Below are 115343 nucleotides of genomic sequence, written 5' to 3' on the forward strand. Positions count from 1 at the left end.
GGGCCTGGCCTCCGCGGTGGGCATGGCGATGGCGGCCCGACGCGAGCGCGGCCTGTTCGATCCGTCCGCCGCGCAGGGTGAGAGCGCGTTCGACCACTACATCTACGTGGTGGCCTCGGACGGCGACATGGAAGAGGGCGTCACCTCCGAGGCGTCCTCGCTCGCCGGCACCCAGCAGCTGGGCAACCTCGTCGTCTTCTACGACGACAACCGCATCTCCATCGAGGACGACACCCGGATCGCCTTCACCGAGGATGTCGCCGCGCGCTACCGCGCCTACGGCTGGGACGTGCAGGTGGTCGAGGGCGGCGAGGATGTGGTCGCCCTCGAGGCGGCGGTGGCGCACGCCCAGAGCGTGACCGACAAGCCGTCGATCATCCTGCTGCGCACCATCATCGGCTACCCGGCCCCCAACAAGATGAACACCGGCGCTTCGCACGGCGCGGCGCTGGGCGCGGACGAGGTCGCGGCCACCAAGAAGGTGCTCGGCTTCGATCCGGACAAGACCTTCGACGTCGACGCCGCCGTGATCGCGCACACCCGCGGCAATGCCGCCGACCGCGCCAAGAAGGCCAAGGCCGCCTGGCAGGAGCGGTTCGACGCCTGGGCCGCCGCCAACCCCGAGAACAAGGAGCTGTTCGACCGGCTCCAGGAGCGTCGCCTGCCCGCGGGCTGGACCGACGTGCTGCCGGTGCACGCGCCCGATCCGAGCGGTATGGCCACTCGCAAGGCGTCCGGCAAGGTCCTCGCGGCGCTCGCGCCGGTGCTGCCGGAGCTGTGGGGCGGTTCGGCCGACCTCGCCGAATCCAACAACACGACGATGCCGGATGTGCCGTCCTTCGGCCCGGAGTCCATCTCCACCGGGATGTGGAAGGCCGATCCGTACGGCCGCACCCTGCACTTCGGGGTGCGCGAGCACGCTATGGGCTCGATCCTGAACGGCATCGCGTTGCACGGACCGACCCGCCCGTACGGCGGCACCTTCCTGGTGTTCTCCGACTACATGCGGCCCGCCGTGCGCCTGGGCGCGCTCATGCGCACCCCGGTCACCTACGTGTGGACCCACGACTCCATCGGCCTCGGCGAGGACGGCCCCACCCACCAGCCGATCGAGCACCTGGCCGCGCTGCGCGCCATTCCGGGCCTGAACGTGGTGCGCCCGGGTGACGCCAACGAGACCACCTACGCCTGGCGCACCATCCTGGAACGCGACTCCGCCGAGCGGGATTCGCACTTCCTGGTGTCCGAGCCCGCGCACCAGGACGGCCCGTCCGCGCTGGCGCTCACCCGCCAGAACCTGCCGGTCCTGGAGGGCACCTCCTACGAGGGCGTCGCCAAGGGCGGTTACATCCTGGCCGAATCCTCCACCGGTACACCGCAGGTGATCCTCATCGCCACCGGTTCGGAGCTGCACCTCGCGGTCGAGGCGCGCACTACGCTGGAGGCGCAGGGCATCGGCACCCGCGTGGTGTCCATGCCGTGCGTGGAGTGGTTCGACGCGCAGGATCAGGCGTACCGGGACTCCGTGCTGCCGCCCTCGGTGCGCGCGCGGGTGGTCGTGGAGGCCGGGATCGCGATGCCGTGGTACCGCTTCGTCGGCGAGGCCGGGGAGATCGTCTCCATCGAGCACTTCGGCGCGTCGGCCGACTACAAGACACTGTTCCGCGAGTTCGGCATCACACCCGAGGCCGTAGTCGCGGCCGCAACCCGTTCCCTCGACACGGTGAAGGGATAGCCACCATGACTCAGAACCCGAACACCGCGGCGCTGTATGCCGCGGGTGTCTCGGTGTGGCTCGACGATCTGTCGCGCGACCGCATCCAGTCCGGCAATCTCGCCGAGCTGATCGCGACCCGCAGCGTCGTCGGCGTCACCACCAACCCGACCATCTTCCAGGGCGCGCTCAGCAAGGGCCACTCCTACGACGCCCAGGTGCGCGAGCTCGCCGCCCAGCGCGCGGACGCCGATCAGGCCGTGCGCGTCATCACCACCGACGACGTGCGCGCCGCCTGCGATGTGCTCGCCGATGTGTACGAGCAGACCGGCGGACTCGACGGCCGCGTCTCCATCGAGGTCGACCCGCGGCTGGCCTTCGACACCGACGGCACCGTGGCGCAGGCCGTGGAGCTGTGGAAGATCGTGGACCGGCCCAATCTGTTCATCAAGATTCCGGCCACCGAAGCGGGGCTGCCCGCCATCACCCGGGTGATCGGCGAGGGCATCAGCGTGAACGTCACCCTCATCTTCTCGGTGGCGCGCTACAAGTCCGTCATGGGCGCGTACCTCGACGGTCTGCGCAATGCCCAGGTGCAGGGCCGGGATCTGGCCAAGATCCAGTCGGTCGCGTCGTTCTTCGTCTCCCGCGTGGACACCGAGATCGACAAGCGGCTGGAGGCCATCGGCACCCCGGAGGCCCTCGCCCTGCGCGGCAAGGCGGGAATCGCCAACGCGCGCTTGGCCTATGCCGCCTACCAGGACGTGTTCGACGGCGGTAAGCACACCTCGACCTACAACCATCTGGCCTCGGCGGGCGCGAACAAGCAGCGCGCGCTGTGGGCGTCGACCGGGGTGAAGAACCCGGAATACTCCGACACCATGTACGTCACCGAACTGGTGGCCCCGAACACGGTGAACACGTTGCCGGAGAAGACCCTCGAGGCCGTGGCCGACCACGCGGAGATCCGGGGCGACACCGTCTCCGGCACCGCCGCCGACGCGGCGCAGGTCTTCGACGAGCTCGCGGCCGTGGGCATCGATCTCGACGACGTGTTCCGGGTGCTGGAGACCGAGGGCGTGGACAAATTCGTCACCTCCTGGAACGAATTGCTCACGGCCACCACGGAACAATTGACGGCGGCCGGGGGCAACTGACCGTGACCGGCGCGCCGACGACGGTCACGACGGGGAATCCGCTCCGCGACGAGCGGGACAGCCGGGTTCCCCGGATCGCTGGACCGTGCAGCATGGTGATCTTCGGGGTGACCGGTGACCTGTCGCGGCGCAAGTTGCTGCCGGCCATCTACGACCTGGCGAACCGGGGGCTGCTGCCGCCCGGTTTCGCCCTGGTCGGGTTCGCCCGACGGGATATGAGCGACGACGAGTTCGCCGATCTGGTCCACGAGTCGATCAAATCCTCCGCCCGCACCACCTTCCGGGAGGAAGTGTGGCAACAGCTGCGCGAGGGATTGCGTTTCGTCCAGGGCACTTTCGAGGACGACGGGGCCTTCCACCGGATGGCCACCACCCTCAAGGATCTCGACCGCGATCGCGGCACCGGCGGCAATCACGCCTTCTACCTCGCGATTCCGCCGACCGAGTTCCCCGTCGTGCTGGATCAGCTGTCGAAGAACGGGCTGGCCCAACCGGCCCCGGGTGCGGGCGATCCCGCGCCGTGGCGACGAGTGGTGATCGAGAAGCCGTTCGGACACGACCTGGACAGCGCACAGGATCTCAATGCCCTGGTGAATCGGGTGTTCCCGGAGCAGACGGTCTTCCGCATCGACCACTACCTCGGCAAGGAGACGGTGCAGAACATCCTGGCGCTGCGCTTCGCGAACCAGCTGTTCGATCCGATCTGGAACGCCAACTACGTCGACCATGTGCAGATCACCATGGCCGAGGACATCGGATTGGGCGGGCGCGCCGGGTATTACGACGGTATCGGGGCGGCACGCGACGTCATCCAGAACCATCTGTTGCAACTGCTGGCGCTCACCGCCATGGAGGAACCGGTGAGCTTCCAGCCCAAGCAGCTGCAGATCGAGAAGATCAAGGTGCTCTCGGCGACCAAACTCGTCGAACCCCTGGACGAGACGACCGCGCGCGGGCAGTACACGGCGGGCTGGCAGGGCAGTGAGCCCGTGGCCGGACTGCTGCAGGAGGAGGGCTTCGACCCCGACTCCACCACCGAGACCTACGCCGCCATCACCCTCGCCGTGGAGACGCGCCGCTGGGCCGGTGTGCCGTTCTATCTGCGCACCGGAAAACGCCTGGGCCGCAGGGTGACCGAGATCGCCGTGGTGTTCAAACGGGCTCCGCACCTGCCCTTCGACCAGACCATGACCGAGGAGCTCGGCCAGAACGCGCTGGTCATCCGGGTGCAGCCGGATGAGGGCATCACCATGCGGTTCGGGTCCAAGGTGCCCGGCTCCAGCATGGAGGTCCGGGACGTGAACATGGACTTCTCCTACGGCGAGGCGTTCACCGAGGACTCCCCCGAGGCGTACGAGCGGCTCATCCTCGACGTGCTGCTCGGGGTGCCGTCGCTGTTCCCGGTCAACGAGGAGGTCGAATTGTCCTGGCGCATCCTCGATCCCGTCCTCGAACGCTGGGCGGCCGACGGGCGACCCGAACCGTACGAGGCGGGCACCTGGGGTCCGGAATCAGCCGACGAGATGCTCGCGCGCAGCGGGCGGGAATGGCGGCGGCCGTGATCATCGACATGCCGGATACGGATACCCGCGAGGTATCCAAGCGCCTCATCTCGCTGCGCGAGGCCAATGGCGTGATCACCGTGGGCCGGGTGCTCACCCTGGTGGTGTGCACCCTGGACAGCTCCGAGGCCGAGGACGCCATCGAGGCCGCCAACGACGCCAGCCGCGAACATCCCTGCCGCGTCATCGTGCTGGCGCGCGGGGATCGCACCGCGGCGACCCGGCTGGACGCGCAGATCCGGGTCGGCGGTGACGCGGGCGCGGCCGAGGTGATAGTGCTGCGGTTGCAGGGCGATCTGGTCTCCCACGAGGCCAGCGTGGTCACCCCGTTCCTGCTGCCGGACACCCCGGTGGTGGCGTGGTGGCCGCGCGGCGCACCGGAGTTCCCGTCCAAGGACGCGGTGGGCCGCCTGGCGACCCGCCGCATCACCGACGCCACCTTCGCGCCGGATCCACAGGCCACGATCAAAAAGCGGCGCAACGCCTACGCGCCCGGCGATACCGATCTGGCGTGGAGCCGGGTCACCTACTGGCGGGCGCTGCTGGCCGCCGCGCTCGACGAGGCCCCATTCGAACCCGTGGAGTCCGTGACCGTGTCGGGTCTGCGTGACGAACCGGCCCTGGACATGCTGGCGGGCTGGTTGGCCGCGCGGCTGTCCTGCCCGGTGCTGCGCCGGTCCGGTGATCTGAAGGTCGAGATCCGCAGGCCCACGGTGTCGATCGCGATCTCGCGACCGCAGGAGGGTCGGACCGCGACCCTGGCCCGCACCGGGGAGCCGTCGCAGCGCTTCGCACTGGCGCGCCGGGAGACCCGGGACTGTCTGGCGGAGGAGCTGCGGCATCTGGAAGCCGACGACATCTACGCCGAAGCCCTCACCGGCATCGAAAGGGTGACCTATGAGTAAGCCCGCCGTCGAAACCTTCACCGGCACCGAGGATCTGGTCGAGGCCGCCGCCGCGCGGTTCGTCGCCCAGGTGGTCGAGGCCCAGCGGCTGCGCGGGTCGGCATCGGTGGTGCTGACCGGCGGCGGCACCGGCATCGGCCTGCTCGAGGTGGTGCGGCGGGCCCCCGGGGAGATCGACTGGTCGCGCATCGACATCTTCTGGGGTGATGAACGATTCCTGCCCGCCGACGATCCGGAACGCAATGATCTGCAAGCCCGGCGGGCGCTGCTGGACCATGTTCCGGTGGACCCCTCCCGCGTGTACCCGGTGGCCACATCCGACAGCGAGTACCCGGACCCGCTCGAGGCGGCGGCGGCGTACCTGCGCACCGTGCGCAGCCATCTCGGCGACAACGGCTTCTTCGACCTGCACCTGCTCGGCATGGGCGGCGAGGGCCATGTCAATTCCCTGTTCCCGCATACCGATGCGGTTCGCGAAGAACACGAACTCGTCGTGGCGGTGACGGATTCGCCGAAGCCGCCGCCGGTGCGGGTGACGCTGACGCTGCCCGCCGTGCGGCAGTCCCGCCACGTGGTGCTGGTGGTCTCCGGCGAGGCCAAGGCCGCCGCGGTGGCCGCCGCCCTCAATGGCGCGTCACCCCTGGACGTCCCGTCCGCCGGTGCGGTCGGAGCGGAGTCCACCACCTGGCTGCTCGACGAGTCGGCCGCCGCCGACCTGCCGCGCTGATCGCATCCGGCTGATCCAGGGCGGTGCGGGTTGCCGCCCACTCTTGCCCGGACCACTCTGCGGGCGTTGGCATTCCACTCGGCGGGCGATCGGCGGACGGCGATGCCGTTGGCGGTGTCGATCGGGGCCGTGAATGTCGCTAGGGGTCTCGCCACACATGCCCTACGTTCACGCCTGCCCTACCGTCGCGCCTGCCGTGCCGCTGCACCAGGTGGGTCGCCGCATCGGGCGAGGGCCGCTTACGCCCAACGCGTGACGCGGCGCTGACGAGAGATCAGCCGCGCGACAACCGAGCTGACGGCAGACGCTCGGCCCGCTGGTCGTCGCACCGGTGCTCGGGAGCGGGTACACCGCGGCCTTCGGTATCGCCACCGCCGTCCTGCTCGCCGCCGCGGTGGCGGCATTGGTTGTACACCGGTCATATGCTTCGATCGAGGCATGACGGACAGCATTGATGTCGCACGGGTCGTGAGCGCCAGCCGGGAAGTCGCCGCCAACGCGGAGCGGATCTTCGACCTCATCGCCGATCCGGCACAGCAGCCGCGCTGGGACGGCAACGAGAATCTCGATCGCGCACCGGACGGGCAGCGCGTGCGCGCGGCGGGTGCGGTGTTCACGATGACGCTCACCAACGGCCATGTCCGCGAGAACCACATCGTCGAGTTCGAGGAGGGCCGCCGCATCGCCTGGCTGCCCTCGGAACCCGGCAAAGACTCCCCCGGCCACCTGTGGCGCTGGGAACTGGAGCCCCTGGGCGACAACCGGACTCGGGTCACCCACACCTACGACTGGTCGAACCTGACCGACGAGAAGCGCCTCCCCCGAGCCCGTGCGACGACCCCGGACAAGCTACTGGCCTCCATCGACCGTCTGGCCGCCCTCGCCGAAAGCGAGTAGCTCCGCGCGGGTCAGCCTGCCGCCGGTTGGAAGAGTTCGACGACATTACCCGCCGGATCGAGCAGCAGGATCTGTTGTCCGCCGGGGCCTTTCACGATGTCGTTGCGGAACGGCACCCCGGCGGCACGCAGTCGCTCGACCTCGGCGGCGATATCGTCGACGATGAGCTGGACGCGGTTCCATCCACCCGGGTGCGGGACCTCGCCGTCGGGCATGGGGCGGCCGGCGGAACTCTTCGGCCCGGAGAGCAGCAGTCGCAGTGGGCCACGGCTGATTCCGGCGAAAACCGGGGCGGCGTCGAGATCGACGCTGAAGCCGAAGTTGTCGGTGTAGAAGGCGAGCGCGGCGGCGACATCGTCGACCATATAGCGGACGCTGATCTGGTCAGTTGCGGTGTTCGACATAATCGACACTCCTGGGAGTGAATGTGGGTCTGATAGCGGTCGACAGGAATCGGATACGGGTGTCGAGTTCAGCCGCGACACGGCAGAACTCGGCGTATTCGGCCTGCGGAGTGGACCCGGCGGCCGCCGGGTCCGGCATGCTCCAGTGCATGCTGACGGCCGACCCGTGGTCACGGGGTACCTCACGGACCTTGTCGCATAACGTGATCACGTAGTCGAAGTGGCGGTCGGCGACGGCCGACAGTCCCATGGTGCCGTGACCGCCGAGGTCGATGCCGTACCGCTCCCGCATGACGCGCACGGTGTTCGGATGCAGTGCGGGCTTGGGATGACTGCCCGCACTGGCCACCTCGAGGGCACCGCCACCCCGCCGGCGCAACAGCGCCTCCGCCATCGGCGAGCGGGCACTGTTTCCGGTGCACAGGAACAGCACCGCGCCGGACGGCTCCCCGGCGGCGTCGACGGTGGGAGCCAGGGCGGGATGCAGCGCCGCCGATGCCGCGGCGAAGGCCGTGCCGCAGCGGTCCAGGTCGAGGTGGTAGTAGCTGTCGCGGCCGTCGAAACTGCTGCGCCGCACCGTCACCAGACCGGCCGAGCGCAGCAGTCGCAAATGGTAGGAGACCAGATTCTGCGGCTCCCCGGTCGCGGTGACCAGTTCCCGCACGCGCCGGTCACTGCCCGCCAACTCGGTGAGCAGCGCCCAGCGCAACGGGTGCGAGGCCATCCGCATGAGGAGCGGGACCCGATCGACCACCATGCCTCGAAAATACATCAAACCAGTTTGATGCACTAGGGGTGAGCGGGTCCAATCCCCCTCAGATACGTACAGCGACAATCCGGAAAGGCGTCGTGGGCGTTCCCGGGGCCATCGGCCCGCCCTTGTCGAACTGGGAGGCCACGACCAGCGTTCGATCTCCCACACGCACCAGAGTCGTCGGGATGGCGAGGGATTCGTCGGTGAACCGCTCGGTGCGGGTGGCGGTGGTGTAGTCGTCGGACATGGTCCAGCGGCTCAGCGTGTTGGTGGTGTTGTGGGCGACCCGCAGCGTGTGATCCACCAGGTCCAGGCCGTCACCGTGCGCCACGTCGCCACCGTTCAGGACCACCTTGCGCACCGGCTCCGCCGCGTCGGGCGCGGTCGCGATGCGGTACAGATCCCCGCCGGTCATATCGACGATCAGCAGATACCGGCCCGTCGGATCGACCACGATGCCGTTGATGCCGAAGGCATCCTCCGGGAGTGGTTCGAGATGCGGCGCGAGATCGAATACCGGTGCGAGTTCGGCATTCCCGCCGGCGGCGACGTGCTCGGGGGTCACGCGGTAGACGACCGAGCGGATGCTGTCGGTCAGGTAGGCGGTGCCGTCGGGCGCGAAGTCGAGATCGTTGACGAAACGCGGCGCATCGCCCGGCACGTCGAAGCGCGCGACCAGTGCCCGGGTGGCGATGTCGTAGACGGCTACCCCGGCGGTGGAATCGGTGACCCACAGCCGACCGCGGTCGTCGACCTTCATGCCGTTGGCCGTGGCCCGGCCGTCGGTGCCGGCGGGCAGGAAGACCTCCGCCGCGGTCGCACCGGCGGCGGCCCGGTAGACCGCGCCATTGGCGTAGGAGCCGACGTAGGTGTCGCCGGTGCGGGCGTCGAGGGCGATGCCCTCGGGATAGGCGCGGTCATCCGGCAGCGTGTAGGCGGTGACGACCCGCGTCCCGGGATCGTTCGAGCTCGCGGCCGGTTCGTCGGACTGCCCGCAGGCGGTGAGGACGAGTGCCGCCGCCAGGGTCGCGATGGACGTCGGCATGCGACGAGGTGCGGTGAGCATGGGTTTCTCTTCTCGACAGCACGAATGAGTGACTACTCATCATTGAGCGGCTACGAATGTAGATTAGAGTTCTAATGATCGTCAAGACACTAATCATGGGACGACCGGATACCATGCGTGCATGACCGCCATGCCTGCCGCCGAGCGCATCGGCTCCTATGTCAAACGCGCCGAGCAGGCTCTCAACGCGGCCAAGAACGCCGCCCTCAAACCGGCCGGGGTGACGGTCGCGCAGTACGCCGCCCTGCTCTTCCTCACCGAGAATCCCGGCATCTCCGCCGCCGCCCTGGCCCGGCTGTGCGGCGTCACCCCGCCGACCATGAATACGATCCTCACCAACCTCCAGGACCGCGGGCTCATCGTGCGCACCCCGCACGCCTGGCATCGAAATGTCTTGGAAACCCGCCTGACCGAACAGGGCGAGCAGGTGATGCACGATGCCGACGCCCGCGCCGTCCGCGTCGAACGCGCCCTGGCCGAGGAGTTCAGCGCCGCCGAACGGCAAACCCTGCTGGACCTGCTCACCCGCTGCGCGGACCGCCTCGACACGATTCGTCCCGAACCCCAACCCGGGAAGCGCTGATCCATGGCGGGCGCACCCGTGCCCCCACCGTGTGATTGCCGTCGCGATGCATACGTGGTGACCGAGGAGCAGACCGTCACGGTGCCGACCACCCACGAGGAGGTCCGCATCGAACGTGAGCCGATCACCGATCCGCGCACCGCGGAACGCGTTGATATCGGCGAAGAGGAGCGCGAGGTCACCCTGCACGAGGACCGGCTGAGCGTCGACACCGAGGCCGTCCCGGTCGAGCGCGTCCGCTTGGCGGTCGACGAGGTCGAGGACAGCCAGACCGTCTCCGGGACCGTCCGCAAGGAGCGCTTCGACACCGAAGGCATCGAGGACGAATCGAACCGTGAACGATAGCGGCTCGGCCGCGCCCACCGGCCGCACGGCAGCCGCGGTGGCCGGTGGACTCGCGGGTTCGGCTATGTCGCTGCGGCTAGGTCACTTCGGCTAGGTCGTCGGTGTGGCGCGGACACCGCGCCAGACGAAGCCCACCGCCGCGACGATCAATGCCGCGGGCGCCATGAATGCCCACCACCCCGCCGCATTGCTCAGGGCCACAGCGCCACCCGCGCCGATCACCAGACCGGCGATGCGTGCCGACGACCACGGGTCCGCTTTCCCGGTCGTGGCGAGATCGCTACAGAAGCGAGTGAACGTGCTCGTCAGATAAGTGGTGGGCGAATTCGGATCGGCCGCCATCACCAGCGCGGACTGCATGCCCATGGCCAGCGCGGCCGGTACCAGCAGCGACGCCCGGCCGAGCCCGTCCCCGAAGGATGCGGCCAGTCCGGCGAGTACGCTCACCAGAACCGCTTCGGCGAGTAAACATTCGAGCACCCGGCGCGCACGGCGACCACGCTCGGCCCGACACCATCGGGCCGCCACCACGATGCCCGCCGCATAGCCGCCCAGCACGGTGAGTGGACCCGCGATATCCGTCCACGGGAGTGCCACGGCCACACCGAGCAGAACCAGGTTGCCGGTCAGCACGCTGGCGAATACCTTGCCCAGTTCGGTGAACACCAGCGCGTCCATGGCCCCGGCCCCGGCGCTGAGCAGCACCAGCGCGGTGACGCCGCCCGGAAAGCCGAGTCGGCTCCCCTGTTCGATTGCCATGCGGCCACCGTATCGGCGCATCGCCGACCTGCCCGGCAGGGACGAACGCGAGCCGCGTCACGCCTACCGGCAGGGCGTATCGAAGGGCGACGCCGTCGCCGAGTCACCGCGCCCCCGAGACGCGGAACGGCTCTTTCGGTCCAGCGGTACGCGAACGTCGCACACGGTCCAGCGGTACGCGAACGTCGCGCGGTCCAGCCGTACGCGAACGTCGCGCGGTCCAGCCGTACGCGAACGTCGCGCAGTCCAGCCGTACGCGAACGTCGCGCAGTCTAGCGGTACGCGGACGTCGTGGCCGGAGTCAGCCCGAGACCGCCGAGGCCGGTGAGCAGGAACTCGTTCACCGCGCCCGGATTCTCGAGCTGCACCAGATGTCCCGCACCGGGCACCTCCACCACCGCGCGCAGGTCCGGGACCGCGGCCCGCATGGTGGCCAGCGGATCGCGGCCACTGAAGCCCTCCATATCGGGATCGTGCTCGCCGTAGAGGAAATAGGCGGGCACGCTCACCGTCGCGTCGGCGAAGTCGGCGGTCAGTTCCCAGTTGCGGTCCAGATTGCGGTACCAGTTGAGGCCGCCGGTGAATCCGGTGCGCTCGAAATCGGCGGCGAGAGTGTCGAATTCCTCCTGGGTGAGCCAGGACCACGGCAGTGCGGGGGCATCCGGCAGTACGTCCAGGTAGCCGAGGCCGGGAGGATTCTTCCAGGTGTCGAGATAGTGGTAGGCGCCGCTGAGCGAGTAGTACACCCGGGCCAGGAATTCCCGTGGGCGGGCGGCGAGTTCGGCATCGGCCACACCCGGCTCCTGGAAGTACGACAGGTGCAGGAAGTGCCGCCGCGCGGCCTTGGTCCAGAACGCCGACGGCGGCTTGGGCGGGCGCGGGGCGAACGGATTGTTCAACACCATGACGCCGTCCACCCGCTCGGGGGCGCGCAACGCCAGCTCCCACACCAGCTGCGCCCCGAAATCCAGGCCGACGAAGACGGCCCGCTCGGCTCCGATGTCGTCGAGCAGCGCGAGCAGATCCCCGATGACGGCCGCGTTGGTGTACGCCTCGGGAGCGTCGGGAGCGTCGGTGCGACCATATCCGCGCAGGTCGGGGGCCAGTGCCCGGTAGCCCGCCGCGGCCAGCGCCTCGACCTGGTGGTGCCACACGAAACCGGTGTGCGGGAACCCGTGACAGAACACCACCGGGTGCCCCTGCCCCCGCTCGGTGACATGCATATCGATGCCGCTGGTCCGCACCGTGCGATGGCTGTTCTCCACTACCGCCTCCAACTTCTAGAACACGTTCTTATTTCAAGGTAGTGTCCAGCGGTTGTGAGCGAAATACCCAAGATTCTCGACGGCCGGGTCGCGGTGGTCACCGGCGCGAGTCGCGGTATCGGCAAGGGCATCGCCCTGGAGCTGGGCGCGGCGGGTGCGACCGTGTACGTCACCGGCCGCAGCACCACGGCCGGACAGCTGCCCGGAACCGTGCACGCCACCGCCGCCGAGATCACCGAGCTCGGCGGCGCGGGAGTGGCGGTGGTGTGCGATCACCACGACGACGCGGCGGTGGAACGGCTCTTCGCCCAGGTGCGCGCCGACCACGGGCGACTCGACGTGCTGGTGAACAATGTCTACAACTCGCCGTCGGCGGCGCGCTGGCTCGGACGCAAGTTCTGGGACGTGCCGCCGAAAGCCTGGGACGAGACCTTCGATATCGGGGTGCGATCCCATTACGTGGCAAGCGTTTTCGCCGCTCCCCTGCTCATCGAGGCGGGCGGACTGATCGTGAACGTGTCCTCGCCCGGCGCGCAGCGGCACATGCACAATGCCGTCTACGGCGTCGGCAAGAACGCCCTGGACCGGATGACCGCCGACTTCGCGCACGATCTCGCCGATACCGAGGTCACGGCGGTGTCCATCTGGCCCGGCATCGTGAATACCGAACTGCTGCAGATGGTTCCGGCCGACGAACACGGCCGTCGGGTGGTCACGCTGCCTGGTGAGGGCACCTTCGACCTCGACGCCGCCGAGTCGCCGCGCTTCCCGGGCCGTGCCGTGGTCGCACTGGCCGCCGATCCCGAACGCCGCAAGCGGACCGGAAAAGCCTGGCGGGTGGCCGATCTCGCGGACGAGTACGGATTCACCGATATCGACGGCCGTATTCCGCGCGCCGACTAGCGCACCGCACCAATTCGCAGCAGTTTTCCGACAGAAGGAGTGCCAAGTATGCGACGCGTATTCATCGTGGGTGTCGCCATGACGCCGTTCGTCAAGATCGGCTCCCGCGATTGGACCTATCCGGAGATGGTCGCGGAGGCGGTACGCGGGGCGCTCGGCGACGCGGGCATCGGCTACGACCGGATCCAGCGCGTCGCCGCCGGCTACGTCTTCCAGCCGTCCGCGGCCGGGCAGCGCGCCCTCTACGACATCGGACTCACCGGCATTCCGATGGTGAACGTCAACAACAACTGCGCCACCGGCTCCACCGCGCTCATGCTGGCCCGGGAATGGGTCGGCGCCGGCCTCGCCGACGTGGCGCTGGCAGTCGGGTTCGAGCAGATGACCAAGGAGGCCATGGCCGGGCCGGCCAGCAAGCCCAAGGCGACCACCGTGGACCACCACCTGGCCGTCATGCGCGGGCAGTTCGACTTCGGGAACGCACCCATCACCACGCAGTTCTTCGGCAATGCCGCCATCGAACACATGAAGCGGTACGGCACCACGCCCGAGCAGCTGGCGCGGGTGGCGGTGAAGAACCACGAACATTCGACCCGGAATCCGCTGGCGCAGTTCCAGAACGCGTACACCCTCGACGAGGTGCTGACCGACAAGCCGGTGCACGGACCGCTCACCCGCTCGCAGTGCTCCCCCATGTCCGACGGGGCGGCGGCCGCGGTGGTGGTGAGCGAGGAGTTCGTGCGGGAGCACGGACTCGAGGCGCAGGCCGTGGAGATCCTCGCCCAGGAACTGGCCACCGACGATTCCGCCGCTTTCGCCTCCGGATCGATGATCGATGTGGTGGGCTCGGGTATGACCCGTCGCGCCGCACAGCGGGTATTCGACAGCGCCGGAATCGACATCGGCGATGTCGACGTGATCGAACTGCACGACTGCTTCTCCATCAACGAACTCATCACCTATGAAGCCCTCGGACTCTGTGGCGAAGGCGAATCCGGTGCGCTGGCCGAATCCGGGGCCACCACCTACGGCGGCACCTGGGTGGTGAACCCCTCCGGCGGCCTCATCTCCAAGGGCCACCCGCTGGGGGCCACCGGACTCGCGCAGGCCACCGAATTGTCCTGGCAGCTGCGGGGTCTCGCCGGTGAGCGGCAGGTACCCGATGCTCGGATCGCCCTCGCCCACAACCTCGGACTCGGCGGTGCCACCGTCGTCACCCTCTACGCCGCGCCCAGCGCCTGACCGGAACGGGAGTTGAATTACCCATGACTGCCATCGATCCCGACACCCGCCTGCGGATGCCGGTGCACAACGGCCACAGCCTGCTCGCCGGACTGCGCCGCCACAAGCGCAATCCCGTTGTGACACTGGGCGATACCGTGCTCACCGGTGCGGACGTGCTGAACGCCATCAGCCGGTACGTGGCCGCGTTCGAAGCCAATGGCGTGAGCACCGGAACGCCGGTCGGCATTCTCGCGCTCAACCGTCCCGAGGTGCTGTTCACCATCGCGGCCGGGCAGGTCCGCGGGCAGCGGCGGACCGCGCTGCACCCCATCGGCGGACTCGACGATCACGCGTACGTCCTCGCCGACGCCGGCATCACCACCCTGATCCTGGATCCGGTACCCGCCTTCGTGCAGCGCGCCCGCGCACTGGTCGACCGGGTGCCGAACCTGACCAAGGTGCTCGTCCTCGGCCCCGTACCGGACGAGCTGGCCGATGTCGGCGTGGACTTCCTCGCCGAGGTGGAGAAGTTCGAACCCGAACCGATCGAGGCCACCGAACTGCGGCCCGACGATGTCATCTCGGTGAGCTACACCGGCGGCACCACCGGCAAACCCAAGGGCGTGGTCGGCACCGCGCTCACCATGGCCACCATGACGCAGATCCAGCTGTCGGAATGGGAGTGGCCGAAGCGTCCGAAATTCCTCATCTGCACGCCGCTCTCCCATGCGGGCGCGGCGTTCTTCGTGCCGGTGGTGCTGCTGGGCGGTGAATGCATCGTGCTGCCGCGCTTCGACGCCGGTGAGGTGCTGAAGGCCATCGAGGAGCACAAGATCAGCGCCACCATGCTGGTGCCGTCCATGATCTACGCGCTGCTCGACCACCCGGACTCGAAGACGCGGGATCTGTCGTCGCTGGAGACCGTCTACTACGGCGCGTCCGCCATCGATCCGAACCGGCTGACCCAGGCCATCGAGCGCTTCGGGCCGATCTTCGCGCAGTACTTCGGGCAGTCCGAGGCCCCCATGGCCATCAGCTACCTGGCCAAGGACGAGCACGACACGGCGCGGCTGAGCTCCTGCGGGCGGCCCTCGGTCGCGCTGCGCGTCGCTCTCATCGACGACAAGGGCGAGGTCGTGCCGCAGGGTGAGGTGGGCGAGATCTGCGTCTCCGGGCCGCTGCTGGCGGCCGGTTACCTGAACCTGCCCGAGGTGACGGCCGAGACGTTCAAGAACGGTTGGCTGCACACCGGCGACCTCGCCCGCGAGGACGAGGACGGCTTCCTGCACATCGTCGGACGCAGCAAGGATATGGTCGTGACCGGCGGGTTCAATGTGTTCCCGCGCGAGGTGGAGGACGTGGTGTCCGAGCATCCCGCCGTCCTCGATGTCGCGGTGGTGGGCGTGCCGGATCCGCAGTGGGGCGAGGCGGTGACCGCGGTCGTGGTGCTCGACGCGGCCACTGCCGCCGATGCCGCCGCGGTGGACACGGTGACCGCGCAGATCCAGGCCACGGTCAAGCAGCGCAAGGGTTCGGTGCAGGTGCCGAAGAATGTCGTGGTCATCGACAAGCTGCCGCTGACCGGGCTCGGCAAGCCTGACAAGAAGGCGGTACGGGTGATCGCCCAAGAGCGACTGGGCATTTCGTGATCGGCCCGGCCGCCTGACGTCCTAGGCGCGGCCGGTGGTCGGGCGCGCGGCCCCCAGTGTGCGCAGCGACAGCGCTCCCCTGCGCACACTGTCGGTCGCCGCCTCGACCACCGCACGAGTCACGAAGTGCCCCACCGCTGTTGCCACGAAGACGGCGGAAATGAGGAGCGGGGCCCATTCCCAGCCGAGCGCCAGCAGCATGCGTTCGAACGTGTCGCGCGGCTGCACCACCGGTTCCCACGAATTGAGCCGCACCCAGCGCCCCAGAAAGACGCCGACCGCGCACAGCAGATGCGTCAGCAGCGTCACCGGGGTCCGCCAGGCCCCGAGGCCGGACCGGTCCAGGAAGCGGTTCATCTCACCGAGCACCAGGTAGTAGGCCACGAACCCGGAGGCGATGAAGGCCGCGTACACCGGCAGCACGGTGGTCACGACCGGCCCGTCCCCCGCCCACCGGATGTCATCGCGCAAATGCACCAGATCGGTCACCACGTACGGCGCGTTCGGCAGGAACAGCAGCAACAGCAGCGCTCCCGCCCACCACACCGGCGACACCGGCAGCCGCCGCTCCCGCGGTTTCGCCATCCGGAACACCAGCAGCGCCAAACCCACCGGGATCCAAGCCAATACCGTATTCCACCCCATCCAGAGCAGGTTCCGGTGCAGCACCCCTGTCAGGCTGGGCCCGACCGCATCGACGACATCCATGCGCTCATCTTGCCCCCGGATCGGCCCGATAGGCCGCCGCTCTCAGAGACCCCACAGCATCTACACACAACCACCACGAACGGGTCCGCCCAGCACGAATCACCCGGGTGCCGCCGCGGCGGCACCCGGGTGATTCGAAGCCCGTCAGGTCAGGAGAACTTGATCTCCAGGCCGATCCCGAGAATGGCGATCAACCAGACGATGCCCGTGAAGATGGTGATGCGATCCAGGTTCTTCTCGACCACTGTCGACCCGGAAAGGCTGGACTGCACGCCGCCACCGAACAGGCTGGACAGACCTCCACCCTTGGCCCGGTGCAGCAGCACCAGCAGCACCAGCAGCACGCTGGTGATGATCAGCAGGATGTCCAGGAACATGCGCATTTCACGGAGTATATGCGCATGTCACCGGTACGTTCCAACCGCCCCCGCTCCGCCGGGGCACGCATGCGTCCGGCTGGATGGAATCGAACCACCTGTGCCCGCGGGCGGGAGGGTTACAGCCTCCGTGCACACCATGTGCTCAACCGGTAGTGAGGTCGCGCCGTTTCGGGCGGCCCGTGCGGAAGACAGAGGACTCGAACCCCATACCCGACGGGCACGACCGCGCTAGCAACGCGGCTCGACCTCCATGGCCGATTTGTCTTCCCGCGCGGAAAGCCGAGGAGTCGAACCCCCGGGACACAATGCCCGCCTCCGGTTTTCAAGACCGGCTGGCCTCCACAGGCCGGAACTTTCCTTCCCCGATCACCCGATCGAGCGTGCGGTAAAACCAGATTCGCAGGAAAGACCGCGCGACCACAACCGATTTTCACCGCCCTGCGGCCAGCCGGGGCAGAACCCTCACACCCGCCGCCGCAGACCGTGGCACGACACCACGGGAGGATCACTACCGCGATCCCGACCGTGTCGCGACGGCCGGGATCGGCGGTGGGTTTGTCAGTCGTTTGCCGGGGTGGAGAAGCGGAAGTCGTCCAGGACGGCTGGGGGCTCGCCGCCGCCGGGGGCCTTGGAATCGTCCTGGCCGTGCACGCCGCCGTAGCGGTTGGTGTGCGGGACCTGCTCTTCGGTGAAGGTTCCGGACAGTACCGGGTGCGGGGAGTCGCCCAGGTATGCCGCGTAGGTGTCACCCTCGGCGCGGAGGCGGACCGTGGTCCCGTCGGGCCACTTGAACCACACCGGGATGTATTTGTCGGTGCCCGCGGCCGGGGTGAACGTCGTTCCATCCCAGCTCAGCAGTGAGAGGCCCATCGAGGTGGCGGTGAACCAGAAGTGCACGCCCGCGTGCTGGGTGGCGGGGTCCGCGCGCAAGGCGATCGACATCGCGGAATGCTCGGGGTTGCGGCCGTTCCAGCGAATGGTGGCCTGGACCTCTTGCGTATCGCCCGCGGCCGGCACCGCGTGGAACGCCATGGACACCGGTTCGCTGGGAGTCCCGTCGGCCGAGAGCCGCCCCTCGGCGATATGCAGGATGCCGCCGCCGGCGGTTATCCAATTCGCACCCAATTCGGCACGGTCGAACTCGTCGGTCGTGGCGTTCGCCCCTCCCGTCGATCCCACGTTGAACAGTAGAACAGCGGTCGCGGCGATTGCCGTACCCACGGTTCGTTTCACTACATGCCCCCTTCTGCACGTTCTTATCGTGTAGATCAAGTTGTTGAGAATAGCCGTTATTCCCAACCGACCGGTCGCGTGGTCCGACGGATGGGGTACCCCCGACCGACCGGTCGAACCGGATCGCACGGCCGGTGCCGACCGTTGCTTACCTGCGTAAAGGGCAAGCAGACGGCGAGTGAACCGCGGCTGTGCGACATGCGACCGGCAGTCGGTGCTGTGGACGGCGAATTGTGAACAGCCGCTGCGAGATCGGTCGGAGATCACATATTCGGCGGTGGTGTGCCGCGCCGAGAATCGCGCGACATTCCGACTCTGTTCGTCGGTCACTCGCTGTGGACGGGTCCGAGTTCCGCCGGGCGGTCACCACTCGGCACACGAGATCGGCGGCCGACGACGGCGGCGAAGGTGCCACCCGCCGAGCCTGGTCCGACCATCGCGAAGCCCCGACGCACAGGGGGTCACGTCGGGGCTTCTCGCATCAGTATGCGCCTGTCCGCCCACGCGCGTGCAGGATTCGCCGAAACCTCGGCCCTGGACATCGACCCCGGTGGGCAGATGCGAGGCCCCGGCGCGAAGGGAGTGACCGGGGCCTCGATAGGTTTGTCGGAAATGTCGGACCGCTGTTAGCAATCCGATCGGTTGTGTCGCACCGTGTCAGGACGGCGCGACCAGGTCGACCACCGGGGCCGCCGCCGCCGTGCTCTGCACCGACGCGATGCCCTTCTTCGCGGCGTCCTTGCTCGCGTACGCCTGACTCTGGGCGACGATCTCGCCGTTGCCCGCCTCGAGCCGCCACCGGAACTTGCCGGAGGCGTCGCAGAAGATCTCGAACTTCCCTGACATGACTGCCTCGATTCTCGGTTGCCGGTTGATAGCCGTAATGGTGGAGGTATGCCCACTCACCGGTGGGTAAACCCGCAGCGACACGACCGAGTCGCTGTCGTGATCGACGGCGGCGATTCCTCATGCCCGTGGCGGGATCGGCGGCGGCACCGCGACCAGGTGCAGGGTATGACTCTCGCCGATGGTGAACTGGGCGACGCGGGCCTCGGCGGCTTGGTCCTGGGCGGTGAGACGGAGTTGGTGCTGGAGCATGTGCTCCGCCCAGGAGCGGACCACGAACGCCTCGATATAGCGATCGGTCGAGCCCACATCGCGGAAAAGCCGCCATTCCATCGCGCCGGTGCGCTGCCGGGAGCGTCCCACCCGCGACATGGCCCGGACGAAGTCGGCGGCGAGTTCCTCGGGGACCTTGTACGTTTCCAGGACCAGCACGGGGCCGTCGGTGGGTGCGGGCTCGAAGACCAATGTCGGTTCGGGCCAATGGGCGGACGGCGTGGTGTCCACCGAGGCCACCTTGACCGGCAGCCAGCGGGTACTCACGGCGCACAGTGCCAGCAGCGCGGCGGCCGCGAGCAGGGCGGACTCCATCCCGAACCAGCCCGCGACCAGGCCCCACAGCAGCGAGCCGAGAGCCTGGCCGCCCATGAACACCAACAGATAAACCGAGAGGCCACGCGCCCGCACCCACCCCGGCAGCAGCAACTGCATGGTGGCGTTCAGGGTGGACATGGCGGTGATCCAGCCGAACCCGCCGAGCACCAGCAGCACGAGGACGACGACCTCGTTGCGCAACTGGGCGGCGGCGAGGGTGGCGAGGCCGAAGGCGATCGCGCCCACGGCCAGCAATCCGGTGGGCCGCATGGACTTTCGCAGCCGCGCGAGCTGGGTGGCACCGATGATCGCACCCAGGCCGAGCGCGCCGAGCAGCAGTCCGTAACCGGAGGACGACAGCCCCAGCCGGTCGTGCGCGACCACCGGCAGCAGCGCCCACAGCGCGCTGCCGGGACCGACGAAGAGCAGGCAGCGCACCAGCACCCGGCGCACGGCTGGCGACGCCTGGATGTAACGCAGTCCGGCCTGTAGGGCGGCGATCGGCCGCTCGGTCGGCAGATCCCGGTCGGCCGTCGGTCGCCGCCAGCGCACCAGCACCACCAGAATCCCGGTGAACGACAGGGCGTTGAGGGCGAAGACCCAACTCGGCCCGGATATCGCCACCAGCGCTCCGGCCAGTGCCGGGCCGACCGCGCGACCGATATTCATGCCCATGCTGCCCAATGCCGCCGCGGCCGGAATCTGATCGCGCGGCACCAGATCCGGCTGGATGGCCTGCCAGGCCGGACCGGTGAGCGCCTGTCCGCAGCCGAGCACGAACAGCAGGAGCAGCAGCACCGCGGGAGTGGTGTGCCCGGTCGCGGTGAGCACGGCCAGCAGGGCCGCGAATCCGGCCATGGTCGACTGCGCGGCGATGAGCAGCCGCCGCCGGTCCACCAGATCGGCCAATACCCCCGAGGGGACGGCCAACAGCATGACCGGCAGCGTGGTGGCCGTCTGTACCAGCGATACCAGGGTGGCGGCATTCGGATTGTCGACCAGCACCCACTGCGCGCCGACGGTCTGCATCCAGGTGCCCAGATTGGAGACCAACTGGGCGATCCAGAGCGCCCGGAAGACCGTGGACGCCAGCGGCGCCCAGGCCGAATCACCGCGTTTCGCAACAACCTCGCTCACTGGCACGAGCGTATTTCCCACCTACCGGTCGGTGCGAACGCCACGCTGCCCGAGAATCAGGCCGGCGCCACCTCGGCGGGAACCGACTCGCGCCCCGACTACTCCCCCGGCGATACCGCCACGCGGGCGGCGTAGGCCGCCAGCATGTCCTCCACCAGAGCGAGGATGGCGGCGTCGAGATCGGGGCGCTGGTAGACGCCGCGCACCACCGCTTCGCCGGAGAACATGTGCAGCATCATGAAGAACAGCGGCTCGCGCACCTCGACGGGGAAGTCGTCGAGCAGCCGCGCCCCGTCCAGCGCCGCCACGATCTCGCGGTAGTAGTTCGCCGCGATGGGTGAGATACGTTCGCGCAGTTCGGCATCCGAGCGGGCTGCCAGGTAGATCTCGCGCAGCGCGTGGATGGGATTCGACTGCTGCGCCTGCCGCAGGAAGCGCAGCGCCACATCGAGCGCGTTCTCCTGCTCGCCGAGATGGTCCATGGCGGCCCGAAAGCCCGCCAGCTGCTGACCGAACGCCTCCTCCGCGGTGCGGACGACGAGATCGAGGCGGGTGTCGAACTGCCGGAACATGGCCCCGGCCGACAGTCCCGCGCGACCACAGATCTCCTGCACGGTGGCGCGCTGATAGCCCAATTCGCCGATGGCCGCGATGGTGGCCGCGACGAGTTTGGCCACCGTGGCGGCACGGCGCTGCTGCTGGGTTCGGCGCGGCCGGGGATCTTCGCTCACGAGTCGATCATCCCGCCTTCCACGCGCGTCGATCGGCCCGGGGCCCACGTGACCGTTGACACGCCGTTCGACTGTCCCATACAGTCTGCGTCACATAGATAACAATCGCTCTCTATCTTAGTAGGGTGCGCGTGCCCGCGGACGCGGGGTGTGGAGGCAGCAGCGATATGACAGCGCGGAGGCGTGCGGTGGCCCGGGCGTGCGTGGCGGTGGCGGCGGGACTGACCGTGGCGGTATGCCCGGTGACGACGGCGGGAGCCGACGAGGTACCGGTGAGTCCGGCCCTCCCCTTCCCCATCCCGCCCGCGCCCCCGTATCTGGATCCGGGCTTCTACGATCCGGATCCGGCCCGGGTCGCGGCGGCACAGCCCGGGGAGATCCTGTCGGCGCGGCAAGTGAACCTCGCGAACTTCTGGCTGATTCCGCTGAACGTCAAGGCGTGGCAGCTGTCGTACCGCAGCACGAACACCCGCGGCGAGCCGATCGCGGCGGTCGCCACGGTCATCGTGCCGCACCGGCCCGCGCCGACCGGCCGGCGTGCGCTGCTGTCGTTCCAGATGGCGGAGGATTCGCTCTCGATCAACTGCGCACCGTCCTACACCCTGCAGATGGGATCGCTGCCGAATCCGCTCAACCCGGTGATCGGGGCGGAATTCGTCGAGGTGCAGGCGATGCTGCAACGCGGGCACGCCGTGGTGGTGCCCGATCACCAGGGGCCGAACGCCGCCTACGCCGCCGGTCCGCTGGGCGGGCGCATCACCTTGGACGGCATTCGGGCCGCCGAGCGCTTCGAGCCCGCCGGACTGCCCGGTACCGAGACCCGGGTCGCCCTGTGGGGCTATTCCGGCGGTGCCATCCCCACCGCGCACGCCGCCGAACTACAGCCCGAGTACGCCCCCGAGATCGATCTGGTGGGTTCGTCGACGGGCGGGCTCATGGCCGATATCCGCGCGGCCATCGACTACAACAACGGCACCTCCACCTTCGGCGGCGCGGTGCTGGGCGGGTCGTTCGGCGTCGCCCGCGAGTATCCGGAATTGAACCGGTTCATCGAGCGATACATGAATCCGCTCGGCAAGGCGGTGCGAGTGGTCCACGAGGGCCAGTGCGTGGCGCTGCAGTTCGCCGGATTCCCCCTCGTGAACATCAAGGGACTGTTCGACTATCCGGGCGATCCCATGCTCGCCCCGGAAGTGCAGCCGGTACTGGACGAACTCGCCCTCGGGCGGCGCGGCACACCCACCGCGCCACTGCACATCTACCAGGCCCCGCTGGACGAGGTGATGCCGATCAATGCGGTGAACCGCCTCTACGACACCTACTGCGCCGATCCGGACGCCCGGGTGTTCTACACCCGCGACCTGCTCAGTGAGCACGGCATCGCCGCGGTGAGCGGGACCGCCAGCGCGGCGCTGTGGCTCGACGAGCGGCTCAACGGCGTACCGGCTCCGGCCGGATGCTCGAATCGCGACGTCGTCACCCAACTGCTCGACCCGGGGGCGCTCGCCGCTTTCGCCGACGCGATCGGGCAGACACTCGCATCGGCGCTGGGCATGCCCGTCTGATCTCCGTACGATCGGCCACATGCCAGCTACTCGACTATGGGGCGGGCTGTTCGTCGCGGCGCTCGCGATGGTTGTCGCCGGATGTTCGTCCTCCGGTGACGACGACACCTCCCCCACGGCGACTCCGATGGGCCGCGATTTCGTGTCCACCGAGGTGGAGGGCCTGCCGATTCCGGACGGCGGGCCCCTGACCCTCAGTTTCCGGGAAGGCCGGGTGACGGCCAACGCCGGATGCAATACCGCCACCGGCCCGGTGAACCTCGACGGCGGCGTGCTCACCGCCGATCAACTCGCCACCACGCTCATGGGCTGCCCGGACGACCGGGCGCAGGCCGACGCCTGGCAGGAGGGCCTGCTGAAGTCCAGGCCCACCTGGAAGCTGGACGGCGACACGCTGGTCGTCAGTGGCAACGGCAGTACCGTCACCCTGCTGGATCGCGAGGTCGCGCAACCGGACAAGCCGCTCACCGGCACCACCTGGGTGGTGACCGCCGTGCTGACACCCGAGGCGGAGATCCGTTCGCAGACCATCGACGAAGTGCGGCCGACACTGCTCATCGCCGCCGACGGCGCGGTCTCGGGCAGCGCCGGATGCAATGGGATGATCGGCACCGCCGAGATCTCCGGCACCGATGTCACCTTCCAGATCGGCACCACCAAGAAGCTGTGCGATCCGCAGGTCATGGAGTTGGAGCAGCAGGTGCTCAGCGCGCTGAACGGCACGGTGACCGCCACCGTCGAGGCCGACACGCTCACGCTGCGCAACCAGGCCGACGGCAGCGGATTGAAGCTGCGCGCCGAGTAGCACGCGGACGAAAATCGGTGTCGCCCATCGGGAACCGCCGGTAACGTCCGCCGCCATGAACGAACGATTCCTCAATGTGGTGGACGTCGAGGCCACCTGTTGGGAGGGGAACGCTCCGCCCGGCCAACCGAGCGAGATCATCGAGATCGGCCTGTGCGTCCTCGACACCGAGACCCGGGAGCGGGTGGCGAAGCACAGCATCCTGGTGCGGCCGGAGCGCTCCACGGTGAGCGAGTTCTGCACCCGGCTCACCACTCTCACACCGGAACAGGTGGCGACGGGCATTCCCTTCGCCGAGGCGTGCGCGCTGCTGCGGGAGCGGTTCCACACCGATGCGCGGCCGTGGGCCAGTTGGGGCGACTACGACCGCGTGCAGTTCCAGCGGCAGTGCGGGGCCACCGGGGTGCCGTACCCGTTCGGCGCTCGGCACACCAATGCCAAGCTCGCCTTCTCCGCGTCCCGGGACACCTCGCGGCGCTACGGAATGGCGGGTGCGCTGCGGCTGGCGGGGATCGCCCTGGAGGGCACCCATCATCGTGGTGGCGACGACGCCTGGAACATCGCCGCACTCGTGATCGACATGATGCGGCGCGATTCCTGGCCCGCGTGACTCGCGGGCGCGTACCGTATTTCTCCCCGGGGAACGCGGCACACCACTAATCTGAAACACCGCAGAACGGGACAAATACCGCAGGACCGAAGAGAGAGGCGGGCGGGTCATCGGCGAGCGGGAAGCGGAGTTGGACCAGTGGTTTCGCGCGGAGGTCACCGCGACGACGCCGGGGGCGACCCGAGCCCGCGACGAACCGCTGACGCCGACCGGAACCCTCAGCGGCGCACGGTGTCTGGAGCTGTTCGACGCCCAGGCGACCAGTCGCCACCTGGACCTGGCGGCGCGCCGACTCGGCCGGGACGGCAACGGGTACTACAGCATCGGGTCCGCCGGGCACGAGGGCAATGTGGTGCTGGCGGCGGCGACACGGGTCGACGATCCGGCGCTGCTGCACTACCGATCGGGGGCCTTCTTCGTGCACCGGGCCGGACAGGTGGCGGGGACCGATCCCGTCCGCGATGTGCTGCTCGGTGTCGTGGCCGCGGCGGCCGATCCGATTTCCGGTGGGCGGCACAAGGTTTTCGGCAGCAAGGCCGCCGCGGTGATCCCGCAGACCTCGACCATCGCCTCCCAGCTGCCGCGCGCAGTGGGGTTGGCCTTCGCCCTCGAACGGGCGGCCAAGCTGGGAGTGGCGTGCGAGTGGCCGGCGGACGCGGTGGTGCTGTGCAGCTTCGGCGACGCCTCGGCCAATCACTCCACGGCGACGGGTGCCGTCAATGCCGCCGTGCACACCGCCCAGCAGGGCATCCCCATGCCCATCCTGTTCCTGTGCGAGGACAACGGCATCGGCATCAGCGTCCCCACCCCCGACCGGTGGATCGAGCACGCCTACGGATCCCGGCCCGGGCTGCGGTATTTCGCCGCCGACGGCTCGGATCTGCCGCAGGCCCTGGACACCGCGACGGCGGCCGTGGACTGGGTGCGGGAGCGGCGGCGGCCCGCCTTCCTGCACCTGCGCACGGTGCGGCTGCTCGGGCACGCCGGATCAGACGTGGAGGCGGCCTATCGGCGGCCCGCCGAGCTGTCGGCCGAGCTGCGACGCGACCCCGTGACGGCGACCGGGCGACTGCTGGTGGCCGCGGGCGTGGCCACGGCGAACGAGGTGATGCGCCGCTACGACGAGATCGGCGCGCGGGTGGCCGAGACCGCCGACAAGGTCCGGCACGAACCGAAACTGCTGACCGCGGAGATGGTCATGGAGCCGCTGGCTCCCGCCCGCCCCACCGTGGTCCGCACCGACGCGCTGCGTACGGCCGCCCCGTCGCCCCCCGGAGCCCGCCCGCGCACCGGGGTCGCGCGCCCGGACACGCGGCCCGCGCCGTCGGCCGCGGCCGACGGCGGGCACCCGATGACCTTGGCGCAGGCGGTGAATCGTACGCTCGCCGATCTGCTGGCCCGCGATCCGGACATCCTGGTATTCGGCGAAGACGTGGGCCGCAAGGGCGGCGTGTACGGCGTGACCAAGGGTTTGCAGCAGACCTTCGGCGCGCGTCGGGTTTTCGACACGCTGCTCGACGAGCAGTCCGTACTCGGCACCGCACTCGGCGCGGGACTGGCCGGATTCGTGCCGATCCCGGAGATCCAGTACCTCGCCTACGTCCACAACGCCGCCGACCAGCTGCGTGGCGAGGCGGCGACGCTGTCGTTCTTCTCCGCGGGCCGCTACCGCAATCCGCTCGTGGTCCGCATTGCCGGATACGCCTATCAGAAGGGCTTCGGCGGACATTTCCACAATGACAATTCCATTGCGGCACTGCGCGATATCCCCGGCGTCGTCATCGCGTCGCCGGCGCGCGCCGACGATGCGGCCGCCATGCTGCGCACCTGCGTCTCGGCGGCGCGGGTGGACGGCCGCGTCTGCGTCTTCCTGGAACCCATCGCGCTCTACCACACCCGCGACCTCTACCGGGACGGCGACGGCGGCTGGGCGGCCCCGATCACGAATCCGCGGCACGCGGAGATCGGGCGGGCGCGGGCGCACGGCACCGGAACGCATCTCACCATCGTCAGTTTCGCCAATGGCGTGCCCATGAGCCTGCGCGTGGCGCGCCGCCTGTCCGAGCGCGGTATCCATGCCCGGGTCGTGGATCTGCGCTGGCTCGCACCGCTGCCCGTGGACGATCTGCTCGACCATGCCCGCGCCAGCGGGCGGGTGCTCATCGCCGACGAAACCCGGCGCAGCGGCGGCATTTCCGAGGCGGTGTGCGCGGCCCTGCTCGACGGCGGCTTCGACGGACCCATCGCCCGCGTCACCAGTGCGGACAGTTTCATACCGCTCGGCCCCGCCGCGAATCTCGTTCTGCTGGACGAGATTCGAATCGAGGAGGCGGCTACCGCACTGCTGGCCCGGCAGTAGCGGCCCCGGATCAGTCATCCCGAATCGGCGGGCGTGGGCCGATGAGGGGGTGGTCCACGCCCGCCGATCGTCGACGCCGCTTGCCGGACGGCGTCCCCTGTGCCGATGAGGGGGCGGCACAAGCTCGCGTACTGCGCAGTGCACTATCTACGTAGTACGTACGTAGATAGTAAACAGATCGCGGCGGAACGCGCAACCACGTACTCCGCGAGCGCACGTACACTCGAGACGGTGGATGGGAGGTGTGGGTGAGCGCCGCGGTCTGTTCGATCGTGTTCGGCTTCGTCATCGCAGTCCTGGCCCCGCCACTCCTGCTCCGGAACGCCCGCACGGCGGCGTCACCGCGCGTGGCCCTGATGGCGTGGCTCGTCGCCATCGGACTCACGGCGCTGTCCTGGGCCGCCGCCATGATCGCCCTGATCGTGGATTTCCTCCACCACCGCCTGTTCCCGCTGAACCAGCCGATGATGGACGCCTGCATCAGCCAACTGCACGATGCCGCCGTCGGCGGCTACGGCGATGCGGTGCGGGTCGGCGCGTTCACCCTCGCTGCGCTCACGGTGGCGGCGGGAACGGTCCTGACGGTCCGCCTGGGCCGGTCGCTGTGGGAGGCGCGGAGCACCACCTTCACCCACGCGCGCATGGCACGGATCGCGGGGCGGCACAGCCATGAACTCGACGCGGTGGTCCTGGATGTGGACGAGCCCGCGGCGTACTGCGTGGCGGGCAAGCCGCATACCGTGGTGGTGACCCGTGGCGCACTCAGCGCGCTGGACGATCGCCAGGTCGAGGCGGTGCTGGCGCACGAGCGGGCGCATCTGGACGGACACCACCACCTGCTGCTCGCGGTGACGCGCGGACTGGCGACGGCACTGCCCCGCATCGGCCTGTTCACGACGGGAGCGCGTGAGGTGGCTCGACTGCTCGAACTGATCGCCGACGACGCGGCGGTCCGCAGTCACGGGCGCGGCACCGTGCTGCGCGCACTGCTCGCCCTCGCCGAGACCGAGGACGGTCCGGAGGGTGCCGCGGGAGCCGCCGAGACCGGGCTCGACCGCCGGATTCGGCGACTGAGCGGAATAGGGTGACCGCACCCACCGTTGCATGATCCGGGACAGGTGGCGTACCCTGACCCATATCCGCTCCGGGTGGTTGTAGGAATTTCTCCCACCGGCGGTCGACATCCCTTCTCCGGAGACCTTCGGCGAAATCTCTGTCGTCGTGCCACATCGCACGCGCCGCCGACTCGTCTCCCGCACTCCCTGCGAGGAAAACCCATGAACAACAACACATCTCAGCAGCCGAGCGAGACCGGACGCACTGTATCCGGAATCCTCGACAGCACCGACCAGCACGCCGGACTGCGCGTCCGGGGGTATCTGCCCGACGCCGCCGATATCCACGTGCCGAACCGACTGATTCGCGAAACACAGCTTCGACGTGGTGATTTCGTCACCGGTATCGCCGCGCCGCCGAGCGGCAACGGCAAATACGACCGCCTCACCGCGGTGACAGCGGTGAACGGGCAGGACCCGCGCCAGGCCGCGCATCGCCCACGTTTCGCGGACCTGACCCCGATCCACCCCAATCAGCGCCTACGCCTGGAAACCGAACCGCACGAACTCACCACGCGCGTCACCGATCTGGTCATGCCCATCGGCAAGGGCCAGCGCGCACTGATCGTCGCACCGCCCAAGGCGGGCAAAACCTCTGTGCTGCAATCGATCGCGCACGGTATCGCCAAGAACCACCCGGAGTGCGAGCTCATGCTCGTCCTGGTCGGCGAACGCCCCGAGGAGGTCACCGACCTGGCCCGTTCGGTGCCCGCCGATATCGCCGCCGCCACCTTCGATCGCGCGCCGCGCGAGCATGTGGCACTGGCCGAACTCGCCATCGAGCATGCGAAGCGACTGGCCGAAACCGGTCGCGACGTGGTGGTCCTGCTCGACTCCCTGACCCGGCTGGCCCGCGCCTACAACCTGGCCGCGCCGTCCTCGGGCCGGGTGCTGTCCGGCGGTGTGGACGCCGCCGCCCTGGCGCCCCCCAAGCGCTTCCTGGGCGCGGCCCGCAACTTCGAGGAGGGCGGGTCGCTCACCATTGTCGCGACCGCCCTCGTCGAAACCGGTTCCACCGCCGATTCGGTGATCTTCGAGGAGTACAAGGGCACCGGCAACGCCGAACTCAAACTCGACCGCGCCACCGCCGACCGCCGCGTGTTCCCGGCCATCGACATCGCCCGATCCTCCACGCGCCGAGACGAACTCCTGCTCACCGCCGATGAGCTGACCGCCACCGATCTGCTGCGCCGCACCCTGGCCGCGGTCGATACGCAGCCCACGGAACTGCTGCTCGAGGGGCTGCGGCAGACGCAGACCAACGCCGAATTCCTGGCTCAGCTCACCGCGCCGCGTCGCGCTGCCTGAGCCGCCGGTGCCGCGCCGTCACGCGCCACCACCCGCACCGCGCCGCGGTCCAGTCGGTAGAGCGCCAGGGCCGACAGCGCGCCGATCACCATGAGTCCGGCCCAGACCGCCCAGTCCACGCCCGCCGCGCGGGCCGCGCCCACCACCGCGCCGGTGGCCAGATTGCCGACCAGAATGCCCACGCCGACCACCGTGTTGTAGAAGCCGTAGTGGGTGGCCACCAGGCGATCTCCCGACAGCGATACGACGGTATCCATTTCGAAGGGAAAGACCGCCGCGGTGCCGACGGCGAGCACCGCGGCCGCGACCAGCAGGGCCGCCACGGCGGCCACCGAGCCGAGCCGGCCGGGACCGGGCACCAGCGCCAACGGCAGAAAGGCCGCCGCCAGCAGACCCATACCCACCACCAGGCCGCGACCGGTGCCCCAGCGGGTCCGGAACCAGGCCGTGATACGCAGTTGGCCCGCCACCGCGACCACACCCGAGATCACGAAGATGGCCGAGGTGAGGGTCTGCGCCCGATCCCCCGCCACGAACTCCGCCTGCAGCGGAAGCGCCAGGTACACCTGGAACGACAGCACGTAGGAGCCGATCATGGCCAGCGCGAAGGCCAGGAACCGGCGGTTGCGCACCACCACCCGCCAGTCCTCGAGTACGGAGGAGCGCTCGGTGCGCACCACCGCGCGGGCGGGCAGCGCGAACAGCTGCGCCACCGTCAACACCGCGAACACCACCGCCGAAGCGCCCGCGACCAGGCGGAAGTCCAAGGCCAACAACGCGAGTCCGACCAGCGGCCCGGCCAGAATGCCCGCCTGATAGAAAATGTTGAACACCGCGAACGCCTCCACGCGCCGCTCACCGGCCTCCGCCGCGAGGTAGGCGCGCACCGCCGGATTGAACAACGCGCCCGCGAACCCCGTCGCCGCCGAGGCGATCAACAGGGCCGGCAGCGAGGTCGCGAAGACCAGCAGGGCGAATCCCACGGTGCGCAGCAGACATCCGGCCACGATGAGCGGTTTGTATCCGAGCCGGTCGGCGAGGGTGCCGCCGAGCAGGAACATGCCCTGCTGGGAGAAGTTGCGCACACCGAGCACCAGGCCCACCGCCCACGCCGCCAAACCCAGTGGGCCGGCCAGGTATCCGGCCAGATACGGCATGAGCATGTAGAAGCCCAGATTGATACCGAACTGGTTGACCATCAACAGTCGGGCCGCGGCGTCGAAGCCGCGGAAGGTCGCCACGGCGCTCACGACAGCGCCTCCCGCGGATCGACCACAGCGGTGCAGCGGGTCCACGACCGCACCACGCACCGGTGCGGATGATCGATGGTCCGCGGCTCGGTGGGTGGAGTGTCGAGCAAACCGTGCTCCTCGCAATAGCTGTCGTTGTAGACCGTGTCGAAGTAGCGGTGCGGACCGTCGGGGAAGACCGCCGCGATCCGGGTCCCCGCCGGTCGGGTGCGGGCCGCCCAGCCCGCCACCAGGGCCGCCGCGCCGACACTCCAGCCGCCGCTGGCGTGATAGGCGGCGGCCAGTGCGCGGCAGGCCCACACGGCCTCGGCCGGTGCCACCCAATGGATTTCGTCGAAGGCTGCGTAGTCCACATTGCGCGGGTGGATGCTGGAGCCGAGGCCGCGCATGAGTCGCGGTCCGGCGGGTTGGCCGAAGATGGTGGAGGACACCGTATCCACGCCGATGAGGGTCAGGTCCGGATTGAACCGCCGCAGCACCCGCGCCACCCCGGCCGAGTGCCCACCGGTGCCGACCGCGCACACCAGCACGTCGATCCGGCCCAGTTGATCGGCCAGTTCCATTGCCAGGGAACTGTATCCATCCACATTGTCGGGGTTGCCGTACTGGTCCAGGCTCCCGGCTCGCGGGCGAGCAGCTCCGCCACCCGATCGCGCCGCGCCTGCTGCCAACCGCCCACCGGGTGCGGGTCCGGGACGAGTTCCACCCGGGCTCCGTACGCGGCGAGCATATTCGCCACGATCGGCTCCAAACCCGGATCGGTGACCACCGTCACCGGGTGCCGATACACCATTCCCGCCAGCGCCAACCCCAAACCGAGAGTGCCGCTGGTGGATTCGATGATCCGCGCGCCCGGGGCGAGGTCACCACGCTCGCGCGCCCGGCGCACCATGTGCAGCGCCGGGCGGTCCTTCATCCCGCCCGGATTGCATCCCTCCAACTTCGCCCAGAATCCGCGCCCGGCGGGAGCCAGTGGCTCCCCCACCCAGAGCACGGGCGTATTGCCCACCAGGGCGCGCGGTTGGCGGGCGGCTCCGGGAGCCGCGGCCGACCGGTCGAGCACAACCTTGTCCATGACTGTCGCTTTCTGTATCCGCCCGGGGGCGGCGAGACTGATGCGGGCAGCGGACACCGGCCGATGCGGTGATCGGCCTGGCGCTGACCGATCAGCGTCGGGAGATACAGAAGCGGGTCAACAGCGAGCGACCGGCGAGGGCGGGTAGCGGAGGCGGGCCGCGCACACCCCCGCACAGCCGCCAGGCCAGGACGGCCGCGAGCGCGAGCGCCGTCCAGTGCGGGAGCGCCGGAAGCTGTGGCACACCCGCCGCCAGCACCGGGGGCAGCGCCTGCTCACAGTGCTCGACGTCGGGAAGACACTGCGCCACCGTGTGGTCCAGAGGTGCACGGGCATCGGCGGCGGCTCCGGTGGCCAGGACGACCGCGGTATCGGCGGGTGAATGGGCGTGTCCGGCGGTTTCGACGAGTGCGCAGTCGATCAGCGGCACAATCAGCAGCAGCACGGCGATCAGTGCGGACAGCTGCCCACGAGAGCGCTGCCGTCCGCTCGACCTCACCGGGAATCGATGCCTTTCCGTACCGGAACAAACAATCTACTGCCTACGTACGTAGATAGTAGACATGATCGATCTCCGATGCGTAGAACCGGCCCTCAGGCGCGCTTACCGCGCGTGAACTTGCGCAGGGCGACCCGCAGCCCCTCGGACTCCTCCGGGCTCATCTGCTCCACGAAATGCGCGAGCACCAGCTCCGACCGACCGCCCGCACCCAGCGCGTCGCGCATGAGCCGGGCGCTGTACTGCTCGCGGCTCAGCGTGGGCCAGTAGTGATAGGCCTTGCCCACCCGCTCGCGGTCCAGCCATCCCTTGCGATGCAGATTGTCCATCGTGGACATGACGGTGGTGTAGGCGATGTCACGCACGGCGGTCAGCTCGTCGTACACCTCGCGAACACTCGTCCGCTCGGTGCGCTCCCAGACACGGTCCATGACGACCGCTTCCAAATCCCCGAAGCCTCGCCCAGCCATGTTGCCGACATCTCCTCACGTCACGGCGTCCGCCGGAACCTCAACCTACTGCCCGGTTGCGTAGATCTCGATCGTAAAGGGCGACGGAAACCCCCTCAACCGGAACCGGCGAGGAGAAACCCGACGCCGGGCACCCACTCCCGAACCCCGTCGGCCGATCCGGCTCCAACGCGGTGCCGGCCGCGTCGACTGCACCGCGCCCGAACCGGGAACCACCAGGCTGACGGCGATCTTCCTGGGTGTCACGGATGCCCCCCGATGCCACGGTATGGGGAACGACGCCGTGGTGTGGCCCAAGCGCGATATCACCGTCTGCATCACCCCCGTCTAGTCACCGGGCCGCGCGTATCCCGGGGACCCCGCTACTCGGCAAGGCGGTGACCGGCGTCGCGCAGCGCCGCCGTGGCATCGGGCAGGCGGTGGGACGGGACCAGGACCAGGTCGGCGTGATAGGTGGAGGCCACGAAGACCGGGACGGCGGCGTCCGCGAGCGGGGTGACGAGGGCGGCGAGCATGCCGGGGGTGTCGAGGGTGTGGGAGCCGTCGCCGTAGATGCCCTTCCAGATCTCGCCCTCCGCCCAGGGCGGGGCCTCACGAATCACGGTGAGGCCCTCGGGCGCTCGGACCAACGCGATCCATTCGTCGTCCTCGGGGAAGGTGGAGTGCGGCAGGTGCTCGATGACGAACTGGGAGGGGACGACGCTCAGGCGCTGGCTGCCGGTCATGGCGACATCGTAGGCGGGACCGGCGATCCGGACACGCTCCGGATCTGCGCTACAGCCACCGGGTGATCTTCTCGCCGGATGTTCCCGTCGTCCGCGACGATCGCGGCGACCTGCTCGCCACCCCGTACCCGGGGTCGTTCCTGACCTCGCCCGCGCCGAACGCGGGTGAGCTGGCGCGGCGGGCCGGCGCGCCGGTTCCGGTCGGTGCGATCCTGATGGAGCGCGCGACACGTGTGCTCGCGGTCGCGGCTCGGCACGGGGTACGCGATCTGGTGCTCGGGGCGTGGGGATGCGGAGTGTTCCGCAATGATCCCGCCGAGGTCGCGGCGGCGTTCGAAGGCGCGCTGACGTGTCACGGGGCCGCCTTCGAGCGGGTGGTCTTCGCGGTGTGGGATCACACGCCGGACTCGGCCGATCGGGCGGCCTTCACCGCCCGGTTCGCGGCCGCCGACGCCGAACCGTCATCGAATGTTTCGCCAGGTCAGGGCGACCGTTAACGACGGACGCACCGGAAAGTGATTACCGTGTCTTATGAGCGTGTCTCGTCGGCGGTTGCTACGGATCGGGGCCGCGGGTTCGGCAGCCGTGCTGGTGGGAACCTCGGCGGTGAGCAGTGGGCGGCTGCGCGCGCCGCGCTGGATCGGTGGTGATCCGTTCGCGTTGGGGGTGGCCTCGGGTGATCCGACGCCGGACGGTGTGGTGCTGTGGACGCGGCTGGCACCCGACCCGCTGGCACCGGACGGTCACGGCGGGATGGCGTTCGATCCGGTGACCGTGGACTACGAGGTCGCGCACGACGAGGGTTTCCGACAGGTGGTGGCGCGCGGCAGTGCCGTCGCGACCCGCGAACTCGCGCACAGCGTGCACCCGGAGGTGCGGGGGCTGGAGCCGGATCGCTGGTACTACTACCGATTTCGCGCCGGGTCGGCCCTGTCACCGGTCGGCCGCACCCGTACCGCTCCCCCGTTCGGGCGGGCCACCGCGCGGCTGCGGTTCGCCTTCGCCTCATGCCAGTCGTGGAGTTCCGGCTACTTCACCGCCTACGACCACATGAGCCGGGAGGATCTGGACCTGGTCGTCCATCTCGGCGATTACATCTACGAGCGCAGTTGGGCCAACGGTCGCGACGGGGTGCCGGCCAGTGCGGTATTCCGGACCGAGGCCGTCGATCTGACCGACTACCGCTTGCGCTACGCTCAGGTCAAGGCCGAGGCGCCGCTGCGCGCCGCGCACGCCGCCTTCCCGTGGCTGACCACCATGGACGATCACGAGGTCGACAACAACTGGGCGGGCGACTCCCCCGGCCTCGGATTCGACATCTACCGGCTGCCGTTCCTGTTCCGCCGCCGCAAGGCCGCCGCGTTCCAGGCCATGTACGAACATCAGCCGCTGCGTATCGAACAGCTGCCGAGTGGTCCGAACATCCTGCTGCACAGGCGGTTCCACTATGGAGATCTGGCGGATATCACCATGCTGGATACCCGTTCGTATCGGACGCCGCTGGCGTGCGGCGACGGCGACGTGGTCGTGGGATGCGATGAACGCGCCGCCGCCGACCGCACCATACTCGGTGCGCGGCAACGTGACTGGCTGCTGGACGGCCTGTCCGGCTCCCGAGCCCGCTGGCAGGTGCTGGGCAATCAGGTGTCCATGAGTCGCACCGACACCGATCCGGGTCCGGCGGTCGCCATGGGCACCGATGCCTGGGACGGCTATCTCGCCGACCGCGCCGCGGTGCTGGGCGCGGCCGCCGCGCGCGGCGTCGGCAATCTGGTGGTCATCACCGGCGACCGCCACCAGCACTGCGCCTCCGATCTGCGCCGCGACCACGGCGATCCGGAATCACCGGTGGTGGCCTCGGAATTCATCGGCACCTCGATCACCAGCGGTGGTGACGGCAGCGATGCGAGCCCCGGTGTCCGCCGTCTGATGGCGGCCAACCCGGATCTGAAGTTCAGCAACGCCCAACGTGGCTATGTCCGCGTCGAACTCGACAATGACCTGTGGCGCAGCGACTTTCGCGTCCTGCCCTATGTCCGCCGTCCCGACGCCCCCATCCACACGCGAGCCACCTATGTGGTGCAGAACGGCCTTCCCGGAGTCGTGGAAGCGTGGCGGCCCGATGCTCCGGACCCGTCCGCACCCGACACCGACGCTGGGCCGGACACCGATGCGGCCGGGCCGCGCTGAAATGCCCCGGCGGGCCTGGATTTCGCTACCGGTTCGCGGTCTCGACGTACTGTTTGATCCGGGTCAGCGTCTCGAGCATGCCGTCGCGGTTGGTCTTGCCGCGGGCCCAGCCCGCCAGCAGCCAGTACAGCCGCAGCACCGGTGAGTCGTGCAGCTGGAAGGATTCCGTGACCGCGGTGCCGCCGTCGACGGGCTCCAGGTGATAGCGCCAGGTATTGATCGGCATACCGCCGGGACCGAGCACGGTGAAGGCGAATTCCCGCCCGGGTTCGCAGTCGATGATGCGGCAGACGGTGGAGTACTTCAGCCCCCAGCCGTTGCGATTGACGCGACCGCGGAATTTCGCACCCACCGCGGGGCCGGTCGCCCCGCCGAGCCATTCCGCGCCGTAGGTTTCGGGGCTGAACCGCCCGACATCGGTGACATCGCTGATCACCTCCCAGATTCGTTCGGGAGGAGCCGCCATCTGGACCGTGACCGAATCTCGCACAGCCCGAGCCTACGTGCCGACCAGTCCCAACGGAATGTGAGCATTCCGGCACCCGACACGCGGGACGCTCACCTGATAATCACCTGAAAGCACGGCAAATCCGGCACTCTGATCGCTATCCGCGCGTTGATCGAGTAGAACGGCCGAGTCGGCCGTCAGGAAGGGAGTTACGCCATGGGCGCCATCGGAACCCTGCTCGGCCTGGTCGTAGGGGTGTTCCTGCTGCTCCTACTGGCCCGCCTGGTGCTGGATTGGATTGTCACCCTCTCGCAGAGCCCGTCGCCGGGAATCTACAAGGCACGCGATGTCACCCACCGCTTCTCCGAACCGGTGCTGGCTCCGGTCCGCAAGGTGCTGCCGCCGATCCGGGCGGGCGGCCTGCAGATCGACCTGGCGTTCACGGTGGTGTTCATCGTCGCGCTGGTGCTGTACAACATCCTCATCTAGTCACCCGCGATCCAACGGCAAGGGCCGGACATCCATCGGATGTCCGGCCCTGCTCGTCTCGGCGGACGTGCCTTACGGCAGCGGGCCGCCCGCGGCGATGGCCGACAGGGTGGCGAATTCGTCACCCTTGAGCGAGGCACCGCCGACCAGCGCGCCGTCGATATCGGTCTGGGAGACCAGCTCGCCGACGTTCTTGGCGTTCACCGAACCGCCGTAGAGGACACGCACCGACGCCGCGACCTCCGGATTCGCCAGTTCGGCCAGTTCGGCGCGGATGGCCCCGCACACCTCCTGGGCGTCGGCGGGAGTGGCGACCTTACCCGTGCCGATGGCCCACACCGGCTCGTAGGCGATGACGACCTTGGCGATGTCCTCGGCCGACAGCCCCTTCAGCGAACCGCGCAACTGCTCGAGGTTGTACTCGACGTGCGTCTGCGCCTCCCGCACACCCAGGCCCTCACCGATGCAGACGATCGGAGTCAGGCCGTGCTCCAGGGCCTTCTTGGCCTTGGCGAGCACGGTGGCGTCGTCCTCCAGGTGGTACTGACGCCGCTCGGAGTGGCCGACCACCACATAGGTGCAGCCCAGCTTGGCCAGCATGGCCGCGCTGATCTCGCCGGTGTACGCGCCCGACTCGTGGGTGGAGACGTCCTGCGCGCCGTAGGTGACGAGCAGTTTGTCGCCCTCCACCAGCGTCTGCACGCTGCGGATGTCGGTGAACGGCGGGATCACCGTCACGTCGACCTTGGCGAAGTACTTCTCCGGCAGGGCGAACGCGATCTTCTGCACCAGGGCGATGGCCTCGAGGTGATTGAGGTTCATCTTCCAGTTGCCCGCGATGAGCGGTTTACGCGCCATGATTCAGCCCTCCGCCGCGTCGTCGAGCACGGCGATACCGGGAAGTTCCTTGCCCTCCAGGTATTCCAGCGACGCGCCGCCGCCGGTGGAGATATGCGAGAAACCGTCGTCCGGCAGCCCCAGGGTGCGCACGGCCGCGGCCGAATCGCCACCGCCGACCACGGTGAACGCGCCCTTGCCGGTCGCCGTGGCAATCGCCTCGGCAACTCCGCGCGTACCCGCGGCGAACTTCTCGAACTCGAAGACGCCCATGGGACCGTTCCAGAACACCGTCTTGGCCTCGGTGAGCAACGCCGCGAAGCGGTTCACCGACTCCGGACCGATGTCCAGGCCCATCCAGCCATCGGGAATCTCGTTGGCGGGCACCACCTTTGACTCGGCATCGGCCGCGAAGGAGTCCGCGACGACGATATCCATCGGCAGGTGGATGACGTCGGCGTAGGTCTCCAGCAGCTTCTTGCAGGTGTCGACCATCTCCTCCTGCAGCAGCGAGGAGCCCACCGGGAGGCCCTGGGCGGCAAGGAAGGTGAAGCACATGCCACCGCCGATCACCAGGGTGTCGACCTTGGGCGCGAGCGCCTCGATGACCGCCAGCTTGTCGGAGACCTTGGAGCCGCCCAGTACCACCGCGTACGGTCGCTCGGCGTTCTCCGTGAGCTTCTTCAGCACCTCGGTCTCGGCCGCGACCAGGCCACCGGCGTAGTGCGGCAGCAGCTTCGCCACGTCGTACACCGACGCCTGCTTGCGGTGCACCACGCCGAAACCGTCGGAGACGAAAGCACCGTCGTCGCCGACCAACTCGACCAGTGCCGCCGCCAGCTTGGCCCGCTGCGCGTCGTCCTTGCTGGTCTCGCGGGCGTCGAAGCGCACGTTCTCCAGCAGCAGCACATCGCCGTCGGTGAGGCCCTCGGAGCGCGCGAGGGCGTCCTGGCCCACCACGTCACCGGCGAGCTGCACATTGCGGCCCAGCTCCTGCGCCAGCCGCTCGGCGACCGGGGCGAGGGAGAACTTCGGGTCCGGCTCACCCTTCGGGCGGCCCAGATGCGCGGTGACGACCACCTTCGCCCCCGCCTCGGCGAGAGCCTTGATGGTCGGTGCCGACGCGATGATGCGGCCCGGATCGGTGATGACGCCGTTGTCGAGGGGAACGTTCAGGTCTGAGCGCACCAGCACGCCCCGACCCTCGACACCCTCGCTCAACAGATCCTGGAGTGTCTTGATCGCCATAGGTTTACAGCGACTTGCCGACGAGGCCGATCAGGTCGGCCAGACGGTTGGAGTAGCCCCACTCGTTGTCGTACCACGAGGCGACCTTGACCTGATTGTCGATGACCTGGGTCAGCGGCGCGTCGTAGATGGAGGAGTGCGGGTCGGTCACGATGTCGGAGGAGACGATCGGATCGGTGTTGTACTTCAGGATGCCCTTCATCGGGCCCTCGGCGGCCGCCTTCATGGCAGCGTTGACCTCGTCGATCGAGGCGGCCTTGGCCAGGTCCACGGTGAGGTCGGTGAGCGAGCCGGTCGGGACCGGCACCCGCAGCGCGTAGCCGTTCAGCTTGCCGAGCAGCTCGGGCAGCACCAGGCCGATGGCCTTGGCGGCACCGGTGCCGGTCGGAACGATGTTCAGCGCGGCGGCACGGGCGCGACGCAGGTCGCTGTGCGGGCCGTCCTGGAGGTTCTGGTCCTGGGTGTAGGCGTGCACGGTGGTCATCAGACCGCGCTCGATACCGAAGGAGTCGTGCAGCACCTTCGCGATCGGCCCGAGGCAGTTGGTGGTGCAGGACGCGTTGGAGATGATGTTCTGCGAACCGTCGTACTTGTCGTCGTTGACGCCCATGACGATGGTGATGTCCTCGCCCTTGGCCGGGGCGGAGATGATGACCTTCTTCGCGCCCGCGGCCAGGTGCCCCTTGGCCTTGGTGGCGTCGGTGAAGATGCCGGTGGACTCCACGACCACGTCGACGCCCAGGTCGCCCCACGGCAGCGCCGCCGGGCCCTCCTTGATGGCCAGCGCCTTGATGCGCTGGTCGCCCACCACGATGGTGTCGTCGCCGTCGAGCGAGACGTCCTGCGGCAGCCGACCGAGGATCGAGTCGTACTTCAGCAGGGTTGCCAGCGTCGCGTTGTCGGTGAGGTCGTTGACCGCGACGATTTCGATGTCGGTGGTGCCGAGCGCCTTCTGCGCTTCGACCGCCCTGAAGAAGTTACGTCCGATGCGGCCGAAGCCGTTGATGCCTACCCGGACAGTCACGTTATCGCTCCTCAGTTGTGTCGCGGAATTGCGTCGCGGAATCTTTTCCGTTGCCTACTAACCCTAAACCCGGCGGGGAACATCACAGAAACACCCCCGGGGATGTGAACTCCCATCCCGACCGGGGGTGTTCCCAGCTCACCGACTACCGAACGGTCCGTCTCACGCGTCCTCGAGCAGTTCGGCGGTGACGGCGGATTCGGTATCGGGCACGCCGAGCTCCTTGGCGCGGCGGTCCGCCATCGACAGCAGTCGCCGAATACGGCCCGCCACAGCGTCCTTCGTCATGGGCGGATCGGCGAGCTGGCCCAGCTCCTCCAGCGACGCCTGCCGGTGCAGCACGCGCAGCTTGCCCGCGGCGGCCAAGTGGTCCGGCACGTCGTCGCCGAGGATCTCCAGCGCGCGTTCCACCCGGGCCGCGGCGGCGACGGCGGCACGGGCCGAGCGGCGCAGATTGGCGTCGTCGAAATTCGCCAGGCGGTTGGCGGTGGCCCGGACCTCGCGGCGCATCCGCCGCTCCTCCCAGGTCAACCGGGTGTCCTGCGCGCCCATCCGGGTGAGCAGCGCGCCGATGGCCTCGCCGTCGCGCACCACCACGCGATCGGTGCCGCGCACCTCGCGCGCCTTGGCGGAGATGCCCATGCGGCGGGCCGCGCCCACCAGCGCGAGCGCCGCCTCCGGTCCCGGGCAGCTCACCTCGAGGGCCGAGGAGCGTCCCGGTTCGGTCAGCGACCCGTGCGCGAGAAACGCTCCGCGCCAGGCCGCTTCGGCATCGGAGATGCTGCCGCCGACCACCTGCGCGGGCAAACCCCGAACCGGCCGACCGCGCACATCCAGCAATCCGGTCTGCCGGGCGAGCGCCTCGCCCTCCTTGGAAACTCGTACTACATACCGGGAGGTTTTGCGCAGTCCGCCCGCGCCGAGCACGTGCACATCCGAGCCGTAGCCGTACAGCTCGAAGATCTCGCGGCGCAGCCGACGCGCGATGGAACCCATGTCCACCTCCGCTTCGACGATCACCCGACCGCCCACGATGTGCAGTCCACCAGCGAACCGGAGTAGTGCGGACAACTCGGCCTTGCGCGAACTCACCTGTGACACGGTGAGTCGGCTCAGCTCGTCCTTCACTTCCGCTGTCATCGCCACGAGACGCGCTCCTTTCCACCCAACCCGGACCGCACGTGCTGGCCCATACGCCGTCCTTCGCTTCGAAGCCCTGCCAGTTCCGGCCGAGGCTGCCGGATCACCTGATCCAATGCGGCGGCAAGCTTTCCGGGGTGGTGCCGGTCCGTCCCCGCCTCGGCGACATCAGCGAAGGTTACTCGTGCTCGCAGCTGTTCGGCAGCTCTTGCCACATGTTCGCGTTCCCTACCCTCCGGTACGGAGCCGGAATCGACCACAATATCGTCGACTGTGAAATCCGGTGCGTGCTGGGACAATACATGCAGGTGCCGCTCCGCGGAGAATCCGGCCGTTTCGCCCGGTTCGGCGGCGAGGTTGAGCACCAAGATCTTCCGACCTCGCGTGTGCACCAGCGCGTCGTGCAGTTCCGGCACCAGCACATGCGGAATCACGCTGGTGAACCAGCTGCCGGGGCCCAGAACGACGACATCCGCGTGCTCGATCGCGGAGGTCGCCTCCGGGCAGGCGGGCGGATCGGACGGGATCAATCGGACACGTCGCACCTTGCCCGGCGTGGTCGCCACCGCCACCTGACCGCGAATGCAGCGACTCACGCGCGGATCGGCCTCCAACCCCGCCACATCCGCCTCGATGGTGAGCGCGAGCGGCGACATCGGTAGCACTCTGCCTGTGATGCGCAGAATTCTTCCCGCCTCGTCGAGCGCCGCGACCGGATCACCGAGCTCCTCGGTGAGGCCCGCCAGGATCAGATTGCCCACCGAATGCCCGGCCAGCGCGCCCGTCCCGCCGAAGCGGTGTTGCACGGTGCGCGCCCAGACGCCGTCGGGCTCCTCGGCCAGTGCCGCGAGGGCCATGCGCAGATCTCCCGGGGGCAGCATGCTCAACTCGGCGCGCAGCCGACCCGAGGAGCCACCGTCATCGGAGACCGTCACCACCGCCGTGATCTTGCGGGTGAGCCGACGGACCGCCGTCAGGGTCGCGTACAGCCCGTGTCCACCACCCAGCGCGACGATCGCCGGGTTCGTCTCCCGCCCGCTCATTCTCGCCCCAGGTCCCGATGCACCACGCGGACCACGTCCACCGAACCGTTGTCGACGTCGTCACCGAGCAGTCCGCCCAGCGCCTCCGCTATCGCCACGCTGCGGTGCTTGCCACCGGTGCAGCCCACTGCCACGGTCATGTATCGCTTCCCCTCTTGACGGTAGCCGTCGGTGGTGAGGTCGATGAGGTGCCGGCAGGTGCTCAGGTAGTCCCGCGCGCCCCGCTGCGCCAACACATACTCGCTCACCTCGGCGTCCTGTCCGGTCTGTTCGCGGAGTTCCGGCACCCAATGCGGATTGGGCAGAAAACGCACATCCAACACCATGTCCGCGTCCAGGGGAACTCCGTACTTGAAACCGAACGATTGGACGGTCAGTTGCAGGGCGGTGGGCGTACCGCCGCCGTAGACCTCCTCGAGCCGCCGGTGCAACTGGTGCACCGACAGCGCGGTGGTGTCGATGACCACGTCGGCGGCGGTCTTGACCGAGGCCAGCCGACGCCGTTCCGCGGCGATGCCCTCGGACAGCGTGCCGTCAGCGCTCTCACTCTGTAGAGGATGCCGCCGGCGGGCGAAGCCGAAACGTCGAATCAGCACATCATCGGACGCTTCGAGGAACAGGATGCGGGTGCGCACGCCCGCGCCGCGCAACTGCTCGGTCACGGCCGAGAGGTCACCGGTGAAGAACCGGCTGCGCACATCCATGACCAGGGCCAGCTTGCGAATGGGGGGATCGGCCGAGGCGCCGAGTTCGACCAGCCGGGCGATCAGCTCGGGAGGCAGATTGTCGGCCACGTACCAGCCGAGGTCCTCGAGCACGCGGGCCGCGGTGCCGCGGCCCGCACCGGATAGTCCGGTGACGATGACGACCTCGACGGGCGCGGCGGGAACATCGTCGGGGGTTACTGTCGTCGGGGCACTGTCCGCTGTACTACTGGATTCGACGCGCGTCATGTCCTACCGGGGTTCGTGTCTGGGCGTTGCCTCGATCATGCTGCACCGATCACCGATCCGACATCGCGACACGCCGATGTGCGGCGACCGTCACGCCGGGCGTGTCCCTTTCGGGCGGGTTACTCCGCGTCGCCGACACGTATTTCCTGGTCACGCCTTTCCCGGCCCGACCGTTCCTGGTCGGACCCCTCCTGGTCGCCGGCCTCCTGGTCGCGGTCGCCGCGCAGGGCGGACAGCACCGCCGTAGCCGTCGCCACGCCGATGCCCGGGACCTCGATGATCTCCTCCACCGTAGCCTGCTTCAGTTTGGCGACCGATCCGAAGTGGGTCACCAGCGCCGTTTTGCGGGTCGAACCGAGACCCGGCACCGCGTCGAGGGCGGATTCGGTCATACGGCGGGAGCGCTTGCTGCGGTGAAACGTGATGGCGAAGCGGTGCGCCTCGTCGCGCACCCGCTGCAGCAGGTACAGCGATTCACTGGTGCGCGGCATGATCACCGGGTCGGGCTCGTTCGGCACCCACACCTCCTCGAGGCGCTTGGCCAGACCGATCACCGCGACGTCGGTGATGCCGAGTTCGTCGAGCACCTCGGCGGCGGCGTTGACCTGGGGGGCGCCGCCGTCGACCACGTACAGGTTGGGCGGATAGGCGAAGCGGCGCGGCCTACCGGTCTTCGGGTCGATGCCGGGCAGACTGGAATCGATTGTCTCGGTGTCGGATTCGAGTTCGGACGCGGCGGCGGCATCGAGGTCCCGGCGCAGTTTGGCGAAACGCCGCCGGGTCACCTCGGCGATGCTGGCCACATCGTCGGAGCGCCCCTCCCCGGCCGCCTCCTTGATGGCGTAGTGGCGGTACTCCGACTTACGAGGCAGCCCGTCCTCGAACACCACCAGCGAGGCCACCACATCGGTGCCCTGCACATGGGAGATGTCCACGCACTCGATGCGCAGCGGGGCGCTGTCCAGATCGAGGGCGTCCTGAATGCCCTGCAATGCCGCCGAGCGGGCGGTCAGGTCGCCGGCGCGCTTGAGCTTGTGCTGGGCCAGCGCTTCCATGGCATTGCGCTGCACGGTCTCCGCCAGGGCCTTCTTGTCGCCGCGCTGGGGCACCCGCAGCTGCACGGCCGAACCGCGCAGGCCCGACAGCCACTGCTGCACCTGCTCGGCGTCGCCGGGCAGGGCCGGAACCAGCACCTCGCGCGGGACCACGGCACCGGGATGCTCGTCACCGGACTGGGCGGCCACCGCCGACTGCTCACCGTAGAACTGGGTGAGGAACTGCTCGACCAGCGCCGGCAGCTCTCCCCCGGCCGCCGCACCGCCGTGTCCGCTACGACCCGAGTCGGAGCCCTCCGTGGTTGCGCGGCCTGCCGCCTCCGGGCCCGACCAGCTCAGGTCGAGGGCGTCACCCGATTTGTCCACCACCCAGCCGCGCTGCCCGCGTACCCGCCCGTCGCGCACGTGGAAGATCTGCACCGCGACCTCGAGTTCGTCGAGGGCGAAGTTGACGACGTCGGCGTCGGTGCCGGTGCCGAGCACCACGGCCTGCTTCTCCAGCGCCCGCCGCAGCGCCTGCACATCGTCGCGCAGCCGGGCGGCGGTCTCGAAGTCGAGTTCCTCGGCCGCGGCGTGCATGCGCTTCTCGAGGTCCTTGACGAGTTTGTCGGTCTTGCCGGAGAGGAAGTCGCAGAAGTCCTCCACGATCTGCCGGTGCTCGGCCGCATTCACCCGGCCGATGCACGGCGCGGAGCACTTGTCGATGTAGCCGAGCAGGCAGGGCCGCCCGATCTGGCTGTGCCGCTTGAAGACTCCATTCGAACACGTGCGCACCGGGAACACCCGCAGCAGCAGATCCAGCGTCTCGCGAATGGCCCAGGCGTGCGCGTACGGCCCGAAATAGCGCACCCCCTTCTTGCGCGCGCCCCGGTACACGAAGACCCGCGGGTACTCCTCGTCGAGGCTGACCGCCAGCACCGGATACGACTTGTCGTCCCGGTAGCGCACGTTGAAGCGCGGATCGAACTCCTTGATCCAGTTGTATTCCAGCTGAAGGGCTTCCACCTCCGTGGACACCACCGTCCACTCCACGCTGGCGGCGGTGGTGACCATCTGCCGGGTGCGCGGATGCAACGACGCCACATCGGCGAAATAGGAGTTGAGCCGACTGCGCAGGCTCTTGGCCTTGCCGACGTAGATGACCCGCTTGTGCGCGTCCCGGAACTTGTACACGCCGGGTTCGACAGGAATGGTGCCCGGGGCGGGCCGGTACGTCGCGGGATCTGCCACGGCACCAAGGTTACTGATCCGGTCCGACAGCACACGACGCCTCGGCCCGAACCGGGGCGGTCGCGACAGCGCCCGACCCCGCCACCGGCCGGGCCAGCGCCCAGACGAGCAGCGCGCCCAGCGCGTAGGCCGCACCGAGACCGCAGGAAGCGGACCAGCCCCAGGTGCCGTACGCCCAGGTGGTCGTTACCGCTCCCAGCGCGGAGCCCAGGGAATAGCAGGCCATGTAGCCGCCGATGACGACGCCGGTCCGATCCGGCCGCGCCGCGGTCAGCAGGTGCTGGTTGCCGACATGAACGACCTGCACGGCGAAGTCGAGCACGACCACACCGATGACGAGCGGCCACAGCGTCGCCTCGGTACGGGCGATGAGCAGCCAGGAGGCGGCCAGCAGCACCAGCGCCCCTCCGGTGATCGCCTGCGCGTGACCGGAATCGGCCCACCGGCCCGCGCGGGCGGCGCCGACCGCACCGGCCAGTCCGGCCAGCCCGAACAGACCGATCTGCGTGGTGCCGAGGTGCCAGGGCGCCGCGCCCAGCGGCAGCGCCAGCCCGCTCCACAGGGTGCCGAAGGAGGCGAAGAGGAACAGCGCGATGAGCCCCCGGCTCCGGAACAGCCGATCGGTGCGGGCGAGCCGTCCCATCGAGGCCAGCACCTGCCCGTAGCGCGCCGCGAGGGAGGGGCGATCGTCGTCGAGCGTGGCGCGGACGACGATCGCGAGCGTCGCGCACAGGACGGCGAGCACCGCGTAGACGGCCCGCCAGCCGACGGTGTCGCCCAGCGCGCCCGCGAGGACGCGAACGCCGAGGATGCCGATCACCACGCCCGAGGTGACCGCCCCGATGGTGCGGCCGCGCTCGCCCGGCGCGGAGACCGCCGCGGCGTACGCGACTGTCACCTGCACCACCACCGCGAACAGGCCCGCGAACGCCAGCCCCGCCAGTGCGACGACGCCGGTCGGGGCGACGGCCACGACGGCGGTCCCGACCGCGTTGAGCAGCAACTGACCGGCGATGAGCCGACGACGATTCATCATGTCGCCGAGCGGAACCAGCAGGACGAGGCCGGCGAAGTAGCCGATCTGCCCGGCCGCGACCAGCGCACCCACCGACTCGTGCGACATGCCGAGGTCGGCGCCCGCCGACTCCAGTACCGGCTGTATCGCGTAGACGGTGGATACGGCCACCGCGCACACCAGGGCCAGGACGAAACGTCGCTCCCTCGTCACTCCTCCTACGGCCACTACGCCTCCTTGATTAGTAGCAATGTGAAACCGTTTGAGCATAGGTAGTATCGGTTTCACATTGCAACCGCTTGGGAGGGTTCATGACCGCGACGCCGCGTTCCGACCACCGGTGGACCGATCCCACCTGCCCCGTCGCCCGGACCGTCGATCTGGTGGGTGATCGGTGGTGCCTGCTGATCGTGCGCGACGCCATGGACGGCGCCGCGACCTTCACCGAGTTCCAGCGACGCCTCGGCATCGCCCGCAACATCCTCACCGACCGCCTGCGCAGACTCGTCGACCACGGCGTTCTCACCACGAGCACCGCGCCCGGCGGCAAGCGGCACAGCTATGCGCTCACCTCCGCCGGACAGGATCTGTTCACCGTCGTGGTGGCGCTGCGGCAGTGGGGCGAGCGGCATGCCTTCGACAGCGGGGAGGCTCACTCGACACTGGTGGACCTCGACGGTGGAGCGGTCGCGCCGCTGCGGGCGGAGAACGCGGCGGGCGTCCCGGTGTCCGCGGCGACCACCCGGGTGCGCAAGGTGGGTGAGCGCGCCGAGTGAGCGCGGCACGCCGAGTGACGCATCCGCCGTGGCTCCCACTCCGAAGTACCGACCGACGTCAGTATGGGGTGGGAGTTCCAGAGCACCACCGGTCGATTCGAGGGAGTTTCACCATGATGAACCGTCTTCGCCCGCACCGCCGGACGCTGTCCATCGGCTCCGCGGTCCTGCTCACCGCCGCGGGACTGGCCGCCATGGCGGCACCCGCCTCGGCCGCGGGCGTGGGCTGCCGCATCGACCGGCCGAGTATCGACAGCGTCACCTTCACCTGCCCGGACGACGTCTGGTATGTGGGCATCGTGCGCTGCCTCGGTTCCCGCGCCGTCGGCCACGGACAGCAGGCACCCACCTTCATCGTCAGCGATTCCGCCCGCCCGTTCGCCCCCATGACCCTCACCTGCAACGGCGAATCCAAGCGCGGCATCGCCCTCGACGCCTGGACCGACGGCGTCTGACCGCCGCACGCCGCCCCGGCGACGGCCGCCCACACGTTCCCACCCGCCGCGACCACAGCGGATCAGCCGACGGGTGGGGCGAGTGAGCCGTACGGCCGGACCCCCGCCGCCCCGGCGTCGTCGCCCGAATCGTCGGACCCCAGCGTGGCGGCGCGGACGCCGCCACCACGGCGCGGGCTCGAGCAGCGTGACAGCGGACCCGACCAGCATGGCGTGGGTTCGACCAGCATGGCGATTGGCGAGGGCGAGCATGGCGATTGGCGCGGGTGAGCATGGCGATTGGCGCGGGCAGCATGGCGATTGGCGTGGGTGAGCATGGCGATTGGCGCGGGCAGCATGACGATTGGCGCGGGCGAGCATGGCGTTGGACAGGACCGGCATGACGGCGAATTCGGGCGTGGCGGCCGCTGCCGGTGGTGATGCTCCCGCGCACCGCGGCGGTCGACGGCCCGGAAGCGCGACGGCACAGGGTCGTGGCCGCCCGACGTCCGCGGCGACGACCTAGCGCACGGCCGCGGCCAGTGCGGGTGCGAGGTCGCCGCGCTCCCCCACCTCGATCGTGTCGAGTTCGAGCCAGTCGGCCATCTCGCGCAGTGATTTGGCGAGTTCGGCCGCGATGCGCGCGGTGTCGCGGCCCGGCTCGGTGAAGGCGCCGGGGGCCAGGAGGCGGCCGGTGGCGCGTTCGGCGCGCAGGTCGACGCGGCCGACGAGTTCGCCGTCCAGGAGGAAGGGGAAGACGTAGTAGCCGTGGACGCGTTTGTGGGCCGGGGTGTAGATCTCGATGCGGTAGTGGAAATCGAAGAGGCGTTCGGTGCGGGGGCGGAAGAAGATGAGCGGATCGAAGGGGCACAGCAGGGCCGCGCCGGTGACGCGGCGCGGGGTGCGGGCGGTGTGGTGCAGGTAGGCGGGTTTGTCCCACCCCGCGACCGCGACCTGTTCGAGTTCGCCCGCGTCGAGGAGATCGGCGATGGCGGGTTCGGTCTGGCGGCGGGTGAGGCGGTAGTAGTCGCGTAGGTCGGTTTCGGTGCCGATGCCGTGCGCGGCGGCGGCCCGGCGCACGAGTTCGCGCACCGCGTCGGCCTCATCGATCCGCCGCGCCAGCACATCGGCGGGGAGGACGCGTTCGGTGAGATCGTAGTAGCGCTGGAAGCCGACGCGCTTGTCCACCGACACCTCACCGGAGGCGAACAGCGCCTCGCAGACCACCTTGGTGTCGCTGTAGTTCCAGCCCCAATGATCCTTGGCCCGTGGGCGATCCAGCTCCAGATGCTTCTCCACCTCACCGGCCGTGCACGCCCCGAATTCGCGGAGGACCCCGAGCACGTCGTCGGCCAGTGTCGGATTGCGCGCGAACACCTGCTGCGCCCCGCCCCAGCGGCCGTTGCGGTACTGCTCCATCCGCCACCGCAGGAGCGGCCAGTCCTCGACCGGCAGCAGCGCGGCCTCGTGCGCCCAGTACTCGACCAGCCGCCGCGGCCTGCGGGCGGTGTGGCTCCAGGCCGTCGCGTCCAACAGTTCCCGGTCGTAGCCGCCGATCCGGCTGAACACCGGGGCGTAGTGGGCGCGCACGGTCGCCGACACCGAATCCAGTTGCAGCAGTCGCGTGTGCTCCAGGGCGCGCAGCACGGTACGGCGGGTGGGCGTGCCGGTGGGCCGGGCGGCGGCGAAACCCTGTGCGGCGAGGGCGATACGGCGGGCGGTGGCGACGGTCATGGGCACAGATCGCCACCTTGCCACGCCCCACCGACATCTTCGCTCCGGCAATCCCTTCCCGCGTCATTACCACCGGGGCTAACCTGGTCCGATACAGTCGTGTATCGAACTTCTACGACCGAGGACAGGGCATGATCGAGAATCCGGATGTGATCGTGGTCGGCGCCGGGCTGGCCGGCCTCGTGACCACCTACGAGCTGGTCCAGGCGGGCCGCCGGGTGCTGGTGCTGGACCAGGAGAACCGAGCCAATCTGGGCGGACAGGCGTTCTGGTCGCTGGGCGGACTGTTCCTGGTGGACACCCCCGAGCAGCGACGGCTCGGGGTCAAGGATTCACTCGAACTGGCCTGGCAGGACTGGCAGGGCGCGGCCGGATTCGACCGCGCGGACGAGGACCACTGGGCCCGGCAGTGGGCGCGCGCCTACGTCGAGTTCGCGGCCACCGAGAAGCGCCGGTACCTGCACGACCTCGGCCTGCGGGTGACCCCGCTGGTGGGTTGGGCCGAACGCGGCGGCGCGACCGCCGACGGCCACGGCAATTCGGTGCCGCGCTTCCATCTCACCTGGGGCACCGGCCCCGAAGTGGTGCGTGTCTTCGCCGAACCGGTGCTGGCGGCCGAGCGCCGCGGCCAGGTGGGATTCGCCTTCCGGCACCGGGTGGACGATCTCGTGGTGAGCGACGACGCCGTCACCGGCGTGCGCGGCAGCCTGCTCGCCCCGAGCGATGCCGAGCGCGGCGTGGCCTCGTCACGAGAGGTGGTGGGCGAGTTCGAGTTCCACGCCAAGGCGGTGGTCATCACCTCCGGCGGCATCGGTCACAATCACGAACTGATCCGCCGCAACTGGCCCACCGATCGGCTCGGGCCCTGCCCCGAGCACATGATCTCCGGCGTCCCAGCGCATGTGGACGGCCGCATGCTGGCCATCACCGAGGCCGCGGGCGGCCGCATCGTGAACCGGGATCGCATGTGGCACTACACCGAGGGCATCCACAACTGGGATCCGGTCTGGCCCGACCACGCCATCCGCATCATCCCCGGCCCCTCCTCGCTGTGGTTCGACGCCACCGGAAAGCGGCTGCCCGCACCGTGTTTCCCCGGTTTCGACACCAATGCCACCATGAAGGAGATCCTGTCCACCGGCTACGACTACTCCTGGTTCGTCCTCACCCAGTCGATCATCGAGAAGGAGTTCGCGCTCTCCGGTTCCGAGCAGAACCCCGACATCACCGGCAAGGATCTCAAACTCACCCTCAAGAGCCGGGTCGCCAAGGGCGCACCGGGGCCGGTGGAGGCGTTCAAACGACACGGCGCGGACTTCGTCGTCGCCGACACCCTGGCCGAACTCGTGCAGGGTATGAACAAGATCGCCCGGGGACCGCAGCTCGATCTCGCCGACCTGGAACGCCAGATCGTCGCCCGCGACCGGGATATCGAGCACAAGTTCAGCAAGGACGCCCAGTTGATGGCGATCGGCAATGCGCGGCGCTATCTCGGCGACAAACTGGGTCGAGTGGCGACCCCACACCGCATCCTCGATCCCGCGCACGGCCCGCTCATCGCGGTGCGGTTGAACATCCTCACCCGAAAGACGTTGGGCGGCTTGCAGACCGATCTCGACTCACAGGTCCTGCGCCCGGACGGCACCCCATTCCCCGGGCTGTACGCGGCCGGTGAGGTGGCGGGCTTCGGTGGCGGCGGCGTGCACGGGTACAACGCCCTGGAGGGCACCTTCCTCGGCGGCTGTATCTTCTCGGGCCGGGCCGCCGGGCGGGCGCTGGCCCGCACCCTGTCCTGATCGTCGCGGCCGATACCCGAACCGGCCGCCGCACAGCCGATCGAGCGACGGCGCGACCCGATCACGGTCGGGCGCGCCGTCCGGCGCACCGGGGTCGACTCAGGATGTGGCGGCGAACCAGGCGTAGACGTCGCGCCGCAGCAGCAGCGCGAGTACGACGCCCGAGGCCATGATGCCGGCGAGCACGATGAACGGCCCTACCCCCGTGGGCAATTCGGTCGAGAACAGCGTGAACACCCCCAGGAAGGTCTGCAGGCTCGATACCGCCAGCGCACCGATCCACACCCGGCGCGAGCGAATGCCGAAGAGCACCGCCATCGCCCCGGTCAGCCAGGCGGCGAAGAAGTGCCCGCCGCTGCCGAGTACCGAGAGCACGCCCTCGGGAATGGCGAGCAGGCAGTGCAGCACGGCGAAACCCGCCGTGGCCCAGGCCGCGTAGCGGGCCTCACGCACCTTCGCGGGCACCTCGGCGCGCAATGCGTCGCCGATCTCGGAACGATCACGGAGCGCGATCCCCAGTGCGCCGGAGACACGCTCGAAAAACGCTGCGGGAGTACCCTTGTCCGCATCGGTCGAATCGGCTTCCACCTCATCGACGACAGCCGAATGCGCAGTCACAGCTACTCCTCATCGAGCATCCATCCATTGCGCGCCCCCTGCGAACGCGCATTCCGACGCTAACCAACGGTTTCGATATCCGACAATCGCGGCGGCGAAGTTATGACCATGGCCACAGCCCGGCCTCACTGTGTTCCAGCACACAGGGCGGCCGCGCACGATTATCGTGCGCGGCCGCGAAAAGCACAGGTCCCGAGCTGTTTTCGCCCGGCCTGCCGGAAACCGGCGAGATTACTTGTCGTCCAGCGGAATCGGTGGCAGCACCGGATATTCACCGGTGTACCCGGCGCGCTCCGCGGCGATGGCCAACACCCGCCTGCGGGCGACGAGCCAGCCGACAGCGAGCGCCGGAACGATGATGGCCAGGCTGGCGACGGTCCAGGTGCCGACCGGGTAGTCGAAGGCCATGAGCACCAGCACACCGACCAGGAAGGCCAGGGTGGCGATGCCGGTCCAGGGCGCGCCGATCATCCGGAACGCCGGGCGCTCGGCGCGCCCCTCCTGCGACCAGCGGTACAACTTGAGCTGACACAGCACGATGGTGGCCCACGAGGCCAGAATTCCCAGCGACGCCACATTCAGCACGATTTCGAATGCCTGCGACGGCACGACGTAATTCAGCCAGATGCCGAACAGCGCGATACAACTGGTGAGCAGAATGCCGCCGTAGGGCACACCGCTGCGGGACATGCGCGCGGTGAAAGTCGGCGCACTGCCGTTCATGGCCATGGAACGCAGAATGCGCCCGGTCGAATAGAGTCCGGCATTGAGCGAGGACAGCGCGGCGGTGAGCACCACGAAGTTCATGATCGAACCCATGTGCGCCACACCGAGTTTGCCGAAGAACGTGACGAACGGGCTTTCGCCCGCCTGGTATGCGGTATACGGCAGCAGCAGGGCCAGCAGAATCACCGACCCGCAGTAGAACACCGCGATGCGCATGATGACCGAATTGATGGCGCGCGGCATGATCTTGGCCGGATTCTCGGTCTCACCGGCGGCGATACCCACCATTTCCACGGCGGCGTAGGCGAATACGACGCCGGAGGTGACCGTGATGAGCGGCAGCACGCCGGTCGGGAACCAGCCGCCCGCGGCTTCGACCATGCCGAACCCGGTGGGCTGGCCGTCGACCTCGAAGCGGCCCGCGAAGAAGATGGTGCCCACCACCAGGAAGCTGACCAGGGCGGCCACCTTGATCATGGCGGCCCAGAACTCCATCTCGCCGAACCACTTCACCGACACCAAATTGATGCCCAGCACGATGAGCAGCGCGCCGAGCGCCAGCACCCACTGCGCGACGGGCTGGAACGGCCCCCAATAGTGCAGATAGGTCGCGATGGCGGTGGTGTCGACAATGCCGGTCATGGACCAGTTCAGGAAATACATCCACCCGGCGACGAAAGCCGCCTTCTCCCCGAAGAATTCCCGCGCATAGGAGACGAAGGACCCCGACGACGGTCGGTGCAGCACCAACTCGCCGAGCGCCCGCAGAATGAAGAAGACGAAAATGCCGCAGACCAGGTAGACCAGGAACAGCGACGGTCCGGCGCTGTGCAGGCGACCGCCCGCACCGAGGAACAGGCCGGTGCCGATGGCGCCGCCGATGGCGATCATCTGCAACTGCCGCGGCTTGAGGCTCTTGTGATAGCCGGAGTCCTCCGCCGTGAGGTTGGTGGCCTGTGTCCGGATCTCGGTCATACGCCGGTTAACCCTCCGCAATCGTGTAGTGAGGCGTTGTGACGATACCTTGCCATTTACTGAGCACCACATCGCTGTCCCGACCGGGGCGGATGACGGTTCCAGCGGCATTTCGACGGTTCGCCACCTACCTGTCTTACAGGTTGCTTCGAGGACGCTCAACTTTGACCTCCCCCGACAGGGCACGCTTATTCGCCATCCGCCGCGAAAGCCCCGTCCACCGCGCCGCCCGGCGTTAGAGTCCGATCATGAGGCGTACGCGGAACTGGAGCGGCGCGGCCGCCGCCCTATTGCTCCTGCTCGGATTGGTCACGGCCTGTACGACCGGCCCGGAGAACGAGGCCGACGGCACCTGTGTGACGAGTGCCAACGGCACCCCGCTGACCGCCCGCGCCGCGCCCGGCGCGACCACCACGAATCTGAGCACCAATCCCGAGATCGCGTCCGGCTATCGCACCGGGATGACGCCGGTGCGCACGGCGACGTTCTCCGTCTCCACCGCCAATCCGCTCGCCACCGACGCGGCCTGCCGGGTGCTGCGTGACGGCGGCACCGCGGCCGATGCCCTGATCGCGGCGCAGACCGTGCTGGGGCTGGTGGAACCGCAGGCGTCGGGGATCGGCGGCGGGGCGTTCCTGCTCTACTACGACGCCGCCACCGGGGCCGTGGACGCCTACGACGGCCGTGAGACCGCGCCCGCGGCGGCCACCGAGAACTATCTGCGCTGGATCAGCGAGACCGATCGCACCGAACCGCAGCCGTCCACCCGCGCCAGCGGGCGTTCCATCGGCACCCCGGGCGTGCTGCGCATGCTGGAGCTGGCCCATCGCGAGCACGGCAAACAGTCGTGGCGGGAGCTGTTCGATCCCGCCATCGCCCTGGCCGATCAGGGCTTCGCCATCAGCCCCCGGTTGGCGGGCCAGATCGCGGAGTCGGCGGACGATCTGGCCCGCGACGAGAATGCCCGCGCGTACTTCCTGCAGCCCGACGGCAGCCCCAAACCCGCGGGCACCAACCTCACCAATCCCGCGATGGCCAAGACGCTCAACGCGATTGCCGCCGACGGCGCGGAAGCGTTCTACACCGGTGCCATCGCCGCCGATATCGTGGACGCGGTGGCCTCGACCGACGGCGGCCGCACCCCGGGTCTGATGTCGCTGGCGGATCTGGCCGGATATCAGCCGAAGAAGCGCACCGTCCTGTGCACGCCCTATCGCGAGCACATCGTGTGCGGTTTCCCCAACCCGTCCTCGGGCGGCATCACCGTGGCCGCCACCCTGGGCATCCTGTCGAATTTCGACCTGGCCGCCCTGGGGCCCGACCAGCTCGACGGCGGGGATGCCGCGCTCGACGGCGGCAAGCCGAAAGCCGAAGCGGTGCACCTGATCTCCGAGGCCGAACGGCTCGCCTACGCCGACCGGAACAAGTACATCGCGGATTCGGATTTCGTGCCGCTGCCCGGCAATACCCCGCAGACCCTGGTGAATCCGGACTATCTGCGGCAGCGGGCCGGTCTCATCGACCCGGGCCGCAGCATGGGCACCGCACAGCCCGGCGATTTCGGACCGGTCCCGCTCGGCACCGGCCCCCAGCCGCCCGAGCACGGCACCAGCCACATCTCCGTCATCGACAGCTACGGCAACGCCGCGTCCATGACCACCACGGTCGAATCCGCCTTCGGCTCTTTCCATCTCGTCGACGGCTTCATCCTCAACAACCAGCTCACCGACTTCGCCGCCGACCCGCTCGGCGAGGACGGACTCCCGGTGGCCAACAGCATCGACGCCGGGAAGCGCCCCCGCAGCTCCATGGCCCCCACCCTGGTCTTCGACCGCGCCGCCGACGGCGAGCGCGGACGGCTCACCCACGTCACCGGCTCCCCCGGCGGCTCCCTCATCATCCAGTTCGTGGTGAAAACCCTGGTGGCCATGCTGGATTGGGGACTGGATCCGCAGCAGGCCGTCTCGGCGGTCGATTTCGGCGCGGGCAACACCCCCACCACCAATGTCGGCGGCGAGCATCCGGCCGTCGACGCCGACGCCGACGGCGACAACGACCCGCTCGTCCAACGCCTGCGCGAACTCGGCCACACCGTGTCGGTGGCACAGCAGACCAGCGGCCTGTCCGCGCTGACCCGAGACGGCGACGGCTGGATCGGCGGCACCGATCCCCGCCGCGAGGGCGCGGTCATGGGCGACAACCGCTGACCGGGCGCGGCACACCGGTCACGCCGTCACCCGCGCTCGTGCGCAATCGATGGCGGCCGTGGTGGTATCGAAGATCCGTTCACCGGCGGGCAATGCCCCCACCGCCGCCAGCCGACGCCGGTGATCGGGGCGCAGCCCCGACAGCAGTACGGTGATGCCGCGGTGCTCGAGCTTCCCGACGGCATCGGCGAGCACCAGCGCGCCGGTGCTGTCCAGCGAGGTCAGATGCGCCATCCGGAGCACCACCACCTGGACGTCGGCGACCTCGGCCAGTTCCAGCAGGAAGCGGTGCGCGGTCGCGAAGAACAGCGGCCCCTCCAGGCGGTAGGCGACGATGTGGTCGTGCAGCAGTGCGTGCTCCTCCGCGAGGTGGTCGGAATCGTCCAGCGGCACCTGCGACAGCCGGGCCTCGCGGGCGATCGACCGCAGTGCCAGTATCGCGGCGATGCCGACGCCGACCGCCACGGCGGTGATCAGATCGAGTGCGACCGTCACCGCGAAGGTGGCCGCCATGATGACCGCGTCGCCGCGCGAGGCGCGGGCGATGGCGGCCAGCGAGGCGGTCTCCACCATGCGCACGGTGGTGGCCAGCAGCACTCCGGCCAAGGCCGCCACCGGAATTCGCTCCACCAGCGGCGCGGCGGCGTACACGATGCCCGCCAGGATGAGGGCGTGGGTGAGCGCGGCCAGCCGGGTCCGCGCCCCGGAGCGCACGTTCACCGCCGTCCGGGCGATGGCCCCGGTGGCCGGGACGCCGCCGAACAGCGGGGCCGCGATATTGGCGAGCCCCTGCCCGAGCAGTTCGCGATCCGGATCGTGCCGGGTGCCGACCGCCATGGCGTCGGCGGCCGTCGCCGACAGCAGCGATTCCAGCGCCGCGAGCGCGGCGACCGCCACGGCGGGTGCGAGCAGTGCGCCGAGCCGATCCGGATCGACGAATTCGAGTGTGGGAGCGGCCAATCCGGCGGGCAGCGCACCGATGCGGATGATGTCCAGGTGCGTCCACTCGGCCACCAGCGTCGCCCCGCCGACCGCGGCCAGCGCGAACGGCAGCTTGGGCAGATGCCGGCCGCCCAGCAGGATCACCGCCGCGACCACCACCGCCGTCACCGGCGCGGCCGCCACCGGATGCGCGGCGAACGCGCGCACCGCCGCGACGGCGACCTGCCACACCCGCTCACCGTCGAGTTCGCCGACGCCAAGCGCGGAGGGCACCTGCTGCAATGCGATCACCACCGCGATTCCGGCGGTGAAGCCCTCGATCACCGGTGCCGGGACGAAGCGCACCGCCCGCCCGACCCCGGCCGCGGCCATGGCGACCAACAGCAGGCCCGCCAGCAGGCCGACCATGAGGACGCCCGACGCGCCGTGCTGGTGCGCGATGGGCACCAGCACGACGGTCATGGCCCCGGTGGGACCCGATACCTGGAAGCGGGAGCCGCCGAACACCGCGGCGAGTGCGCCCGCGATGACCGCGGTGGCCAGCCCCGCCGCCGCGCCGAGTCCGGAGCTGATCCCGAAACCCAGCGCCAACGGCAATGCCACCAGCGCGACGATCAATCCCGCCAGCAGGTCCGCACCGGGAGCTTTCACGGCCGGAGCCCAATCCGATCGGACCGGGAGCAGCGACCGCACGGTCAGTTCACCGTGGCGTCGTCGCCGCGATAGTCGGCCAGGCGCAGCTTCAGCGCCGCGAGCTGTTCACGCAACGGCTCGGGCAGCCGGTTGCCGCCGATGGTGGCGTACCACTCGTCGATCAGCCGTAGCTCGGCCACCCACTCCCGCGTGTCGACGGCCAGCGCGGCGGACACCCGATCGCGGTGCACCGCGTCGAGTCCGTCCAGGTTCAGCGCGTCGGCGGTGGGCAGGTAGCCGATGGGCGTGGTCACCGCGTCGGCGGTGCCGTCGAGACGTTCCAGCGCCCACTGCAACACCCGCACGTTGTCGCCGAACCCCGGCCAGAGGAAAGCTCCTTCGTCGCTGCGCCGGAACCAGTTCACCTGGAAGATCTTCGGCAGCCGCGCCCCCTCCCGCTGTGCCAGCGACAGCCAGTGCGCGAAGTAGTCGCCCACGTGGTAGCCGAGGAAGGGCAGCATGGCCATGGGGTCGCGGCGCACCACGCCGACGGCGCCGGTGGCCGCCGCGGTGGTCTCCGACGAGAGCACCGAGGCGAGGAAGACCCCGTGCGTCCAGTCGAACGATTCGGTCACCAGCGGCACGGTGCTCGCGCGCCGCCCGCCGAAGAAGATGGCCGAGATGGGCACCCCCGCCGGATCGTCCCACTCGGGTGCCACCGAGGGGCACTGTTCGATCGGCGTGCAGTAGCGCGAATTGGGATGTGCCGCCGGGGTTTCGCTCTCCGGGGTCCAGTCCCGCCCGCGCCAGTCGACGAGGTGGGCGGGCGGCTCGTCGGTCATGCCCTCCCACCACACCTCCCCGTCGTCGGTGCGCGCCACATTGGTGAAGATGGAATTGCCGCGCGCGATGGTGGCCATGGCGTTGGGGTTGGTGCGCGCGCCGGTTCCCGGTGCGACACCGAAGAATCCGGACTCGGGGTTCACCGCGTACAACCGCCCGTCGGCCCCGAATCGCAGCCAGGCGATGTCGTCGCCGACGGTTTCCGCCCGCCAGCCCGGCAGCGCGGGCTCCAGCATAGCGAGGTTGGTCTTGCCGCAAGAGGATGGGAAGGCCGCGGCAACGTAGTGCGTCTTCCCTTGCGGCGACGTGAGTTTCAGGATGAGCATGTGCTCGGCCAGCCAGCCTTCGTCGCGTCCCAGCACCGAGGCGATGCGCAGCGCGAAGCACTTCTTGCCCAGCAGGGCGTTGCCGCCGTAGCCGGAGCCGTAGCTCCAGATGGTGCGCGTCTCCGGGAAGTGCGCGATGTATTTGGTCCGGTCGCACGGCCACGGCATATCCGGCTGTCCGGCGGCCAGCGGAGCGCCGACAGAGTGCAGACATTTCACGAAGTCCCGAGTGTCGGTGAGCCGTTCCCAGACCGGCGTGCCGGAGCGGGTCATGATCCGCATGGAGACCGCGACATAGGCCGAATCGGTGATCTGCACACCGTATTTCGGCTCGCCGGCGTCGAGCGGCCCCATGCAGAAGGCGATCACGTACAGGGTCCGTCCGGCCATCGCGCCCCGGTAGTGCTCGGTCATGACGGTGCGCATGTCCACCGGGTCCATCCAGTTGTTGGTGGGACCGGCATCGGATTCGCGCTCGGAGCAGATGAAGGTGCGATCCTCCACGCGGGCGACGTCCTCGGGGTCGGAGGCGCACCAGAAGGAGTTGGGGATGGCCGACAGCGGTACGAAGGTGCCGCGCCGCACCAGTTCGGCGGTGAGCCGATCCCATTCCGCCGCGGAGCCGTCACACCAGACCACGTGATCGGGCGCGGTGAGCGCGACGACCTCGCCCACCCAGTCGAGGATGCCGCGGTGCGTGGTCGGCGCGGCCGACACGAAGGCGGGGAGGACGGTCAACGGAATCTCCTTCGAATGTGACTAGGTAGGTAGTTGCGCAACTATGCAACCAGCGGATACGGCAGTGCGCGTCGGGACGACCGGGACAGTGACTAGGCCGGTGGCTCGAGCAGTTCGGCTTGGCCCGCCACCACACCGGTCAGGATGGCTCTGGCGGTGGCGAGGAGCTGGGCGACCTCGGGCGAGGTCAGGGAGTAGGTGACCGACAGGCCCTCGCGTCGGGCGGTAACCAGACCGGCCCGGCGCAGGATCGACAACTGCTGGGAGAGGTTGGCGGGTTCCACCCCGACCTCGGGCAGCATTTCGGAGACCGCGTGCTCACGCTCGCTGAGCAGTTCGAGCACACGGATGCGCACGGGGTGTCCGAGCGTTTTGAAGAAGTCCGCTTTCATCTGGTACAGCGGCCTTTTCAGTCCTGGCACTTCCGAACCAATCCTTCCGCTGGTGGCGGTATCGGCGCGGACGACCGACCTGCTGTTTGCAGAGTTTAGCAAACAGCCGAAACAGCGATCAGCCGGGCGGGGCCGCCGAGTACTTCGCCCCCAGCTCCCGGAAGCGGTCCATGGCGGCGACCGCGCGCTCACCGTCATTGGCGCGGATGGCGAGAATCGGCACGTAGTCGTCGTCGACCAGCTCCAGCCGCGGCCACGCCTTCTTGTCCGGAAACGACACCCCGCGAATGTCCTGCCACCGGAATTCGCTGTCGCCCACGATATTGCGCACCACCACACCGCGCGGGCCGACGCGCAGCCGGGGCCGGGTCAGCAACAGCACGCCGCCCCCGAGCAGCAGGCCGATGGCCACCACCGCCACCTGGTCCACCACCCGGAAGTTGACGCCGGTGGAGCCGTTGCGCAGGAAGACGCCCGCCACACCGAACACGACGACCAGGATGGCCGCCACGATCCGCGCATTGCGCGTCGACCGGCGGGGCCGCACCTCGAGATCCCACCCGGCGGCGGTGTGCGATGAGGTGGCTGTTTCGGATGTCGCGGGCACGGGTGCCGACTCCTCGGAGCTCGTCTCGGATCGCGGTGACGCGGAGCCGGATGCGGGTGGCGCGGAGCCTGGCTCCGCCGACGCCCCATCGGGTTCAAACGACGCCCCATCAGGTCCCAGCGGCGCGCCATCGGCTCCCAGCGACGTGCCATCGGGTTCAGGCGACGCGGTCCCAGGCCCTGTCGACTCCGCGCCGGCGGCGGAACCACCGGTCGCCGCCCCGCCCTCGCGTCGCGACCCGGCCGCCGATTCGCCTGTCGTGGAACGATCCTCGCGCTCGGGTCGGCGCGGCGGCTCCTCGCCGCCGCGCCGCCAGATCCGTACGACCGGCATGGACTAGACGGTCTGGCGCAGGGCGCGCAGGGTGAGCGCGGCGTCGAGGGCCGCGGCCGCGGCCTGTTCGCCCTTGTTCTCGCTCGCCCCGGGCAGCCCCGCCCGGTCGAGCGCCTGCTGCTCGGTGTTCACCGTGAGCACGCCATTGGTGACCGGGGTGCTCTCGTCCAGCGACACCCGGGTGAGCCCGGCGGTCACCGCATCGCACACGTACTCGAAATGCGGTGTCTCCCCACGGATCACGACCCCGAGCGCGACCACCGCGTCATGCGAGCGGGCCAGCGCCTGCGCCACCACCGGCAGTTCCATCGCGCCCGCGCAGCGCACCACGGTGATCTCGGCGGTCCCGGCCTCGCGCGCGGTCCGCTCCGCGTTGGCGACCAGGGCGTCGCAGATCTCGGTGTGCCAGCGCGACGCGACGATGGCCAGCTTCAGGTCCTTGGCGTCCGAGAGCTCGAACGTCGGAACCCCGCCTCCACTCAACGGTTCTCCACCTCTTCTCGTCGAAGCTTCTTGTCGAAGCCGCTGTATCGAAAGGTCGCGCCTACTGCGCGGTTTCGCCGAGATCCAGATCGTCCAGGCCGATCAGGTCGTGGCCCATGCGGTCGCGCTTGGTGCGCAGATACCGCAGATTGTGCTGATTCGCGCGCACCGGCATGGCCACCCGCTCGGTGATGGACAGACCGTACCCCTCCAACCCGGCGCGCTTGGTCGGATTGTTGGTCAGCAGTCGCATGGAGCTGATGCCGAGGTCGGCGAGGATCTGCGCGCCGGTGCCGTAGTCGCGGGCGTCGGCGGGTAGGCCCTGGTCCAGATTGGCGTCAACGGTGTCGAGCTGCTTCTCGTCCTGGATCTGATACGCCTGCAGCTTGTGCATGAGGCCGATGCCGCGGCCCTCGTGCCCGCGCATGTACAGCACCACGCCGCGGCCCTCCTCGGCCACGATCCCGAGGGCGGCGTGGAGCTGCGGACCGCAGTCACAGCGCAGCGAGCCGAACACGTCGCCGGTGAGGCATTCGGAGTGCACGCGCACCAGCACGTCCTCCCCCAGCCCGTTCGCACCCGGGATATCGCCCATGACCAGCGCGACGTGTTCGGTGTTGTCGTATTCGCTCTTGTACCCGATGGCGCGGAAATCACCGAACTCGGTGGGAATGCGGGCCTCGGCCACGCGCTCCACATGCTTCTCGTGGCGGCGCCGCCAGGCGATCATGTCGGCGATGGAGATGAGCGCGAGGTCGTGCTCGTCGGCGAAGATGCGCAGTTCCTCGGTGCGGGCCATATCGCCCTCATTCTTCTGCGAGACGATCTCGCAGATGACGCCGGCGGGGCTCAGCCCGGCCATGCGCGACAGATCCACGGCGGCCTCGGTGTGGCCGGGGCGGCGCAGTACGCCACCGTCCTTGGCGCGCAGGGGGACCACGTGTCCGGGGCGGGTGAGGTCCTCGGCCCTGGCCTGCGGATCGGCCAGCACCCGCATGGTGGTGGCGCGGTCGGCGGCCGAGATGCCGGTGCTGATGCCCTCGCGCGCGTCCACGGACACGGTGTAGGCGGTGCCGTGCTTGTCCTGGTTGACCGCGTACATGGGCGGCAGGCCCAGGCGGTCGCAGTCCTCGCCGGTGAGGGGGACGCAGATGTAACCGGAGGTGTAGCGGATCATGAAGGCCACGAGTTCGGGGGTGGCCTTCTCCGCGGCGAAAATGAGGTCGCCCTCGTTCTCCCGGCCCTCGTCGTCGACGACGACGACCGCCTTACCGGCGGCGATATCGGCGACTGCGCGCTCGATGGTGTCGAACCTGGTCACGTCTGCTGTGCTCCATCTCGAATTAGGTGCCTCATTACAGTAAGGCAGCGGCTGTGTCCGATTTGCGCCGCCTCTCGATCAGCGGCACGCCGCGCTCAGCCGCGCGCGATGAGACGTTCGACGTACTTGGCGATGATGTCGACCTCGAGGTTCACGGTGGTGCCGACGGGGGCGGTGCCGAGGGTGGTGAGTTCGCGGGTGGTCGGGATCAGCGAGACTTCGAACCAGTCGGTATTGCCATCGGCGGCGGGGGCGGCGGCGACACCGAGGGCCGACACCGTCAGCGAGATACCGTCCACGGTGATGGAACCCTTCTCCACCACGTAGCGAGCCAGGCTGTCGGGCAGCGAGATTCGCACCACCTCCCAGTTCTGCTGGGGATCGCGGGAGACGACGGTGCCGGTGCCGTCCACATGGCCCTGCACGATATGTCCACCCAGGCGGCTGTCGACCGCGGCGGCCCGCTCCAGGTTCACCCGCGAGCCCACGGTCAGACCGCCGATACTGGACCGGTTCAGCGTCTCCCCCATGACGTCCACGGTGAAGGTGTCACCCTCGACGACCTTGTCGACGACCGTGAGGCAGACACCGTTGACCGCGATCGAATCGCCGTGTCCGGCATCGGAGGTCACCACCGGACCGCGCACCGTGATGCGGGAGGCGTCGCCGCGCTCCTCGACGGCCACGATCTCGCCGAGTTCCTCGACGATGCCTGTGAACATGCCCTTCACTCTCCTCTTGGCCCGATGCCCGCGTGCCGGGTCATCCGCTTGCGCCAACAGCCCGGGCCACCGGGGGATTCCCGGCGGTGGGATGTACCCACTCAGGGTAACGACGCGGAGTCGTAGTCGACACGCGGCCTTGTTCACAGGAGCGTTCGATACCGAAGGTCAGCGACATGACGCGAAATCGGACTGGTCGAGATCGAATTGTCCGAATTACCCAGGCTTTTCCAATTGAAATGCCAGAATTTCCCGTCTTCTCGAATTATCCACCACAACGCAAACGGAAATTTCTACCCAGTTCGCAACTCGCTTACACCAAAATCTTGCGGAGAGAGGAAAATGGTCGCAAGATTGTTATGTAGCTGATCCCCATACTAGACCGAAGGAAGGTTGGACCCCGAGCGGGTCGGATCCAGGTGGACAACAACACATTTGGGAGTGCGGCGTGACCACGTTTCTCGATTCGACACTCGAAGCCCGCTGCGTTCGTTACCGCCGCGAGTTTCACCTGCCGTCATCGATCGATCCCACGTCACGACACATCCTGCTCGAGATAGGCAATCGGTACGGGGCCGTCACCATGCCCGCCGAACTCGGCGAGCGCGTCCAGCGGCGACTGGAGCAGGCGGAACTCGCCGGCCCCGTCGTACACCACCCCCGCGCCCGACGCTGGACCTTCATCACCGGTCCCGCCCGGCCGGAATCGATCACCCCCGCGGTATCGGCGACGCTGTTCCGCATGTACGCCACCGTCGCGTGCGCGGGCGCACAGGTCGTACTCCCGTCCGCCGACGACGAACGGACGGGATATCGCACCTGGGTGCGAGCGCCCGGGACCGCGCGCACGGTCCCGCCGCTGGAATCGGTGCTCGAGGCGCTGCTCGGGCGCTGACCCGGTATCGCTATTCGGCCGACGCCTCGACCGCGACGACTTTCTGCCGCAGTTTCTCGACGGTCTCGGCCGGATCGGCGGTGCCGTACACCGCCGACCCCGCGACGAAGCAATCCACACCCGCCTCGGCGGCCTGTTCGATGGTGTCCATATTGATGCCGCCGTCGATCTCCACCACCAGACGCAGTTCGCCCGCGTCCACCAGATCACGGACGACGCGCGCCTTGTCCAAGACGTGCGGAATGAACGACTGGCCGCCGAAACCAGGTTCGACACTCATGACGAGCAGCGTGTCGAATTCCTTCAGCACCTCGAGGTAGGGCTCGATCGGGGTGTTCGGCTTCACCGACAGTCCCGCCTTGGCCCCCGCCGCGCGGATATCGCGCGCCACCGCGACCGGATTGTCGGTGGTCTCGGCGTGGAAGGTGACGTTGTAGGCGCCGGCCTCCGCGTACCCCGGCGCCCACCGCTCCGGATTCTCGATCATGAGGTGGCAGTCCACGGGAATGTCGGTCACCTTCAGAATGCTCTGCACCACCGGCAGACCCAGGGTCAGATTGGGCACGAAGTGGTTGTCCATCACATCGACATGCACCCAGTCCGAGCCTTCGATGGCCTTCAGCTCGGCGGCGAGATTCGCGAAATCGGCGGACAGGATGGAGGGGGCGATCATCGGCGGGGGCCGATGGAAGGAAGTGGAGGAGGTGCACACAGGGCGCAGTCTATCGGCCCGGCCCCGACCGCCCCGGCACGCCCGAACAGGGCATTGCGCTGATTGCCGCGCGACGGAATGGGTAGCCTAGTGCAGGTGATCAATATTTCGGCGGAACAAGGGCTGCGCGCGACCCCGGTCGAGATCGGCGTCGCCGCATCGGTCTCCCAGTTGCCCATCGTGCGCGGACTCGCCGAAACACTGGTGCTGCTCAGTGATTTCACCCTGGATGAGGTCGCCGACATCCGGCTGGCCGTGGACGAGGCGGCCTCCACCCTCATCGCGCTCGCCAAACCCGACTCCACCCTGCGCTGCCGGTTCACCGTCGGCGACACCGATCTGGTGGTGGCGGTCGACGGCGTGGCGGAGAAGCAGGGTATGCCGGACGAGAGCGGCTTCGGCTGGCATGTGCTGCGCACCCTGTCGGATTCGGTGACCGCGACGCAGGGCGAGTTCGATCCGGCGCTCGCCGGATACCCGACCACCGTGGAGTTCCGGCGGGTCCGGGGGAAGGCGTAGTGGTCGGCGAGGACACCGTGTTCGAATCCCAGGAATCTCCGCAACCCGAGCCCACCGAGGAGCGGGTCGGCGACGGCAACGAGAACAGCGACAGCACCGAGAACGAGGAAACCGCCGAGGATCTCGATGCCGGCGAGGCGGAGGAGGTCGCGCGCAGCGTCTCCGGCTACGACGACGTCTCGGCGCTGTTCGAGGCGATGGCGGCGGCACCCGAGAAGTCCACGCGGCGCGCCGACCTGCGGGCCGAACTCATCAACCGCTGCATCCCGCTGGCCGACCACATCGCCCGCAAATTCAGCGGGCGCGGTGAGCCGTTCGACGATCTCACCCAGGTGGCGCGGGTCGGCCTGGTGCACGCGGTGGACCGATTCGACATCACCCGCGGCTCCAACTTCCTGTCCTTCGCGGTGCCGACCATCATGGGCGAGGTGCGTCGCTATTTCCGCGACAACACCTGGGCCATGCGGGTTCCGCGCCGGATCAAGGAAACCCATCTGCGTATCGGCTCCGCCATCGACGCCCTCTCCCAGCAGCTGGGCCGCTCCCCCACGGCCAAGGAGATCGCCGCCGAACTCGGGATCGACGCCGATGAGGTGACCCAGGCCGTGATCGCCGGAAACGCCTACCAGCCCAGCTCCATCGACGCGGTCTCGGTGGGCCGCGACACCGAGGCATCCCTGCTCGACACCCTGGGCGAGGAGGAGTCACAGTTCGACCGGGTCGAGGAGTACGTCGCCATCCGCCCCCTGCTCGCGGGCCTGCCCGAACGCGAACGCCGCATCCTCACCATGCGCTTCTTCGAATCCATGACCCAGACCCAGATCGCGCAGCAGATGGGCATCTCACAGATGCACGTCTCCCGCATCCTCGCCAAAACCCTGGCCCGCCTGCGGGAACAGTCGGCACGGGAGTGACGGTCCGGATCGGCGATCAACCGATGACAGCTCGGCCGTGACGAATCCCGGGCTGATGCTGGCGCATTCGGCGACGCGGGTGCCGTCCGGAGCCCAGATCGCGCTGCCGCCGCAGGCCTCGTAGGCACCGGCCGGGCCGAGGTGATTGGCCAGCACGACATGCAGGCCGTTCCGCTCGGCCAAGGCGGGCAGGATCGCGGCGCGCTCCCGCTCGCCCGGGCCGCGGCCGTACAGGGAGCTGGCGAGCAGAACCTGGCAGCCGTCGGCGGCGGCGCGCTCGGCCAGTTCCGGAATATGCGCGTCATAGCAGATCGCGATGCCGAAAGCGGTACCGCCCAGGCTGAATCGGCCGTCGACGGTGCCCGGGACGAATCCGGCGGCCCGCTCGGTCGCGGTGACATGGCGCTTGTCGTAGCGCGTCACCGTCTCCCCGTCGGGGCCGTAGACGAAGGCGCTGATCGTCACGCCGCGCGGCGCGCGGCCCGGGCAGCCGACGAGCGCCGCCGCCCGCACTGCCCGGCACGCCTCGCGAATCACGGTCAGCCGCTCGTCCTCCGGAGTGAGGGCGAACCGGCCCGGCTCGTCGGTGACGCCCAGTTCGTAACCGGTGAGCGCGAGTTCGGGAAAGACCACCAGCTCCGCACCGGCACCGCCCGCCGCGCGCACGAGTGCCGCCCCGGCCGCCGCGTTCGCGGCGATGTCGAACGGCCGGGAGGTGAACTGCGCTGCGGCGACGATCATTCCGACATGATGGCTCGAGGCGACCGACCCCGCACCGCTGAGCCGGACGGCCCCCGACGATCGACCACACATCCACTCGCCCCGCGACCCGGGACGAACGCACGCATCCACTCGCCGCGCCAGACCCGCGACAAGTGACCGCGCGCCCCTCGCCGGACGTCCCTCAGCACACGACCACGCATCCAGCCGAACGACCCACGTCGAACGACCACGCACCCCTTGCCGAGCGACCCGCCCCAGGTTGCCGGGGGCGAACCGCGCGACCGCTCACGGTTTGCGCAGGGCCGCGAGGAACATGGCGTCGGTGCCGTGGCGGTGCGGCCACAGTTGGGCGCCCGGTCCGTCGCCGGTGTCTGGGACGCCGGGGAGCAGGTCTCGGGTGTCGAGTTGGATCGCGCCGGTGCGGCGGGCGATATCGGCCACCACCGAGACGGTCTCCGGCAGGTGCGGGGAGCAGGTGGAGTAAACGACAACACCGCCCGGACGCAGCAGATCCCATGCGGCGGTGAGCAATTCGCGTTGCAGGGTGACCAGGTCGCGGACATCGGAGGGGCGGCGACGCCAGCGGGCCTCGGGACGTCTGCGCAGCGCGCCCAGGCCGGTGCAGGGGGCGTCCACCAGGATGCGGTCGTAGCCGGGAGTCAGGCCGGTGTCGCGGCCGTCGGCGACATGGACGGTGACCGGCATCGAGCGGGTGGCCTGGCGGACCAGGTCGGCACGGTGCTCGGCCGGTTCCACGGCGTCGACATGGAAGCCGTCGATATCGGCGATGGCGCCGAGCAGGGCGGTCTTGCCACCCGGACCGGCGCACAGGTCGAGCCAGCGGCCGCCGTCGGGACCGTCGAGCGGGGCCCGGGTCAGCGCGAGCGCCACCAGCTGGCTGCCCTCGTCCTGGACGGCCGCCATACCCTCGCGCACCGGTTCCAGCTTGGCCGGATCGCCGCCGTCGAGGTACACCGCGTACGGCGACCAGCGGCCTTCCTCGCCACCGGTCACCAGGGCCAGTTCCTCGGCGCTGATCTCCCCCGGCCGCGCCACCAGGTGGACCGCCGGGCGGGCGTCGTCGGCGGCGAGCACATCGCGCAGCTCCCCGGCCCGCGCGCCGAGCGCATCCGCGAACGCCTGCGCGATCCAGGTGGGATGGGCGTACTCGAAGGCCAGATGTCCCAGCGGATCCGCGGGAGCCAGCCGGTCCACCCACTCCTCCGGCGTCCGCTCGGCCGCCCGCCGCAGCACGGCATTGACGAATCCGGCCTTGCCGCCGCCGAATTCGGATCGCACCAGCGCCACCGAGGTGTCCACCGCCGCATGCGCCCCGATCCGGGTCCGCAACAGCTGATACACCCCCAACCGCAGCACATCCAGCAGCGCCCCGTCGATCTCGGTCACCGGCCGCCCGGCACAGTCCGCGATCACCGCGTCCAGCAGCCCCTGCGACCGGCACGCGCCATAGGTCAATTCGGTGGCCAGCGCCGCGTCCCGCCCGGACAGCTTCCGCTCCCGCAGCAGCCCCGGCAGCACGAGATTCGCGTACGCGTCCCGCTCCCGCACGGCCCGCAGCACATCCCGCGCCACCACCCGCACCGGATCGGCCTGCCCGTACTCACCGCCGCGCCCGGCCTGCCGCGCACCGCGACCACCGTCGCCCCGCGACCGGTCCCGGCCGCCGCCCGAACCGTCTTCGCGCCGACGGGCACCGCCGCCGCGCCCCGCACCGTCACTCCGCCCGCGCCGATCACGCCCGCCACCGGCGCCGGCGGAACCATCGTCCCGCGGATCGCCGCGCCGGACATCGGCGGAACCGTCCCGCGCGGCCGGAGCGCCCGAGCGGCCCTCCCGCTCATCAGCTCGCGAGACACCGGCTCCGGTAGCCGCGCCACGCCGGCGGCCGTTGCGATCATCACGCGATCGGTCACCACGCGGCCGGTCATCCTGCCGCCGACGGCGTGCGTCGTCGGCCGTCCGCTCGAGATCACCCCCGCCGGGCGCGCCCGCGCCTTGACCTCGACCGTGAACTTCACTGCGGGACAGGCTCTTTCGCCGACCTGGCGGGCGATCCTCCGCACCGCGCCGCCCCTCGGCGAAGCCGCTGTCCCGCGGGCCGCCGGTTCCGCCTCGTCGCCCTTGGCGGTCGTCGTGCGGCCGACCTCCGCCGCGACCGTATCCTTCGTTGCGGGACACGGCATTCCGCCGACCCGCGGGCCGGTCTTCCGCGCCGTTCCGATCGCCCGACATGCCACCGTCGCGCGAGCCGCGGGGGTCCGAGTCCCCCGTGTGCCGCCCTCCGGACCGGCGGTCGTCGTCGCGTCCGCGCTCGGGCCGGGTCACTCGACCACCGCGCCCGGTTGCAGGCGGGCGCCGCGGGCCCAGTCGAGGGCGGCCATCATCTTCTTGCCCTGAGGCTGCACCTGGTCGAGGCGGATCGCGGTGGTGGCGGTGCCGATGTAGACACCGGATTTGCGGACCTCGATGGCGCGCTCGGGCAGGGCCTCCTCCACCATGTCGACGGGGCCGAGTTTGAGGCGTTTGCCGTCGACCACGGTCCACGCGCCGGGGGCCGGGGTGACCGCGCGAATGCGGCGGGAGATGGCGAGAGCCGGTTGGTCCCAACGGATGTGCCCGGCCTCGGCTTCCACCTTGGGGGCGTAGGAGATGCCGTCGGTGGATTGCGGGACCGCGTGCACGGTGCCGTCCTCCACGCCGTCGAGGGTGGTTTCGAGCAAGTGCGCACCGCTGTCGGCGAGCCGCTCCAACAGCACGCCCGCGGTATCGGTGACCCGGATCTTCTCGGTCACCATGCCGAAGACGGGGCCGGTGTCCAGGCCCGCCTCGATCTGGAAGGTGGAGGCGCCGGTGATCTCGTCCCCGGCCAGAATGGCCGCCTGCACCGGAGCCGCGCCGCGCCAGGCGGGCAGCAGCGAGAAGTGCAGATTGATCCAGCCGTGGCGCGGAATGTCGAGCACCCGCTGCGGCAGCAGCGCCCCGTAGGCCACCACCGGACAGCAGTCGGGCGCCAATTCCCGCAATCGCTCGATGAATTCGGGTTCGGACGGCTTGCGCGGCGTGAGCACCGGAATGCCGTGCTCGTCGGCCAGCCGCCCGATGGGTGAGCGGGTGACCTTGCGCCCGCGCCCGGCAACGGCGTCGGGGCGGGTCACCACCGCGACCACCTCGTGACGCGACGATGCGATGAGCCGCCGCAGTGACGGCACCGCCGGTTCCGGCGTTCCCGCGAAGACCACGCGCATCAGCGACCCCGTCCCGACGCGTCGGCGCGCTTGCGGCCACCGATCTCGGCGGCGGGCACCACCGTGATGCCCGCTGTGAACCAGGAGGATTCGCGGATGGTCCGCATCGCCTCCTTGCGCGGGGCGGGTTCCAGGCGTTGCAGGAACAGCACGCCGTCCAGATGGTCGGTCTCGTGCTGGACGCAGCGGGCCAGCAGACCCTCGGCCCGGAATTCCACCGGCGCGCCGGTCATGTCGGCCCCGCGGGCGCGCACCGCCATCGCCCGGGTGACGTCCTCGCGCACCCCCGGAATGGACAGGCAGCCCTCCGGCCCGGTCTGGGTCTCGTCGCCGTCGACCTCGAACTCCGGATTGATCAGATGCCCGCGGGCGTCCCCGGTGTCGTAGACGAAGACGCGCAGCCCGACCCCGATCTGCGGGGCCGCCATGCCGACACCGCCACTTTCGTACATGGTGTCGGTGAGGTCGGTGACCAGCTGGCGCACCTGCTGGTCGAACGTCTCCACCTCCGCCGCGCGAGCGCGCAGAATCGGATCGCCGAACAGGCGGACGGGCTGGATGGTCACGGGCGGCTCCCGGTAGCGAATGAATACGGTCGTCTCATTTTACGGATACCGGGAGCCAGCCTGATCAGGAATGCGCCGCCAGGACTACTTCGGCGATTCCGGTGCCCATGGCGACCGGTTCGCAGACCGGTGTCCGCGCGGTGGCCGGATCGAGCGCGTTCAACAGCAGCCGATGCACGTACGGCTCGTACACCGTGTGGAAATGGCCGGTCAGATTGTCCGCGCAGAGGTCCTGGACGACCAGGTTCGTCGCTCCCGGACCGCGCAGCGCGATGTTCTCGAAGGGCTGGATCATCTCATCCACCCGGCTGCCGATGGTGGTGTAACGCACACCGGGCACGGTGTCCCCGCCCGCGTTGAGCGCCACGATGAACTCCGACCCGGCGGCCTGCTGCACGGCGGCCTTGGAGCTGGCCAGTTCGAAGACCGGGAACAGCACCGGCATGTACTTCGCCACCGGCACGATGCCGTACATGACACCGCCGTAGCTGGGTGAGGCCAGGCCGATCCAGTGCCCGACCTTCGGCGCTCCCCCGAGCTGATTGACCCAGTAGCGGGTCACGTTGGCGCCCTGGGAGAATCCCACCAGATCCACCTGTTGCGCACCGGTCGCGGCCAGCACCCGGTCGACGAAGACGCCGATCTGCGCGGAGCTCACCCAGATGTCCTCGGTGCCGTAGGTCTCCGCGTCGGGCGCGCCGCCGTAGTTCAGCGCGAACACGCAGTAGCCCGCCGCGGCCAGCAGCGGCGCGATGGCCGCCCAGTCGGAGTACGCCGACGAGTCGGTGCCGTGCGCGAGGATCACCGGGCGTGGGTGCGCGGCGCCGGGTTCACAGTCGAAATCGTTGGCGCCCTGCGGCGCGGCGTTCGGATGGTCCTTCAGATAGCGGGCCGCGCCGAGATGGTCGGTCTGCGGCGGTCCCGCCTGGACGGGGACCACGATGCCGTCCCCCACCGGTTGTGCGGTGGCGGTCGCCGCGCCGATCGGCGTCATGCCCGCGGCGACCGCCCACATCATTACCCCCGCCGCGGCGATCCAGCGCCAGCGGCTCCTCTTTTGTCCCATGTCCCAATGCAACACGGGGCCCATGTGTGCCATGCCATGATTTTCCCCGGCGGACGGCCGAAATGCGCATCGGGCAAGGGCGTTTCGCTGCCATTACTTTTCGGGTGTGTCGTCCTCGGCGAGGATGCGGTAGAGGGATTTGCGCGCCTCGGTGAGCACCTCGGCCGCCGTGGCTGCCTGCGCCGGGGTGCCGACGGCGGCCACCTGGGCGACCGCGCCCATGAGCTGGCCGACCAGCCCGCGCAGATCCAGGGTCTGATCGCCGACGCCGTCCTTGACCTCCTGCCAGGGGTCGCCGAGGTCGGAGCGGTGCTCCGCCACGTAGGCGGTACCGGCTTCGGTCAGTTTGGCGGTCTTGCGACCCGACACCTTCTCGATGATCACCAGACCCTCGTCCTCGAGCTGCGCGAGCGCGGGGTAGATGGATCCGGGGCTGGGCCGCCAGACGTCCTCGCTGCGTTCGCGAATCTGCTGGATCAGCTCGTAGCCGTGCATGGGCCGCTCCTGCAGCAGCAGGAGGATGGCCGCGCGCACATCACCGCGCCGACCGCGGCCACCGCGGCCGCGACCGCGACCGAAGTGCGGACCGGGCCCGAAACCGGGGCCGAAACCACCCGGGCCGAAGCCGGGACCGAAGTCGCCGAAGCCGCGGCCGTGACCGTGGCGGTGCGGACCGCCGGGGCCACCGTGCGGACCGCGCCCCATCCGGGGATGGTCGGGACCGCGCTGCTGGTCGCGTCGCATGCGACGCCAGGGCCCGCGGGCCCCGTGTGTGTTGTCCATGTGTTCCATGGCGCTGCCTCCTTCAAGGCTTGTCGTTACTCTTTCCGATATCGACGATATATCGGCAATCTATCCACGGCAAGAGTGAAAGACGACACAAACCGCCCGGTCGCGACCTAGTGCGCGAGGGAGTCGATCCACGCCGCCAGGCGACGCCCCTCGGTCACCATGAGCTCGGGATCACGAAACGTGTTGGTGAGCAACGAGATTCCCTGATAGGCGGCCAGCAGTGCCACGGCCAGTTCGCGCGCCTCGGCGCGCCCCATGGTGGCGAACTGCGTTTCGGCCCAGTCGATGAGCAGTCCCATGACGGCGGCCAGCTCGCGGTCGAGGCCGTCGGCGCGCTTGTCGAGTTCGGTGGCGAGCGTGCCGGTCGGGCAGCCGTACCGGGCGGCGGCATCGCGCTGTTCGACCCAGCCGTGCACCAGGGCTTTCAACCGCTCGGCCGGGGTGTCGAGGGCGTTCAGGTCGGCGATCAGGGCGTCGAGCACGCGCGCGTGCGAGCCGATCGCCGCCTGCACGAGTTGATCCTTGGTCTTGAAGTAGTAGTAGACATTGCCCACGGGAACGTCGGCCGCCTGCGCGATATGGGCGATGGTCGTCTTCTCCACGCCCTGCCGATAGAACACGTCGGCGGCGGCCGCGGCCAACCGCTCGCGTTTACCCTGCGCCATCCGCCGCCTCCCGACTGAGTTAGTCATGCAACTAACTATAGACACGACCGCCCCTCACCGGCTACGGTTCGTTCTTAGTCAGTCAACTTACTTAGGAGTTTCGATGATCGTGGTGACCGGTGCGACCGGAAATGTCGGACGCCCACTGGTCCGCATGCTCGCGGCGGCGGGAGCGGAGGTGACGGCGGTGTCCCGCACGGCGGCCGGGGAGCTGCCCGCGGGTGTGCGCCACGTGGCCGCGGACCTCACCGATACCGACAGCCTGGCCCCCGCCTTCGCGGGCGCCGACGCGCTCTACCTGCTCTTCGCACCGGGCTCGTTCCACGCGGATGTGCGGGGTCTGCTCGCGGCCGCCGCCGCGGCGGGCGTGCGGCGCGTGGTGCTCCAGTCCTCGCAAGGGGTGGCCACCCGGCCGGAGTCCCCCTCGCACGGACAGCTGGGCAAGGCGATCGAGGACGCGGTGCGGGCCTCGGGGCTGTCCTGGACCATCCTGCGTCCCGGCGGGTTCCAGTCCAACGCCCTGGCCTGGGCCGCGCGGGTGCGGGCCGAACGCGAGGTCAGCGCACCGTTCGGCGAGGTGGCCATCCCGTTCGTCGATCCGGAGGACATCGCCGCGGTCGCGGCGGCCGCCCTGCGCGAGGACGGGCACGACGGGCAGATCTACGTGCTCACCGGCCCGGTCGCGGAGTCACCGCGCGAACGGGTCCGAGCCTTGAGCGAGGCACTCGGGGAGCCGGTGCGCTTCCTGGACCAGTCCCCCGCGCAGGCGCGGACCGAGTTGCTCGCGATCATGCCGCCGGATGTGGCCGATACGACCCTCGCCATCCTGGGTGCGCCCACCGACGCGGAACAGCGCATCAGCCCCGATATCGAACGCGTGCTCGGGCGTGCGCCCCGGCGGTTCGCCGCCTGGGCTCAGCGCACGGTCGCGGCCTTCCGCTGAACGTCCGCGATGGCCGCGCGCAGCGCGTCGAGGAATTCCGCTGTGCCCGAAGTTGACTTGGCGTTGCTCGAAACCGATCTCACGGTGCCGGATGCCGGTTCCGCGGTGCCCGACGACGGCGTCTTCTCTGTGCCCAACGCCAACTCCACTGCGCCCGAGTGCGGTTCCGCTGCGCTCGAGGCCGACTCCGCGGCGCTCGAGGCCGCGGTGCCCGGAGGCGCCTGCGCTGTACCGGAAGCCAGCTCCGTCGTGCCCACAGTCGATTCCCGCCGGAGCACGGCCACCGTGGGCCGTACGGCCTCCTCGTGATCGATGCGCAGGGCCGTCACCGCCGCCGGGAGGGCGGTGACGGCCAGGCCGGGAACGACCGTGACACCGAGCCCGGCGGCGACCAGGCCCAGCTTGGCCGACCAGTCCTTGACCACGTACCGGTGCGCGGGCGCGGTCCCCTCCAGCCACGCGCCCAGCAGCGGAGTTCCGGGTTCGAGGCTGCCCACGATCCACCGCTCGTCGCGCAGCATCGCGGCCGATACCGTGGTGCGCCCCGCGAGCCGGTGCGCCGTGGGAACGGCGACGAACAGCGGGTCGTCCAGCAGCGGCACCATCCGCAGCTCCGCGGGAACGGTGGCCGGTGCGGCGACGACCGCCACATCCGTACGACGGCGCGCGACGGAGTTGAGCAGCGCGGGACTGGTCCCCTCGCGCGGCACCAGGGTGATGTGCGGATGCCGCCGGGCGAATTCGGCCATGGCCCGCGGCACCACCGCGGCCATGGCGCTGGCGAAGCCGCCGACGCGCAGCCGACCGCGCGGCCGGGCCTCGAGTTCGAGCAGTTCCTGCCGGGCGGTGTCCAGATCGCCGAGCACGATCTCGGCATGCCGGGCGACGAGGCGGCCCGCCTCGGTGGGACGCACCCCGCGCGCCCGCCGCTCGAACAGCGCCTGCCCCGCCGCGCGCTCCATCAGCTGGATCTGGCGCGACACCGCGGACTGGGTGTAGCCCAGGCGATCCGCCGCGGCCGAGAACGAACCGCCGCGCGCCACCTCCCGCAGCACGCGCAGACCGACGACGGTGAACTCACCCATGCGGAAAGGTGATACCAGATATGCGAAAGCCCCGCTGGTCGCATGGCCGGGTCCGACCTAGCGTGGCCGGTATGACAGCGCAGCAGCAGACCAACCGCGAACTCGTGCAACGCGTCTTCGCACGCATGGCGGCGGGCGACACCCGGGCGTTGACCGAGGCCATGGCCGAGGACGTCGCCTGGACCTTCCCGGGCGGCTGGTCGTGGTCGGGTACCTGGTCACCGAAGACCGTGGTGCTGCGAGAGCTGTTGCGGCCGTTGCTGGCTCAGTTCACCGACTATCGGATGACGGCCGATCTCGTACTCGCCGACGGCGATCGCGTGGTGGTGCAGGCGCGCGGGCACGGCACCACCGTGCGCGGCGACGCCTACGAGCAGACGTACTGCCTCATCCTGCGCCTGTCCGACGGGCTGATCACCGAGATCGTGGAGCACTGCGACACCGCGCTGGTGGAGCGGACCCTGGTGCGGCCCTGAGCCCGCTCACTCCTTGCGGACCGCGTACTCCTGCCCACCCGGCTTCCACACCACGATCTCCAGCTGTCCGTCGATCAGTTCGACCGCGGACGCGCCGGTGATCTCGGCTCCGAAGAACGGATCGAACTTCTCGCCGCGCAGATCCATACCGCTGTCCTGGAACAGGTGCTCGGCGAAGCGTGCGTGCAGGGCCTCGTCCCGGATGTTCTCCACCGTCCCCCAGAGCTTCGCGTCCCCGTCGCCGACCATGGTGTCGACCGTGGCGGTGTGCAGGCTGAAGCGCGGATCGCGTTGCAGGTCACGGAATTTGGTGGTGTTCGGCATGCCGATCAACCAGAGCCGGTCCTCGAAGAACAGTGGTTCCATCGGACTGATGCGGGGGAAGCCGTCCGAACGCAGGGTCGCGAGCATGCAGAGATTGCCGGTCGCGGAGTGACGCCGCCGGAAGATGGTCGCAATGCGGGGCGCGGCGGCGGCGAATTCGGTCCAGGGTGTCATGGATCAACCGTAAATCCGCAGCTACGGCCCACGCTTGACCGTTCTTGCCCGATGCGCGGGCGGCACGCTCGAGCGATGCTCAGCCGATGTCGACGGGGTCGATCTGCACACGCAGCGGTCCGTCCGAGCGGTGGCTGCTGCGCACCGCCTGGGCGGCGAGCAGCGCCCGCGACAGCGCCGCGCCCTGCGACCGGTCGACCCGCAGGATCATCCGCTCCACCTCGGCGGGAGTGTCCCCGCTGAACGGTTTGCGGGCACCGAAGGGCAGCGGCACCGGCCCCAGCACCTCCACCTCGGCGGGCAGCCGCGCATCGCCCAGCAGTTCGGCGATGGTGTCGGTGGTGCCGTCGACGGCGACGAAGCGCACCGCGGGCGGGAACCGCACCTCGGTGCGCCCGGAGAGCTCGACCTGCGCGTGCCCCACCGGGTCCCAGCGCACCAGCGCCTGCACGGTGGGAATGGACGGTTCGGCCATGACCAGCACCTGACCGTCCGGCCGCACCAGTGCGGCGGCGGACATCCAGCGGCGCAACGCGTCCTCGGCGGCCCGCAGATCCGCGCGGCCCAGCAGCGCCCAGCCGTCGAGCAGCAGCGCCACCCCGTAGCCGCCGGGCACGGTCGGCTCGGCCCCGATGGTCGAGACCACCACCTGCGGCCCCTCCGGCACGGTGGTCAGCACCGATGTCCCGCCCGATCCCCGGATCGACACGCCGGGAAAGGCACGGCCCAGTTCCTCGGCGGTGCGCATCGCCCCGATCACCACCGCGCGCAGTGCCCGGGAACCGCAGGAGCCGCACCGGAACGCCGCCTCGGTGATACCGCACCATCGGCAGCTCGGACTGTGCGCGGTCTCACCGGAGGCGGTGCGCACCGCCGCGACACCGAGTTCCCGCGAACCGGTGCGCGGTCCGCGACCACCGGATGCGCTGTCGGGCAGGGCGAGTGGGCCGTTGCAGTGCCGACAGCGCGCGGGCGTTCGGCATTTCGCACAGGCCAGCGCCGGAATGTAGCCCCGGCGCGGCACCTGGACCAGTACCGGATCGCCCGCGGCCAGCGCGCGCCGGGCGGCGGCGAAGGCGGTCGCGGGAATACGGACGGCGCGGGCGATGGGATCGCGTTCCATGGCCGCGTCGGTGTCGCCGGGCGCGCTGATGCGCGGCATGGCCTGGCGCACCGTCGACCGCTCCGCCAGCAGGTCGTGCGCCCACCCGGATTCGACCACGGCCTGGATCTCGGCGGTGCGGGCGAAGCCACCGGCCAGGAAGGCCGCGCCGGTCTCGTGCGCACGCAGCATGGCCACCTCGCGGGCATGTGGATACGGCGCGCGCGGTTCGGCGTAGGTGTCGTCGCCGTCGTCCCAGATGGCGATGAGCCCCAGCTCCCGGGCCGGGGCGAAAACGGTGCTGCGGGTGCCGACCACCACCCGCGCGCTGCCGCGCAGCGCGCCCAGCCAGCGCCGGTAGCGGGCGGTGGGGCCGAGACCGGCGGCCAGCCCGACCGCGGCATCGCCGACCAGCGCGGTGCATGCGGTGAGCACCCGGTCGAGATCGCGCTGGTCGGGGACGAGCAGGACGGCGCTGCGGCCCCCGGCCACCACCACGGCGGCGAGTTCGGCCAGCCGACGCGCCCAGTCCTCCCCCGGCAGCGCCTGCCAGGCGGCGCGCGGACCGCGCCCCGCACGCAGGGCGGCGAGGAAGCTGCCGGCGTGCGCGTAGCGCTCCCACTCCGGGAACGAATCCGGAATCTCCGGCAGCTCAACGGGTTTGGGTTCCTCGGCCTCCGTGCGCGCGTGCCGCGGCGGAATGGCCAGCCGCAGCACGTCGGCGCGGGTGCCCGCGTAGCGCGCGGCCACGGCCTCGACCAGGCGCAGGATCTCGGGTGTCAGCACCCGCTCCCCCGACACCACCCGGTCCAGGGTGACGATCTTGCCGGTGTGCTCACTGCGTGCCAGCCGTTCCAGCACGAACCCGTCGATCAGGCGGCCGGAGAAGCGCACCCGCACGCGCACGCCGGGCTGGGCGAGCGCATCCATCTCGGGCGGGACCCGGTAGTCGAAGTCCCGGTCGAGATGCACCGGTTCCAGCAGTGGAAGCACCCGCGCGATGGGGTGCTCCACCGAACCGGCGACGGCGGGAGCGGAGCCCTGCGAGGTGCGCGTCGCGTCCTCCGGGCCCGGCGCTCCCGCCGTCGCGTCGGTGTCGGCCAATTACAGTCCGGCGGCCGCGCGCAGTTTCTCCGCGCGATCGGTGCGCTCCCACGGCAGATCGACATCGGTACGGCCGAAGTGGCCGTAGGCGGCGGTCGGCGCGTAGATCGGGCGCAGCAGGTCCAGATCGCGGATGATCGCGCCGGGACGCAGGTCGAAGACCTCGGCGATGGCGGCGGAGATCTTGGCGGGGTCGATCTGCTCGGTGCCGAAGGTCTCCACGAACAGGCCCACCGGGGCGGCCTTGCCGATGGCGTAGGCGACCTGCACCTCGACGCGCTCGGACAGGCCGGCCGCGACGACGTTCTTGGCGACCCAGCGCATGGCGTAGGCGGCGGAGCGGTCGACCTTCGACGGGTCCTTGCCGGAGAAGGCGCCGCCGCCGTGGCGGGCCATACCGCCGTAGGTGTCGACGATGATCTTGCGACCGGTCAGGCCCGCGTCGCCCATGGGGCCGCCGAGGACGAACTTTCCGGTCGGGTTGACCAGCAGTCGCACGTCGGAGGTATCGAGGGGGTTCGGCAGTTCCAGGTCGCCCAGCACCGCGTCCACGACCTTCTCACGGATATCGGGAGCGAGCAGGTTGTCGAGGTCGATATCGGCGGCGTGCTGGGTGGAGATGACCACGGTGTCCAGCCGGACCGGGGTGTCGCCGTCGTACTCGATGGTGACCTGGGTCTTGCCGTCGGGACGCAGGTACGGCAGCACGCCGGACTTGCGCACCTCGGTGAGACGCCGGGACAGCTTGTGCGCCAAGGAGATCGGCAGCGGCATCAGCTCCGGGGTCTCCCGGGTGGCGTAGCCGAACATCAGGCCCTGGTCGCCCGCGCCCTGACGCGCGATGGCGTCGTCCTCGCCGCCGACGCGGGCCTCGTGCGAGGTGTCCACGCCCTGGGCGATATCCGGCGACTGCGCGCCGATGGCGACGTTCACGCCGCAGGACGCGCCGTCGAATCCCTTTGCCGAGGAGTCGTATCCGATCTCCAGGACCTTCTCGCGGACGATGGTCGGGATGTCGGCGTAGGCCGAGGTGGTGACCTCACCGGCCACGTGCACCTGACCGGTGGTCACCATGGTCTCCACCGCGACCCGGCTGCGCGGATCGGCCGCGAGCAACGCGTCGAGGATGGAATCGCTGATGGCGTCACAGATCTTGTCCGGATGACCCTCGGTCACGGACTCACTGGTGAATAGGCGGCTGCCAGACGTGCGCACAGTTCTTCCCTCTCCCTCAACGGGTTTCTCGTTCGGCTTGCGACAGTAGCGGGCTCCCCCGCCTGCACAACCCTGTGTCTGTAGGTTATTCCAAAGCTGCGGGCGCGTGGGCCACGACCGGGTGGCCGGGATGCCGCGCCCAGGTGACGAAACAATACCGACCCAGACAGTTTGCCGCCCGATTGGTACGTTGCGTCGGCGTGGCGATCGCGATCAGCGCAGCAGCGGGCCGAGCGCGTCCAACACGCGGCTGGCGAGCAGCGCCTTGGACCCGTGATCCAAAGCGATCTCGGTACCGTCGGCACCGAGCAGCCAGCCGTCGTTGTGGTCCACCTCGAACGCCTTGCCCTCGCCGACGGCGTTCACCACCAGCAGGTCGCAGCCCTTGCGGGCCAGTTTGGCGCGGGCATGGGTGAGCACATCGCCGTGCTCGTCCCCGGTCTCGGCGGCGAAACCGACGATCGCGGTACCCGGCAGCTGCCCGTCCCGACGGGCTTGCACCAGCCCCGCCAGGATATCGGGAGTCTTGGCGAGTTCGATCGAATTCGGTTCTCCCGCACCCTTTTTGATTTTCGCCGCGGCCACGTTCACCGGCCGGAAGTCGGCCACCGCGGCCGCCATGATCACCGCGTCCGCGCCGAGGGCGTGCTTGTCGACCGCGGTCTTCAGCTGTTCGGCGGTGGTGATGTCGACGACCTCGACCGCGGCCGGAGCCGCCATGCCGATGGTGTTACCCGCGATGAGCGTCACCTGCGCCCCGCGCTGCGCGGCCACCCGGGCCAGCGCGTAGCCCTGTTTGCCGGAGCTGCGGTTGCCCAGGAAGCGCACCGGATCCAGGGGTTCCCGGGTGCCACCGGCGGTCACCACGATCCGGCGGCCCTCGAGATCACGCGGAATCGCGTCGGCGCGCTCCCGCAGCAGCGAGGCGAGCGCGAAGATCTCCTCGGGTTCGGGCAGGCGGCCCGCACCCGTGTCGGCGCCGGTGAGGCGGCCGTGCGCGGGTTCCATCACGATGGCCCCGTGGCGGCGCAGCGTGGCGACGTTCTCCTGGGTGGCCGGATGCTCCCACATCTCGGTGTGCATGGCCGGGGCGAACAGCACGGGACATCGGGCGGTCAGCAGCGTGGCGGTGAGCAGGTCGTCGGCGCGCCCCTGCGCGGCCCGCGCCATGAGGTCGGCGGTGGCGGGCGCGATGACGACGAGGTCGGCCTCCTGGCCGAGCCGTACGTGCGGCACCTCGGGCACATCGGCGAACACACCGGTGTTGACCGGATTGCCGGACAGCGCCTCGAAGGTGGCCTTGCCGACGAACTCGAGCGCCGACCGCGTGGGAATGACGCGAACCTCGTGGCCGGTCTCGGTGAACCGGCGCACGAGGGCGCAACTCTTGTAGGCGGCGATGCCGCCGCCGACGCCGACGACGATCCGGGTCACCGCGCGCCCCGGACGGTTGGCACGCTCGCGGGCGTGATGGGAGTGGTCACCGTGTGCCTCCAGCGCCGTCGTTGGTTGTCACGCCGGGCGTTCCGCATGCTCGGCGTGTATCCGAATGGCTCGGCCTACTCGCCTTCGGAGTGCTCGAGCAGATCGGCGTGGATCTCACGCATGGCCACCGAGAGCGGCTTCTCCTGCAGACCCGGCTCGACCAGCGGGCCGACGTACTCGAGAATGCCGTCGCCGAGCTGGTTGTAGTAGTCGTTGATCTGCCGCGCCCGCTTGGCCGCGTAGATGACCAGCGCGTACTTGGACGAGGTGCGCTCCAGCAGCTCGTCGATCGGCGGGTTGGTCAGGCCGACCGGAGTGTCGTAGGCGGGGGCGGCCTTCATGTCCGTACTCACTGGGGAGGCTCCTGCGGGGTTGATGGTCAACGGGGTGGGCGTCCGGCCCGGTCGGCCGCGAGGTCCGCGGGCGGACTTCAGGGGGCCGACGAGCCGTGCTTCGAGGCAGACCTCGAATTTGTGCTAACGAACAACGATACCAACCGCTCACAGGCGGCGGTCACCTCGTCGTTCACTATGACGATGTCGAACTCGTCACAGGCCGCCAATTCGGTTTTCGCGGTCTGCAGGCGCCGCTCGATCACCTCGGGCGATTCGGTACCCCGGGAGGTGAGCCGGGATACCAGCTCGTCCCAGCTGGGCGGTGCCAGGAAGACCAGCAGGGCCTCCGGCATCGCCCGGCGGACCGAGCGCGCCCCTTCGAGATCGACTTCGAGCAGTACCGAGCGACCGGCCGCCAGGGCCTCCCGCACCGGCGCGGCCGGGGTGCCCGACCGCTGCAACCCGCCGTGGATATCGGCCCATTCCAGGAGTTCGTCCGCCGCGATCATGGCGTCGAACTGTTCCCTGGTGACGAAGCGATAGTCACGACCGTCGACCTCACCGGGCCGGGGAGCCCGGGTGGTGGCCGACACACTGAACACCAGTTCCGGCAACCGTTCGCGCACACAGCGCACGACGGTTGACTTTCCTACGGCCGAGGGGCCGACCAGGACTACCAGCCGACCCTTCCGAGTGTGTTCGACCACCCTCGGATTATTCGGCGCTGAAGTCGAACCGGGCCAGCAGCGCCTTGCGCTGCCGGTCGCCCAGACCACGCAGGCGGCGGGTCGGAGCGATCTCCAGTTCGCTCATGATCTCAGCAGCCTTGACCTTGCCCACCTTCGGCAGGGCTTCCAGCAGAGCCGAAACCTTCATCTTGCCGAGCACTTCGTCCTTCTCGGCGTCCTGAAGGACCGTCTTCAGGTCGGTGCCGCCACGCTTCAAGCGCTCCTTGAGCTCCGCCCGAGCGCGGCGAGCGGCAGCCGCCTTCTCCAAAGCAGCGGCGCGCTGCTCGTCAGTCAGCTGGGGAAGGGCCACGGTTCCTCCGTCTCATCGTTCATTGCATCTACTCCCGCCGGGGAGAACCCCGGCGGTCTCAGCGACCGTACCCACGTCGCCTGGCGATTGCGAACCCGCCCCCCAGGTCAGCGCGTGATTCCGGGCACGGCCGCGCCGAGCGGGCATCCGCGAGGGGTGACTCCGCCCGGCTGCGACGATACTAACCACAGAATCGCGAACCCCGTTGCAGCCAGGGCGTTTTCACGCTTTCACCAGGTGAGCCGGGGACAGACCCTACCGCCGGGTCACCTCGTAACCGAGCTGTGATCACGCGACCTGGAATTTTCTCGGATTTCTCGGCGTGTCGCGCAAAAACCGCACCGCGTGTCGCGCATCACACGCTACCACCGCGAGGCGTCCGCCGCCCGGTCCCGAGTCCGCTCGAACCCCGCTGAACACGGCCTGAAAGGGCCGCAGAGGGGCGAAAACACATCGGTGTAGTTCTCGGGTGCGACACGGGCGCGACCGTGCGCCAGAACGGCACTGAGGGCCACCTGGCCGGCTCCGTTTCGCTCACAGCGAAACCGGACATATCGGACCGATCTCGGCTGGTCACACACGTGCGCGCCACCGATCGGACGCGCGATACAGCGGTCAGCTGCTCTCGCGCCCCGATCGGACGCGCGGCGACAGCGGTCAGCTGCTCTGCACGGCGATCCGGAGGCCGAGCGCCACCATGAGCGTGCCCATGGCCGCATCGATGGCCCGCCGCACCCGCTGGCGGGTGAAGACGTGACGCAACGCGCCGATGGCCACGGCCAGGGTCACGAACCAGGTCAGGTTCACGACCGTGCAGACCAGGGCCAGCTCGAGGGTGCTCAGCGCCGACGGATCGGCGGGCAGGAACTGCGGCACCAGGGCGATGAAGAACACCGCGGCCTTGGGGTTGAGCAGATTGTTCAGCAGACCCTGCCGGAAGGCCATGCGCAGGCCGTGCCGCCGCGGTCCCGCCTCGGCGTCGAGTTCGTAGTCCCCGCGCCGCGCCGCCAGCAGGGCGCGCACCCCGAGGTAGGCGAGGTAGGCCGCGCCGACCAGCTTCACCGCGGTGTAGGCCACGGCCGAGGCGGCCAGCAGTCCGGCGATGCCGACGGCCGTGATCAGCGACCACGCGAAGACGCCCGCGGCGATACCCGCCGCGCTGGCGATTCCGGCGCGGCGACCCGAGACGGCGCTGTTGCGCACGACGATGACGAAATCGGGGCCGGGTGTCATGGATCCGAGCAGAATCACTCCGGCGAGTGCGAGAACCTGTGCCGTCGACATCACCGGCTCAGCGTACGCGGCGGGCGCGGTGTCGAACAGCGGTGTCGAACAGCACAGGTTCACCCGGTCGAATCAGTCTCGCAGGAACTCGAATTCGTCGGTGAGCCGATGCACGCGCACCTGCAGCGCGCCCACCGACGGACCGGCCTTCAGCACCTCACGCGAGACGTTCGGCACCACCGCACCGAGATCGCTGTCGCGCACCAGTTTCCGGATGGAGTCCGCTCCCCCGCCCTGCGCGCCCACACCCGGCATGAGAATCGGGCCGTTGAGCGCGCTCAGGTCGGGTGCCTCGGTGAGGGTCGCGCCGACCACCACACCCACGGAACCGAACTCGGCCCCGGCATTGTGGGCGGCGGCGTCGTCGACCATGCGCTGGGCGATGCTGCGGCCGTCCGGGCCGGTGATGCGTTGCAGCTCGGCCGCTTCCGGATTGGAGGTCGCCGCCAGCACGAACACACCCCGGTCGTTGGCGCGCGCCAACTCCAGTGCCGGTGCGAGCGAACCGAATCCGAGATACGGCGAGACGGTCACCGCGTCACTGCCGAGCGGACCGTCGCCCAGCCAGGCGTGGGCGTAGGCGTCCATGGTGGAACCGATATCGCCGCGCTTGGCGTCGGCGAGCACCAGCGTGCCCGCCTCCCGCAGCTCGCCGATGGCCTCCTCCAGCACCATGATGCCGCCGGAGCCGTACGCCTCGAAGAAGGCCACCTGGGGTTTGACCAGGGCGACGCGACCGGCGAAGGCTTCCACGCAGGCGTCGGTGAACGCCTTGAGCCCGGTCACGTCCTCACTCAGCCCCCAGGCCCGCAGCAGCGGTGGATGCGGGTCGATGCCCACGCACAGCGGACCGTGCGCACGCATCGCCTCCCGCAACCGCACCCCGAATGTGGTCATCGGGTCAGCCCCGCAGGGTGGTGTGGAGTTCCTGCAGGGACCGCACGCCGATACCGCCGTTGATGGTGGCCTCGATGCCCTGCACCGCGGCCGCCGCACCCTGCACCGTGGTGATGCACGGGATGTTCGCGCCCACCGCGGCGGTGCGGATCTCGTAGCCGTCCACGCGCGGACCGTTGTTGCCGTACGGGGTGTTGAAGACGATGTCGACGTCCCCGTCCTTGATCATGTCCACGATGCTGGGCGCGAGCGTCGCGTCCGCGCTGCCCGAACGCCCCTGAACGGGCTCCGGGTCCGAGTGCTTGCGCACCCGCTCGCACGGAATGCCGTTGCGGCGCAGCATCTCCGCGGTGCCGTCGGTGGCCAGGATGCGGAATCCCAAGTCGTGCAGGCGCTTCACCGGGAACACCATGGCCCGCTTGTCGCGGTTGGCGATGGAGACGAACGCGGTTCCCTCGGTCGGCAGCGAACCGTAGGCCGCCGCCTGCGATTTGGCGAAGGCGGTGCCGAAATCGGCGTCGATGCCCATCACCTCACCGGTGGACTTCATCTCCGGCGAGAGCAGCGAGTCGATACCGCTGCCGTCCGGGCGGCGGAAGCGGTGGAACGGCAGCACCGCCTCCTTGACCGCCACCGGGGCGTCGAAGGGCGCGTGCCCGCCGTCGCCCTCGGGCGGCAGGATGCCCTCCTTGCGCAGGTCGGCGATGCTGGCCCCGAGCGCGATCCGCGCCGCGGCCTTGGCCAGCGACACCGCAGTGGCCTTGGATACGAACGGCACGGTGCGGCTGGCGCGCGGATTGGCCTCGAGCACGTAGAGCACATCGTCCTTGAGCGCGTACTGCACGTTCAGCAGCCCCTTGACGCCGATACCCTTGGCCAGCGCGGCGGTGGAGCGGCGCACGGCCTCGATATCGCTGCGCCCCAGGGTGATCGGCGGCAGGGCGCACGCGGAGTCGCCGGAGTGGATACCGGCCTCCTCGATGTGCTCCATGACGCCGCCCAGGTACACCTCGTCGCCGTCGCACAGGGCGTCGACGTCGATCTCGATGGCGTCCTCCAGGAACCGGTCGATGAGCACCGGGCGATCCGGGCTGATATCGGTGGCGCGGGAGATGTAGCCCTCGAGCGTCTGCTCGTCGTAGACGATCTCCATACCGCGACCGCCCAGCACGTAGGACGGCCGCACCAGCACCGGGTAGCCGATCTCGGCGGCGATCTTCTTGGCCTGCTCGAAGGTGGTGGCGGTGCCGTACTTCGGGGCCGGGAGCCCGGCCGCGACCAGCACGTCACCGAATTCGGCGCGGTCCTCGGCCAGGTCGATGGCGGCGGCGGAGGTGCCGACCACCGGCACCCCGGCGTCGGTCAGCCGCTGCGCCAGGCCCAGCGGAGTCTGGCCGCCCAGCTGGCAGATGACGCCCGCGACCGTGCCCGACTCGGTTTCCGCGTGGTACACCTCGAGCACGTCCTCGAAGGTGAGCGGCTCGAAGTACAGCCGGTCGGCGGTGTCGTAGTCGGTGGACACGGTCTCCGGGTTGCAGTTGACCATGACGGTCTCGAACCCGGCCTCCGACAGCGTCTGCGCGGCATGCACGCAGCTGTAGTCGAATTCGATGCCCTGGCCGATGCGGTTGGGACCCGAACCCAGGATGATCACCTTGTCGCGTTCGCGCTGCGGCGCGACCTCCGACTCGGCGGCCGGATCGAGTTCGTAGGCCGAGTAGTGGTACGGCGTCCTGGCCTCGAACTCCGCCGCGCAGGTGTCGACGGTTTTGAACACCGGGCGGATGCCGAGCCGGTGCCGCAGCTCGCGCACCCCGTTCTCACCGGCGAGTTCCGGTCGCAGCGAAGCGATCTGGCGATCGGACAGACCGTAGTGCTTGGCGCGGCGCAGCAGCGGCTCGTCCAGCACGGGCGCGTCGATGATCTCCCGGCGCAGCTCCACCAGACCGGCGACCTCGGCCACGAACCACGGGTCGACACCCGAGGCGGCCGCCACGTCCTCGACGCTCGCGCCCAACCGCAGCGCCCGCTCCACCTGGTAGATGCGGCCCTCGGTGGGCACCTTCAGATCGTCGAGAACCGCCTGCACATCGGTCCACTCGCCGTCCGGCTGGGTCCAGAAGCCGGTGGCCTTGGTCTCCAGCGAACGCAGCACCTTGCCCAGCGCCTCGGAGAAGTTGCGGCCCAGCGACATCGCCTCGCCGACCGACTTCATGGTGGTGGTCAGCGTGGGGTCGGCGCCGGGGAACTTCTCGAAGGCGAAGCGCGGAGCCTTGACGACCACGTAGTCGAGCGTGGGCTCGAAGCAGGCCGGGGTCTCCTTGGTGATGTCGTTGACGATCTCGTCGAGGGTGTAGCCGATGGCCAGCTTGGCGGCGATCTTGGCGATGGGGAAACCCGTTGCCTTGGAAGCCAGTGCGGACGAGCGCGACACGCGTGGGTTCATCTCGATGACGATCAGGCGGCCGTCGACCGGGTTCACCGCGAACTGGATATTGCAGCCGCCGGTGTCCACGCCGACCTCGCGCAGGATGGCGATGCCGAGATCGCGCATCTTCTGGTATTCGCGGTCGGTCAGGGTCATGGCCGGGGCGACGGTCATCGAGTCACCGGTGTGCACGCCCATCGGATCCACGTTCTCGATGGAGCAGACGATGACGACATTGTCCTTGCCGTCGCGCATGAGCTCGAGCTCGAATTCCTTCCAGCCCAGGATGGATTCCTCGATGAGCACGTTCGCGGTCGGCGAGGCGGCCAGGCCGCCACCGGCGATGCGGTCGAGATCCTCATCGTTGTAGGCCATGCCCGAACCCAGCCCGCCCATGGTGAACGACGGCCGCACCACCACCGGGAAACCCAGTTCCGCAACGGTGTCGCGCACCTCGTCCATGGTGTAGCAGACCTTGGAGCGAGCCGACTCGCCGCCCACCTTGGCGACGATGTCCTTGAACTTCTGCCGGTCCTCACCGCGCTGGATGGCGTCGAAGTCCGCGCCGATGAGCTCGACGTTGTACTTCTCCAGCACGCCGTTCTCGTGCAGGGCGACCGCGGTGTTCAGCGCGGTCTGACCGCCCAGCGTCGCCAGGATCGCGTCGGGGCGTTCCTTGGCGATGACCTTCTCGACGAACTCCGGGGTGATCGGCTCCACGTAGGTGGAGTCGGCGAACTCCGGATCGGTCATGATGGTCGCCGGGTTGGAGTTCACCAGCGACACCCGCAGCCCCTCGGACCGCAGCACCCGGCACGCCTGGGTGCCGGAGTAGTCGAACTCGCAAGCCTGGCCGATGACGATCGGGCCCGAGCCGATCACCAGGATGTGGTTGAGATCGGTGCGGCGAGGCATCAGGCTCCTTCCATCAGCGTTGCGAAGCGGTCGAACAGGTAGGCGGCGTCATGGGGTCCGGCGGCCGCTTCCGGGTGGTACTGGACGGAGAACGCCTTGCCGTCCACGAGGCGCAGACCCTCGACGGTGCCGTCGTTGGCGCACACGTGGTCGATCTCGGCCTTGCCGAACGGGGTGTCGAAGACCTCGCCGCGCTCACCCTCCAGGGCGAAGCCGTGGTTCTGCGCGGTGATCGAGATCCGGCCCGAGTGGTGTTCGACGACCGGGATATTGATGCCGCGGTGGCCGAACTTCATCTTGTAGGTCGTGCGGCCCAGCGCCCGGCCCAGGATCTGGTTGCCGAAGCAGATGCCGAACAGCGGCAGGCCCTCGCCCAGCACCCCCTGGGTGAGCGCGACGGCGTCGTCCTGGGTGGCCGGATCGCCCGGACCGTTGGACAGGAACACCCCGTTCGGGTTCAGCTCCTTGATCTGGTCCAGGGTGACCTTCGACGGCACCACGTGCACCCGCATCCCGCGCTGGGCGAACATGCGCGGCGTGTTGGACTTGATGCCCAGATCCACCGCCACCACCGTGAAGCGGTGCTCGCCGACCGGCTCGATGGTGTACATCTCGTCGGTGGACACCTCGCCCGCCAGGTCCGCGCCCAGCATGGACGGCTGGCCGGTGACGCGATCCACCAGCTCCTCGTAATCGGCGAGGGAGTCGCCGGAGAAGATGCCCGCCTTCATGGAGCCGCGGGTGCGCAGGTGGCGCACCAGGGCGCGGGTGTCGATCCCCGCGATGCCGACGATGTTCTGGTTCTCCAGCTCGTCGGCCAGGGTGCGGTTGGCGCGCCAGTTGGAGGCGCGGCGCGCGGGGTCACGCACCGCGTAGCCCGCCACCCAGATCTTCGCGGACTCGTCGTCCTCGTCGTTCCAGCCGGTATTGCCGATCTGGGGCGCGGTGGCCACCACGATCTGGCGGTCGTAGCTGGGGTCGGTGAGCGTCTCCTGGTACCCCGTCATGGCGGTGCAGAACACCGCCTCACCCAACGTTTGTCCCACGGCACCGAAGGTCGAGCCCCGGAAAACCCGGCCGTCCTCCAGCACCATTACGGCAGTGTCTGCCCCGAACCCAACCCTTACGCCGCTCATGCCGTGTCCTTTCCGGCCTGCACGGGGGACCTCCGTGGTTACGCAGGCTGCCGCCTCCGGTCCCTGACCGTTCATGCCGTGTCTCCGTTCATCGCACCCGCCGTCGTCCACGCCGGGTACACCGTCTTGTCGTCACCCCGGAATCCGGTATCCACCTCGGTTCCGGTCGGCAGCGTCCAGCGAATGACCAGCACACCATCTTCGGTCATCACCTTGCCCGCATGGCCCCGTTCGGCGCGCACCGCGGTGATGGACTCCGCCGGAATCCAGATCGGCGCGTTGCCGTCGCGCTCCAGCAGGATGCCGCGCTCGAAGCGGGTCATCTCCGCGGTGGCGCGGAAACCCAGATCACCCACCGTGATCCGCTGAATCCAGCTGGGGGCCAGGGTGCTGCCCAGGTACAGGCCCGTGGTCGGCTCCAGCAGTTGCGCGCCGCAATCGGCGGGCACCGTCGGGAGGTCGCCGATCGCACCGGCCTGGCGTCGGGCCCGGCCCGTCCACGCCCGGTACATCAGCCACAGGCCGAGCAGGAACACCGCCAGGCATCCGACCACCCACAGCGTTCGCTCCATCACGGTCCTCCTCGGTTCCCCGCCCGCCGGGCTCCCCCGGCGATCCGTGCCGCATCGCGCGCGGTATTGCGGCCGCGCAGGAAGGTGGCGGTCACCGACCCGGGCAGCGTCATCGCCTCGAACGGCGTGTTGTCGGAGATGCTGGCGAGATCCTTCGCCCGCACCGTCCACGACGTCTCCGGATCGACCAGCACCAGATTGGCCGGTTCACCCACCTCGATCGGCCGACCCTGATCCGCCAGGCCCGCGATGCGGGCCGGGTTCTCGCTCATCACCGCGGCCACGCCGCGCCAGTCCAGCAGACCGGTGCGCACCATGGTCGCCACGATGATGGACAGTGCCGTCTCCAGGCCGAGCATGCCGGGGCGGGCGGCCGCGAACTCGCAGCACTTGTCCTGTTCGGCGTGCGGGGCGTGATCGGTGGCGACACAGTCGATGACGCCGTCGGCCAGTGCCCGGCGCAGCGCCTCCACATCGGAGACCTCGCGCAGCGGCGGGTTCACCCGGTTCACCGCGTCGTAGGTCTCCAGCCGCGAGTCGTCCAGCAGCAGGTGGTGCGGGGTGACCTCGGCGGTGATCGAGATCCCCTGCGCCTTGGCCCATTTCAGCAGTTCCACGGTTCCGGCGGTGGAGGCGTGGCAGATGTGCACGCGCGCACCGGCATCGCGAGCCAGCAGCGCGTCGCGGGCCACGATGGACTCCTCGGCGGCGCGCGGCCAGCCGGCCAGACCCAGCCGGGCCGCGTTCGGGCCCTCGTGCGCCACCGCGCCCTCGGTGAGCCGCGGCTCCTCCGCGTGCTGGGCAATGAGTACGCCCATGGAGTTCGCGTACTCCAGGGCGCGGCGCATGATCAGCGGGTCGTACACGCAGTGGCCGTCGTCGGAGAACATGCGCACCTTGGCCTCGCCGGCGGCCATGGTGCCCATCTCGGCGAGCTGCTCACCCTTCAGGCCGACCGTGACCGCACCCACCGGATGCACGTCCACCAGGCCGACCTCCTGACCGCGCCGCCACACGTGGTCGGTGATGACCTGGGTGTCGGCCACCGGGCTGGTGTTCGCCATGGCGAACACCGCGGTGTAGCCGCCCAGTGCCGCGGCGGCGGAACCGGTTTCGATGGTCTCGGTGTCCTCGCGGCCCGGCTCGCGCAGATGCGTGTGCAGGTCCACGAAGCCGGGCAGCAGGTACTGCCCGGTGCCGTCGACGATCTCGGCGTCGGTGATCCCCAGATCGGTGCCGATCTGCCGGATCTCACCGTCGGCGAGCAACACGTCCACCGGTTCGCCCTCGCCGTACAGCCGCACGCTCTTGATCAGCACGTTGCCGCCGTTCATGCCACCACCTCGTCCGTTCCGACCAGCAGGCGGAACAGCACCGCCATCCGCATATGCACTCCGTTGTTGACCTGTTGCAGCACAGCGGCTTTCGGGGAATCTGCGACCGACGCGGCGATCTCCATGCCGCGCAGCATCGGCCCGGGGTGCAGCACCACCGCGTGCTCGTCGAGCATGTCCAGCCGCCGCTGGTTGAGCCCGTAGTTGATCGAGTATTCGCGGGCCGACGGGAAGAAGCCGCCGTTCATCCGCTCGGCCTGCACCCGCAGCATCATGACCGCGTCCGCGCCCGGCAGTTCGGCGTCGAGCGAGTGCGAGATCCGCACCGGCCACGCCTCCACGCCCACCGGCAGCAGGGTGCGCGGCGCGACCAGCACCACCTCCGCGCCGAGCGTATCGAGCAGGAAGGCGTTCGAGCGCGCCACCCGGCTGTGCAGGATGTCGCCCACGATGACGACCCGCTTGCCCGCCAGGTCACCGAGCCGCTGCCGCAGTGTCAGCGCATCGAGCAGGGCCTGGGTGGGGTGCTCGTGCATGCCGTCACCGGCATTGATGATCGCCGGGCCGGGACCGCTGTAACCGCTCGCGGCGTCCTGCATCTCGGTGAACCAGCGGGCGATCTGATGCGCCGCGCCCGAGGCCGGATGCCGGACGATGAGCGCGTCCGCGCCCGCCGCGTGCAGGGTCAGCGCGGTATCGCGCAGCGACTCACCCTTGGAGACCGAGGAACTCGACGCGCTCACATTGATCACGTCGGCGCTCATCCACTTGCCCGCCACCTCGAAGGAGACGCGGGTGCGGGTGGAGTTCTCGAAGAACACCGTCATGACCGTGCGACCGCGCAGCGTGGGCAGCTTCTTGACCTCGCGGCCCAGCAGCGCCTGCTCGAACCGCTCGGCCTCGTCCAGCAAACCGGTGGCGGTCGCGCGGTCCAGGTCGGTGACCGACAGCAGATGCCTCACTTGTCACCCTCCTGGGCCAGGTACACACCGTCGCGGCCGTCGTGTTCGCGCAGCAGCACCGAGATGTCCTCGGTGCGCGCGGTGGGCACGTTCTTGCCGACGTAGTCGGCGCGAATGGGCAGTTCCCGATGGCCGCGATCGATGAGCACCGCGAGCTGCACGGCCCGCGGACGGCCCAGGTCGCGCAGCCCGTCCAGGGCCGAGCGCACGGTCCGGCCCGAGAACAACACATCGTCGACCAGCACGACCAGCGCGTCCTCGATACCACCCTCGGGCACCGAGGTGCGTTCCAGCGGACGGTGCGGGCGACTGCGCAGATCGTCGCGGTAGAGGGTGATGTCGAGCGAGCCGAGCGCGGGGCGCACCCCGGCGAACTCCTCGATCTTGAGTGCCAGTCGATTGGCGAGAGTCGTTCCGCGCGTGGGAATTCCGATCAACACGACGCGCGCGGCGGCGGGGTCGGCGGAATCGAGCGCGGTCTTCTCGATGATCTGATGCGCCATGCGCGCGATGGTGCGGCCGACATCCGAATCCGACAGCAGTTCACGCCCGGTCTGAATCCGCTCGGGATCGTGCCGCTGGGAATGCTCGGCAGCGCTCGACTTGGCGGCCCGGTCTTCGGGCACGGCCATGCCGACCTCCTTCCCCGCCTCACTGGACGGTCCGTTAAAGGATGTCTTTCGGGGCAAGAGCCTAACAGCGCCGCGCGCCGCCGAATCCGCCGCACCCCCTCGGCAACCCTGTGGCAGCCGGTGCGGCAATACGGCGACGACCAGCGGGGATCACAGAAGCGCCGGTCCGGACAGCAGGTGCCCGGTTACGGGCCGGTTGGCGACTGTGGCCAGGTTCACGTGCCGGTGCGGCACGAATGGTGCGACATACATATCTTGATGCGCATATTTCAATTCCAATATGCGCATCAAGTCCACCCCGCCAGAACTCCGACTCGGATACGGGTTCGCGGCGGCGGCATCGGACTATGATCAGACCGTTTGGTCTTTGCAGAGGTCCGCCGTCATCACCGGATGCTGGAAGGAATCTCAAATGAGCGAACCCGTGGCTTGGATCTTGGGTCTTGCCCTCATCATCGCCGGACCGCTGATCGGTATCGCACTGCGCCGCGTCGTCGATCGCATCGCCGCCAAGACCCTCGTCGCCTCCACCGCACCGGACAGCCAGACCGCACGCCGACTCGTGCTCGGGCTGGGACACGATCTGGCGGTGCCGGTGTGTGCGCTGGTGGCCCTCGCACTCGCACTCGACCTGCCGGGCATCCCCTTCCCGACCGAGATCATCCACCGGGTCCTCAAGGGCGCCCTGGTGGTCGCGGTCACCTTCGCGATCGCGCGGCTGGCCGCCGACGTCGTCACCTCCGTGATCCGCCGCATCAGCGGTATCGCCGGATCGGTGAGCCTGTTCGCCACCATCACGCGCGTCATGATCTATGTCGTCGGCGCACTGATCACCCTGGACAGCGTGGGCATCCGCGTGACACCGCTGCTGGGAGCGCTCGGCGTCGGCGCGTTGGCCATCGCCCTCGCCCTCGAGGGCACGCTCGCCAATCTGTTCGCCGGGGTGCACATACTCGCCTCGCGCACGGTCCAGCCGGGCGACTTCGTCCGACTCGACACCGGCGAGGTCGGCTGGATCACCGATGTCAACTGGCGCACCACCAGCATTCGCGAGATTCCGGGCAATGTCGTCATCGTGCCGAACCGCAAGTTCGCCGACGCCATCCTCACCAACTTCAACCATCCCGCCCAGGACATGTCGATCACCGTCGAGGTCAGCACCAGTTATGACAGCGACCTGGACCAGGTGGAGCGGGTAACCCTGGAGGTGGCGCGGAAGGTGATGTGCGAACTCGACGTGGGCGTGCCCGATGCCGAACCGCGGGTGCGATTCCACACCTTCGGCGATTCGGGGATCGGCTTCCGGGCGGTGCTGCGCACCCGGCAGTACGAGGATCAATACCTGCTCGTCAGTGAGTTCATCAAAGCGCTGCATCGACGCTTCCGGATGGAAGGCATCGTCATCCCCTACCCCATTCGCGTACTCCACACCGCCCCGATCACCGAGCCGCGCACGGTACCGCTCGTCGATCCGGCACCACTCGAGACCGCTCTTCGTACACCGTAAACCCCGGTGTGCGATGCTCGTGGGGTGAGCAACGAAGCTGACCACACCGAACCGACCCGCATGACCTTCCGCGGCTACGGCGGCATCGATATCGCCGGTGACAGCTGGGGCCCGGCCGACGCGCCCCTCGTCGTCTTCCTGCACGGCGGCGGCCAGACGCGGCATTCCTGGAAGGACTCCGGACTCGCGCTGGCCAAGGCCGGACTGCACGCGGTACTGCTCGACGCCCGCGGGCACGGCGACAGCGACTGGGCGGCCGACGGCGACTATCGACGCGACGCCATGGTCGGCGACCTGATGGCGGTGCTGGCGCAACTCGACAAGCCCGCGTTCGTGGTGGGCGCGAGCATGGGCGGGCTCACCGGCCTGCTCGCCACCGCGCACCCGGAACGGGAGCGCATCACCGGCCTGGTGCTCGTCGACGTGGTGCCGCGCCCCGAACGCGCGGGCGTGGAGCGCGTACTCGATTTCCTGGGCGGTCACCGCGAGGGTTTCGCGACCCTGGAGGAGGCCGCCGACGCGGTGGCCGAGTATCTCCCCCATCGCCGCCGACCGCGCAATCCCGAAGGGCTGCTGCGCAATCTGCGCCAGCGCGCGGACGGGCGCTGGTACTGGCACTGGGATCCGGCCATGATGTCCCGCCGCGGTGCGGGTGAGGACATCGAATTGCACAGCGAGATACTGGAATCCGCCGCCCGCGACCTGACGATCCCGGTGCTGCTGGTGCGCGGCGCGCTCTCCGACGTGGTGAGCGAGGAGGGGGTGGCCGCCTTCCGCGCATTGGTCCCGCACGCCGACTACACCGAGATCGGCACCGCCGCCCACACCGCGGCCTCCGACGCCAACGACGAATTCACCGACGCGGTAGTCGATTTCGTCCGCGCACACGTCGACGTCGACTGAGTCGCGAGCCCAGCGCATCGGCATCTCACGATTCGCCCGACACGGAACTCGTGACTGGGATAGCATTCTGGTCACGAGTTCGACCGATGCCCGGAGGTGATCGTGGCCCGAACGCAGCGAGTGGATCTCCACGAGCGTGCCGACGCGATTCTGGACGCCGCCACCGAACTGATGCTGACGACCGCTGCGCGTGACCTCCGCATCGAGGAGGTCGCGAGGCGGGCCGGAGTCGGCAAGGGGACGGTCTACCTGCATTGGGCCAGCCGCGAGGAGTTGATGCTCGCCGTCGGCGCCCGCGAAGCGGTCGCCATGCTCGCCACCGTCATCGCCGCGATGCGCGCGGATCCGATCGAGGTGGCCCTGCATCGCTATCTGCGTCGCCACTTTCTCGAGGCCATGCGGCGACCCATCCTGCACAGCCTGTTCGTCACCGACCACACCCGGCTCGGCGCACTCGCCGACCATCCGGCCCGCACCGGGCTGGCGGCGGCCAAACTCCGTGCCGCACACGACCATCTGGCCGTACTGCGTGAGCATCGGCTGCTGCGCCCCGGCCTGCATCCGGTCGACGTCGACTTCAGCGCGCAAGCCATCGCCTACGGATTCTTCGCCGCCACCCCACTGCTGTCCGGCGACACGCGCTTCACCCTCGACCATCGGGCGGATCAGCTCGCCGACGTCATCCGCCGATCCTTCGAACCGGCCCACCGGCCCGCCCCCGAACGCTACGCCGCCGCCGCACCGCGGGTCGTCGACGCCTTCGAACGCCTTCGGAACGAGTTCCGCCGCATCGCCTACGGCGCCGCCGCCGACTGAATCACCTGCCCGAGAGAGAGTTCCGCCCCATGCTCACCAGTGAGATCACCGGACTGCACCACGTCGGCCTCGTCGTGCACGATCTGAGCGACGCGATCGACACGTTCCGCCGCTTCGGCTTCCGGATCGCCGCACCGACCTATCCGGCATTGCCGCCGACCCCCGGCGCGGTGCCGGAGCCCGTCGGAGCGGGCAATACCCATGCCGACTTCGCCCGCGGCTTCCTCGAATTGCTCGCGGTCACGATCGCGGACGGGGCTCGCATTCCCGCCGACGCCACACTCGTACCCTTGCACATCCCGGCGGAGCGGCTGGACGCGACCAGAGCGGCGATCCGGCATACCGTCGCGGGCCTCACCGAACGGCTGGAGCGTTTCGAGGGAGCCCACATTCTGATCTTCGCCACCGCCGACGCCGAGCAGACCGCCGCCAGGATCGCGGCCGAAGGGGTGGCACACGGAGGTGTCGTCGTGGCGCAGCGGCCGATCACCACCGCCGAGGGCACCAGCCCCCAGCCGATCTCCTACCTCGAAATCCACGACCCCGCGACGAAGGCGGCCATCCTGCCCGAGGGCCGGGTAGGCGTCGCCGAGGACGTCCCGGCCACCGTCCTCGACGCCCAGACCGGGCTCGACCATCCCAATGGCGCGGTCGGCCTCGTCGAATGCGTCCTCTGCGTCGACGACGAAGAGCTCGACGCCACCGCCGCACGTTACGAACGCTATCTCGGTATCGCCGCGCACCACGAAAGCTCCTCCTACGGTTTCTCGCTCGGCACGCATCGACTCACCCTCACCACACCGCGCGCGGTCGCGGCGCGACTGCCGGGTGAACGGCCGAGGACCCCGGCGCTGTCCGCCTACACCATCGAGGTGACCGACCTCGCCGCCGCGGAACGGCTGCTGCGCGACCGGGACGTCCCGCTGCGCACCGCCGCCACCGGTGAGCTCTTCATCCCGGCCGCGGCCGCGTGCGGTGCGGCCGTGCTGATCCGCGCAGCCACCGCGACCGCCTGATCGACCGCGGCCGCGCGCAAGGGTCCGAGGTCTCCACATCGATGACCCACGCCGCTGTGGCGGCGACTTTCCGTGGCACACACTGGAACACGGCAATGGCGGTGCGAGGTCGTCGCGCACCGCGAACGGGTTCCAGTGGAATCGAGTGGAATCAATGCATCCTTCCGTGCAGGCGCGGCTCTCCGTCGGGCGGACGGTCCGGGCCATGGCCCGCTGTCTGATCCGGACTCTCGAACTGCTGGCACGCCGACGCATCCACCTTCCGGTGGTCAATCGCGGGGCGCGCATCGACTTCGCGGACGGGACCACGGCGCGCGTCTTCCGGGAGACGGTGATCGACCGCGCCGCCGCGCGGAATCCAGGTGTGCTGGCCGTCGAGTTCCAGCTGCGCGCGGTGCACGGTGCGGGCCATGCGCTGTTCCGCCGGGAGAGCCTGCTCAACACCCTGCTCTTCGCCGGATTCCCGGGGCTGATCACGAAGCTGTGGCTCGCGCACGACCAGCGGGGGCGGTATCGCGGACTGTACGAGTGGGACGATCCGGCGGCGGCCGAATCGTACGCCCGCACGCTGTGGGGTGTTCTCGCGCTCGTCTGCGTGCCGGGTTCGATCGCCTACCGGGTACTCCCCGGCCTGCGGCGCGCCGACCTGCTGGAACCTGCGGACTCGTGCGGGGCGGGCGACACCATCGAGGACGACCGCTGGTGGCTGCCGGTGCGGTCGAGCCGGCCGATCGTCGCCACGGCACCCGTCGGCATCGCGTCCTGACACGCCCGACGCACCCGCTTGAACATACGTTCGATCGAACGTAGATTCGATGACATGTCCACTCCATTGCAGGGCTCGCTGCTCGACGGCTTCGACGGCGAGCCGGCCCTGGGCTCGCTGTCCGGCCTGCGGCGCACCGTGCTGACCGAGGGGGCCTGGGTCGATGTGCTGCCCGGCTGGCTCACCGGTGCGGACGCGCTGTTCGAGCGGCTGGCCGCCGAGGTGCCGTGGCGCGCGGACCGGCGACCCATGTACGAGCGCGTGGTGGACGTGCCCCGGCTGCAATGCTTCTACGCGGAAGGCCGCGCCCTACCGGATCCGATACTGAACCGGGCCCGGGACGCCTTGACCGCGCACTACCGTCGGGAGCTCGGGGAGCCGTTCCGCACCGCGGGCCTGTGCTACTACCGGCACGGCAACGACAGCGTCGCCTGGCACGGCGACACCATCGGCCGCGGGGCCGCCCACAACACCATGGTCGCCATCGTGTCGGTCGGCGCGGCACGCCCCCTGCTGCTGCGCCCGCGCGGCGGTGGCGCGAGCCTGCGCTATTCGCTCGGGCACGGCGATCTGATCGTCATGGGCGGCTCCTGCCAGCGCACCTGGGAGCATGCCGTGCCGAAGACCCGCCGCCCGGTCGGCCCCCGCATCAGCATCCAGTTCCGTCCGCGCGGGGTGCGCTGAGCAGGCAATCTTGCGTTGGAGCGCACTCCAGCTCCTAGGTTCGTCGCATGAACAGCATCCCATCCACCCTTGCCGCCGCCGATCGCTTCGAGCGAGGTGCGGCGGTGCTGCGCGCCGTCTCCGGCACCGAGCATCCGGAGGCCCTCGACAGCCTCGCCGATATCGCACCCGACCTGGCCCGCCTCACCGTCGAGTTCGCCTACGGCGATATCAACGCCCGTCCCGGTCCGACGCTGCCGCAACGGCAGCTGGCGACCGTGGCGGCGCTGGCCGCGCTCGGAAACGCGATGCCGCAGTTGCGATTCCACATCGACGGCGCGCTGAACGTGGGATGCGCGCCCGGCGAGATCGTCGAGGTGCTCATCCACGTCTCGCTGTACGCGGGATTCCCGGCGACGCTCAACGCGCTCACGGTGGCGCGGGAAGCATTCCAGGCCCGGCCCGATCTCGGCTTCACGCCGACGACCGTGCCCGCCGCCGCCGATCGCTTCGACCGCGGGCGCACCACCCTGTCCGCCGTAGACGGTCATGCCGGCGAACAGGTCATCGCGGCACTGGCCGATATCGCACCGGACCTGGGTCGCTACATCATCGAATTCGGCTTCGGCGACATCTACTCCCGCCCCGGGCTGGATCTGCGGTCACGCGAACTGGCCACGGTGGCGATGTGCACCGCGCTGGGAACCGCCGCACCGCAGCTGAAGGTGCATCTGCACGGGCTGCTCAATGTCGGCGGCACCCGCGCCGAGGCCGTCGAAGTGATCATGCAGATGGCGGTGTACGCCGGATTCCCCGCGGCACTGAACGGAATCACCGCCGCGCGTGCGGTGTTCGCCGAACGCGATGAGAGGGGCGGGGCCGGGCGGGAATGAGCCGCCGCCGGGCAGGGTTCCACCCCGGCGTAACCGCTGGGGTATCCGGCCTATCTGCGCCAGCAGGCCGAATTGAGTTTGCGCCGTTTGGGACTCGACCGTATCGATCTGCTCCAGCTGCACCGCATCGACCCGAACGTCCCGCTCGCCGAGCAGATCGGCGCGCTGAAGCAACTGGTCGACGAGGGCAAAGTACGCCATATCGGTCTGTCGGAGGCGAGTGTGGCGCAGCTGCGGGAGGCGGCAACCATCACCCCGATCGCGAGTGTGCAGAATCTGTACAACCTCGGCGACCGGCACCATGAGGATGTGGTGGATTACACTGCCGCACCGGGGATCGCGTTCATTCCGTTCTTCCCGGTGGCCATGGGCGCGCATGCCGCACCGGATGGCCCGGTGGCGGCCGTGGCCGCGGCGGTCGGGGCGACTCCGGCGCAGACGGCGCTGGCCTGGCTGCTGCGCCGCTCCCCCACCGTCCTGCCGATTCCGGGCACCACCTCACTGGCGCATCTCGAGGAGAACTTCGCGGCGGCGCGGGTGACGCTCAACGACGAGCAGTTCGAGCGGCTCTCGGCGGTCGCGCCGCCCGTGGCCGCGGCGTAATCCGCTGGGCAAAGCGGACTTTCAGGGCCGTCTCGCGAATTCCGGGGCGTGTTCGGGTAATACACCCCGGCCCACCAGAAACGGCGGGATACTGCGGACGATCGGAATGCGGCGGAAGACGCGCAGGGCCAGCGGCGGTCGTTCGGCATTCGACAGGTTCACCCGGCCGCGTACCGCCGGTCCGATGACGTTGGCGTGGGCGAAGCGCTGCATGGCCTGGGTGACCGCGGTCGGCAGGATGCGTCTGCGCTGCACCCGGCGCAGGTCCGCGGTCGTCACGCCGCCCGCGCGCAATGACGGCGCGAGGATGCGCGCCGCCGCCACGGCATCCTGGACGGCGAGGTTGATCCCGACACCGCCGACCGGGGACATGGCGTGCGCGGCGTCGCCGATGCAGAGCAGGCCGTCGGTGTACCACCGGTCCAGGCGGTCGAGCTGCACGTCGAGCAGTTTCACCTCGTCCCAGCCGGTGAGGGCGTCACGGCGGTCGGCCAGCCAGGGCACCACCTCGACCATGCTGTCCATGATCTCGCCGACCGGTCCCGCGCGCAGGGCCGCATCGGCGCCCTTGCCGATCAATGTCGCCGCCTGCCAATAGTCGCCGCGATCGAGCAGGACGGCCACCCGGTCGGCGGCGAGCACCGGGACCGCACCCGCCGGATCGGTGTCGTTGCGCGGCAACCGGAACCACCACACATCGAACGGTGTGGCCCAGCGCCGTGACCCGAGACCGACGGCACGCCGCAGCGTCGAGTCACGGCCGTCGCAGGCGACCGTGAGATCGGCCCGAATCTCGCCTTCCGCACCGTCTTTCGTGCGGTAGCGAACACCCGCCACCCGGCCGTCCGCCCGCAGCAGATCCGTGGCCTCGGTGTTCATCCGCAGCCGGAAGGTGGGTTCGGCATCCCCGGCGCGTGCCAGCAGATCCAGCAGATCCCACTGCGGAACCATGGCGATGTACGTGTATCGCCCCGGAATGCGGTCGAACGTGGCGACGGTCCGCATCGTGCCGCCGATCGGCAGCTGCACCGAACGCAGCCGCCGCTGCGGCAGTTTCGCGAATTCGTCCATGAGCCCGAGTTCGTCGAGAAGTTCCAGGGTGGTGGGATGTACGGTGTCGCCGCGGAAGTCGCGCAGGAAGTCACCGTGCTTCTCCAGTACCGTGACCTCGACGCCGCCGCGAGCCAGCAACAGCCCCAACACCATTCCCGCCGGACCACCTCCGGCGACGAGACAGGTCGTGCGTTCCATCGCCGCACCTCCCGAGTCGGAATCGCACCGTCTCCGCCGATGGTAGTGGTGCTAGCGGTCGGCCGAGTCCCGGTAGAGCAGGAAGAAGTACGGCTGTTCCAGTCCGCGCATATCCATGACGCCGAGCAGCGTGCGGTCGTCGACGCGCCGGAAGATATCGATGATCGGCAGGTGATCGTAGATCATGGCGGCGCTGGACCTGCCACGGAATTCCAGGTCACGCAGTCGAGCGCGCGGCGTGCCGGCGCGCAGCAGCGGACGCAGCACACCGAGCGACCGGCGCACCGGCCGCAGCGTCGCGGCGGGCACCTTGCCCGCCAGAAACAGCGGGACCCGCCGCGGATCCACCGGGAACAACTGCCCGTCAGGGGTGCTGAACACCAGCGGCTGCACCGCGTCCGCGCTGTCGAAGCGCTTGCCGTACCAGCCGGATTCGACCAGGACGCCCCGCCACGGATGCCCGGTATCCAGCTCATCCCCGCGCCACAGCCCGTCGGTGATCTCCTCCACCCGCACGGTGGGCAAGGTGTCGAACAGTTGCCACGCCTGCTCCGGCGTACACCCGCCCCGCAGTTCCCGCAGCCGCTCCGCTCCGTCGATACCCAATCGCCCCGTCACCATCAGCCTCCACACCGAATGAATGAAAGAAATCGCCTCACAATATCTCGTTGTGATCATCGCCTCGGCGGGCGGGATTGACCTCGAGTGCGGTTGAGGACGTTGACTCGAGCCATGAGCGACACAACGAGTCAGGCGGCACCGGCCATAGCCGACACCAGCGTGGATCACACGGCGGATCGCGCGGCCATCACCGCGATCATCAAGCGGGTCGAGACCGCGTACAACACCAATGACGCCGAGTTGATGGTGGCCGATCTCGCACAGAATGCCGTGGTGGGCAATGCTGTCGGCATCCTGCAACACGGGCGGGACGCGGTACTGGAGGCGAGCCGGGCCGGACTGGCCGGATTCCTGCGGGACCAGTACGTGCGCTACGACGTGCTCGATATCGCCTTCCCCCGCCCGGATGTCGCGATCGCGCACAAGGGGGCGCGCGCGACGGATGCCTCCGGGACGCTGATCGATGCCGATCACGCCATGGTCGCCGTGTATGTGCTGGTCAAGGAGAGCGGCCGCTGGTGGACGGTGGTTCGGCAGAACACCCTGGTCCCCCGGGCCGAGTAGTTCGGCTCCGGTGAGCCCCCGGCCGGTCCTCGTACACCCCCGGCCGGGGGCTTAATTTTGTTGATCCGACAAAAACAGGGCGCAACCTCTGGTGCGCACCGTTTTAGTCATCTAGTCTAAAACATGTGCCTCACTCGAAAGGACAGTGATCACCATGGGTTACGGCCACTGGGACGACAGCGCGTACGCCGCCGCCCGTATCTTCCGCGCCGCGCGCGGACTCGACGATTTCGGCTACACCGCCGCCATGCGCGCCCAACCCTGGGACCGGTGGACCGCGCATCCGGATCTGGACCCCTTCGGCGTCACGGTGCGGGAGTCACGCGCGGTCACTGCCCATCGCGGTGCTGTTCGATGTCACCGGATCGATGCGGGTGGTGCCGCGCATCATGCAGGAGAAGCTCGGCAGGTTGCACGGCCTGTTGCGGCGCAAGGGGTACGCGGAGGATCCGCAGATCCTGTTCGGTGCCATCGGCGACGCCGATTGCGATCGGGTGCCGCTACAGGTCGGGCAGTTCGAATCCGACAATCGGATGGACGAGCAGTTGCGCCTCATCCTGCTGGAGGGCGGCGGTGGCGGGCAGAAGTCCGAAAGCTATGAATTGGCCGCGTATTTCATGGCCAAGCACACCGCGACCGACGCGTGGGACAAGCGCGGCGAGCAGGGGTATCTCTTCATCGTCGGCGACGAGCTGAACAAGCCCCGGCTGGCGGCCCGCCATATTCGCGGTGTCATCGGTGACGCCGTGCGCCAGGACATCTCGGTGCGATCGGTCTATCGGGAGCTGGCCGAGCGCTGGCACGTGCACTACATCCTGCCGAATCAGTCCAGCTACTACCGTGATCCGCAGATCGCCGAGCATTGGCGGGACCTGCTGGGCGAACGGTTCCTGCGCCTCGACGATCCGGCGGCCGTGTGCGAACTCATCGCCCTCACCATCGGCATCGGCGAGGACCGCGTGGATCTGGACGCGGGTCTGGCGGATCTGCGCGATATCGGCTCCGATACCGAGGCCGCCGCCGTCCACGCGGCGCTCGCGCCGACGGCCACCCTCCCGCGCGGCCGCGGCGCCGGGACCTCATCGAGCGACGAAACGTTCGGAAGCTGAAGGGAGACAGCGGTGTTCGGCGACAAGCACCTCATCGTGGTCGATCTCGGCTTCGGCGATGCCGGGAAGGGCGCCACCGTGGACTGGCTGTGCGCACCCGAGACGGGCTTGGACGTGGCGGCCGTGGTGCGTTTCAACGGTGGCGCGCAGGCCGCGCACACCGTGGTCGCGGGCGGACGGCGGCACACCTTCCGGCAGTTCGGGTCCGGGACCTTCTCCGGCGTCCCGACCCTGCTGTCGCGGCACATGCTGGTGGAGCCGATCGCCCTCGCCACCGAGGCCCGCGCACTCGCGGCACTCGGCGTCGCCGACCCGCTGTCGCTGCTGTCGGTGGACGGGCGGGCACTGCTGACCACGCCCGTACACGGGGCCGCCAACCGCTGCCGGGAGAATGCGAGGGGTGCCTCCCGGCACGGTTCCTGCGGTATCGGCATCGGGGAGACGGCACATTACGCGCTCACCCACGACGCGCCGCGTGTGGTCGACTGCCTGCGCCCGGATGTGCTGCGCCGCAAGCTCATCGCACTGGAGGAGCACTACCGGCCGCTGCTCGCGGGTGGGACGCACCACCACGAACCGGTGGACGCGCTGATGGAGGTCTACACCGAATTCGCCCGCACTGTCGCCATCGTGCCGGGTGATCGGCTCGCCGGATTCGCGGCCGCGGGCCGTCTGGTCTTCGAGGGCGCGCAGGGTGTGCTGCTCGACGAATGGCGCGGCCTGCACCCGTACACCACCTGGTCGACCGTGGAGCCGCGGAATGCCCACGCCATGCTCGCCCGGCTCGGCACGCCCGGCTATGTACTCGGCGTGACCCGCGCCTATCAGACGCGCCACGGCGCGGGACCGTTCCCCACCGAGGATCCGGTGCTGACATTTCCCGAACCGCACAACGGATTCGGGCGATATCAGGGCGCGTTCCGGCGCGGGCACCTCGATCCGATCCTGCTGCGCTATGCCGTGGACGCCTGCGGCGGGATCGACGGGCTCGCCGTGAACCATCTCGACGCCGTGGGCGATATTCGCACGGCCACTGGCTATCTCACCGTCGACGGCGTCGTCGACCGCATCGAGTGCGGCCCCTGGCGGGATCTCGGCTATCAGCGGCGGCTCACCGACACGCTCACCGCCGCCGTGCCGGTGCTGGCGGAGCCGCCCGGCTCGATCCCCGACTACCTCGAGCATCGACTCGGCGTACCCGTGGTGCTCGCCGCCGACGGGCCCGACCGCACCGCCCGTAGGATCCACACGCGAACTGCGGCATGATGGATCGCCGTGGAGCAGCAATCGGCCGTATCACTCGACGTCGTCGCGCTGCGCTACGGGCGTGACGACAGCACCGTCACGCTCGGCATCGCGGCCCGGCAATGGGATCCGTTCGCCGGCGCGCTCGCCCTGCCCGGGGTGCTGCTGCATCGCGGTGAACGGCTGGCCACCGCCGCCCGCCGGGCCGTCCACACCAAACTCGGTATCCCCGAGGACGCCATCGCCGCGGTCGGCCAACTCGTCACCTTCGACGAACCCAACCGCGACCCGCGCGGACCAACCCTGTCCATCGCCATGTGGGCGGTGGTCGCCGACCGGGGCGACCCGGATACCGAATGGGTGCCGTTCGACCGGGTACCGCCGCTGGCCTTCGACCACAACGGCATCGTCGACACCGCCCGCACCCTCCTCGCCGCCATGCTCTGGAAAGACCTCGTCTTCACCAGGGCACTGGTGGGCGAGGAATTCCCGGCCACCCGCGCCGTCGAACTCACCACCGCCCTCGACGGCACCCGCCCGGACCCCGGCAACCTGAACCGCACCCTGGCGGCACTACCCGGCCTGAACCGCACCGGGGAACGGGTGCGGGTCAAGACGACCGGCCGCCCGGCAGCCGTCTGGGCCTTCGACCGATCCGCCTGAGTCGGGACACCCGCACCGCGACCGCGCGACTACGGCTGCCGCGGCATCGATGCGACCAAGCCGCGGATGGCAGCGCGCAGGCGATCGGTCGCGCCGCCCCGCGCCATGGCGCGGCCACCTCACTGCCCACCGCGCTGAAGGCCAGGCGCGAACGGTAGCCAGCGCACACCGCATCCGTGCCACGCCGACGCTCGCCTACCCCGGCCATGCCTGCAGCAGCCATTCCGGGCGGGGTGGTGGGTTCTTCACAGCCGACAGTCTGCGGAGGATGTCTTCGAGCGGCAGATAGAGATCGGCGGCCAGCTCCCCCATGACACGTAACATGGTGCCGCTGTCCAGGTCGTGTGCGATGAGGATCTCGTCCAGCACCATAGCGCTGTAGACCTGCCTGCGGGTCAGCACGATCTCCGGCAGCCAGCTGATCAACCATCGCTCGCCGTCGATTCCCCGGGTGATGCAGGCGGCGAACGCGTCGGTATTGCGACTGGTGATTCTGAGCGGGGAGGCTTCGAGTACCGCAAGGTAGGACACGGCAGGTCCCCGGTGCCTCTCGATCCACGCATGGGTGTCGTCGGTGTGGGTCGGTCCACAGGCGGCGCACGGCTCGGGGCATGCGCCCTCCGCCCGCACCGGCGGCGCGGTTCGGCTGGCACGCATGGCCAGCGAGTGCTTCAGCTTCGCCAAACCCGCGTCGATGTCGTACCGGTAGTCGCTGATTCGTTCGGAGAGAAAACTGTCAAGATCCTGGAATGCCTGCTGGATGGTCTGCATGGTCACCGGCATCCGGTCGGGAGCAGCGAGCGTGGGGTCAGGAGCGCTCATGCCTGCAACTCACCTCCGTGTGGACTGGGAAACGCTATGTCCGGGAAGCCGATCCGACGAGAACCCCGGCTCAGCATCTTCTCGATCTTCTTGCGAGCTCTGCTCTTGTGGGAACGGACGGTGACCAGCTCGATGCCGAAGATCTCCGCGACCTCCGCATCGAGAAGCCCCAGCGACCAGATCATCAACGCGATCTGATACTCGGTTTCGCTCAGATTCATCATGAGGACCTGCAACAGATCCTCCAGCTCGCGGTCACGCAGAATGCGATCGAGGGGATCGTCGTTGTCGAGCGAGCTCCGGAACAGCGAGTCGCCGTCGACGCACTCACCCACCGGTATCACGCGATCCGCGCGGCGGTGCATATCGACCACCCGGCGAGTGGCGATCGTATAGATCAACCGTCGGGCTCCGTCTTCGTCCGCTCGCGCGAAATCTCGGTCGAACTGGTCCCATACGGCGCCGAAGACCTGCTGCACGATATCGCCGGCGCGGTCGGAATCCCCCCGGAGTGCCTTGTACGCGTAGTGATAAACCATGGGGCTGAACGTCTTGAACAGATTGTCGAACGCCACGCTCGATCCGCTGAAATCATTCTCCGGCCATCCGACGTCGGTCATTCGGCAACCATCTCCTCCAGGCCGACCAGAGCGCGGTGCAGGTAGATCGGTCGCGGACCCACCTCCACGACGAGAGCGGATAATCCTCCCCCTGGACACGTGCGGGCGGAGACCACCCGGCTCCCCCGGGGCGCGCATCGCAAGATAGTACGAATCACGCAGTGGCGCTGCCATTCTCGGGCGCAGACAAGCAATTGGTACCCGATCGCCATACCAGCCAGTCCAATCGTGGGCCATATCGCGACCTGCTGGACGAGCACCGGCCAGCCGGATGAGATTGTCATGCCGATTATTCGCCAAAGGGGTGCTCGAAATTGAGGAGTACCGGCGCGCCGCATATGACACGCCGCGCAAGTCCGAGAGCGATGAATTCAGCCAAGCGGTCGCTTTCGTCGCAAACGCGCTTTTCTGTACCCGATTTCGAAACGGGTAACCCGTCGATGCCCTGCCCGGGGCGGTGCGGCGCTCCGAACGAGCGACCTCAGCCCGTGATCTCCCACTCGTAGACGGTCAGTTCCGAGGACCCGGTGGTGTGGATGGGATCGGTGTGGACGAGTTCGCGTGCGGCGTCCAGGTTTTCGGCGGTGATCACGTAGGCGCCGCCGGAGCCGTCGGTGAACGCGCCGGTCTCCACAAGCTGCCCGCGCGAACGAACCGCATCGAGCCAGGCTCGATGCGGTTCGACGACGGACCGGTCGAAGCGCGGGGTGCGCATGGCCAGTACGAGATATTTGCGCACTTACGCCTCGTCGGACGGGTCGGCGGGGGCGCTGGCGCGGGTGGCCGCGGCGGCGGCGCGCACCTGCGGCGCCACCTCCACCACGCGGCCGAGCACGCCGTTGATGAAGGACGGGGAGTCGTCGGTGGACAGCTCCTTGGCCAGTTCCACCGCCTCGTCCACCGCCACCACCGGCGGAACGTCGTTGGCGTGGAACAGCTCCCACACCGCCACCCGCAGAATGGCGCGGTCCACGGCGGGCAGCCGCGACAGCGTCCAATCCTGCAGGTAGGACTCGATGGTGGCGTCCACCCGGTCCAGATCGTCGGCCACGCCTTCGACCAGGACCCGGGTGTAGGGGTTCACGGGCGCGACCGCGTCATCGCGCAGGGCCAGCGCCACCCGCTCGGCGGTGAGCTCCGCCGGGTCGATGTCGCGCGCCTCGGCCTCGAACAGCAGGTCCACCGCGCGGCGGCGCGCCTTGTGCCGCGCACCCAGCTTCTTGTAGTTCGACTTCTTGTCCACGGGCTGATCGGCCACGGTCACCATTATCCGCGCGTCAGGAGTTGACGCGGCTGATGTAGCTGCCGTCGCGGGTGTCGACCTTCAGCTTGTCGCCGACATTGATGAACAGCGGAACCTGCACCTCGGCCCCGGTCTCGATGGTGGCGGGCTTGGTGCCCGCGCTGGAGCGGTCGCCCTGCAGGCCCGGCTCGGTGTGGGTGACCTCGACCTCGATGGAGACGGGGAGCTCGATGAACAGCGCCTCACCCTCGTACATGGCGATCTGCACGCCCATGTTCTCCAGCAGGAAGCCGCCCGCCTTGCCGACGATGTTCTCGCCCAGGTGGATCTGGTCGAAGGTCTCGCCGTCCATGAAGATGTAGTCCGAGCCGTCGTGGTAGAGGTAGGTCATATCGCGACGGTCGACGGTCGCGGTCTCGACCTTCACACCGGCGTTGAAGGTCTTGTCGACAACCTTGCCGGAGACGACGTTCTTCAGCTTGGTGCGCACGAAGGCGGGACCCTTACCCGGCTTGACGTGCTGGAATTCGACGATCTGCTGGAGCTGATTGTCGATCTTCAGCACGAGGCCGTTCTTGAAGTCGCTGGTGTCCGCCACTGTCTTCGGATCTCCTCATAGTCGGGCAACCGCGTCAGTCGACGACGGTCAGGTCCTTGCTGGTGTGGGTGAGCAGTTCGGGGCCCCCCTTGCGAACCACGAGCGTATCCTCGATCCGGACGCCGCCGCGGCCGGGGAAATACACACCTGGCTCGACGGTCACCGCCACGCCATCCAGCAGTGTACCTGTGCCCGTTTTGGCGATTCCGGGTGCTTCGTGGATCCGCAGGCCGACGCCGTGTCCGAGGCCGTGCACGAACAGCTCGCCGTAGCCCGCGGCCTCGATGACCGCGCGGGACGCGGCATCCACCGCTTTCGTCGCCACTCCCGGCGCCAGCGCCTCGCGGCCCGCCCGCTGCGAGCGCAGCACCAGGTCGTAGATCTCGCGCTGCCAGTCCGAGGCGTGGCCGAGGACGAAGGTGCGGGTCATATCGGAGTGGTAGCCGCCCACCACGGCCCCGAAGTCGATCTTCACGAAGTCGCCGGTGGCCAGTTCCGCCCCGGTCGGGCGGTGATGCGGGACGGCCGAATTCACGCCGGTGGCCACGATGGTCTCGAAGGCCACGGCCTCCGCGCCGTGTTCGAACATGAGCCATTCCAGTTCGCGGGCCACCTGGCGTTCGGTGCGACCGGGACGCAGGCCGCCGCGTTCCAGCAGGGCGGCCAGCGCGGTGTCGGCGGCGGTGCAGGCGGCCGCGAGCTGGTGCACCTCGAAGGCGTCCTTGACCATCCGCAGCTGTTCGACCAGGCCCGAGACCGGAACCAGATCCAGGCCGGTGGCCTGGGCCAGGAAGGCGCGATGCTGCTCGACGGTGACGACATGGCTCTCGAAGCCGACTCGGCCGGTCTGCCACTCCCCCGCGATCTCGACCACGCGGCGCGCGCTGGCCCGGTTGATCTCCGCCCGCAGGTCCGGCGACTGCTCGGCCACCTGGGTGCGGTAGCGGCCGTCGGTGCAGATGACGGTCCGGTCCTCGGTGGTGTCCCAGGCATACACCAGCAGCGCGGCATTGGAGCCGGTGAATCCGGTCAGGTAGCGGATATTGATCAGGTCGGTCACCAGGAGCGCGTCGACCCGGTTCTCCACCAGCAGGTCCCGCAGCGCGGCCCGCCGCAGTGCGTAGTTGGGGCGCGGGCCGGGATCGTGATCAGCCATGCGTCCAAGCTACAGCCGACACGCCGCGACACCGACCCGCAACGCGGGGAACCGCCCGGTCACGACGAGGGTCGCCGACGGGAACAGACGTTGTCCACATCCGAGGTAGTTGTCCACAATTCGCGTTCGGGGCGCCCGCGTGGGAGTGCGGCGCGGCAGTCTCGTAGACATGGACCCGATCCCGCTGCTCGGACTTCTCACCTGGTGTGCGGCACTCGGCGCCGCGGATCTACGCCGCCGGCGGCTGCCGAACCTGCTGACGCTGCCGGGCGCCGCGGTGGTGCTCGGATACGCCTGGCTCGACGGCCGGTGGGCGGTCGCGCTGGTCGGCGCGCTGCTGCTGGCGGTCCCCTACCTATTGATTCATCTGACGATGCCGTCCGCACTCGGTGCCGGGGATGTGAAACTCGCCCTCGGATTGGGCGGCGCCTGCGCGCTCGCGGGCGCGCAGGCGTGGGTGTGGGCGGCCATCACAGCACCGCTGCTCACCGCCCTCGCGGGCGCGGGCACCCTGCTGGCTGCCCGGGCACGCCCCGGCGGCCGGTGCCCACTCGCGGGTGCAGCGGCGTGGGCGACGGCCGATCCCGTGGCGCATCCGAGCCGCACGGGCGGGCCTCCGGCCGGCGGTCCGCGCCGGGCAGCACCCGGGGACAGCCTCATCGGCTCGCGTGCGGAGCTAGCGGAGCGCGGCCTTCCGCGGCCGATGTCGCCCGTCGTCGCCGTGCCGCCCGCAACCCTCGCGCACGGTGCCGCCATGTGCGCGGCGAGTGTGGCGGCGATCATGCTGACACGCTGACGTCGCCGTATGCCGGACCGCGTGTCGGTGCGACGGTATTCCCATGGAAAGATGGTGCCCGTGTTGCGCTGGATAACTGCCGGAGAATCCCATGGCCCTGCTCTCGTCACGATCCTCGAGGGGATGGTGGCCGGTGTCGAGGTGACCTCCGCCGATGTGGCCGCGCAGCTGGCCCGACGCCGCCTCGGCTACGGCCGCGGCGCGCGCATGAAGTTCGAGGCCGATGTGGTCACGATGGTCGGCGGGGTGCGCCACGGCAAGACCATGGGCGGCCCGGTCGCCATCGAGGTGGCCAACTCCGAGTGGCCCAAGTGGACCCAGGTCATGTCCGCCGACCCGGTGGACGAGGCCGAACTGGCCGAGCTGGCGCGCAATGCCCCGCTCACCCGGCCGCGGCCCGGGCACGCCGACTACTCGGGCATGCTCAAGTACGGCTTCGACGACGCTCGCAATGTGCTCGAGCGCGCCAGCGCCCGCGAGACCGCCGCCCGCGTCGCCGCGGGCACCGTGGCCAAGAACTTCCTGCGCCAGGCCCTCGGGGTCGAGGTGATCTCGCATGTGGTGTCCATCGGCACCGCGGCCAACACCACCGGCGTGGTGCCCTCCGCCGCCGATCTCGACGCCATCGACGCCAGCCCGGTGCGCGCGTTCGACGCCGACGCCGAGGCCGCCATGATCGCCGAGATCGAGGCCGCCAAGAAGGACGGCGACACCCTCGGCGGTGTGGTGGAGGTCGTGATCGAGGGCCTGCCCATCGGTCTGGGATCGTTCATCAGCGGCCAGGACCGTCTCGACGCGCGACTCGCGGCCGCCCTGATGGGGATTCAGGCCATCAAGGGTGTCGAGGTGGGTGACGGTTTCGAGACCGCGCGCCGCCGCGGCAGCCAGGCGCACGACGAGATGCAGCCCGGCCCCGACGGCGTGCTGCGCTCGACCAACCGCGCGGGCGGACTCGAGGGCGGGATGACCAATGGCGAGGCGCTGCGGGTGCGGGCGGCCATGAAGCCCATCTCCACGGTGCCGCGGGCGCTGTCCACCGTCGACATGTCCACCGGCGGCGAGGCCGTGGCCATTCACCAGCGCTCCGATGTGTGCGCCGTGCCCGCCGCGGGTGTGGTGGCCGAGGCCATGGTCGCCCTGGTGGTCGCGCAGGCCGCGCTGGAGAAGTTCGGTGGCGACTCGCTGGCCGAGACCGTCGACAACCTGAACAGCTACCTGAAGCGCATCAACGCCCGGCCGCACATTCCGGGCAATACACCGCGGTGACCGATGCGACCGATCCGTCGGAGGCCGCCGCCGCGGCCCCGGCGGAGACGGAACCGACGACCGGCAACGCGGCGCCCGCGCTCTCGGTGGTGCTGGTGGGTCCACCCGGTGCGGGCAAATCGACCATCGGCCGCAAGCTGGCCCGCGAACTCGGGCTGGAACTCTACGACACCGACGCCGGCATCGAAGAGCGCACCGGACGCACCATCCCGGAGATCTTCGCCGCCGACGGTGAACCCGAGTTCCGCCGGATCGAGGAAGAGGTGGTCCGCGAGGCCGTCCTCGCCGGGCACGGTGTCATCTCCCTCGGCGGCGGGTCGGTGCTGTCCGCCGCTACCCGCGCGGTGCTGCGCGGCCGCACCGTCATCTACCTGGAAATCAGTGTGGGCGAAGGACTCCGGCGCACCGGTGCCAGCACCAACCGCCCCCTGCTCACCGGCGACGATCCGGCCAGGAAGTACCGCGAGCTGATGAAGATCCGCCGCCCGCTCTACCGCGAGGTGGCGACCATCCGCGTCCGCACCGACGGCCGCAGCCCCGGCCGCGTGGTCCGCATGATCCTGGCCAAACTCGGCATCGAACCCACCGAGAAGCCGGACCCCACCGAACCCACCGGCCCCACCCCCACCCCGAGCGGCCGCTCCCGCGCCCGCCGCCGACGCCGCCGCGGACGGGGCCGAAGCGAAGCACAGACCCCCGCCCCGGCCACCGAAGCCGCCTCGGCCCACATCACCGCGGATCCAGTCACCGCGGACCCGGGCAGTTCCGACCCAGCCACCTCGGGTGCGACCCACGCCACGCCTGCCCGCACAGACTCAGCCACCGCTGCTTCACCCGGCACGACTCCACCTGCCGCCGTAACGGATTCGGGTTCCTCCCCCGGGACCGCCCAGCACCGCGACCAACCGTCCGACCAGAGCACCGGCGCCGCCGCGCCGAAGCGCAAACGCCGCAACCGCCGCTCGCGCCGCCGCCGCACCCCCGAGGTGACCCCGGGAACCGGTGCCGCGACCACCAGCGAAGCGCCGACCGCAACCACGCCCACCTCCACAACCGGCACACCCGCTTCCTCGACCAACGCGCCCACTGTGGGCACGAGCAACACAGTGAACCAACCGGGCGACAGCACCGCGATGTCGTCGCGCCGCACCGGTCACCGCCGTCGATCGCGCCGGGCGACCCGCCCCACCGGCCCGGCCGCCACCACACCCGCCGAGAACCTCGCGGCGAAGACCGGAATATCCACCCCCACAACCACACCCGATCCAGCCCCGGGCGCCGAGGCCGCACATTCGACGCACCATCCCGCCACAGCGCAGGCACAGCCGACATCGCCGAAGCCACGGAACGCACAGCTGGAGAAGACCGATCCCAGCGATATCGAGTCCAGGGCCGATCGCCCGTTCGACAGATCGCGGGCACCGGCCGGGACAGCGGACGCCTCCGGTCGGGCAACCACCACGCCCGGCGGCGATGAACCCGCCCACGGCGGTGCACATCACCCTGGCGGCACGACGGGTCCCACGCAATCCGATCACGCCTCCGACAGCCCGAACGCACCCGCCCGCACAGCCGACCGTTCCACTGCAGACACGCCCGGTCGGGCCACGGTGAATGCGCCTGGTGGTGACCAGGATTCGACCCACAGTCGCCACCGACTCCGCAGCCCCGGGGGATCCTCCGGGACCGACTCCGTCGGCGGCGATCCCATCACTGCGCACGAGGGCTCGACGCCCGGTCCCGCTGTGGCGGAAACGCGTATCCGGCTACGGTCGGACAGTGCGGGCGGCGGACCGAGTTCTGGGCACACCGCGGCTGTCGGCGCGGAGGACGACGGCAGCGGCGGCACGCGCGGCGCAAACACCCCGGGCGACACGGGAACTCCAGGCGTCACCGCCGACGCCGGCGCGGTCGAATCCACTTCCCCGGGGCGGTCTCGGCGGGCGCGGGCGCGCAGGGCGCGGGCGCGGCGGGCCCGGGAGGCTCGGGGCGAGCAACGGGAAACGGGTGAGAGCCCAGCACAATTCGCACGAGAAGAATCGGAGCACTGATGAGCGAGCCGACCCGTATCGACGTCCGCACGGCCGACCCGTATCCGGTGATCATCGGGCGGGGGCTGCTGGGGGATCTGGTCGAGCAGGTGACCGGGAAGTCCGGGGTGCGGACGGTGGCCATCTTCTATCAGCCGCCGCTGGCCGAGACCGCCGAGGTGGTGCGACAGGCCCTCGCCGACAAGGGGATCGACGCGCACCGGGTGGAGATTCCGGATGCGGAGGCCGGTAAGGATCTGGCGGTGGCCGGATTCTGCTGGGAGGTGCTGGGCCGAATCGGCCTGACCCGCAAGGATGTCGTGATCAGCCTGGGCGGCGGCGCGGCCACCGATCTGGCCGGCTTCGTGGCGGCCACCTGGATGCGCGGCGTGAGCATCGTCCACGTGCCGACCACGCTGCTGGCCATGGTGGACGCGGCGGTCGGCGGCAAGACCGGCATCAATACCGAGGCGGGCAAGAATCTGGTCGGCTCCTTCCACGAGCCGTCCGCCGTCATGGTCGATCTGGCCACGCTGGAAACCGTGCCGCGCAATGAGATCGTCGCGGGCATGGCCGAGATCATCAAGGCCGGATTCATCGCCGATCCGGTCATTCTCGAGCTGGTGGAGCGTGATCCGCAGGCCGCGCTGGACCCGACCGGCGAGGTGCTGCCCGAACTGATCCGGCGCGCCATCCAGGTCAAGGCCGATGTGGTGGCCGCCGACCTGAAGGAATCCGACCTGCGCGAGATCCTCAACTACGGACATACGCTGGGCCACGCCATCGAACGCCGGGAGCGCTACCGGTGGCGGCACGGTGCGGCCGTCTCGGTCGGTCTGGTCTTCGCCGCCGAACTGGGCCGCCTGGCGGGCCGGCTCGACGACGCCACCGCCGACCGCCACGCGGCCATCCTGTCCAGCATCGGCCTGCCGATCAGCTACGACGCCGACGCGCTGCCCGAACTGCTGAAGTCCATGCAGACCGATAAGAAGACGCGCTCCGGCGTCATCCGCTTCGTGGTCCTGGACGGCCTCGCCAAGCCGGGCCGCCTGGAGGGTCCGGACCCCTCGCTCATGGCCGCCGCCTACTCCGCGGTCGCCCGCAACGAGAATTCGGGCGGCAGCGCGATTCTGCTCTGAGAGGGATGGGTTCCGCGGCCGGTTCCACGCCGCGGAACCCACCGGCAGCGGCACCGCCCGCCGGAAACGAATCGGCCGCCCGCACGCGAGTGTGGGGCGGCCGACGGGTGTTCCGCCACTCAGGCGTTGGCGGAGTCCTTGGTCAGCGCGACGGTGTCGGCATCGGAACCGGCGTCTACATCGGCACCGGTGTCGGCGACGGAACCGCCGGCGTTCTCCTTGCGCCGCACCAGGTAGCGGCCGAGCGCCACGCCGAGCACACCGGGGATGAAGATCAGCAGGACGATGAACGACGCCCCGAAGGTGAGCTCGAACAGCAGGCCCTGATCGCCGAGGTCGAATTCGGGCAGGAAGTCGAGCAGCCAGGCGACCGCCCCGCCGCCGATGCCGCCCGCCAGGCCCGCCTTCAGCCAGCGCATGGTGAGGTCGTCGCCGGTCCCGGAGGTGGCGTCGGCGCGGCCGTCGAGGTAGCCCCAGGCGATGACGGCGGCGATGAGGACGAGTAGCCCCAGCGGGCGCATCCAGGAGCCGTTGGTCGGCCAGTACACCATGGCGAAGCCGAGCACGGTACGCAGCACCACGGTCAGCGCTCCGAGACCCACGGCGCGCAACACCCACGCATTCATGTCGATCACCCTAGCCTGTCCGGCCCCGACACTGAACTGGAACCCGTTGCAGAATCTCGCTCATTCGCGCAGCGCCGCGGCCGTGACGGTGCCGCTCACGATTCCAGTACGGCCGCCATGGCCGCGCGCGGAGCCGGCTTCCCGGTGAACTGCTCCACCTGACCGTATGCCTGGTTCAGCAGCATCTGCAGCCCGCTCACCACGGTGTGGCCGGCGCGCGCCACGGCGGCGGCGAGCGGCGTCGGCCACGGATCGTAGATGGCGTCGAG

110 protein-coding genes, 1 tRNA gene and 4 pseudogenes (2 of these 115 cut by a window edge) are annotated in these 115343 nt (G+C 69.4%); 45 read left to right on the plus strand and 70 right to left on the minus strand.

Going from position 1 to position 115343, the window contains the following annotated elements:
• The 6 genes from tkt to QJS31_RS02985 all read left to right on the plus strand — a co-directional run.
• Window positions 1-1735, plus strand: partial view of a transketolase gene (tkt, locus tag QJS31_RS02960; RefSeq protein ID WP_282780255.1) — the 3' portion only. Its footprint begins 410 nt before the window's first position; only the last 1735 of its 2145 coding nucleotides appear in the window; the start codon falls outside the window, past its left edge; the stop codon is at window positions 1733-1735.
• Window positions 1736-1740: 5 nt separating this feature from the next.
• Window positions 1741-2871: a transaldolase gene (tal, locus tag QJS31_RS02965; protein ID WP_282780257.1), complete on the plus strand. Its 1131-nt coding sequence runs from the start codon at window positions 1741-1743 to the stop codon at window positions 2869-2871.
• A 2-nt stretch (window positions 2872-2873) separates the two neighbouring features.
• Complete coding sequence (zwf, locus tag QJS31_RS02970) at window positions 2874-4433, plus strand: glucose-6-phosphate dehydrogenase (RefSeq protein ID WP_282780259.1); 1560 nt, start codon at window positions 2874-2876, stop codon at window positions 4431-4433.
• Window positions 4430-5338: a glucose-6-phosphate dehydrogenase assembly protein OpcA gene (opcA, locus tag QJS31_RS02975; protein ID WP_282780261.1), complete on the plus strand. Its 909-nt coding sequence runs from the start codon at window positions 4430-4432 to the stop codon at window positions 5336-5338. The genes zwf and opcA overlap by 4 nt, the downstream gene beginning before the upstream one ends.
• Window positions 5331-6065, plus strand: a complete 735-nt coding sequence (gene pgl / locus QJS31_RS02980) for a 6-phosphogluconolactonase (RefSeq protein WP_282780263.1) — start codon at window positions 5331-5333, stop codon at window positions 6063-6065. Before opcA ends, pgl begins: the two co-directional genes overlap by 8 nt.
• A gap of 438 nt (window positions 6066-6503) precedes the next feature.
• A complete protein-coding gene (locus tag QJS31_RS02985) occupies window positions 6504-6962 on the plus strand; it encodes an SRPBCC family protein (RefSeq protein WP_282780265.1) in 459 nt (152 codons plus the stop codon).
• Between the two features lie 11 nt (window positions 6963-6973).
• Here QJS31_RS02985 and QJS31_RS02990 read toward each other — a convergent pair whose 3' ends face one another.
• Genes QJS31_RS02990 through QJS31_RS03000 form a run of 3 tightly spaced genes read right to left on the minus strand, consistent with a single transcriptional unit; the run spans window position 6974 to window position 9186 of the window.
• A complete protein-coding gene (locus tag QJS31_RS02990; protein WP_039814916.1) occupies window positions 6974-7366 on the minus strand; it encodes a VOC family protein in 393 nt (130 codons plus the stop codon).
• A complete protein-coding gene (locus QJS31_RS02995; RefSeq protein WP_282780268.1) occupies window positions 7347-8123 on the minus strand; it encodes an ArsR family transcriptional regulator in 777 nt (258 codons plus the stop codon). Before QJS31_RS02995 ends, QJS31_RS02990 begins: the two co-directional genes overlap by 20 nt.
• Before the next feature lie 58 nt (window positions 8124-8181).
• Entirely contained in the window at window positions 8182-9186 is a 1005-nt protein-coding gene (locus QJS31_RS03000) for an SMP-30/gluconolactonase/LRE family protein (protein ID WP_282780270.1), read from the minus strand.
• 121 nt (window positions 9187-9307) lie between these two features.
• On the opposite strand from QJS31_RS03000, the gene QJS31_RS03005 reads away from it, so the two are divergent.
• A complete protein-coding gene (locus QJS31_RS03005; protein WP_282780272.1) occupies window positions 9308-9769 on the plus strand; it encodes a MarR family winged helix-turn-helix transcriptional regulator in 462 nt (153 codons plus the stop codon).
• A 57-nt stretch (window positions 9770-9826) separates the two neighbouring features.
• Complete coding sequence (locus QJS31_RS03010) at window positions 9827-10114, plus strand: YsnF/AvaK domain-containing protein (protein WP_282780274.1); 288 nt, start codon at window positions 9827-9829, stop codon at window positions 10112-10114.
• 90 nt (window positions 10115-10204) lie between these two features.
• On the opposite strand, the gene QJS31_RS03015 is transcribed toward QJS31_RS03010, so the two are convergent.
• Both QJS31_RS03015 and QJS31_RS03020 read right to left on the minus strand, forming a co-directional pair.
• Entirely contained in the window at window positions 10205-10873 is a 669-nt protein-coding gene (locus QJS31_RS03015; protein ID WP_282780276.1) for a YoaK family protein, read from the minus strand.
• A 272-nt stretch (window positions 10874-11145) separates the two neighbouring features.
• Window positions 11146-12138, minus strand: coding sequence for an alpha/beta fold hydrolase (locus tag QJS31_RS03020; RefSeq protein WP_282780278.1), 993 nt, complete (start codon window positions 12136-12138; stop codon window positions 11146-11148).
• 54 nt (window positions 12139-12192) lie between these two features.
• Here QJS31_RS03020 and QJS31_RS03025 point away from each other — a divergent pair, with 54 nt between their 5' ends.
• From QJS31_RS03025 to fadD8, 3 genes are read left to right on the plus strand one after another with little or no spacing between them, the layout of a single operon-like run.
• Complete coding sequence (locus QJS31_RS03025; protein WP_282780280.1) at window positions 12193-13041, plus strand: SDR family NAD(P)-dependent oxidoreductase; 849 nt, start codon at window positions 12193-12195, stop codon at window positions 13039-13041.
• Window positions 13042-13089: 48 nt separating this feature from the next.
• On the plus strand, window positions 13090-14283 hold the full coding sequence (locus tag QJS31_RS03030) for a beta-ketoacyl synthase N-terminal-like domain-containing protein (RefSeq protein WP_282780282.1): 1194 nt from the start codon (window positions 13090-13092) through the stop codon (window positions 14281-14283).
• Between the two features lie 23 nt (window positions 14284-14306).
• Complete coding sequence (gene fadD8 / locus QJS31_RS03035; protein ID WP_282780284.1) at window positions 14307-15914, plus strand: fatty-acid--CoA ligase FadD8; 1608 nt, start codon at window positions 14307-14309, stop codon at window positions 15912-15914.
• Window positions 15915-15935: 21 nt separating this feature from the next.
• Here the strand turns inward: fadD8 and QJS31_RS03040 are convergent, their stop codons facing one another.
• The 7 genes from QJS31_RS03040 to QJS31_RS03070 all read right to left on the minus strand — a co-directional run bounded on the left by QJS31_RS03040 (window position 15936) and on the right by QJS31_RS03070 (window position 21540).
• The gene (locus QJS31_RS03040; protein ID WP_282780287.1) at window positions 15936-16622 is read right to left on the minus strand and encodes a DUF1361 domain-containing protein; all 687 of its coding nucleotides are present in this window, start codon (window positions 16620-16622) and stop codon (window positions 15936-15938) included.
• Window positions 16623-16771: 149 nt separating this feature from the next.
• Window positions 16772-17005, minus strand: coding sequence for a preprotein translocase subunit SecG (secG, locus tag QJS31_RS03045; RefSeq protein ID WP_029924535.1), 234 nt, complete (start codon window positions 17003-17005; stop codon window positions 16772-16774).
• A gap of 269 nt (window positions 17006-17274) precedes the next feature.
• Window positions 17275-17360: transfer RNA gene (locus QJS31_RS03050), tRNA-Ser, on the minus strand.
• A 200-nt stretch (window positions 17361-17560) separates the two neighbouring features.
• Entirely contained in the window at window positions 17561-18181 is a 621-nt protein-coding gene (locus QJS31_RS03055; RefSeq protein WP_282784649.1) for a hypothetical protein, read from the minus strand.
• A 711-nt stretch (window positions 18182-18892) separates the two neighbouring features.
• Window positions 18893-19081: a DUF1508 domain-containing protein gene (locus QJS31_RS03060; RefSeq protein ID WP_282784651.1), complete on the minus strand. Its 189-nt coding sequence runs from the start codon at window positions 19079-19081 to the stop codon at window positions 18893-18895.
• A gap of 120 nt (window positions 19082-19201) precedes the next feature.
• Complete coding sequence (locus QJS31_RS03065) at window positions 19202-20809, minus strand: MFS transporter (RefSeq protein WP_282784653.1); 1608 nt, start codon at window positions 20807-20809, stop codon at window positions 19202-19204.
• 98 nt (window positions 20810-20907) lie between these two features.
• A complete protein-coding gene (locus QJS31_RS03070) occupies window positions 20908-21540 on the minus strand; it encodes a TetR/AcrR family transcriptional regulator (protein ID WP_282784655.1) in 633 nt (210 codons plus the stop codon).
• Between the two features lie 167 nt (window positions 21541-21707).
• Here QJS31_RS03070 and QJS31_RS03075 point away from each other — a divergent pair, with 167 nt between their 5' ends.
• The 6 genes from QJS31_RS03075 to QJS31_RS03100 all read left to right on the plus strand — a co-directional run bounded on the left by QJS31_RS03075 (window position 21708) and on the right by QJS31_RS03100 (window position 29302).
• Window positions 21708-23105 (plus strand): lipase family protein, encoded by a 1398-nt coding sequence (locus QJS31_RS03075; protein ID WP_282784657.1) that lies wholly within the window; start codon window positions 21708-21710, stop codon window positions 23103-23105.
• A gap of 19 nt (window positions 23106-23124) precedes the next feature.
• Window positions 23125-23910 (plus strand): META domain-containing protein, encoded by a 786-nt coding sequence (locus tag QJS31_RS03080; RefSeq protein WP_282784659.1) that lies wholly within the window; start codon window positions 23125-23127, stop codon window positions 23908-23910.
• 55 nt (window positions 23911-23965) lie between these two features.
• Window positions 23966-24520 (plus strand): 3'-5' exonuclease, encoded by a 555-nt coding sequence (locus QJS31_RS03085; protein ID WP_282784660.1) that lies wholly within the window; start codon window positions 23966-23968, stop codon window positions 24518-24520.
• 130 nt (window positions 24521-24650) lie between these two features.
• A complete protein-coding gene (locus QJS31_RS03090) occupies window positions 24651-26879 on the plus strand; it encodes a thiamine pyrophosphate-dependent enzyme (RefSeq protein ID WP_372341735.1) in 2229 nt (742 codons plus the stop codon).
• Between the two features lie 248 nt (window positions 26880-27127).
• Window positions 27128-27967: a M56 family metallopeptidase gene (locus QJS31_RS03095; RefSeq protein ID WP_282783858.1), complete on the plus strand. Its 840-nt coding sequence runs from the start codon at window positions 27128-27130 to the stop codon at window positions 27965-27967.
• A gap of 189 nt (window positions 27968-28156) precedes the next feature.
• The gene (locus QJS31_RS03100; protein WP_372341736.1) at window positions 28157-29302 is read left to right on the plus strand and encodes a transcription termination factor Rho, short form; all 1146 of its coding nucleotides are present in this window, start codon (window positions 28157-28159) and stop codon (window positions 29300-29302) included.
• Here QJS31_RS03100 and QJS31_RS03105 read toward each other — a convergent pair.
• From QJS31_RS03105 to QJS31_RS03125, 5 genes and pseudogenes are all read right to left on the minus strand, one after another.
• Complete coding sequence (locus QJS31_RS03105; protein ID WP_282783856.1) at window positions 29272-30552, minus strand: MFS transporter; 1281 nt, start codon at window positions 30550-30552, stop codon at window positions 29272-29274. The two genes, QJS31_RS03100 and QJS31_RS03105, sit on opposite strands and share 31 nt — an antisense overlap.
• Window positions 30549-31627 (minus strand): annotated as a pseudogene (locus QJS31_RS03110) (PLP-dependent cysteine synthase family protein). Before QJS31_RS03110 ends, QJS31_RS03105 begins: the two are co-directional and overlap by 4 nt.
• Before the next feature lie 91 nt (window positions 31628-31718).
• Window positions 31719-32126, minus strand: coding sequence for a hypothetical protein (locus QJS31_RS03115; RefSeq protein ID WP_282783854.1), 408 nt, complete (start codon window positions 32124-32126; stop codon window positions 31719-31721).
• A gap of 95 nt (window positions 32127-32221) precedes the next feature.
• Window positions 32222-32596 carry a BlaI/MecI/CopY family transcriptional regulator gene (locus QJS31_RS03120; protein ID WP_282783852.1) on the minus strand — a complete coding sequence of 125 codons (375 nt, stop codon included), beginning with the start codon at window positions 32594-32596 and terminating at the stop codon, window positions 32222-32224.
• Window positions 32597-32958: 362 nt separating this feature from the next.
• A complete protein-coding gene (locus QJS31_RS03125; RefSeq protein WP_282783850.1) occupies window positions 32959-33321 on the minus strand; it encodes an ACT domain-containing protein in 363 nt (120 codons plus the stop codon).
• 44 nt (window positions 33322-33365) lie between these two features.
• On the opposite strand from QJS31_RS03125, the gene QJS31_RS03130 reads away from it, so the two are divergent.
• Both QJS31_RS03130 and QJS31_RS03135 read left to right on the plus strand, forming a co-directional pair.
• Window positions 33366-33818 carry a TIGR02452 family protein gene (locus QJS31_RS03130; protein ID WP_282783862.1) on the plus strand — a complete coding sequence of 151 codons (453 nt, stop codon included), beginning with the start codon at window positions 33366-33368 and terminating at the stop codon, window positions 33816-33818.
• A 34-nt stretch (window positions 33819-33852) separates the two neighbouring features.
• The gene (locus QJS31_RS03135; protein ID WP_282783848.1) at window positions 33853-35511 is read left to right on the plus strand and encodes an alkaline phosphatase; all 1659 of its coding nucleotides are present in this window, start codon (window positions 33853-33855) and stop codon (window positions 35509-35511) included.
• A gap of 25 nt (window positions 35512-35536) precedes the next feature.
• On the opposite strand, the gene QJS31_RS03140 is transcribed toward QJS31_RS03135, so the two are convergent.
• Window positions 35537-36001 carry an SRPBCC family protein gene (locus QJS31_RS03140; protein WP_282783846.1) on the minus strand — a complete coding sequence of 155 codons (465 nt, stop codon included), beginning with the start codon at window positions 35999-36001 and terminating at the stop codon, window positions 35537-35539.
• Between the two features lie 174 nt (window positions 36002-36175).
• On the opposite strand from QJS31_RS03140, the gene QJS31_RS03145 reads away from it, so the two are divergent.
• Window positions 36176-36448 (plus strand): YggT family protein, encoded by a 273-nt coding sequence (locus tag QJS31_RS03145; RefSeq protein ID WP_029924499.1) that lies wholly within the window; start codon window positions 36176-36178, stop codon window positions 36446-36448.
• A gap of 72 nt (window positions 36449-36520) precedes the next feature.
• Here QJS31_RS03145 and tpiA read toward each other — a convergent pair whose 3' ends face one another.
• From tpiA to QJS31_RS03185, 8 genes are all read right to left on the minus strand, one after another.
• Window positions 36521-37306: a triose-phosphate isomerase gene (gene tpiA / locus QJS31_RS03150; RefSeq protein ID WP_143981479.1), complete on the minus strand. Its 786-nt coding sequence runs from the start codon at window positions 37304-37306 to the stop codon at window positions 36521-36523.
• A 3-nt stretch (window positions 37307-37309) separates the two neighbouring features.
• On the minus strand, window positions 37310-38533 hold the full coding sequence (gene pgk, locus QJS31_RS03155) for a phosphoglycerate kinase (protein WP_282781777.1): 1224 nt from the start codon (window positions 38531-38533) through the stop codon (window positions 37310-37312).
• Window positions 38534-38537: 4 nt separating this feature from the next.
• Window positions 38538-39557: a type I glyceraldehyde-3-phosphate dehydrogenase gene (gap, locus tag QJS31_RS03160; protein ID WP_282781779.1), complete on the minus strand. Its 1020-nt coding sequence runs from the start codon at window positions 39555-39557 to the stop codon at window positions 38538-38540.
• 162 nt (window positions 39558-39719) lie between these two features.
• Window positions 39720-40703, minus strand: coding sequence for a DNA-binding protein WhiA (whiA, locus tag QJS31_RS03165; protein WP_029924495.1), 984 nt, complete (start codon window positions 40701-40703; stop codon window positions 39720-39722).
• A complete protein-coding gene (yvcK, locus tag QJS31_RS03170; RefSeq protein WP_282781782.1) occupies window positions 40694-41740 on the minus strand; it encodes a uridine diphosphate-N-acetylglucosamine-binding protein YvcK in 1047 nt (348 codons plus the stop codon). Before yvcK ends, whiA begins: the two co-directional genes overlap by 10 nt.
• The gene (rapZ, locus tag QJS31_RS03175; protein ID WP_282781784.1) at window positions 41737-42693 is read right to left on the minus strand and encodes an RNase adapter RapZ; all 957 of its coding nucleotides are present in this window, start codon (window positions 42691-42693) and stop codon (window positions 41737-41739) included. Before rapZ ends, yvcK begins: the two co-directional genes overlap by 4 nt.
• Window positions 42694-42812: 119 nt before the next feature.
• On the minus strand, window positions 42813-44978 hold the full coding sequence (gene uvrC / locus QJS31_RS03180) for an excinuclease ABC subunit UvrC (protein ID WP_306355879.1): 2166 nt from the start codon (window positions 44976-44978) through the stop codon (window positions 42813-42815).
• A gap of 10 nt (window positions 44979-44988) precedes the next feature.
• Window positions 44989-46206 (minus strand): MFS transporter, encoded by a 1218-nt coding sequence (locus QJS31_RS03185; RefSeq protein ID WP_306355880.1) that lies wholly within the window; start codon window positions 46204-46206, stop codon window positions 44989-44991.
• Window positions 46207-46304: 98 nt separating this feature from the next.
• Between QJS31_RS03185 and QJS31_RS03190 the strand changes: the two genes are divergently transcribed.
• Both QJS31_RS03190 and QJS31_RS03195 read left to right on the plus strand, forming a co-directional pair.
• Window positions 46305-46769 (plus strand): helix-turn-helix domain-containing protein, encoded by a 465-nt coding sequence (locus tag QJS31_RS03190; protein ID WP_306355881.1) that lies wholly within the window; start codon window positions 46305-46307, stop codon window positions 46767-46769.
• A 113-nt stretch (window positions 46770-46882) separates the two neighbouring features.
• On the plus strand, window positions 46883-47224 hold the full coding sequence (locus tag QJS31_RS03195) for a hypothetical protein (protein WP_039814955.1): 342 nt from the start codon (window positions 46883-46885) through the stop codon (window positions 47222-47224).
• Window positions 47225-47725: 501 nt separating this feature from the next.
• Here the strand turns inward: QJS31_RS03195 and QJS31_RS03200 are convergent.
• Window positions 47726-48937 (minus strand): winged helix-turn-helix domain-containing protein, encoded by a 1212-nt coding sequence (locus QJS31_RS03200; RefSeq protein ID WP_306355914.1) that lies wholly within the window; start codon window positions 48935-48937, stop codon window positions 47726-47728.
• A gap of 131 nt (window positions 48938-49068) precedes the next feature.
• On the opposite strand from QJS31_RS03200, the gene QJS31_RS03205 reads away from it, so the two are divergent.
• Window positions 49069-50733 carry an FAD-binding dehydrogenase gene (locus QJS31_RS03205; protein ID WP_306355882.1) on the plus strand — a complete coding sequence of 555 codons (1665 nt, stop codon included), beginning with the start codon at window positions 49069-49071 and terminating at the stop codon, window positions 50731-50733.
• 99 nt (window positions 50734-50832) lie between these two features.
• On the opposite strand, the gene QJS31_RS03210 is transcribed toward QJS31_RS03205, so the two are convergent.
• Both QJS31_RS03210 and QJS31_RS03215 read right to left on the minus strand, forming a co-directional pair.
• Window positions 50833-51351 carry a hypothetical protein gene (locus tag QJS31_RS03210; RefSeq protein WP_306355883.1) on the minus strand — a complete coding sequence of 173 codons (519 nt, stop codon included), beginning with the start codon at window positions 51349-51351 and terminating at the stop codon, window positions 50833-50835.
• A 231-nt stretch (window positions 51352-51582) separates the two neighbouring features.
• On the minus strand, window positions 51583-53052 hold the full coding sequence (locus QJS31_RS03215) for an amino acid permease (RefSeq protein ID WP_282786420.1): 1470 nt from the start codon (window positions 53050-53052) through the stop codon (window positions 51583-51585).
• Window positions 53053-53300: 248 nt separating this feature from the next.
• On the opposite strand from QJS31_RS03215, the gene QJS31_RS03220 reads away from it, so the two are divergent.
• Window positions 53301-55259, plus strand: a complete 1959-nt coding sequence (locus tag QJS31_RS03220; protein ID WP_306355884.1) for a gamma-glutamyltransferase family protein — start codon at window positions 53301-53303, stop codon at window positions 55257-55259.
• Between the two features lie 18 nt (window positions 55260-55277).
• On the opposite strand, the gene QJS31_RS03225 is transcribed toward QJS31_RS03220, so the two are convergent.
• The 7 genes from QJS31_RS03225 to QJS31_RS03255 all read right to left on the minus strand — a co-directional run bounded on the left by QJS31_RS03225 (window position 55278) and on the right by QJS31_RS03255 (window position 62599).
• Entirely contained in the window at window positions 55278-56900 is a 1623-nt protein-coding gene (locus QJS31_RS03225) for a SulP family inorganic anion transporter (protein WP_282785680.1), read from the minus strand.
• Entirely contained in the window at window positions 56897-58741 is a 1845-nt protein-coding gene (locus QJS31_RS03230) for a phosphoenolpyruvate carboxykinase (GTP) (protein WP_282785678.1), read from the minus strand. The genes QJS31_RS03225 and QJS31_RS03230 overlap by 4 nt, the downstream gene beginning before the upstream one ends.
• Before the next feature lie 92 nt (window positions 58742-58833).
• Window positions 58834-59133: a helix-turn-helix transcriptional regulator gene (locus QJS31_RS03235; protein WP_029924481.1), complete on the minus strand. Its 300-nt coding sequence runs from the start codon at window positions 59131-59133 to the stop codon at window positions 58834-58836.
• Between the two features lie 118 nt (window positions 59134-59251).
• Complete coding sequence (locus tag QJS31_RS03240) at window positions 59252-59740, minus strand: PH domain-containing protein (RefSeq protein ID WP_282785677.1); 489 nt, start codon at window positions 59738-59740, stop codon at window positions 59252-59254.
• A 336-nt stretch (window positions 59741-60076) separates the two neighbouring features.
• Entirely contained in the window at window positions 60077-60556 is a 480-nt protein-coding gene (gene ribH, locus QJS31_RS03245) for a 6,7-dimethyl-8-ribityllumazine synthase (protein ID WP_143981492.1), read from the minus strand.
• 61 nt (window positions 60557-60617) lie between these two features.
• The gene (locus QJS31_RS03250) at window positions 60618-61877 is read right to left on the minus strand and encodes a bifunctional 3,4-dihydroxy-2-butanone-4-phosphate synthase/GTP cyclohydrolase II (RefSeq protein WP_282785567.1); all 1260 of its coding nucleotides are present in this window, start codon (window positions 61875-61877) and stop codon (window positions 60618-60620) included.
• Between the two features lie 95 nt (window positions 61878-61972).
• Window positions 61973-62599: a riboflavin synthase gene (locus tag QJS31_RS03255; RefSeq protein ID WP_282785566.1), complete on the minus strand. Its 627-nt coding sequence runs from the start codon at window positions 62597-62599 to the stop codon at window positions 61973-61975.
• Window positions 62600-63047: 448 nt separating this feature from the next.
• Here QJS31_RS03255 and QJS31_RS03260 point away from each other — a divergent pair, with 448 nt between their 5' ends.
• On the plus strand, window positions 63048-63494 hold the full coding sequence (locus tag QJS31_RS03260; RefSeq protein ID WP_282785565.1) for a hypothetical protein: 447 nt from the start codon (window positions 63048-63050) through the stop codon (window positions 63492-63494).
• A 10-nt stretch (window positions 63495-63504) separates the two neighbouring features.
• Here QJS31_RS03260 and rpe read toward each other — a convergent pair whose 3' ends face one another.
• Window positions 63505-64167, minus strand: coding sequence for a ribulose-phosphate 3-epimerase (gene rpe / locus QJS31_RS03265; protein ID WP_029924469.1), 663 nt, complete (start codon window positions 64165-64167; stop codon window positions 63505-63507).
• A gap of 135 nt (window positions 64168-64302) precedes the next feature.
• On the opposite strand from rpe, the gene QJS31_RS03270 reads away from it, so the two are divergent.
• A complete protein-coding gene (locus tag QJS31_RS03270) occupies window positions 64303-64725 on the plus strand; it encodes an ATP-binding protein (protein ID WP_143981495.1) in 423 nt (140 codons plus the stop codon).
• Window positions 64725-65639 carry a SigB/SigF/SigG family RNA polymerase sigma factor gene (locus tag QJS31_RS03275; protein WP_282785564.1) on the plus strand — a complete coding sequence of 305 codons (915 nt, stop codon included), beginning with the start codon at window positions 64725-64727 and terminating at the stop codon, window positions 65637-65639. The genes QJS31_RS03270 and QJS31_RS03275 overlap by 1 nt, the downstream gene beginning before the upstream one ends.
• Here QJS31_RS03275 and QJS31_RS03280 read toward each other — a convergent pair.
• The 7 genes from QJS31_RS03280 to QJS31_RS03310 all read right to left on the minus strand — a co-directional run bounded on the left by QJS31_RS03280 (window position 65568) and on the right by QJS31_RS03310 (window position 72744).
• On the minus strand, window positions 65568-66380 hold the full coding sequence (locus QJS31_RS03280; protein ID WP_282785563.1) for a carbon-nitrogen hydrolase family protein: 813 nt from the start codon (window positions 66378-66380) through the stop codon (window positions 65568-65570). The two genes, QJS31_RS03275 and QJS31_RS03280, sit on opposite strands and share 72 nt — an antisense overlap.
• Before the next feature lie 267 nt (window positions 66381-66647).
• Complete coding sequence (locus QJS31_RS03285) at window positions 66648-67955, minus strand: RsmB/NOP family class I SAM-dependent RNA methyltransferase (RefSeq protein ID WP_306355885.1); 1308 nt, start codon at window positions 67953-67955, stop codon at window positions 66648-66650.
• A 749-nt stretch (window positions 67956-68704) separates the two neighbouring features.
• Complete coding sequence (gene fmt, locus QJS31_RS03290; protein WP_029924459.1) at window positions 68705-69628, minus strand: methionyl-tRNA formyltransferase; 924 nt, start codon at window positions 69626-69628, stop codon at window positions 68705-68707.
• Window positions 69628-70194, minus strand: coding sequence for a peptide deformylase (gene def / locus QJS31_RS03295; RefSeq protein WP_282785002.1), 567 nt, complete (start codon window positions 70192-70194; stop codon window positions 69628-69630). Before def ends, fmt begins: the two co-directional genes overlap by 1 nt.
• Before the next feature lie 64 nt (window positions 70195-70258).
• On the minus strand, window positions 70259-71260 hold the full coding sequence (locus QJS31_RS03300) for an esterase/lipase family protein (RefSeq protein ID WP_372341737.1): 1002 nt from the start codon (window positions 71258-71260) through the stop codon (window positions 70259-70261).
• A gap of 93 nt (window positions 71261-71353) precedes the next feature.
• Entirely contained in the window at window positions 71354-72004 is a 651-nt protein-coding gene (locus tag QJS31_RS03305) for a PadR family transcriptional regulator (protein WP_372341741.1), read from the minus strand.
• 155 nt (window positions 72005-72159) lie between these two features.
• Complete coding sequence (locus QJS31_RS03310; RefSeq protein WP_282785001.1) at window positions 72160-72744, minus strand: TetR/AcrR family transcriptional regulator; 585 nt, start codon at window positions 72742-72744, stop codon at window positions 72160-72162.
• A 76-nt stretch (window positions 72745-72820) separates the two neighbouring features.
• On the opposite strand from QJS31_RS03310, the gene QJS31_RS03315 reads away from it, so the two are divergent.
• Complete coding sequence (locus QJS31_RS03315; protein ID WP_282785000.1) at window positions 72821-73660, plus strand: NAD(P)H-binding protein; 840 nt, start codon at window positions 72821-72823, stop codon at window positions 73658-73660.
• On the opposite strand, the gene QJS31_RS03320 is transcribed toward QJS31_RS03315, so the two are convergent.
• Complete coding sequence (locus QJS31_RS03320; protein WP_282784999.1) at window positions 73633-74745, minus strand: LysR family transcriptional regulator; 1113 nt, start codon at window positions 74743-74745, stop codon at window positions 73633-73635. The two genes, QJS31_RS03315 and QJS31_RS03320, sit on opposite strands and share 28 nt — an antisense overlap.
• A gap of 71 nt (window positions 74746-74816) precedes the next feature.
• On the opposite strand from QJS31_RS03320, the gene QJS31_RS03325 reads away from it, so the two are divergent.
• Window positions 74817-75221, plus strand: a complete 405-nt coding sequence (locus QJS31_RS03325; RefSeq protein WP_282784998.1) for a nuclear transport factor 2 family protein — start codon at window positions 74817-74819, stop codon at window positions 75219-75221.
• 6 nt (window positions 75222-75227) lie between these two features.
• Here QJS31_RS03325 and QJS31_RS03330 read toward each other — a convergent pair whose 3' ends face one another.
• The 15 genes from QJS31_RS03330 to pyrR all read right to left on the minus strand — a co-directional run bounded on the left by QJS31_RS03330 (window position 75228) and on the right by pyrR (window position 92158).
• On the minus strand, window positions 75228-75719 hold the full coding sequence (locus tag QJS31_RS03330) for a pyridoxamine 5'-phosphate oxidase family protein (RefSeq protein WP_282784997.1): 492 nt from the start codon (window positions 75717-75719) through the stop codon (window positions 75228-75230).
• A 79-nt stretch (window positions 75720-75798) separates the two neighbouring features.
• Complete coding sequence (locus QJS31_RS03335; RefSeq protein WP_306355915.1) at window positions 75799-77814, minus strand: primosomal protein N'; 2016 nt, start codon at window positions 77812-77814, stop codon at window positions 75799-75801.
• A 111-nt stretch (window positions 77815-77925) separates the two neighbouring features.
• Window positions 77926-79140 carry a methionine adenosyltransferase gene (gene metK, locus QJS31_RS03340; RefSeq protein ID WP_282783078.1) on the minus strand — a complete coding sequence of 405 codons (1215 nt, stop codon included), beginning with the start codon at window positions 79138-79140 and terminating at the stop codon, window positions 77926-77928.
• Between the two features lie 213 nt (window positions 79141-79353).
• Complete coding sequence (gene coaBC, locus QJS31_RS03345) at window positions 79354-80574, minus strand: bifunctional phosphopantothenoylcysteine decarboxylase/phosphopantothenate--cysteine ligase CoaBC (RefSeq protein ID WP_282783080.1); 1221 nt, start codon at window positions 80572-80574, stop codon at window positions 79354-79356.
• Window positions 80575-80699: 125 nt separating this feature from the next.
• Entirely contained in the window at window positions 80700-80966 is a 267-nt protein-coding gene (gene rpoZ / locus QJS31_RS03350; protein ID WP_029924434.1) for a DNA-directed RNA polymerase subunit omega, read from the minus strand.
• Window positions 80967-81055: 89 nt separating this feature from the next.
• Window positions 81056-81667 (minus strand): guanylate kinase, encoded by a 612-nt coding sequence (gene gmk / locus QJS31_RS03355; RefSeq protein WP_143981505.1) that lies wholly within the window; start codon window positions 81665-81667, stop codon window positions 81056-81058.
• Window positions 81668-81674: 7 nt separating this feature from the next.
• Entirely contained in the window at window positions 81675-81998 is a 324-nt protein-coding gene (gene mihF / locus QJS31_RS03360) for an integration host factor, actinobacterial type (protein WP_029924430.1), read from the minus strand.
• Window positions 81999-82655: 657 nt separating this feature from the next.
• Window positions 82656-83282, minus strand: coding sequence for a LysE family translocator (locus tag QJS31_RS03365; RefSeq protein ID WP_282783085.1), 627 nt, complete (start codon window positions 83280-83282; stop codon window positions 82656-82658).
• Between the two features lie 72 nt (window positions 83283-83354).
• Complete coding sequence (gene pyrF, locus QJS31_RS03370; RefSeq protein WP_029924426.1) at window positions 83355-84179, minus strand: orotidine-5'-phosphate decarboxylase; 825 nt, start codon at window positions 84177-84179, stop codon at window positions 83355-83357.
• A 4-nt stretch (window positions 84180-84183) separates the two neighbouring features.
• Window positions 84184-87522: a carbamoyl-phosphate synthase large subunit gene (gene carB / locus QJS31_RS03375; protein WP_282783087.1), complete on the minus strand. Its 3339-nt coding sequence runs from the start codon at window positions 87520-87522 to the stop codon at window positions 84184-84186.
• Window positions 87522-88658, minus strand: a complete 1137-nt coding sequence (carA, locus tag QJS31_RS03380) for a glutamine-hydrolyzing carbamoyl-phosphate synthase small subunit (protein WP_306355886.1) — start codon at window positions 88656-88658, stop codon at window positions 87522-87524. Before carA ends, carB begins: the two co-directional genes overlap by 1 nt.
• 71 nt (window positions 88659-88729) lie before the next feature.
• Window positions 88730-89230: a transporter gene (locus QJS31_RS03385; protein WP_282783091.1), complete on the minus strand. Its 501-nt coding sequence runs from the start codon at window positions 89228-89230 to the stop codon at window positions 88730-88732.
• Window positions 89230-90564 (minus strand): dihydroorotase, encoded by a 1335-nt coding sequence (locus tag QJS31_RS03390; protein WP_306355887.1) that lies wholly within the window; start codon window positions 90562-90564, stop codon window positions 89230-89232. Before QJS31_RS03390 ends, QJS31_RS03385 begins: the two co-directional genes overlap by 1 nt.
• The gene (locus QJS31_RS03395) at window positions 90561-91526 is read right to left on the minus strand and encodes an aspartate carbamoyltransferase catalytic subunit (RefSeq protein WP_282781191.1); all 966 of its coding nucleotides are present in this window, start codon (window positions 91524-91526) and stop codon (window positions 90561-90563) included. Before QJS31_RS03395 ends, QJS31_RS03390 begins: the two co-directional genes overlap by 4 nt.
• Window positions 91523-92158, minus strand: coding sequence for a bifunctional pyr operon transcriptional regulator/uracil phosphoribosyltransferase PyrR (gene pyrR, locus QJS31_RS03400; RefSeq protein ID WP_029924413.1), 636 nt, complete (start codon window positions 92156-92158; stop codon window positions 91523-91525). Before pyrR ends, QJS31_RS03395 begins: the two co-directional genes overlap by 4 nt.
• Before the next feature lie 412 nt (window positions 92159-92570).
• Between pyrR and QJS31_RS03405 the strand changes: the two genes are divergently transcribed.
• The 8 genes and pseudogenes from QJS31_RS03405 to QJS31_RS03440 form a co-directional block, all read left to right on the plus strand.
• Window positions 92571-93665, plus strand: coding sequence for a mechanosensitive ion channel family protein (locus QJS31_RS03405; RefSeq protein WP_282781190.1), 1095 nt, complete (start codon window positions 92571-92573; stop codon window positions 93663-93665).
• A 24-nt stretch (window positions 93666-93689) separates the two neighbouring features.
• Window positions 93690-94568, plus strand: coding sequence for an alpha/beta fold hydrolase (locus QJS31_RS03410; protein ID WP_282781189.1), 879 nt, complete (start codon window positions 93690-93692; stop codon window positions 94566-94568).
• Window positions 94569-94670: 102 nt separating this feature from the next.
• The gene (locus QJS31_RS03415; RefSeq protein ID WP_282781188.1) at window positions 94671-95384 is read left to right on the plus strand and encodes a TetR/AcrR family transcriptional regulator; all 714 of its coding nucleotides are present in this window, start codon (window positions 94671-94673) and stop codon (window positions 95382-95384) included.
• Between the two features lie 29 nt (window positions 95385-95413).
• On the plus strand, window positions 95414-96400 hold the full coding sequence (locus QJS31_RS03420; protein WP_306355888.1) for a VOC family protein: 987 nt from the start codon (window positions 95414-95416) through the stop codon (window positions 96398-96400).
• Between the two features lie 154 nt (window positions 96401-96554).
• Window positions 96555-97166 carry a hypothetical protein gene (locus QJS31_RS03425; RefSeq protein ID WP_306355889.1) on the plus strand — a complete coding sequence of 204 codons (612 nt, stop codon included), beginning with the start codon at window positions 96555-96557 and terminating at the stop codon, window positions 97164-97166.
• A gap of 54 nt (window positions 97167-97220) precedes the next feature.
• Window positions 97221-97850 carry an alpha-ketoglutarate-dependent dioxygenase AlkB gene (locus QJS31_RS03430; protein WP_306355890.1) on the plus strand — a complete coding sequence of 210 codons (630 nt, stop codon included), beginning with the start codon at window positions 97221-97223 and terminating at the stop codon, window positions 97848-97850.
• Window positions 97851-97897: 47 nt separating this feature from the next.
• On the plus strand, window positions 97898-98722 hold the full coding sequence (locus QJS31_RS03435) for a carboxymuconolactone decarboxylase family protein (RefSeq protein ID WP_282781184.1): 825 nt from the start codon (window positions 97898-97900) through the stop codon (window positions 98720-98722).
• A 33-nt stretch (window positions 98723-98755) separates the two neighbouring features.
• A pseudogene (locus QJS31_RS03440) lies at window positions 98756-99325 on the plus strand (aldo/keto reductase); the annotation flags it as partial.
• Window positions 99326-99346: 21 nt separating this feature from the next.
• Here QJS31_RS03440 and QJS31_RS03445 read toward each other — a convergent pair.
• Both QJS31_RS03445 and QJS31_RS03450 read right to left on the minus strand, forming a co-directional pair.
• Complete coding sequence (locus QJS31_RS03445) at window positions 99347-100576, minus strand: FAD-dependent oxidoreductase (protein WP_282781182.1); 1230 nt, start codon at window positions 100574-100576, stop codon at window positions 99347-99349.
• 51 nt (window positions 100577-100627) lie between these two features.
• On the minus strand, window positions 100628-101176 hold the full coding sequence (locus QJS31_RS03450; protein WP_372341742.1) for a DUF4334 domain-containing protein: 549 nt from the start codon (window positions 101174-101176) through the stop codon (window positions 100628-100630).
• A gap of 132 nt (window positions 101177-101308) precedes the next feature.
• Between QJS31_RS03450 and QJS31_RS03455 the strand changes: the two genes are divergently transcribed.
• The 4 genes and pseudogenes from QJS31_RS03455 to QJS31_RS03470 all read left to right on the plus strand — a co-directional run bounded on the left by QJS31_RS03455 (window position 101309) and on the right by QJS31_RS03470 (window position 104778).
• Entirely contained in the window at window positions 101309-101761 is a 453-nt protein-coding gene (locus tag QJS31_RS03455; protein ID WP_282781179.1) for an SgcJ/EcaC family oxidoreductase, read from the plus strand.
• Window positions 101762-101915: 154 nt separating this feature from the next.
• Window positions 101916-102870, plus strand: a pseudogene (locus QJS31_RS03460) (hypothetical protein).
• 12 nt (window positions 102871-102882) lie between these two features.
• Complete coding sequence (locus tag QJS31_RS03465) at window positions 102883-104136, plus strand: adenylosuccinate synthetase (protein WP_282781177.1); 1254 nt, start codon at window positions 102883-102885, stop codon at window positions 104134-104136.
• 9 nt (window positions 104137-104145) lie between these two features.
• Window positions 104146-104778, plus strand: a complete 633-nt coding sequence (locus QJS31_RS03470) for an NUDIX domain-containing protein (protein WP_306355891.1) — start codon at window positions 104146-104148, stop codon at window positions 104776-104778.
• Window positions 104779-104973: 195 nt separating this feature from the next.
• Here QJS31_RS03470 and QJS31_RS03475 read toward each other — a convergent pair whose 3' ends face one another.
• The 6 genes from QJS31_RS03475 to QJS31_RS03500 all read right to left on the minus strand — a co-directional run bounded on the left by QJS31_RS03475 (window position 104974) and on the right by QJS31_RS03500 (window position 109217).
• Complete coding sequence (locus tag QJS31_RS03475) at window positions 104974-105555, minus strand: hypothetical protein (protein WP_282781175.1); 582 nt, start codon at window positions 105553-105555, stop codon at window positions 104974-104976.
• A 41-nt stretch (window positions 105556-105596) separates the two neighbouring features.
• Window positions 105597-106220: an RNA polymerase sigma factor gene (locus QJS31_RS03480; protein ID WP_282781174.1), complete on the minus strand. Its 624-nt coding sequence runs from the start codon at window positions 106218-106220 to the stop codon at window positions 105597-105599.
• Between the two features lie 481 nt (window positions 106221-106701).
• Window positions 106702-106959, minus strand: a complete 258-nt coding sequence (locus QJS31_RS03485) for a YciI family protein (protein ID WP_221937836.1) — start codon at window positions 106957-106959, stop codon at window positions 106702-106704.
• The gene (gene nusB / locus QJS31_RS03490; RefSeq protein WP_282786310.1) at window positions 106960-107478 is read right to left on the minus strand and encodes a transcription antitermination factor NusB; all 519 of its coding nucleotides are present in this window, start codon (window positions 107476-107478) and stop codon (window positions 106960-106962) included.
• A gap of 19 nt (window positions 107479-107497) precedes the next feature.
• Window positions 107498-108061 (minus strand): elongation factor P, encoded by a 564-nt coding sequence (gene efp, locus QJS31_RS03495; protein ID WP_029924386.1) that lies wholly within the window; start codon window positions 108059-108061, stop codon window positions 107498-107500.
• A gap of 34 nt (window positions 108062-108095) precedes the next feature.
• Window positions 108096-109217: a Xaa-Pro peptidase family protein gene (locus QJS31_RS03500; RefSeq protein ID WP_282786312.1), complete on the minus strand. Its 1122-nt coding sequence runs from the start codon at window positions 109215-109217 to the stop codon at window positions 108096-108098.
• Window positions 109218-109386: 169 nt separating this feature from the next.
• Between QJS31_RS03500 and QJS31_RS03505 the strand changes: the two genes are divergently transcribed.
• From QJS31_RS03505 to aroB, 4 genes and pseudogenes are all read left to right on the plus strand, one after another.
• Complete coding sequence (locus QJS31_RS03505) at window positions 109387-110013, plus strand: prepilin peptidase (protein WP_306355892.1); 627 nt, start codon at window positions 109387-109389, stop codon at window positions 110011-110013.
• A gap of 60 nt (window positions 110014-110073) precedes the next feature.
• Complete coding sequence (aroC, locus tag QJS31_RS03510; protein ID WP_282785334.1) at window positions 110074-111279, plus strand: chorismate synthase; 1206 nt, start codon at window positions 110074-110076, stop codon at window positions 111277-111279.
• 86 nt (window positions 111280-111365) lie between these two features.
• A pseudogene (locus QJS31_RS03515) lies at window positions 111366-111851 on the plus strand (shikimate kinase); the annotation flags it as partial.
• A 1478-nt stretch (window positions 111852-113329) separates the two neighbouring features.
• Window positions 113330-114448: a 3-dehydroquinate synthase gene (aroB, locus tag QJS31_RS03520; RefSeq protein WP_306355893.1), complete on the plus strand. Its 1119-nt coding sequence runs from the start codon at window positions 113330-113332 to the stop codon at window positions 114446-114448.
• Window positions 114449-114567: 119 nt separating this feature from the next.
• On the opposite strand, the gene QJS31_RS03525 is transcribed toward aroB, so the two are convergent.
• Together QJS31_RS03525 and QJS31_RS03530 are read right to left on the minus strand one after the other, a co-directional pair.
• A complete protein-coding gene (locus QJS31_RS03525; protein WP_306355894.1) occupies window positions 114568-115074 on the minus strand; it encodes a B-4DMT family transporter in 507 nt (168 codons plus the stop codon).
• A gap of 95 nt (window positions 115075-115169) precedes the next feature.
• Window positions 115170-115343, minus strand: partial view of a shikimate dehydrogenase gene (locus QJS31_RS03530; RefSeq protein ID WP_372341738.1) — the end only. Its footprint extends 654 nt past the window's final position; the window shows 174 of its 828 coding nt (coding positions 655-828); the start codon falls outside the window, past its right edge; the stop codon is at window positions 115170-115172.

This window comes from Nocardia sp. CC213A, assembly GCF_030766805.1.
Lineage (GTDB): Bacteria > Actinomycetota > Actinomycetes > Mycobacteriales > Mycobacteriaceae > Nocardia > Nocardia otitidiscaviarum.

What these genes read in the sequence shown, in the direction of transcription:
- QJS31_RS03085 (WP_282784660.1), top strand. Translation starts at nt 23,966, where the DNA reads ATGAACGAACGATTCCTCAATGTGGTGGACGTCGAGGCCACCTGTTGG.
- QJS31_RS03300 (WP_372341737.1), bottom strand. Translation starts at nt 71,260, where the DNA reads ATGGGACAAAAGAGGAGCCGCTGGCGCTGGATCGCCGCGGCGGGGGTA.
- QJS31_RS03325 (WP_282784998.1), top strand. Translation starts at nt 74,817, where the DNA reads ATGACAGCGCAGCAGCAGACCAACCGCGAACTCGTGCAACGCGTCTTC.
- QJS31_RS03435 (WP_282781184.1), top strand. Translation starts at nt 97,898, where the DNA reads ATGAACAGCATCCCATCCACCCTTGCCGCCGCCGATCGCTTCGAGCGA.
- QJS31_RS03390 (WP_306355887.1), bottom strand. Translation starts at nt 90,564, where the DNA reads ATGAACGGCGGCAACGTGCTGATCAAGAGCGTGCGGCTGTACGGCGAG.
- QJS31_RS03310 (WP_282785001.1), bottom strand. Translation starts at nt 72,744, where the DNA reads ATGACTAACTCAGTCGGGAGGCGGCGGATGGCGCAGGGTAAACGCGAG.
- fmt (WP_029924459.1), bottom strand. Translation starts at nt 69,628, where the DNA reads ATGCGCGTGGTCTTCGCGGGAACGCCGGAACCGGCGGTGCCGTCACTG.
- QJS31_RS03280 (WP_282785563.1), bottom strand. Translation starts at nt 66,380, where the DNA reads ATGATCGTCGCCGCAGCGCAGTTCACCTCCCGGCCGTTCGACATCGCC.
- QJS31_RS03125 (WP_282783850.1), bottom strand. Translation starts at nt 33,321, where the DNA reads ATGACCGGCAGCCAGCGCCTGAGCGTCGTCCCCTCCCAGTTCGTCATC.
- QJS31_RS03525 (WP_306355894.1), bottom strand. Translation starts at nt 115,074, where the DNA reads ATGAATGCGTGGGTGTTGCGCGCCGTGGGTCTCGGAGCGCTGACCGTG.
- QJS31_RS03205 (WP_306355882.1), top strand. Translation starts at nt 49,069, where the DNA reads ATGATCGAGAATCCGGATGTGATCGTGGTCGGCGCCGGGCTGGCCGGC.
- rpe (WP_029924469.1), bottom strand. Translation starts at nt 64,167, where the DNA reads ATGATCGCCCCCTCCATCCTGTCCGCCGATTTCGCGAATCTCGCCGCC.
- QJS31_RS03420 (WP_306355888.1), top strand. Translation starts at nt 95,414, where the DNA reads ATGCTCACCAGTGAGATCACCGGACTGCACCACGTCGGCCTCGTCGTG.
- pyrR (WP_029924413.1), bottom strand. Translation starts at nt 92,158, where the DNA reads ATGGCCGTGCCCGAAGACCGGGCCGCCAAGTCGAGCGCTGCCGAGCAT.
- pgk (WP_282781777.1), bottom strand. Translation starts at nt 38,533, where the DNA reads ATGGCGATCAAGACACTCCAGGATCTGTTGAGCGAGGGTGTCGAGGGT.
- QJS31_RS03235 (WP_029924481.1), bottom strand. Translation starts at nt 59,133, where the DNA reads ATGAAAGCGGACTTCTTCAAAACGCTCGGACACCCCGTGCGCATCCGT.
- QJS31_RS03220 (WP_306355884.1), top strand. Translation starts at nt 53,301, where the DNA reads ATGAGGCGTACGCGGAACTGGAGCGGCGCGGCCGCCGCCCTATTGCTC.
- QJS31_RS03145 (WP_029924499.1), top strand. Translation starts at nt 36,176, where the DNA reads ATGGGCGCCATCGGAACCCTGCTCGGCCTGGTCGTAGGGGTGTTCCTG.
- QJS31_RS03030 (WP_282780282.1), top strand. Translation starts at nt 13,090, where the DNA reads ATGCGACGCGTATTCATCGTGGGTGTCGCCATGACGCCGTTCGTCAAG.
- QJS31_RS03135 (WP_282783848.1), top strand. Translation starts at nt 33,853, where the DNA reads ATGAGCGTGTCTCGTCGGCGGTTGCTACGGATCGGGGCCGCGGGTTCG.
- secG (WP_029924535.1), bottom strand. Translation starts at nt 17,005, where the DNA reads ATGCGCATGTTCCTGGACATCCTGCTGATCATCACCAGCGTGCTGCTG.
- QJS31_RS03405 (WP_282781190.1), top strand. Translation starts at nt 92,571, where the DNA reads ATGAGCGAACCCGTGGCTTGGATCTTGGGTCTTGCCCTCATCATCGCC.
- QJS31_RS03080 (WP_282784659.1), top strand. Translation starts at nt 23,125, where the DNA reads ATGCCAGCTACTCGACTATGGGGCGGGCTGTTCGTCGCGGCGCTCGCG.
- rapZ (WP_282781784.1), bottom strand. Translation starts at nt 42,693, where the DNA reads ATGACGCGCGTCGAATCCAGTAGTACAGCGGACAGTGCCCCGACGACA.
- QJS31_RS03315 (WP_282785000.1), top strand. Translation starts at nt 72,821, where the DNA reads ATGATCGTGGTGACCGGTGCGACCGGAAATGTCGGACGCCCACTGGTC.
- QJS31_RS03120 (WP_282783852.1), bottom strand. Translation starts at nt 32,596, where the DNA reads ATGGCTGGGCGAGGCTTCGGGGATTTGGAAGCGGTCGTCATGGACCGT.
- QJS31_RS02995 (WP_282780268.1), bottom strand. Translation starts at nt 8,123, where the DNA reads ATGGTGGTCGATCGGGTCCCGCTCCTCATGCGGATGGCCTCGCACCCG.
- QJS31_RS03480 (WP_282781174.1), bottom strand. Translation starts at nt 106,220, where the DNA reads ATGACCGACGTCGGATGGCCGGAGAATGATTTCAGCGGATCGAGCGTG.
- QJS31_RS03040 (WP_282780287.1), bottom strand. Translation starts at nt 16,622, where the DNA reads ATGGATGTCGTCGATGCGGTCGGGCCCAGCCTGACAGGGGTGCTGCAC.
- QJS31_RS03425 (WP_306355889.1), top strand. Translation starts at nt 96,555, where the DNA reads ATGCATCCTTCCGTGCAGGCGCGGCTCTCCGTCGGGCGGACGGTCCGG.
- QJS31_RS03195 (WP_039814955.1), top strand. Translation starts at nt 46,883, where the DNA reads ATGATGAACCGTCTTCGCCCGCACCGCCGGACGCTGTCCATCGGCTCC.
- QJS31_RS03005 (WP_282780272.1), top strand. Translation starts at nt 9,308, where the DNA reads ATGACCGCCATGCCTGCCGCCGAGCGCATCGGCTCCTATGTCAAACGC.
- QJS31_RS03430 (WP_306355890.1), top strand. Translation starts at nt 97,221, where the DNA reads ATGTCCACTCCATTGCAGGGCTCGCTGCTCGACGGCTTCGACGGCGAG.
- QJS31_RS03100 (WP_372341736.1), top strand. Translation starts at nt 28,157, where the DNA reads ATGAACAACAACACATCTCAGCAGCCGAGCGAGACCGGACGCACTGTA.
- QJS31_RS03015 (WP_282780276.1), bottom strand. Translation starts at nt 10,873, where the DNA reads ATGGCAATCGAACAGGGGAGCCGACTCGGCTTTCCGGGCGGCGTCACC.
- QJS31_RS03305 (WP_372341741.1), bottom strand. Translation starts at nt 72,004, where the DNA reads ATGCGACGCGACCAGCAGCGCGGTCCCGACCATCCCCGGATGGGGCGC.
- QJS31_RS02985 (WP_282780265.1), top strand. Translation starts at nt 6,504, where the DNA reads ATGACGGACAGCATTGATGTCGCACGGGTCGTGAGCGCCAGCCGGGAA.
- QJS31_RS03255 (WP_282785566.1), bottom strand. Translation starts at nt 62,599, where the DNA reads ATGTTCACAGGCATCGTCGAGGAACTCGGCGAGATCGTGGCCGTCGAG.
- QJS31_RS03190 (WP_306355881.1), top strand. Translation starts at nt 46,305, where the DNA reads ATGACCGCGACGCCGCGTTCCGACCACCGGTGGACCGATCCCACCTGC.
- fadD8 (WP_282780284.1), top strand. Translation starts at nt 14,307, where the DNA reads ATGACTGCCATCGATCCCGACACCCGCCTGCGGATGCCGGTGCACAAC.
- pgl (WP_282780263.1), top strand. Translation starts at nt 5,331, where the DNA reads ATGAGTAAGCCCGCCGTCGAAACCTTCACCGGCACCGAGGATCTGGTC.
- QJS31_RS03330 (WP_282784997.1), bottom strand. Translation starts at nt 75,719, where the DNA reads ATGACACCCTGGACCGAATTCGCCGCCGCCGCGCCCCGCATTGCGACC.
- QJS31_RS03455 (WP_282781179.1), top strand. Translation starts at nt 101,309, where the DNA reads ATGAGCGACACAACGAGTCAGGCGGCACCGGCCATAGCCGACACCAGC.
- QJS31_RS03215 (WP_282786420.1), bottom strand. Translation starts at nt 53,052, where the DNA reads ATGACCGAGATCCGGACACAGGCCACCAACCTCACGGCGGAGGACTCC.
- QJS31_RS03060 (WP_282784651.1), bottom strand. Translation starts at nt 19,081, where the DNA reads ATGTCAGGGAAGTTCGAGATCTTCTGCGACGCCTCCGGCAAGTTCCGG.
- QJS31_RS02990 (WP_039814916.1), bottom strand. Translation starts at nt 7,366, where the DNA reads ATGTCGAACACCGCAACTGACCAGATCAGCGTCCGCTATATGGTCGAC.
- aroB (WP_306355893.1), top strand. Translation starts at nt 113,330, where the DNA reads ATGAGCGAGCCGACCCGTATCGACGTCCGCACGGCCGACCCGTATCCG.
- QJS31_RS03445 (WP_282781182.1), bottom strand. Translation starts at nt 100,576, where the DNA reads ATGGAACGCACGACCTGTCTCGTCGCCGGAGGTGGTCCGGCGGGAATG.
- QJS31_RS03385 (WP_282783091.1), bottom strand. Translation starts at nt 89,230, where the DNA reads ATGGAGCGAACGCTGTGGGTGGTCGGATGCCTGGCGGTGTTCCTGCTC.
- QJS31_RS03365 (WP_282783085.1), bottom strand. Translation starts at nt 83,282, where the DNA reads ATGTCGACGGCACAGGTTCTCGCACTCGCCGGAGTGATTCTGCTCGGA.
- carB (WP_282783087.1), bottom strand. Translation starts at nt 87,522, where the DNA reads ATGCCTCGCCGCACCGATCTCAACCACATCCTGGTGATCGGCTCGGGC.
- QJS31_RS03075 (WP_282784657.1), top strand. Translation starts at nt 21,708, where the DNA reads ATGACAGCGCGGAGGCGTGCGGTGGCCCGGGCGTGCGTGGCGGTGGCG.
- QJS31_RS03000 (WP_282780270.1), bottom strand. Translation starts at nt 9,186, where the DNA reads ATGCTCACCGCACCTCGTCGCATGCCGACGTCCATCGCGACCCTGGCG.
- QJS31_RS03200 (WP_306355914.1), bottom strand. Translation starts at nt 48,937, where the DNA reads ATGACCGTCGCCACCGCCCGCCGTATCGCCCTCGCCGCACAGGGTTTC.
- QJS31_RS03500 (WP_282786312.1), bottom strand. Translation starts at nt 109,217, where the DNA reads ATGGCTGATCACGATCCCGGCCCGCGCCCCAACTACGCACTGCGGCGG.
- tal (WP_282780257.1), top strand. Translation starts at nt 1,741, where the DNA reads ATGACTCAGAACCCGAACACCGCGGCGCTGTATGCCGCGGGTGTCTCG.
- pyrF (WP_029924426.1), bottom strand. Translation starts at nt 84,179, where the DNA reads ATGACCACATTCGGGGTGCGGTTGCGGGAGGCGATGCGTGCGCACGGT.
- yvcK (WP_282781782.1), bottom strand. Translation starts at nt 41,740, where the DNA reads ATGAGCGGGCGGGAGACGAACCCGGCGATCGTCGCGCTGGGTGGTGGA.
- QJS31_RS03320 (WP_282784999.1), bottom strand. Translation starts at nt 74,745, where the DNA reads ATGGGTGAGTTCACCGTCGTCGGTCTGCGCGTGCTGCGGGAGGTGGCG.
- carA (WP_306355886.1), bottom strand. Translation starts at nt 88,658, where the DNA reads ATGAGCGGCGTAAGGGTTGGGTTCGGGGCAGACACTGCCGTAATGGTG.
- rpoZ (WP_029924434.1), bottom strand. Translation starts at nt 80,966, where the DNA reads ATGAAGGCCGCCCCCGCCTACGACACTCCGGTCGGCCTGACCAACCCG.
- tpiA (WP_143981479.1), bottom strand. Translation starts at nt 37,306, where the DNA reads ATGGCGCGTAAACCGCTCATCGCGGGCAACTGGAAGATGAACCTCAAT.
- QJS31_RS03505 (WP_306355892.1), top strand. Translation starts at nt 109,387, where the DNA reads ATGGACCCGATCCCGCTGCTCGGACTTCTCACCTGGTGTGCGGCACTC.